The following is an 89,020-nucleotide window of genomic DNA, read 5'->3' as shown; positions in this document are numbered from 1 at the left end:
GGTTGGCCGCGACATTAACCAACTATTAAAAAGGAGCCTGTGATGGCAAATGAATATCTGTTTACTTCCGAATCCGTTTCCGAAGGTCACCCCGACAAGGTTGCTGACCAAATCTCCGACGCCATTCTCGACGCAATCTTCCAGCAGGACCCGAAGGCGCGCGTCGCTGCCGAAACGCTATGCAACACCGGTCTGGTCGTTCTCGCGGGTGAAATCACCACGCACGCAAACGTCGATTACATTGCGGTCGCGCGCGACACGATCAAGCGCATCGGCTATGACAATGCCGATTACGGCATCGATTACAAGAGCTGCGCCGTGCTGGTCGCCTACGACAAGCAATCGCCGGACATCGCGCAAGGCGTCGATGAAGGCAAGGGTATCGATCTGGATCAAGGCGCCGGCGATCAGGGCCTGATGTTCGGTTATGCATGCGACGAAACGCCTGAACTGATGCCTGCCGCCATCCACTATGCGCACCGCATCGTCGAGCGCCAGTCCGAATTGCGCAAGGACGGTCGTCTGCCGTGGCTGCGTCCGGATGCGAAATCGCAAGTCACGTTGCGCTACGTTGACGGCAAACCTGTGTCGATCGACACCATCGTATTGTCGACGCAGCATGCGCCGGAAATGCAGCACAAGCAAATCGAAGAAGCCGTCATCGAAAGCATCATCAAACCGGTGGTGCCGGCTGAGTGGCTGAAGAACACACGCTTCCTGGTCAACCCGACCGGTCGTTTCGTCATCGGCGGTCCGCAAGGCGATTGCGGTCTGACCGGTCGCAAGATCATCGTCGATACCTACGGCGGCGCAGCACCGCACGGCGGCGGCGCATTCTCCGGCAAGGATCCGTCAAAGGTCGATCGTTCCGCTGCCTATGCCGGCCGTTATGTGGCGAAGAATATCGTTGCCGCAGGTCTGGCAGAACGTGCGCAGATCCAGATTTCGTACGCAATTGGCGTGGCGAAACCGACCTCGGTGATGGTCACGACCTTCGGTACCGGCAAGATCAGCGACGAGAAAATTTCGCAACTGGTGCAAGAGCATTTCGACCTGCGTCCGAAAGGCATTGTGCAGATGCTGGATCTGTTGCGTCCGATCTATCAAAAGACTGCCGCTTACGGTCACTTCGGTCGCGAAGAGCCGGAATTCAGCTGGGAACGCACCGACAAGGCCGCTGCATTGCGCGCTGCTGCCGGTTTGTAAGGTGTAGCGATTATCATGGCCGGATCAGTCTTCGCGGATTGACCGGCTTTTTTGTTTTCAGGACGTTGATGCGAAATTTATTACCGATCAGCAAGTGTGTCTTTTCCCTTTCCATGGTGTGTGGATTGGCTTTGCTGTTGTCTGTGTTGTTACCAGCGCAGGCCTCAAACTCCGTTCAGGCATTGCCGGTCGATCAGCTTTGCGACCGTCTGATTCCGCGAATGCCGACTGTCGACAAGGCGTTGTGCATGCAGGGTGGTTTTGCTGCGACCGGACGAGTTTCGCAACAAGGTCTTCCGCTGATCGCCAAAACCGTACCGGCCACGAACAAAAACAAAAAACAACGACCATTGCGCGTGTTGCTGATGGGCGGCATCCATGGTGACGAATTGACATCGGCTGCGATCGTGTATCGCTGGGTCGAGGGCATGACAGGTCCCATTGCACAGAGTATCGATTGGCGCATCATGCCGGTCGTCAATCCCGACGGTTTGCTGGCGGAAAAAGCCAGTCGCATGAATGCCAACGGCGTCGATCTCAATCGCAATTTCCCGACGCCCGGCTGGGATGCGGAAGCTCCTCGATACTGGAAGGCACGCACGCGCAGTGACCCGCGGCGCTTCCCGGGCCACGCGCCGCTGTCCGAACCCGAAAGTCGTTGGGTCGAGGAGGAGATGCGGAGCTTCAAGCCGGACGTGATCATTTCCGTCCATGCACCGTTTGGTGTGCTGGATTTCGATGGTCCGGAAGAACCCCCGCGCAAGTTCGGTCGTCTGCTGCTCAATCGGGTCGGCGTCTATCCGGGATCGCTGGGAAATTACAGTGGTGTGCATCAGAATGTGCCGGTCATCACGATCGAATTGCCGAATGCACAAAAAATGCCGCAGCAGGCCGAGGTGCGTCGCATCTGGGTCGACATGCTGCAATGGATCGTGCGAAACGTCGATCCTCGGCAGCAAGAGGCTGCCATCCGCTCCGTCTCGACGTCGGGCACCAAACGCTGAACAAGTTGCAAAGTTGCCGGCGGAAATGGCCGTCGCCGCATTTTTTCGATAGAATGGCAGTCCGCATCAAGGAGCGTTGCGACAGGTTCTTCACCTGCCAGGCTTGATGCAGTCAACACCGCAACTGCGCTCACGTTTCTTTTTTTCTAACGAAAGGAGGGCGTGATGAACGCCGCAGTAATGACTTCCTCTACCAATTTCACCGATTACGTTATCGCCGACTTGTCCCTGTCCACATGGGGTGACAAGGAAATCAAGATCGCCGAAACCGAAATGCCGGGCCTGATGGCCATCCGCGAAGAATTCGCCGCCGCACAGCCGCTGAAAGGCGCGCGCATCACCGGTTCGATCCACATGACGATTCAAACCGCCGTGCTGATCCAGACGCTGGAAGCACTCGGCGCCAAAGTGCGCTGGGCGTCGTGCAATATCTATTCGACGCAGGATCACGCTGCTGCGGCAATCGCTGCGGCCGGCACGCCGGTGTTCGCCGTCAAGGGCGAAACGCTGGACGACTATTGGGAATACACGCACCGCATTTTCGAATGGCCGAATGACGACAAAGGCGCGCCGGTGTATTCGAACATGATCCTGGACGACGGCGGCGATGCAACCTTGCTGTTGCATCTGGGCGTACGTGCAGAAAAAGATGCATCGGTGTTGAACAATCCAGGTTCCGAAGAAGAAATCTGCCTGTTCAATTCGATCAAGAAACGTCTGGCGATTGATCCGACCTGGTATTCGAAGCGCTTGCCGGAAATCCTCGGCGTGACCGAAGAAACCACCACCGGTGTGCATCGTCTGTACCAGATGCACAAGGAGGGCAAACTCGCCTTCCCGGGCATCAACGTCAACGATTCCGTCACCAAATCCAAGTTCGATAATCTGTACGGCTGCCGCGAATCGCTGGTCGACGGCATCAAGCGTGCAACCGACGTGATGATCGCCGGTAAAGTTGCGGTTATCGCCGGTTACGGTGACGTCGGCAAGGGTTCGGCACAAGCCATGCGTGCATTGTCGGCACAAGTCTGGGTCACGGAGATCGATCCGATCTGCGCGCTGCAGGCGGCGATGGAAGGTTATCGCGTCGTGACGATGGATTACGCCGCAGAACATGGCGACATCTTCGTCACCTGTACCGGCAACTACCATGTCATCACGCACGATCACATGAAGAAGATGAAAGACCAGGCGATTGTCTGCAACATCGGCCACTTCGACAACGAAATCGAAGTCGCCGCGTTGAAGCAATACACGTGGGAAAACATCAAGCCGCAAGTCGATCACGTGATCTTCCCTGACGGCAAACGCATCATCCTGCTGGCCGAAGGTCGTCTGGTCAATCTGGGCTGCGGTACCGGTCATCCTTCCTACGTGATGAGCTCGTCGTTCGCCAACCAGACGATCGCACAGATCGAATTGTTCGTGAATACGAAAAACTATCCGGTCGGCGTCTACACGTTGCCAAAGCATCTGGATGAAAAAGTCGCGCGCCTGCAATTGAAGAAACTCAATGCGCAACTGACCACGTTGACGGAAGAGCAGGCCAACTACATCGGCGTGCAGCAAACCGGTCCGTACAAGCCAGAGCACTATCGTTATTGATCGCTGTCAAACCGGCGTTACAAGACCAAGCCGTTCCGTCAAAGGATGGAACGGCGACCGATTTCCGTAGTTATCTGCTTTATCACCTACGAAGGAGAATCGCATGCGTCTGCTACTTACATGGGCCATCAATGCAGCGGCTTTGTTCGCGCTGCCATTTCTGATGACGTCGATCAGGATCGACAGTGTCCTTACCGCGCTGGTTGCGGCATTGATACTTGGATTGATCAATACCCTGATTCGTCCGATCCTGGTATTGCTGACCTTGCCGGTCACGTTCCTGACGCTGGGACTGTTCATCTTCGTCATCAATGCCTTGCTGTTCTGGCTGACGGCCAATCTGGTCGGCGGGTTCCAGGTGGCGGGTTTCTGGTCTGCTTTCGGCGGCGCGATTCTTTACAGCATCATTTCGTGGGTACTGTCCTCGCTTTTACTCGATAAGAAATAACAATGACTCAACAGAACTTCAGCATCGAATTCTTCCCGCCGAAGACCGATGCGGGCGTCGAAAAACTGCGCGTCACCTGCGCCAAACTCGCGGAGCTGAATCCGCAATTCTTTTCGGTGACTTTCGGTGCAGGCGGCTCGACGCAGCAAGGTACACTGGATACCGTGCTGCAAATCCGCGGCGCCGGTCACGATGCGGCGCCGCATATTTCCTGTCTCGGCAGTTCGCGTGCGAACCTGCGCGATATTCTGCAAAGCTACAAATCGCATGGCATCAAGCGCCTGGTGGCGTTGCGCGGCGATTTGCCGAGCGGCTATGGCGATTTTTCTTCCAGCGAATTTCATTACGCGAATGAACTGGTCGAATTCATCCGTACCGAAACCGGCGACTGGTTTCATATCGAAGTGGCCGCCTACCCGGAGACGCATCCGCAAGCGAAGTCGCCTCAGGACGACATCAACAGCTTTGTGCGCAAGGTCAGGTCCGGTGCCGATTCGGCGATCACGCAGTACTTCTACAACGCGGACGCATATTTCCGTTTTGTCGAGGATGCGCAGAAAGCCGGAGCCGATGTGCCGGTGGTCGCCGGCATCATGCCGATCACCAATTACTCGCAACTGTCGCGCTTTTCTGAAATGTGCGGTGCGGAGATTCCGCGCTGGATTCGTTTGAAGCTGGCGAGCTTTGGCGACGATACCGATTCGATTCGCGCCTTCGGTCTCGACGTGGTGACCGACCTGTGCGAACGCCTGTTGAAGGGTGGTGCGCCCGGATTGCATTTCTATACATTGAATCAGGCGACGGCGACGCACGCGATCTGGAGCAGGTTGAATCAGGGCGGTTACTTCAAGTAATCGAATTAATCGTCTTTTCCATTGAAAACGGCGCTGTCTGGAAACGACAGCGCCGTTTTTTTGTCGGATCAGAAATCGCTCAACGATCCTTCATCGGTAATGATCCGGTCCAGCGCGACATCGAATGTATCTGCGGCAAATTCCGCTTCGCCGAAAGCGTATGACACGCCGACGGTCAAAGGACGCGGAGCCGTCGCCAGCGTACGGTCGTAGAAACCGCCGCCATAACCGAGCCGGAAGCGTCCTTCGTTAAAGCCGAGACATGGAATGATCAATGCCTGCGGCCAGACTTCGGGATTCGAGGCCGGTGGCGTTTCCGCACCGAAGCGATCACGTTCCAGCAGTTCGCCCGGCGTCCAGTGCACGAACTTTAGCGGTGCGTTATCGGTCACAACAATCGGCAGCGCCAGTCGCACACCGCGCGCGTGCAGTGTGGCGTAGGCCTGCTGCAGGTCCGGTTCACCGCGCATGGGCGAATAGACGCCGACGCTCATCGGGAGAGCACTTTCCCACCAGTCGAGCAGACCGATGGCGATCTGCCTGTCGTATTGCTTCTTCAGTGTCGGCTCAAGTCCGTTGCGCAGCGCGAGCAAAGCGGGCCGCAATTCCTGTTTGTTTTGCATGTTTTCCGTCATCGATTGCCTGGCGTCGCGTGCTATTCTAGCCAGCATCGCGATTCAGTTTCAGCAGGTCAAAAAGGACCATCAATTTCATGTTTTCAAAAACGTTTTTTGCCCGTTTCGTGTTTGCCGCCGCATCCGCCACCTTGTTGTTGCCGGGCTTGTCGCAAAATGCGCACGCACAGAAACGCCCAACGAGTTTTGCGAGTGACGACGATGCCTTTCTCGCGTTGCGCGATGCGTCGCGTCGTGGCGATACGGCCCGGGTCGACGAGATCGCAGCCCGGCTCGGCAATTATCCCATTCCTTCGTATGTCGATTATTACCGTCTGCAGCCGCGCATCAAGGATGCGTCGGCCGCCGAAATACAGGCATTCCTGACCCGCTACGACGGCAGCGCCATTGCAGATCGCTTGCGTAACGACTGGCTGCTCGAACTGGGCAAGCGGCGCGACTGGACGACATTCGATGTGCAGTATCCATTATTTCAGTTGAACGACGATACGCAGCTGAAATGTTACGCGCTGATGTCGAAGGCGTTGAAAGGCGGCAATGTCGCGGAGGAAGCGCGCCTGTTGCTGAATACGCCGAAGAATTATGGCGAAGGCTGCGTGGCGTTGATCGGCATGCTGGTGGAAAACGGCCAGTTCGACGACGACGATCTGTGGGCCCAGGTGCGCCTGGCGTCGGATACCGGCAATACCGATTTCGTGCGACGTCTGGTGCCGTTTACCGGCATCGACGACGATTCACTGGTGAAGGCGATGGACAAGCCGATGTCGGTCGTTGCACGCGGCCCGGGATTCCGGCGTGTCAAGCACGAAGTCTTCATCGTCGCGCTGGGTCGTGTTGCGCGCAACGATCCGTTGCAGGCAGCCAGCGTAATGGAATCGAAAGACGGTCAGCGCCTGAACCTGAAACAGCAGGCGTTGGCGTGGGCGCAGATCGCGCAGCATGCGTCAAAAAAACTGATGCCGGAAGCGGACGATTACTGGCACAAGGCAGGCAATGCACCATTGTCGCTGGAAGCGCATGAATGGAAGGTACGCATTGCCTTGCGTGCCGGCGACTGGAAGCTGGTGAAGAAAGGCATCGAGGCGATGCCACCTTCGCTGCGTAGCGATCCGACGTGGACCTACTGGATGGCGCGCGCATTTCGTGAAGAAGGGCAGAAGGAAAAAGCCGATGTGTTGCTGCAGTCGATTGCTGCACAAACAGGTTTTTACGGTCAGCTGGCACTGGAAGACCTGGGACGCAGCATCACGATCCCGCCACGTGCGGCTCCGGTGACCGAAGCAGAAGTGGCGCCGATGACGACCAATGAAGGATTCCGCCGCGCATTCAAGTTCTTCGATCTGGGTTTGCGCTTCGAAGGCTATCGCGAATGGAACTGGGAACTGCGCCGCATGAACGAGCGCCAGCATCTGGCTGCGGCAGAATTCGCGCGGCGCAATTCGGTACTCGATCGCATGGTCAATACATCGGATCGCACCAAGATCGAGGTGGATTTCGATCAACGATTCCCGACGCCGTATCGCAATGTGATGCAGGACGCCACGCAAAAACTGGGACTGGAGATGGCATGGGTGTACGGCTTGATTCGTCAGGAGTCGCGCTTCGTCATGGATGCACGTTCGCATGTCGGTGCATCCGGCCTGATGCAGTTGATGCCGGCGACGGCCAGGCATGTCGCTAAAAAGATCGGCTTCGACGATTTTGCACACAGTCGCGTCAATGAAATCGAAACCAACATCCTGCTCGGCACCAACTATCTGAACATGGTGCTGAACGACCTGGATGGTTCGCAGACGATGGCGACCGCTGCCTATAATGCCGGCCCGGGGCGTCCGCGTGCATGGCGTTCGACGCTGACGCGACCGGTCGAAGGCGCGATCTTTGCCGAAACGATTCCTTTCACGGAGACACGTGATTACGTGAAGAAGGTCTTGTCCAATGCGACCTACTATGCCGCGATGTTCGAGAACAAGCCGCAATCGCTGAAGCAACGATTGGGAATGGTTGGTCCTGCAGCGTACGTGCCGAGCGCGCTGCCTTGATCCGCTCATCTGACTGTTTCTTCCTTTAGACGAAAATTCATGCAAACCACAGAACTCGACCCGACACTGTCGCAGACGCTGAGCGATGCGGAAAACAGCGGTTTGAAACTGGTGATCGCCAACAAGAATTATTCGTCATGGTCGATGCGGCCGTGGGTCGCGATGACAGCATTCAATATCCCTTTTCAGGAAATCTGTCTGCTGCTGGACCGGAGCGATACGGCCTTGCAGATCGCACATTATTCGGCGGCGGGACGCGTTCCGATTCTGCTGGCGGGCGAAACGACAGTGTGGGATTCACTGGCGATTTGCGAATATCTGGCTGAACAGTTTCCGGAAAAGCGGATGTGGCCGGAGGATGTGGCGGAACGTGCGCTGGCGCGTTCGATCTGTGCGGAAATGCATTCCGGATTTACCGGCGTGCGTTCGGCAATGTGGATGAACATTCGTGCGCGATTTCCGGGCAAGGGGCGCACGCTGGAAGCACAAGCCGATATCGGCCGCATCAGCGAAATCTGGGAAACTTGTCTGGCCATGTCCGGTCCGAGCGAATTTCTGTTCGGGGAGTTCACGATCGCCGATGCGTATTTTGCGCCGGTCGTCATGCGCTTTCGCACTTATGAGGTCGTGCTGGGCCCGGCACTGGACGCGTACGTCGAACGCGTCGCGCGACATCCCGCTGTTGCACAATGGATCAATGGCGCACTCGCCGAAACGGCACGCATCGAAAAATACGATGTGTATCCTGATTAAGCTCCGGATTAAATTCCCGATTAACTTCACGACTCAAGCATGCCTATACGTATGTCTGGCGAGTTCGATCTGAAATGAAAACCTATATCGTCGGCGGCGCCGTACGCGATGCCATGCTCGGTGTTCCCGTCAAGGACCGCGATTACGTTGTCGTCGGTGCGACACCGGAACAAATGGTTGCGCAGGGTTATCTGCCGGTCGGCAAGGATTTTCCTGTGTTTCTGCATCCGCAGACCCACGCTGAATATGCGTTGGCACGCACCGAGCGCAAGACTGCGCCGGGTTACAAGGGGTTTGTATTTCATACTGATGCCGCCGTCACGCTGGAAGAGGATCTGATTCGGCGTGATCTCACTGTCAACGCGATGGCGCAGCAGGAAGATGGCACGATCATTGATCCGTTCGGCGGACGGCAGGATATCGAACGGCGCGTTTTTCGCCATGTCTCGCCGGCATTTGCGGAAGATCCGGTGCGGATTCTGCGCGTTGCACGATTTGCCGCGCGCTTTCCCGAATTCAGCGTCGCACCGGAAACCAACGCCTTGATGCACAACATGGTGGAAGCAGGCGAAGTCGATGCACTGGTGCCGGAGCGGGTATGGCAGGAACTTGCGCGTGGTTTGATGGAGCGCATGCCGTCGCGCATGTTTGCCGTGCTGCGCGATTGCGGCGCGCTGAAATGCATCCTGCCCGAACTCGACGCACTATGGGGTGTGCCACAACCGGAGAAATATCATCCGGAAATCGATACCGGCGTGCACGTGATGATGGTCGTCGATTATGCCGCCGGTCAAAACGCCAATCTGCCGATTCGTTGTGCCGCCTTGCTGCACGACTTGGGCAAGGGAGTGACGCCGCCCGATCAATGGGCGCGGCATCACGGCCACGAAATGCACAGTGAACGACTGGTCGATGCGGTCTGCAAGCGCCTGCGGGTGCCGAACGATTGTCGCGATCTGGCACTGATGACGGCGCGTGAACATGGCAATGTCGGGCGTGCGCTGGAGTTTCGTGCGGCGACGATCGTGACGCTGTTCGAACGCTGCGACGCCTTTCGCAAGCCGCAGCGTTTTCTCGACATGTTGATGGCCTCGGAATGTGATCATCGCGGCCGCACTGGATTCGAGGAGAAACCATTCCCGCAGCGAGCATACTTGCAACAGGCGCTGGCGGCAGCGCAGACGGTGAATGGCGGGGGGATTGCAGCAACGGTGCGCGAACGGTATCCCGATCAACCGCAACGGGTGCCGGAAGCGATTCGTACAGCTCGTGTGAAGGCAGTCGCGGCGACCGTCAAAGAGGATGCTACGGAAAACTGATCGTGTCTCTCGGTGTTTGAGGCGGATGGTTTTTGACGAGCGGACAACGGCGCTCAATGCCGTCAGGTCAACGGTACATGTCGACGCATCGATAACGCGTAAGCGCGTAACTCATTGCGGGTCACGATGCCATCGTTATTGGCATCGATTTTTTCGAAATTATCCACAACGATATCCATCCGAGCCGCTTTGGCCTGCGATTTGGTGACACTGTCGCGCGATGCGGTGGTCATTGAATACATGGTGGATTTGCTCTGCGCGCCATGTTCAAGCGCAGCAGTAGTGAGTGATTGCGCTGCGACAATATTGGCGCCGAGCAGAATGGCCAGCAGGCCGATGAGTTTTGCGTTCATGATAGCTCCCCTTGTCAACGTGAAGCGATTGACAGGCTCCATTGAAATCCGGATTGCCTTTCGCCACCAATCCATTTACGCCTTGTTACATCTCGCGCGGCGCAGATATCGTCGATTGATGTGATGCCGCCTCGCCTTTTGTCAATATGACATGGCGATTAATGTGTTTCTGTGCGGAATCTCACATTGGAAGAGTGCTCCGGCAAGCAGGAATGCTGGCCGGAGAAAAGGCTACAGCTTGGGGATATGCAGCGTCTTGCTGATCATCAGCGTACCGGACAGGGCGAACACCAGGGCAACCGGATGCAGTTCCCATGGACCGATCATCCATGCGCCGCCAAACAGTGTTGCACCAATCTGGCCGTTCGAGGCCAGCCACGCCAGAATACCGGTAATCAGCACGCTGGTCGGAATCGGTGTGCCTTCGAAATAGGCGACTTTATCACTGCCTTCGGACAGTGTTTCTGCCGTCACGTTGTATCGCGCCAGTCGGCTGACGCCGCAGCAGACGAAATAAATCATCGCGACCCAATCCCAACCGCCTGTCAGACCTGCGGCAAAACCGAGTGCGGCTGGCGCCACGCCGAACGAAATCACGTCGGCCAGCGAATCCAGTTCTCGTCCGAGCGAGGAATGCTGTTGCCGCCAGCGTGCAATGCGGCCGTCCAGGACATCGAACAAAAAAGCTGCCGGCGCCATTGCCGCTGCCAGATAAAAATGCGCCAGCGACTGGCTGTGCATGTAAAGCATCGCGAGGAACACGGCCGCCACGCCGCACGCGGCATTACCCAGCGTGAAAAAATCCGCTAGGTGAAATTCGCGCAACATCGAGAAATGCTTGCGGGGAGTTTTGGATGAACTCATTGCGTCTCTCTTGCAATAGATATAAGTGAGATTGCCGTCGCGGGCAGAAAGTTTAGTAAATCGTTGGCAGATACATAAAAATCTGCAGCCGCAAGTATGTCATTGAATGAAATGATTGTGCAGGAGAAATGACCCGCTGTGCGGAAGGGGCGGCCAGAATATCCCCTAAGCCGGTTACCGCACATACGCATGACGCACCTTTTTCCTACACTGACTGCTTTGGACAAGGAGGCCCGAAATGCCAGCTGCTTACCACTCGATCGCCAATCATTCGCAGACCCGTATGCAGGAACACGTGCGGAAACGCACGCGAACATACGTTTCCATTTTTTCCCTGGCCGTGGCGGGACTGTTGCCGCTGGCAGCGTCGGCAGCGGACGCCGCTACCAGTAATTATCAACAGGAACGTGCGGCATGTACGAATGGCGGCTCCCATCAGGATCGCGCGACTTGTCTGCGTGAAGCCGCTGCCGCCCGCGGAGAAGCGAAACGCGGACATTTGACGGACAGCACGTCGTACGATGAAAACGCATTGGCGCGCTGCAACGCGTTGCCGCCTTCCGATCGTCAGGATTGCGCGAAGCGCGTCCATGGTCAGGGCGTCGTGTCAGGCAGTGTTGAGGGTGGCGGAGTGTATCGCGAAACGACAACGACCGTGATCGGCACACCGCAGCCGTCCACGATGCCTGCGCCTGCACCTGCACCGGTTTATCAGCCAATGCCTGTCTCGCCGCAAGGAACCATGCCGCGTTAATTGCAGGACCCGCTGAAATAAGGCGCACTGGCTGATTGGTCGTGCGCCTTTTTTTATCCGGACGAATGTGTCAGCCGATATGACGGATTTGAGAGGAAAGCTGAGCCCGTCTGTCAGGTTGCTTTTGCGGCGATGAAATTTTCATATCCGCGTGCACGCAATGCGCAGGCCGGACAGGTGCCGCAGCCGTAACCCCAGTCATGCAAGGCGCCGCGTTCGCCGAGATAACAGGTGTGCGTTTCCTTGCGAATCACATCGAGCAGGGTCTGTCCGCCGAGATCCTGCGCCATTGTCCATGTTGCAGCCTTGTCGATCCACATCAGCGGTGTTTCGACTTTCAGTCTGGTTGCCATGCCCAGATTCAGCGCGACCTGCAACGCCTTCATCGTGTCGTCGCGACAGTCCGGATAGCCGGAAAAATCCGTCTCGCACATGCCGCCGACCAGAACAGTCAGACCGCGGCGATAGGCAACCGTTGCGGCGACCGTCATGAACAGCAGGTTGCGACCGGGAACGAACGTGTTCGGCAGGCCGTTTTCCTGCATGGCGATTTCCACATTCCCGGTTAGTGCGGTATCGGAGATTTTTGAAATGAGCGAGAGGTCGATCATGTGATCTTCACCCAGTCGCCGGTCCCAATCTGCGTTCATTGCACGCATTTTCTGCAGCACGGCGGGACGCACTGCCAGCTCGATCGCGTGGCGCTGACCGTAGTCGAAACCGATCGTCTCGACGCGTGCATAACGCGACAGTGCCCATGCGAGACAGGTGGTGGAATCCTGGCCGCCGCTGAACAGAACCAGTGCACCTTCTTCAGAAATCATGTGTTCCTTCATCGATCAAACGTCGGCATCGCACATGCCATGCCGGACGAAATTATATCGACTGCTTGCCGCTGACGTTATTTATATCAATGAGATCGCTGTCATTCAGGCGTTCACGATTGCGATGCAATCGATGTGATGTTCTGTTCGATGAAGTCGCCTTCCGGTTCGGAAAAGCGGATGCGCACCGGATACCAGTCGCGCGATGATGCAAACCAGATATCGATCTTCTGTTCCTTGCCCGCATCTTTCACGACTTTGCTGACCTTGACGGCGTTCAGGTCGCCCAGTGGGGATTTGATCTTTTCGGCCTTGTTGACCTTGAAGGACCATGGTTCGGCATCCTTTTGCCCGGCAACCACGACATTGATGGTGGCTCCCGTCTTGAACTTGGCCGGCGTGCTGCGTGCAATGGTTGCGAGTTGCCAGACGACGCTATTGCGATCCTGTTCGCCGCCCTTGATCGGATAGCTGGCATCGGATGCACTGAACGTAATGGTGTTGCTGTCGCGGTTGAACGTGGTGGTCGTGGCATCCTTGCGATAGCGTTTTTCGGTGGACGTCACCGGCGCCAGTCCGGTCGTGTTGATCGTACCTTCGCTTTTCGCCTCGAGGATTTTCCCGAGCAGCATGGCACGCGTTTCCGTCTTGATCGCGTAGCGACCGCTGCCATTGGTCCAGTGCACGACGGCGGAGCCGTTGAGCGACAGACCGTGCTGATTGGCATTGATCGTGTAATTCAGCTCGGCGGAAGGCGGCGGGCTGATGGTGCCGCGTTTCGTGTTTTGTGCCATGGCGCCGTGCGAAGCCAGTGTGCAGGCAAGCAACAGGGTTGGGAGAGAGCGGGAGAAAAAGCGCTTCATTGGTTCACCGGAATGTAAATATTGAAAATGGGTGTTGAAAATATGTGACTAAGGTACTGCAGAAACGTTCAGACCGGTCAGCGACATGTCCAGGTAGTCGCCGTTCGGTTCCGTATAGCGCAGGCGTACCGGATACCACTGCAGTTGCGGCGCCAGCCAGATATCCAGCTTCTGATCGTAGGTACGGGCGCGCGGCGCGCGGACGACGTGCCACGCGCCGATCGTTTTGCCGTCGATGCTGATTTCTTCGTAGCCGATGATCTGGATCTGCCATGGCTCGGCATCGCGTGTGCCGGCAACGACCACTTCGATGACGGTACCCGGCGCGAAGCGTGCACTGTCGCCGCGACCAATGCCCGCCAGTTGCCAGATGATGCTGGCACGATCCTGTTCGTCGCCGGTGCGCGGATAGGTTTTTGTCGAGGCGGAAAAACTGATCGTGTTGCGTTCGCGATGGAAGTGCGTATTGGTTTCCGCACGGCGAAAACGTTTTTCGCTGTACAGCTCGGGAGCGATGCCGCCGTTTTCGATTGTGCCGCTGCTCGTGAAATGCAATGCCGTGATGAACAGCACGCCGAACTCGCCGCTGATCGTGTAACGGTTGCCGTCGTTGTGCCATGCAATCGCGCCACTGCCGTACGTCGGCTGACCATCGATCGGCGTTTTCTGCACATCGTATTTGAGTTCGGCTGACGGCGGCAGGTCGATCACGTAATGCGGCGTGGTTGAGTCTTGTATGCCGGATGTGTCTTCTGTATCGATCGCACCGGTTGACGATGTCGTGTCAATTGCCGTTGTCGCTGCACTTGCAACCGAAGTCGACGGGATTGCTGCAGGCGGTGTTTCGACTTTCGGTGTCGCAGGGCGCAGATGCGGTGTGTGTTTGCGTTTCGGTTGCGCAGCAGGCTTTGGCGGGGCTGGCGGCTTCGGTGGCGCGAGCAATGCGGCAGTGACGACTTCTGCGGCCGGTCTGGTCTGCGATGGCAGGCGGATGAATTCGGTGACGCGACCGACAACAAGCAGATGCAGCAGGATCGAAAACCCCAGCACGAAAAGCCAGCGCCGCGATCTACGCATGTCGGGCCGGAAGGGAGGTTTCGTCATGGCGCTAGTGTAAACGAGCGCCGTCCAAATGTTGCCGTGCAATTGCGTTGTCAAAGCGAGGCAGGCGTCCGGAGAAGGCGATTGGATAACGTCCGCTGGATATGTCCGTATAGTAAAGTGGCGGGGCGCGCACTTGGCGTGCGGTTTTCCATCGTGACAGGAATCTTTGCAATGCAATTAAACAATCTGTGCAGCGTAACGGACCGGTTGCCGACAGGGGCGGATTGATGATCTGGTTTGCTTCCTATGTATTGGCCGGCGCCTTTGTCGGGGTACTGGCGGGTTTGCTCGGCATTGGCGGTGGCATGACGCTGGTGCCGGTGATGGCTGCGTTGTTCGCTGCACAGCATTTTGCGCCGGATCATGTGGTGCACATGGCGCTGGCGACCTGCATGGCGTCGATCGTGTTTACGTCAAGTTCGAGCGTGCGTGAGCATTTGAAGTTCGACGGCGTCAATTTCAATATCGTCAAACGCATGACGCCGGGATTGGTCGCAGGCAGTCTGTTTGCGACGTCGATTTCGGCGTGGATTCCGCAGCGTCACCTGGCACTGAGTTTTTCCGTCATTGTCTTTTTCGGCGCGACGCAGATCCTGTTGAACAGGAAACCGAAGGCTGCGCGAACCTTGCCTTCGGCATGGCCGCTGTTCTTCATCGGGCTGATGATCGGCATCATTGGCGGACTGGTGTCGGCGGGCGGCGCGTTCCTGACGATTCCGTTCATGCTGTGGTGCGGCGTGCCGATGAAGAAGACGATCGGCACGGGCGCGATGATGGGTATTCCGCTGGCGGTAGTGGGGACGATCGGTTATGTCATTTCGGGCTGGAGCGTGCCGGGTCTGCCATCCGATGCGGTCGGGTTCATTTCAGTCACGGCGTTGATCGGCATTGTTTGCGGCAGTGTGGTAACGGCGCCGTTCGGTGCACGGCTGGCGCATCGCTTGCCGGTGCCGATTTTGAAACGCATCTTCGCCTGCCTGCTGTATGTGCTGGCGGCAAAGATGCTGTGGACTTACTGGTGAGGGAAGCGCCGGGCAGACGGCGCCTGTGGCGTTAGTTCTTGCGCGAGAACTTGGCAGCCAGTTGATTCAGCTTTTCCGCGCGTTGGCGTTCTGCTTCGTCAGCCTTGCGTTGTGCTTCTTCTGCCTGGCGTTGCGTCTTGCGCTGTTCGGCATTTTTCTTGAAACGTTCTTTCAGCGTCGTCGTGGCATGGGCGCGATGCTCTTCCGTGACTTCCGCCGCTTGTGTGCCATCGAGATTGAAACGGGCCGTGGCCTTTTCCATTCCCTTCAGATAGCGCAGCGAATTGGTGTGAATGCCCAGTGCGGTCCGCAGCGATTTGCGACTGACATCCGGCATCAGTGCAATCAACTGCTTGTCGATGCCGATTGCAAGCGGCAGAAAATCGCCGAATACGGCGAACTTTTCCTGGATTTCCTTGAGCAGCGTACGGGCGTTTTGAAAAGCGTTTGGCGTGGATTCGGTGGTCGTCATGAAGCAGCGGAACAATGGATGATTCAGGGTCCGCAGGATATCATGCCGCTGCGCGATTGCCTGCGACGGCGTGGTATTTATCCGACGTTGCCCGAATGAATGAGAGCAAAACAGATGGACGATGACGTAGACGACAGAATGGAAGAGCCGACGGAACGGCCGTGGATCGTGCTGAAAAACACGTATGACGTGGAAATGTGGATCGAGCATCAGAGTCGGCAGATCCAGCAACGTATCGGCAATGCGGAACGCAATCGCGCGAGCGGCTATGGCATCTGTTTTCGCCTGACGGCCGGTGGCGACATCTTCATGCACACGACAGGCGAGGGCATCGTGTTGCTCGATGTGACGCCGGAAGCGGAATGGATCGCGCCACTGATCGTTGCCGCCACGCAGGCGTCCGTGCCGGCAGGGCAGATATGGATGCTGCCGATGGAAAGTCTGACGCAACTGGTGGTCGGATTGAGCAGTCTGATCGCCTCCACGCGTATCGTGACCGATCACGACTTCCGTATCCGGAAGTATTAACACCATCATCAACGACAATCAAAGCCGAATCCAGCGCACACAAATAAAAACGGCCCGACGAGCATTGCTCGATCGGGCCGTTTTCAATCAACCACCGCAGGGCGGCGATTTACCGGTAACGATTGCGCTTAGGCTGCAGCCGTTTTGCTGTGGCGCTTGGCAAGGTAGGTGCCGACGATGACGACGCCGACTGCCAGTGCCAGGCCAGGGATGCTCAGGTGGCTATTGCCAAACAAAGCGATCTCGTGGTGCGGAACGTTGGCTTCGATCCACGGTACGACCGCGGTATCGGAGAACAGCATTTCACCTGCCAGATAACCCAGCAATGCAGCGCCCAGCGTGATGATGATCGGGAATTTTTCCATCAATTTCAGCACCAGGGTGCTGCCGAACACGATCAGCGGAACGCTGATGGCCAGACCGATGATCAGCAGGACGACATTGCCGTCAGCTGCAGCAGCAACGCCGAGCACGTTATCCAGGCTCATCACCAGATCGGCGATCAGGATGGTCTTGATGGCGCCCCACAGGTTGGATTTGCCTTCGATCTCTTCTTCGCCGTCTTCCTCGGCCAGCAGTTGCACGCCGATGTAGAACAGGGCGACAGCACCGATCAGCTTCAGGTACGGCAGCGTCAGCAATTGCAGCGCGAAGATGGTCAGCACGATACGCAGGATGATTGCTGCGGCGCTACCGTACAGGACGGCCATTTTCTTTTGCTTCGGCGGCAGCGATTTGGCTGCCAGTGCGATCACCACTGCGTTATCGCCGGACAGCACGATATTGATCAGGATGATGTTGCCAAGAGCAGCCCAGAAGGCTGCAGAGTTTAGTAATTCCATATCTTCCTCAAGTTTTTGCTCGTTCCGTACGGCTGGAGCGAATTAAATAAAGTGGCGGTCGTCTGACGACCATGTTGTTGTCGATCATCAGAAAAATCTGAAAATCTCTTTAGGCCACTACGTTTAAAACCTGCATTTCATTCGGCGCTGAGCCTTATGTCCGCGATTCCTTGAAACTGCAATGAACCGGGTGATGGAAGATCGTGTTTCCCGAGGGAGATGCGACCCAAATGCACAGTCGCAGGTTATCGTCACGGAACTCAAGAAGATGTGAATATGATGTTAAATACTCGTTAAAGTTGTCTGAAAATCAATTCGAAAATTACTGCCATTTTCGGGATTATTTTCTACACTTAGTTTGGCCCCGAGGTATTCGCAGATGCGCATCACCAGTGCGAGACCGAGCCCGGTACCCGCGGAGCCCAGCAGCGGTTTCGATGGAATGCCGTTTTGCAGATGCGCCTGTACGGATTCCGACAGGCCCGGACCGGTGTCTTCGACAACGACGGAGCGCTCTTCGACGCGCACTGTTACCGAACCGCGTTCGGTGTACTGGCAGGCATTGCGGATCAGATTGCCGATCGCGGAGGCCAGTAATTCCTTGTGTGCTGCCACGGCAAAATCGTTATTGGCTTCGTAAAGCAGTTCAACCGGCTTGCCCGCGACCAGCGGTTTGCAACGTGTGATTTGTTCGCGGATGACATCGTCCACAAAGGTTTCCGGCCGATTGATGCGATCGGGCGCGCGCGCCAGCATCAGCAGCACACCGACACATTCGGTGGCGTCGCTGGCGGCACGCAGGATGCGTTGTGCGGCGGCCTGCAGGGCAGGCTGGTTGCCGGTCTGTTCGACCAGCAGCTCTGCGGCGCCGGTAATGATGGTCAGCGGTGTGCGCAGTTCATGGCTGACGTCGCCCGTGAAGAAGCGTTCGCGCGCGAGAAAACGCTTCAGTTCTGCCGTGTGATCGGCAAAGGCACGCGCCAGCACTCCCAGCTCATCGGAACTTGAGAGCAGCGGGAGTTCCAGCGTGGAGTCCTGATCGTTGACGGCCTCTGCCAACTGGATGATCGGCTCCACAAAGCCGTGAGCAATGAAGCGGCCGAGAAAAAGCGATAACGCGACAAAGCCGAGAAAACCGGCGACGATCATCGCGTAGATCGTGCGTTCGATGCTTTTGTACTCGCTGGCGCGATCGATGACGACATAGCGGCCGGCGCTGTCTTCTCCAGAGAACAGATGGATGACCTTGCCTTCGAACCCGCGCTTGGCAACGCCGAGTGGCAGGTCGCGCAAACTTTCGGGAATGGTTTCGCCGTGATAGAAATTGACGTCGGACGGCATTTCGACCGGCATGCCCGCGGCGTGGCGCGGCGATGCCCAGGCGGCAATGCTGCGCAGATGTTCGTCGACCAGGAGGTCTTCGACCCCTTCGATCGCGACGGAGGCGACGATGCCGAAGAAAGTGCAGATCGCCAGCGCAAAAAACAGATAGGCGGTGACGATCCGGCGTCGCAGCGTGCTAGGCCGTGTCATCCGATCCTACCAGTCGGTAGCCGATGCCCTGAACCGTACGCAACATGGCGAACGAGTGGGATTTGTCGAGCGCCTGACGCAGCGCGTGGATGTGGGTGCGCAGCGCATCGCTGTCTGGTGGATGATCGCCCCAGACTTCCAGTTCCAGCGTTTCGCGCGAGACGACTTTCGGTGCTTCCTTCATCAGGCAGGTCAGGATCTTGAAGCCGGTCTTGGTGAGATTGACCGGCTGGCCGTTGCGGCTGACCTGATAAGTCGAGGTGTCGAACACGAGATCGCCGACGGTCAGCGCGTTGGTTGCCTGGTTCTTGCCGCGGGCACGGCGAATCAAGGCTTTCAGCCGGACTTCGACTTCCAGCAGCGAGAACGGCTTGACCAGGTAGTCGTCGGCACCGCTGTCGAAACCGGCGACCTTGTCGTCCAGCGTGTCGCGTGCGGTCAGCATCAGGACCGGCGTGTCTTTTTTCAGTTCGTCACGAATACGGCGGCAGACGGAAAGGCCGTCGATGCCCGGCAGTTTGACGTCGAGGATCATCGCATCGTATTCGTGCTGCGCAGCCAGTGCAAAACCGGCATAGCCGTTGGTGGCCGAGTCGAGCACGTAACCGCGCGGTTCCAGAAATGCATACAGGTTGGCGACGATGTCGGCGTTGTCTTCGATGATCAGGATGCGCATGGATATGATGGCGATGACGCCGTGATTCTTCTGTTCAAGTTAGGGATGGCAGGGCATGACGCATGGTCTGTACGCCTGTAACAGGCGCGGACGCGTTGCCGGCGCAGCGCGTATCGTAGCATTTCGCCAAGCCGGGCCGCCAGCGATTCGGCGGCAAGGCATTGGCAGCGTTGCTAATTTGTGTATGCCCTCTGTTTATATCTCTGTATATGTCTTTATTTATGTCTCTGTTATTTCTGTGACAGCGTCTTTTCGATATCGGCGATCAGCGTCTTGTTGTCGGGAGTAATTTTCGACGGGTAACTGCCGACGACCTTGCCGTTGCGATCCAGCAGGATTTTATGGAAGTTCCATTTCGGCTGCTGCGCGCCAGCCTTGAACAGCGATTGATAAAACGCGTTGGCATTCGCACCCGTGACCGAACTCTTGGCGAACATCGGGAATTTCACGCCGTACGTGTTATGGCAGAACTCGGCAATCTCCTTGTTGGAGCCCGTTTCCTGCTGAAAGTCGTTGGAGGCGAAACCCAGCACGACGAATCCCTTGTCCTTGTATTGCGCATACAGTTTTTCCAACCCGTCGTACTGCCCGGTATAACCGCAGTAACTGGCGGTATTGACGATCAGCACCACCTTGCCGGCGTACTGGCACAGGTTCTGCGGCGTTTCATCCTGCAGGCGTGCGGCGCTGTGATCCAGTGTGGCCGGGCATGCTGGTGCGGCTGTCTGTGCGTGGGCTTGCGAAGCGGCGAAAGCGACGAGCAGGAAACTGCAATGCAGCAGATGGCGAAGAAGGGAGCGGACTGTGGTCATGGCGATATCCGGTGAGGAAACTGGCTGCATCTTGCATCAGAACGGCAGGTTTGTCATAGACCGTTACAAGAAGCGCGAATTTATCCGGTGCGTTAAATGACATTGCATTTGTTTCGTCATGGCTCATATCTCTTTAACGCGATCGGCTTATATGGCTTGTATCACCGGGGTGATATGAAGTTTATCGTGCCAAGAAAATTCATCGAAGCCGGTAACAGGACTGAAACCTTTTCATTTGTAGGGAAAATGGACTGTGTCTGGAATGAATTTCTTGGTAGAATCAAGCACTTAACTCAATTTTCAAGGCGCGTGTATGTTGTACCCAGAATTGTTTAAATCGTTGGAGCAGGTTCGCTGGAACATGGAAAACGACATTCCGTGGGACCAGTTCGATGGCTCCAAACTGACTGACGAGCAGGCCCAAACGATCCGCATGAACGCGATCACTGAATGGTCGGCTTTGCCTGCGACCGAAATGTTTCTCCGTGACAACCGTGGCGACAGCGATTTTTCCGCATTCATGTCCGTCTGGTTTTTTGAAGAGCAAAAGCATTCGCTCGTGCTGATGGAATACCTGCGTCGTTTCCGTCCTGAATACGTCCCGACCGAAGAAGAATTGCACAACGTGCGTTTCGAATTCGATCCGGCGCCGGCGCTGGAAACATTGATGATGCACTTCTGCGGCGAGATCCGTCTGAATCACTGGTATCGCTGTGCATCCGACTGGCATACCGAGCCGGTCATCAAGCAGATCTATAAAATCATCAGCCAGGACGAAGCACGCCATGGCGGTGCCTATCTGCGTTACATGAAAAAGGCATTGGTCGAAGTCGGCGACAGCGCACGTGTGGCATTCGCCAAGATCGGCGTATTGATGGCTTCTGCCCGTCGCACAGAGAAACCGCTGCATCCGACCAACCTGCATGTGAATCAGTCGCTGTTCCCGAATGACACTGTGCAATCGCGTCTGCCTGATCCGGAATGGCTGGAACGCTGGCTCGACGGTCAGATCAAGTTCGACGGCGAGTGGGAGAAGAAAGTGGTCGACCGCATTCTGCACAACATGTCGCTGCTGTTTGAAAAAACCTTCGCCAACGTGCAGGAACTAAACCGCTATCGCAAGGAAATCGTTGCGCGCATGGGCATTGCTGCGCAGGCAGAACCGGCGTAACGCGCTCTTTTCGACACATGTTTTCGATACGAAAAAGCCGCAGTTTCTGCGGCTTTTTGTTTATGTAGATCAGCAGGAGGAAGTCATGCAACGACGTACATTACTGCAGGCGATGACATTGCTTGGCACGCTGCCGAATCTGGCATTTGCCAAGACGGAAACGATCGAGGTCTATAAAAGCGCGACGTGCGGATGCTGTACGGAATGGGTCGAACATTTGCAGGCAAACGGGTTTGAAGTGAAAACGCAGAATGTGCCGAACACGGCGGCTTATCGCGCACGTTTCGGCATTCCGGCCGCGTTAGGCAGTTGTCATACGGCGAGAATCGCGGGCTATGCACTCGAAGGCCATGTGCCGGCGAGAGAAATCAGGCGGTTGCTGGCAGAAAAGCCGAACGCCGTCGGTCTGACAGTGCCGGGAATGCCGATGGGATCGCCAGGAATGGAAATGCCTGACATGCAGGCCGATGCCTACGATGTCCTGCTCGTCCGAAAGGATGGTAGTCATGCCGTGTACCAGCATTACAAGGCACGACAGGTTGCACGATAATGTGCTCGCAGGTTTTGCAAACCCTATCTGATCAATAAAAAAGGACGCCGATACTTGAGCGTCCTTTTTTTCGTGCAGCGTGCGATCAGTGCTGGTGATGATCGTCAGCAGATTTCTTTCCCTGCATTCCCTCTTCGACCGTAATCGAGGTATTCACTTTTCCCGCTTTGCGGAACGTCAGTGTCAGCGGCAGTTTGTCGCCGGCTTTCAGCGGAGTCTTGAGGCCGATCAGCATCAGGTGATACCCATCACCCGGTTGCATGACGATTTTTTCCTTCGGCTTGATGTCGATGGAGCTCACTTCCCGCATGCGCATCACATTGTCTGTCATCTCCATCGTGTGGATTTCGACAGACTTTACGGCAGGCGATTGCGCAGCAACCAGTGTATCGGCGCTGTTTCCGCGGTTTTCCAGTGTCAGGTAGGCACCGCCGCTGGTCTGGCCTGGAACCGTGGCGCGCGCATACGGATGATCGACATGCATGTCACCGGCTTTGTAATCCTGCGCGAAGGCCGAGGTGGCGAGAAGCGCGGAGGCAGTGAAGAGCGTGATGGAGCGAAAGTTCATGGGTTCTTCCGTGGCAATGCCGGGCCGGTTTGGCGCGCAGCGGGTTGAAATGAATCGCGTCGGATTATGTGTCGATGATGTATCGCATCGTGCGACCACTATCGTAGCGCAAAACGGTTGCGCAACTACACTCAACTGCCGCCAACATAGCCATTTTGCCGCCACGCTTCATACACGACGACGGCCACGGTGTTGGACAGATTCAGGCTGCGATTGTCAGGACGCATCGGCAGACGGATGCGTTGTTCAGCAGGGAACGAATCGCGCAAGGCGGGAGCGAGTCCGCGTGTTTCGGAACCGAATACGAAAATGTCGCCGGGCTGAAAAGCGACGCCGGCAAATCCGGTCGAACCGTGCGTTGTCAGTGCAAACATCCGTTGTGGATTCAACGGTTGATCTGCGGTGGACGATGCGAGAAATGCCTGCCAGTCGCGATGTACTTTCATCGTTGCGTAATCGTGATAATCGAGGCCGGCGCGGCGCATCTTTGCGTCGTCGAGCGGGAAGCCGAGCGGTTCGATCAAATGCAGCTGCGCACCGGTATTGGCGCACAAACGGATGATGTTGCCGGTGTTGGGCGGGATTTCGGGTTCGACCAGAACGACGTGAAACAAGTGATTCTCCTCGGGATCGATCTGCGGCCGGATCGATCTGTATTCATCAAAAGGCGCACATCATAAATGACGGTAGTGTTTCCGTCATTTCGGTGTGCGCGCAAATACCAGATTGGTCACGCGAATGGCGCCGTGGCGTTTCAACACAGTGGCGACTTCGTTCAGCGTTTCACCGGTGGTCAGGACATCATCCACCACACCGACATGTTTTCCCTGTATTTGGCCCACCATCTCCGGTTGCAGTGCGAAGGCGTGCCGCACATTGCGATGACGTTCGTCGGGATGTAATTGCGCCTGCATCAGGGTATCGCGTGTACGCGCCATTAATCGCGGCGTGAGCGGGACGGCAAGCATTTTGGCCAGTGGCCGGGCAATTTCCAGCGCCTGATTGAATCCGCGTTCGGCCAGGCGCGTTTCGCCAAGCGGTACGACGGTCAATAAATCCGGCATGGATGCAATCTGTTCGCGTTGCAGCGCTTCGCGCATGAGGCGCGCAAATAGCGGGGCCAGCGCGAGTCGGTTGCCGAATTTGAGCGCCAGAACCAGATGGTCGAGCGGCGCCGCGTAGTCGCTGGCGACGATAGTGGCATCGAAGGACCGTGCCTGCTGCAGGCATTCACCGCATTGTCGTGGCGCGGCGGTCGTGTCGTCCGGCATTGGCAATGCACATTGCATGCAGCGATGTGCATCTTGCCCAAGGAAGCGGTTGTTGCAATCCTTGCACAAGGCATCGTCGCCGCTGATGCCGCACAGTGCGCACGAGGAAGGAATGGCCGACGGCAGGCGGCGTGCCAGTTGAAGTGACCAGTCGGCCAAACGATCGAGCATCGCGCCTTCGCCCTCATGCGTGTAAACTTGCGCGAATTATCTCATTGAAGCAATTGCCGACCGTGCCTGCCGAATATTCTCCATCCGATTCCCGTTCTAGCGCTCCCATCGACCTGGGGCGCGTCCGTACGCTGTTCGGCGACCCGGCACGTATCGCGGAATCGGGATTCCTGCGGCGCGAAGTGGCGACGCGCATGCATGAACGTCTGTCGTTGATCAAGATCGTGCCGCAGCACGTGCTCGACGCCGGATGCGGCGAAGGCGCGGATCTGACCACGCTGCAAAAACGCTTTCCGCAGGCGACCCTGCTGGGGCTCGACGCCTCGACGGGCATGCTCGCGCACGCACAGGCGGCGCAAAAGGAAGGCATGTCGTCGGTTAACCGTTTGCTGCAACAATGGTTGCCGGGAAAGAGCGGATTCGGCCGTGCATCGGGCGCTGCCTTGCTGTCCGGGAATTTTGCGCAACTGCCGTTCGGCATCAATTCGGTGGATCTGGTTTGGTCGAATCTGGCCGTGCACTGGCATCCACAGCCGGATCGCGTCTTTGCCGAATGGCGGCGCGTGCTGCGACAGGATGGTTTATTAATGTTCTCGTGCTTTGGACCGGATACGTTCAAGGAGCTGCGCGCCGCCTTTGCCGCGGGCGATGGCGAGCCGCACGTTCTGCCTTTTGTCGATATGCACGATTTCGGCGACATGCTGGTCAATGCCGGATTTGCCACGCCGGTCATGGATATGGAGACGCTGACTGTCACTTACGGTTCGGTCGACAAGCTGATGGCCGATGTGCGTGCCTGCGGCGGCAATCCGCTCGATACCCGCAGCCGTGGCTTGCTGGGTCGCGCGGCATGGCGGCGGGTTGTCGACGTGCTGGAGCAAGGCCGGAACGCGGATGGCAAGATTCCGCTGACATTTGAAATCGTGTATGGCCATGCGTTCCGGCCTGTGGCGCGTACGACTGCCGGCGGAGAGGCCATCATTCGCTTCGACTTGCCAAAAAAATAATGCCTATTCGCTGCGTGAACACAATGTTTTTGCCCGGCAGGATTCGGTTTCATTCATGATGCCAAAGCGGGAAGCAACTTCGAACAATACGTTTTTGCGTAACACGGACGGAGTGGGAGAGGCAAGTCGCGATGTATTTTTTATACTTGATCACTCTGATAATTCCGACTTATACTTCGACGGTTTTGCGCGATGGTGATATGGTGCGCGCAGTGCGTTCAGGCGGTGCACAATGGCCCACAACCGTGAATGGTTACTGAAACGTAATTGCTCGATTTCTCCGCGACAGCTGCTGCAGGCCTATTCGGTATTGTGTGCAGTGTCGCTGGCGATTGCGCTCTATTTCACCTTGCGCGGTGCGTGGTTCATCCTCGGCTTTTCGTTAATGGAATTGACGGCGGTTACCTGTGCATTCATCCATTACGTTCGCCATGCGGCGGATCGCGAGCACATCGTTCTGACAGACGACTGGCTGCTGGTAGAGCTGGTTCAGGGCGAGAAGTCGCAGCAGTTCAGGTTGGTGCGTTGCCGGACAAAAATTCAGCCGGCAGTGCGCAATCAGTTGATTGGTCTGGAGTCTTCCGGCATTCGTGTCGAAATAGGACGATTCCTGACGGAACACAAAAGGCGTCAGTTCATGCATGAGCTGCGTCGGGAACTGGGTGAGGAGACAGCAGGTTTGCCCGGTAACTAAAACAAAATTCTATTTTGGGCTTTTGGGGAAATCATGAAACATGCGAAGCGCCTTCAATCGTTGATGCTCGGTGCGTCGCTGCTGGCGGCAGGTTTGCCGTCCTGGGCGGTGACCGATAGTCCGGGCGGTCCGGCAGTGCTGCAACTGAATTTTCAGCAGCCTGTCACCAAGATTGCAGAAGAGATCTATTCGCTGCATACCCTGATGCTGATCATCTGCCTGGTGATCTTTGTCGCCGTGTTTGGCGTCATGTTTTATTCGATCTTCAAGCATCGCAAATCCCTCGGCCACAAATCGGCCACCTTCCACGAAAGCACGGCAGTCGAGATCGCGTGGACGGTCGTTCCGTTTCTGATCGTCATCGGCATGGCGCTTCCTGCGACCAAGACGGTCGTCGCGATGAAAGACACGTCGAATGCCGACATCACCATCAAGGCCACTGGTATGCAGTGGAAGTGGGGCTATGACTATCTGAACGGCGAAGGTCAGGGCATCAACTTCCTGTCGAATCTGGCGACGCCGCGTGAACAGATCGTCGATTCTTCCATCACCAAGAATGAAAATTATTTGATCGAAGTCGACAATCCTGTCGTTGTGCCGGTCAACAAGAAAATCCGCATCGTGCTGACGGCCAATGACGTGATTCACGCATGGATGATCCCTGCATTCGGCGTCAAGCAGGATGCGATTCCCGGCTTTGTGCGCGATACCTGGTTCAAGGCGGAAAAGATCGGCACCTATCGCGGCCAGTGCGCTGAGCTGTGCGGTAAGGACCACGCCTTCATGCCGATCGTCGTGAATGTCGTCAGCAATGAAGACTACAAAAAATGGGTCGACGGAAAGAAAAAGGAAATGGCGGCCAATGCCGACGATCCGAGCAAGACATGGACGCTGGATGAGCTGATCCAGCGTGGCGAAAAAGTCTACGCTTCGAATTGCGTTGCCTGTCATCAGGCAAACGGCAAGGGTGTGCCGGGCTCATTCCCGGCACTGGATGGCGGTCCGTTGGTCGTCGGTCCGAAAGCCGGACAAATCGATATCGTGATGCATGGCAAGGGTGCAATGCCTGCGTGGGCACCGGTATTGTCAGATACCGAGATTGCGGCGGTGATTACTTATACGCGCAACAGCTGGTCCAACAAGGCTGCAGAAAACATTGTCCAGCCAGCCGAAATCGTGGCTGCACGCAAGTAAAAAATCAGGAGACTTGAGATGAGCACAACTGCAGTCGACCACACTCACGATCACTCACACGACCATGCGCACGATGATCACGCGCATGATCATCCGCACGGCTGGCGTCGCTGGGTCTATGCGACCAATCACAAGGATATCGGCACGTTGTACCTGTGGTTTTCCTTCACGATGTTGCTGTCGGGCGGCTTCCTGGCGATGCTGATTCGCGCAGAACTGTTCCATCCAGGCCTGCAATTGATGCAGCCGGAGTTCTTCAATCAACTGACCACCATGCACGGCATCATGATGGTGTTCGGCGCGATCATGCCGGCGTTTGTCGGTTTTGCAAACTGGATGGTGCCGCTGCAGATCGGTGCATCCGACATGGCATTCGCGCGCATGAACAACTTCTCGTTCTGGCTGCTGCCGCCGGCTGCGATTCTGCTGGTTGCTTCCTTCCTCGTGCCGGGCGGCGCGACGGCTGCCGGCTGGACGCTGTATGCGCCGTTGTCGACGCAAATGGGCCCTGGCATGGACATGGCAATTTTTGCGCTGCATATCATGGGCGCATCATCGATCATGGGCTCGATCAACATCATCGTTACCATCCTGAACATGCGTGCGCCTGGCATGACGCTGATGAAGATGCCGATGTTCTGCTGGACCTGGCTGATCACCGCTTATCTGCTGATTGCGGTGATGCCGGTTTTGGCGGGTGCGATCACGATGACGTTGACCGATCGTCACTTCGGTACATCGTTCTTTAATGCGGCAGGCGGCGGCGATCCTGTCATGTATCAGCACATCTTCTGGTTCTTCGGACATCCGGAGGTGTACATCATGATTCTGCCGGCGTTTGGCATCATCTCGCACATCATCCCGGCTTTCGCACGGAAGCAACTGTTTGGTTACGCATCGATGGTGTATGCAACCGCATCGATTGCAATTCTGTCGTTCATGGTGTGGGCGCATCACATGTTTACCACTGGCATGCCGGTGACGGCACAGTTGTTCTTCATGTACGCGACGATGCTGATTGCGGTGCCGACCGGCGTCAAAATCTTTAACTGGGTCGCAACGATGTGGCGCGGTTCGATGACGTTTGAAACGCCGATGCTGTTTGCGATCGGCTTCATCTTCGTGTTCACGATGGGCGGTTTCACCGGTCTGATTCTGGCGGTGACACCGATCGATATCCAGTTGCAGGATACCTATTACGTGGTTGCGCACTTCCACTATGTGCTGGTTGCTGGTTCTTTGTTTGCGCTGTTCGCCGGGTTCTATTACTGGGGACCGAAGTGGACGGGTTTCATGTACAACGAAACGCGTGGCAAGATTCACTTCTGGGGTTCGCTGATTCTGTTCAACATCACGTTCTTCCCGATGCACTTCCTCGGTCTGGCTGGCATGCCGCGTCGCTATGCCGACTATCCGGCGCAGTTCACCGATTTCAACATGGTCGCGTCGATCGGCGGTTTGGGTTTCGGCCTGATGCAGGTTTATTTCCTGTTTGCCGTGGTGCTGCCTTCGATTCGTGGCGGTGTGCCGGCAGCGGACAAGCCATGGGATGGTGCAGAAGGTCTGGAATGGACCGTGCCAAGCCCGGCGCCTTTCCATACGTTTGAAGTGCCACCGACCGTAAAGTAAGCACGAACTGATCGAGCCGACCGACATGACGGATCTGAAAAAACGCAATACGCGCACCGGTCTGATTCTGGCGGTGATTGCAGCGATGTTCATGTTCGGCGTGATTGCGAAACACGTTTGGTTCCGCTGAGGGCAAAATGGAAAATCCGGCCGATAATGCGACACGCAAGCTGAATGCCAGAATGTTCGGCAAGCTGATTGTGGTTGCCGTGATGATGTTCGGATTCGGTTATTTGCTGGTGCCGCTGTACAAGCAAATCTGTGAACTGACGGGTATCAACATTCTTGCTTTCCAGGAAACGGAAGGCATGAAGGTCAAGCCGATCGATAATTCACAGGTCGACAAGAGCAGGACGATCACGGTCGAGTTCGACGCCAATACCCAGGGGCCGTTTCGCTTTCGTCCGACTGTCAGCAGCATGCAGGTGCATCCGGGCGAAATGACACAGGTTCTTTATGAGGTCGTCAATACGCAGTCGCGCAGCGTAGAGGCGCAGGCAATTCCGAGTTATGCGCCGCAGCAGGCCGCAGCGCATTTCAAAAAAGTGGAATGCTTCTGCTTCCAGCAGCAGACGCTGGCGGCAAGTCAGGCAAAACAAATGCCTGTCGTTTTTTATCTGGACAAGGATTTGCCGAAGGACGTAAAGACAATCACACTGTCCTATACGTTCTTCGAAGTGGGTGGCCACGATAACAAGAAAGCCGAAACGAAGCCGGCAGCGGTGGCGGGATAATTCGGTAAGGAAGGATTGAAGCGGTTTTCATCGCGACGCTTGAAAAGAATTCGAAGTGTGTCGCATCGTATAACTGGTTGAATTTTGTATCGGGAGATGGAGATGAGTACACAACATACGGACGCACCGTATTATTTCGTGCCTGGCCCGTCCAGATGGCCGGTCATGGCGGGAATTTCGCTGCTGATCGTGATGGCGGGTGCTTCTGCTTGGGTCAACGGCGCCGGTTGGGGGCCATACGTCAATGCGATAGGTCTGATCGGTCTGATCTACGTTCTGTATCACTGGTTCGGCGACGCGATCAAAGAGTCAGAGAGCGGTCAGTACAACAAGCGTATCGATGCTTCATTCCGCTGGAGCATGAGCTGGTTCATCTTCTCCGAAGTCATGTTTTTCGGTGCATTCTTCGGTGCACTGTTTTATGCACGGAGCATCACGATGCCGTGGCTGGCCGATCTGGACCACAAGATTCTGTGGCCGGATTTCGCAGCGCACTGGGGTAATGTCGGTCCTGCCGGAACGGTCGAATCGTTCGCGACAATGGGGCCGTTCTGGATTCCAACCATCAATACGGCGTTGCTGCTGCTGTCCGGCGTGACATTGACGATTTCACACCACGCGATTCGTGCGAATCATCGCAAGCAGGCCGCAATCTGGCTGTTTGCAACCGTTCTGCTCGGCGCAATCTTCATGGGTTTCCAGGCGTATGAATACATCCATGCGTATAGCGAGCTGAACCTGAAGTTGACGTCGGGTGTCTATGGCTCGACGTTCTTCCTGCTGACCGGCTTCCACGGCTTTCACGTGACGATGGGTGCGATCATGCTGAGCGTTGTGCTGTATCGGCTGTTGAAGGGACACTTTACGCCGGAGCATCATTTCGCGTTTGAAGGCGCGGCCTGGTACTGGCACTTTGTCGACGTGGTCTGGCTTGGTTTGTACGTCGTCGTTTACTGGCTTTAAGCCGGGTTGATGTAATCGGTAATGCACGCAAAAAAGCCGCACCTTGGTGCGGCTTTTTTACTGTTGATCGGCACCGCTACTTGTCGATCATTAACGAATGCCGGTAGGTTGAATGTAACCCAGTCTCCAGGCGATCAGAATCAGGATGAACAGCGCGACGGAGAAGCCGACACGCATGGCCAGCGCCCGGACGGTCCGATTGCTTTTGCCCTTGTCCTTCATCAGGAAAAACAAGGCAGATCCAAGACTCGCGAGGATCAATATGAACGCAACGGCGACAAGAATTTTCATGAGGGCCTGACCTTGTTGCGGGCGACTCGACACAGGATGTATTGAGTGAAATGACATTGTAATGCGATTCAGATTCCGTTTTAGAGTGATTCCGTTCCTTGCGACCGTCATTTTGGTGGCAGCGGGAGTGTCGCTGGCGCAATGGCAGACGCGACGCGGCGATGAAAAGATGGCAATGGACGCAAGGATGCAGGCGCGTCAGGCTGCGCCCGCCATTCGGCTGGAAGGGACGGGGGCGGCAACAAATCCGGACGAAATCGAATATCGTCGTGTCCTGCTCAAGGGGGAATTTTTGAGCAATTGGCCGGTGTATCTGGACAATCGTCCGCACAACGGCGTCGCCGGTTTCTATTTGCTGATGCCGTTTAAAATAGCCGCCACCAATCTGCATGTACTGGTTGCACGCGGATGGATTCCACGCAACGCATCGGACCGGACGCAATTGCCGGCGCTCGTGACCCCACAGGGAACGATAGAAATCGAAGGGACGGTGCGTCAAGGCATTGGTCACATCATGCAGCTTGGTTCGCCGGAACCGTTGCGGCCTGCCGCGATTGTGCAGAATCTCGATGCCGCCGGTTTTGCGGCGACGAGTGGATTGAAGATGCAGCCGGTGATCGTCGAACAATTGACGGATACGCATGACGGTTTGGTGCGCGACTGGCCGGCGCCAGCAAGCGGCGTCGAGAAACATCGGGGCTATGCATTCCAGTGGTATGCGCTGGCTGCAATGGCATTTATCTTTTTTGTCGTGACAGGATTCAGACGTGGAAGCAAATAGTCAGGCCGTACAACGGGGGAAAACACAGTCCGAAAAGCAACCCGAAACGCAACCCGCAAAGCAGTCAACAGGCCGCTGGAAATTGTTCGCGGTCATTCTGATTTGCGCGTCGCCAATCATTGCTTCCTATTTCACGTACTACGTGATCAAACCGGAGAGCCGGACCAATTACGGCGCATTCATCGATCCGCGTGAACACCCGCTCCCGCAACTGGGAAGCTCGACGCTGGAAGGCAAGCCAACCGAGCTGGATGCCTACAAGGGAAAGTGGATTATGTTGCAGGTCGCCAATGCCGACTGCACGGAAGCCTGCACAAAGAAACTGCATGACATGCGGCAGCTGCGACTTGCGCAAGGCAAGGAAATGGATCGCATCGAACGCGTCTGGCTGATCGCCGATAACAAGCCGCTGGATACAATGTTGATACGCGAATACGATGGTACCCGCATGCTGCGCGCGAATGCCGAGCGGATAAAGGCATGGCTGCCGGTGGAAGATGGTACGACCGTCTTCGATCACATTTACATGATTGATCCGCTTGGCAATTTGATGATGCGTTTTCCAAAAGATGCGGACGCGAACAAGATCAAGAAGGATCTGTATAAATTATTGAAGGCTTCTGCAATTGGATAATTCCGGCTTGTTGTTTCAACTCGCAACCAAGGGTTTGCTGGTTGCTCTGCTCGCATTCGTCATCGTCTGGTCGTCGAAGGACCGCAACAAATACCGCAAGCTTGTCTGGGTCACGCTGTTTCTTACTTTCGACGTCATCATGTTTGGCGCATTCACACGCCTGACCGACTCGGGCCTGGGTTGCCCGGACTGGCCGGGATGTTACGGCCACTCCAACCCGCTGCAGGCGATGGAGCATATTCGTGCGGCAGAAGCGTTGATGCCGGACGGTCCGGTAACGGTGATGAAGGCATGGATCGAAATGATTCATCGCTATCTGGCAATGGGTATCGGCGTATTGATCATCGCCATTGTCGTGATCTCCTGGCGCTTCTGGCTGCGCAGTGGCAAGACACAAAGGCAATTTGCACCGGGTTTCCCGATTGCGCTGTTTTTATTTGTCTGTGTACAAGGCGCGTTCGGTGCGTGGACCGTGACGATGAAACTGCAGCCTGTCATTGTCACGATACATCTGATGCTCGGCATGACATTGCTGGCCATGCTGACCTGGGTCGGCGCGCGGCAGAAGGTTCATGTACCGGTCGATCCCGGCGCAAGCGCGCTGCGTTTGCCCGCGCTGATCGCCCTCGTTTTGTTGGCTATTCAGATTGCACTCGGTGGCTGGGTCAGTACCAATTATGCGGCGCTGGCCTGCACGGATTTCCCGTTGTGTCATGGTGCCTTGATTCCACCAATGGATTTTGAACATGGCTTTACGCTATGGCGCAGCCTCGGCAAAACGGCCGATGGCGATTACCTGCCGTTTGCCGCATTGACGGCAATTCACTGGACGCATCGGATGTTTGCGTTTGTCGTCGCTGCGTGGATCGCGTGGGTGGCATGGAAGGCGTATCGGATTGCCGGATTGCGACCGACGGCGCGCGCCATTCTGGGTGCGCTCGCGTTGCAGATCACGATCGGGATTGCGACCGTTTCGCTGAAATGGCCACTGGCATTGGCGGTTGCGCACAACGGTTGTGCAGCGCTGCTTGTGCTGCTGACGGTCATGTTAAACTACAAGACCCGAATCCCCGGACGCAACGGGGAATATTGACAGCCGGATCATCGCAACTGCATGGCGATCCGCATCTGTCTGCAGCGCCGAACGAAAACGCATGACCACTTTGACAGTTTCCCCGAATCGCATCGCCCAGTACTGGGCATTGACCAAGCCGCGCGTGACGCAGCTTGCGGTTTTTTGCGCAGTGATCGGCATGTTCCTGGCGACGCCGGAATTGCCGGACTGGCAAATCGTGGTTGCCGCGACGGTCGGTATCTGGTTGCTGGCGGGAGCCGCTTTCGCCATCAATTGCCTGGTGGAACGCGAGATTGATTCGCGTATGGCGCGTACGGCACGTCGTCCGATGGCGCGCGGTGAAATTACCGTCCTGCAAACACTGATTTTTTCCGGCGTGATCGGCGGTGCCGGCATGTGGGTTCTGTACAACTTCGTCAACCCGCTGACAATGTGGCTGACATTTGCGACTTTCGTCGGCTATGCGGTGATTTACACGATCATTCTCAAGCCGGCGACACCGCAGAACATTGTCATCGGCGGCTTGTCCGGAGCGATGCCGCCGGCACTTGGCTGGGCTGCGATTGCCAATGATGTGCCGATGCAGGCTTGGATTTTGGTGATGATTATTTTCGTCTGGACGCCGCCGCATTTCTGGGCGCTTGCGTTATATCGCCGCGATGAATATGCAAAATCGGGTTTGCCGATGCTGCCGATCACGCACGGTACTGAATTTACGCAGTTTCATATCTGGCTATATACGATCGCACTCGTTGCCACGACGATGTTGCCGTTTGCGGTCGGCATGAGCGGCGTGATCTATCTGGCGGCCGTTGCGGTTCTCGATGTCATTTTTCTCTGGTACGCATGGCAGGTCTATCGCCATTACACCGACATGATTGCGCGCAAGATGTTTGCGTATTCGATCATTTATCTGTCGCTGCTGTTTGCAGCATTGCTGGTCGATCACTATCTAAGGTTTTGAAAATATGCGATTGCGTTCCTTCTTCGCGCTGTGCGCGGCTGTTCTCGCCTTGAGTGCCTGCGGTGAAAAAACGGAACCGGTTGCCTTTCAAAATACCGACGTCACCGGCCTTGCCTACGGCAAGGATTTTTCTCTGCACGATCACAACGGCAAACTGCGTACGCTGGCTGATTTCCGCGGCAAGGCGGTGGTGGTGTTTTTCGGCTTTACGCAATGTCCGGATGTCTGTCCGACCACGATGATGGAAATGTCGAATGTGATGAAGGCGCTGGGTCCGGACGCCGATCGCGTGCAGGTATTGTTCATCACCGTCGATCCGGAACGCGATACGGCTGCACTGTTGTCGCAATATGTGCCGGCTTTCGACAAACGCTTCCTCGGTTTGCGTGGCGATTTGGCAGAGACCGACAAGGTCGCGAAGGAATTCAAGGTGTTCTATCAAAAAGTGCCGGGCAAGACGCCAGGCAGCTACACGATCGACCACACGGCAGGTAGTTACGTGTTCGATCCGCAAGGCAGGATTCGTCTGTTCATTCGGCATGGTCAGGGTGTAGAGCCAATCGAACATGACCTGAGGATTTTGCTGGCCGAGCAGAGCTGACAAACATCGGATAAATAAAAAGGCGCTCCTTGGAGCGCCTTTGTTTTTTGCGATTCTAAAGCTCAGCTCAGGTATACGCTGCCAGCGAACCTTTCATCTTCTTCAAAGCGACCGCTTCGATCTGGCGAATGCGTTCAGCCGATACGCCGAACTCGTCAGCCAGTTCATGCAATGTGGCACCAGAACCATCGTCGTTTGCCAGCCAGCGGGCTTCAACAATGCGACGCGAACGTGGATCAAGCTTGCCCAATGCGTCCGACAAGCCTTCGGTTTGCAGACGATCATAATTCTGCGCTTCGAGGACTTTGGTCGGCTCCTGTGCATCTGACGACAGGTATGCAATAGGTGCGAACTTGTCATCTTCATCATCGGTGGGTGCTTCCAGTGCAATGTCGCGACCGGACAGACGTGTTTCCATCTCGATGACTTCTTCGCGCTTCACGTTCAGTGTTTCTGCCAACGCCGTGACCTGATCCGGCGTCATCGAATCGAGGCCGGTTTTATGGCTACGCAGATTAAAGAACAGCTTGCGCTGTGCCTTTGTCGTCGCCACTTTCACCAGACGCCAGTTTTTCAGGATGTATTCGTGCATTTCTGCCTTGATCCAGTGCATCGAATACGAAACCAGACGCACGCCCTGATCCGGGTCAAAACGCTTGACCGCCTTCATCAGGCCGATATTGCCTTCCTGAATCAGGTCGGCATGCGGCAAGCCATAGCCGAGATAGCCGCGCGCGATCGATACGACCAGACGCAAATGGGATAGGATCAGTTTTTGTGCGGCGGCAAGGTCGTTCTCGTCACGTAGACGACGGGCCAGCGAAATTTCCTCTTCCTGCGTCAGCATGGGTTGGCGATTGACGGCCGAAATATAGGCGTCGATATTGCCCAGCGCACCCGAAAACCCCAGCGCCAAAACGTTGCTGGAAGGAATTACTGCGGTTGATGAGGATGCTGCTTTCATGGTTTCTCCTTGCATTAAGGAACAGCGTGGCTGTTCAGCCAAATCAGTGAAGGCTTATATTAGCACTCTCTTTGGATGAGTGCTAATGAGCGGTTTTGATCGGCTTGATAGCTAAAATGCTATGACAGAATTGCCTGTCATTAACCTTCGCTTCCATTGTTAGAGGGAAGGTAGCCGATGAAGTTGCGTGATGAAAGTAAAGTTTTGGAAAAGATTTCCAAAATTAGCGATTTGAACGAAAACTCGAATCCAAAGGACGAATTACGATAGTGACTGCTTACATAAGTATCAACATCCCGGCGCAGCGTACTAATCCTGCAGGCGTCCCAGTTGCCGAGTCACAGATAATAAAGCGCCGACAAAGCCCAGGAAAGCGCTTAAAACCAGCAGCGAAAGCATCGATACTGCATCCAGGGATGCCAGCCGAAATTCCGATGCGTACAATCTTGCAAAATCGGCAATTGCTGCATTCAACGGATTCAGTGCCAACGCAACCGCACCCAAGGCAACAGCTCCTGCGATCAGGCCAAGCAACGCGCCAGTGTAATAAAAAGGTCTGCAAATAAACGAATCGGTAGCGCCGACCAAACGTGACACTTCGATTTCCTCGCGTTGCGTCATGACTTGCAAGCGGATCGTATTGAATACGACTGCAACCACAACGACTCCCAAGGTGACTGCCAGGAACAGCAGAATCAGCCGCATGACCTGCAGCAGTGCGGCCAGACGTTTGACCCAGGCAGAATCGACTTGTACTTCTTCCACACCTTCGAGTTTGCGCAGCTTGCCGGCAATTGCATCGACCTTGTCTGCATCGCTGCCATCCTTGAAGCCGGTCATCTTGACGATGTAGGCGTCGGGCAGCGGATTGGCGCCAAGTGTGGCAATGGCATCATCCAGTCCGGTTTTTTCCTTTAAAGAGGCGAGCGCCTTTTCCTTCGGAATGAAATTGAGCCCGACCTTGTGACCGCTTTCCTGTGCAACGCGGCGGATCTCCGTGCCGATCGCGGTGGCGCGTTCGCGCGAGGCATCCATTTGCATGAATACGCTGATTTCCGGTTCGACCGCGAGTTGTTCGGAAACCGGCCGTACGTTTTCCAGCAACGTCAATCCTGCAAAGGGTAGCGCCAGCGCGATCGATACGACCAAGACATTCAGCAGGAAATTGCCGGGTGTTCTGAACAGGTGGCGGAATGCATCGCCGATGGCGAAGCCGTGATGTCTGAGCCAGCTTTTCATGCGGACTCCTGTGGGGTGGTTCTGCGCCAGCTTTCGAGAATGCGGCCGTGATCGAGATAGATCACACGCGTCGCGGTATCGAGAAACTGTTCATCATGGGTGGAAATCAGACAGGTCACACCGACCGCGTGAAAAGCCTTCAGCGCATCGAGCACCTTGTTCGCCGCTTCACGATCCAGATTGGCCGTCGGTTCGTCGGCAAGAATGATTTGCGGCCGGTTGACGATGGCGCGCGCGATCGATACGCGCTGCTGCTCGCCACCGGAAAGGGTCATCGGTATTGACGCGGCCTTGTCCAGCAAACCAACCTTGTCCAATGCGGCACGTGCCCGGCGTTCGGCATCGGCACGTGTCGCACCGCAGACGATCAGTGGCAACATGACGTTGGACAGTACATTGCGATCCGACAGCAGGCGCTGCTGCTGGAAGATCAGCCCGAGATTGCGGCGCAGGTAAGGCAGGCCGGACGCCTTGATGCGACCGATGTCATAGCCGCTGACATTGACCGTGCCTTCAGTCGGGCGCTCCATTGCGGCAATCATTTTCAGCAGCGTCGATTTGCCGGCGCCGGACGGTCCGGCGAGAAAAACCAGTTCACCTTTGTTGACCGACAGGGTGATATCGGTCAGCGCCGTAATGTTTGGCGCATATTGTTTTGATACCTGGCGAAATTCAATCATCGATGTTGGCTATCCCCATTATCCCAGTAAGGCTTCCACGAAATCCTGTGCGTCGAAGGGCTGTAGATCCTCGATTTGTTCGCCGACGCCGATGAAATACACGGGAATCGGTCGATTGCGTGCAATTGCTGCCAGCACGCCGCCTTTGGCCGTGCCGTCCAGCTTGGTCACCACCAGACCGGTCAGGTTCAATGCGTCGTCGAATGCCTTGACCTGCGTCAGTGCGTTCTGGCCCGTATTGCCGTCGATAACCAGCAGCACTTCATGCGGTGCATCCGGCAAGGCCTTTGCCATCACCCGTTTGACCTTTTTCAGTTCTTCCATCAAATGCAGTTGCGTCGGCAGGCGGCCGGCCGTGTCCACCATCACGACATCGATATTGCGCGCCTGCGCGGAGTGAACGGCGTCGAAGGCAACCGCGGCCGGATCGCCTGATTCCTGGGCGATCACGGTGACGTTGTTACGTTCGCCCCAGACTGTCAATTGTTCGCGGGCGGCAGCACGGAAGGTGTCACCGGCGGCCAGAAGGACCGATTGCTGATGTGCTTGCAAATGCTTGGCAAGTTTGCCGATCGTGGTCGTCTTGCCGGCACCGTTGACACCGGCAATCATCATGACCAGCGGCTGATGGCGTCCCAGTACCAGCGGTTTCTGCAGCGGCGTCAACATCTCGACAAGCAATTCGCGCAAGGCCGTTTTCACCTGTGAGGCATCGGTCAACCTGTCATTCTTGACCTTGCGTTTCAGTGCATCCAGCAGGAATTGCGTCGCATCGATACCTGCATCCGACATCAACAGGGCCGACTCCAGTTCGTCATAAAGATCGTCATCGATCCTGGCGCCGATAAACAGTGTCGTCAGATTGGATGACGTTTTGGACAGGCCGGATTTCAGCCGTGTCATCCATGACTGCTTTTGTTCGACCGGTGTTTCAGCAGCGACGATGTCATCTGCAATGATGGTTGGCACGTTGTGTGGCGTGGCTGCCGGCATCTCGGGGACATTTGCCGGCGTTTGCGGTGCGGGCTCTTGCGGTTTTTTCTTGAAGAAACTAAACATCGGGAATGGGGTCTGAGAGTCGGTCGTAAAGCAGGCTGGAGGCAAGCCGGAAGCGACTTGCCGCAATGACGCAGGCAAGCAGATACAATCGCCGTATTCTATCAGAGCAAAATAATCATGAAATTGAGCATGCGAACACTGCTGGTGGCAGCAGGGATGTTTTTGACGTCGGCAGTCGCACTGGCTGCACAAACGACGGAATTCACGCTGAAAAACGGCATGAAAATCATCGTCAACGAAGATCACCGCGCACCGACAGTGGCGCACATGATCTGGTATCGCGTCGGTTCCGTTGACGAACGCAACGGCACCACCGGTCTGGCGCACGCGCTGGAACACATGATGTTCAAGGGCACGAAGAAACTGAAGCCGGGCGAATTCAGCCGGCGCGTCGCCCAGCTTGGCGGCCGCGAGAATGCCTTTACCAGCCGCGATTACACCGCGTATTTTCAGCAGATCGAAAAATCCAGACTGGAAGCGGTGATGGCACTGGAAGCCGACCGCATGGAGAACCTCGTCTTCGACAAGAATGAATTCGCGAAAGAAATTCGCGTCATCATGGAAGAACGTCGCTTGCGCACCGACGATCAGCCGATTTCGCTGGTGCATGAGGCATTGAATGCCACTGCTTTCGCGGTGCATCCGTATCGCAATCCCGTTATCGGCTGGATGGACGATCTGCAGCACATGACGGTGGACGATGTGAAGGCGTGGCACGACCAATGGTATGCGCCGAACAATGCGACGATGGTCGTTTCCGGCGATGTCGACCCGAAGCAGGTCTACAAACTGGCAGAAAAATATTTCGGTCAGTACAAAGGCAAGTCGCTGGTACGGACGCGACCACAGAATGAACCGCCGCAAACCGGTATCAAGCGTGTGACCGTCAAGGCGCCGGCCGAAAATCCTTATGTTGTGCTTGCCTTCAAGGTTCCGTCATTGCGCGATATCGACAAGGATACCGACGCACTTGCGCTGGATGTGCTGGCAGCGGTGCTCGACGGTTACGACAATGCCCGCCTGACAGCGAAACTGGTACGCACCGATCGCGTTGCCAACGAGGTCGGTGCATCGTATTCCGGCATTGCGCGTGGTCCGGTTCTGTTTTTGCTGGACGGTACGCCGACAGCCGGAACGACAACCGGACAACTGGAAAAACTGCTGCGCGCAGAAGTCGAGCGGATCGCAAAAGACGGCGTTTCGGAAGAGGAACTCAAGCGCGTGAAGACGCAGTTGATCGCCGAGCAGATTTACAAGCGCGATTCTGTATTCGGACAAGCGATGGAAATCGGCGTCATGGAGATGTCGGGCCTGTCATACAAGGATATCGATCGCCTGATCGACAAACTGCGTGCTGTGACACCGCAACAGGTGCAGGCCGTGGCGCAAAAATATTTCGGCGATGACGAACTGACGGTCGCGACGCTGGTGCCGTTGCCGCCTTCGGACAACAAGCCGGCACCGGCTTCTGTACCAACCGACATGTTGCGCTGATCGTGATTTACAGATTTGCGCCATTCATCAAAGAACTTCGGAGCCATCATGCTTAAATTGATCGCGAGTGCGATGTTGTGCGCCGCCTGCGGTGTGTCCCACGCTGCATTGAATATCCAGTCGTGGACGCTGGACAACGGCACGCGCGTGTTGTTCGTTGAAAACCACACGATTCCGATGCTGGATGTCAGCATCGATTTTGATGCCGGCGCGCGTCGCGATCCGGCTGGAAAATCAGGTGTTGCCGCATTGACGAACGCGATGCTGGCACGCGGCCTGCGTGCAGAAAAATTCGCCGGCAAAGACGAGCCGGCGTTGAATGAAGCGCAGATTTCCGACGCCTTTGCGGACATTGCAGCGCAGCGCGGCAGTCGTATCGAAAGCGATCGATCCGGCCTGACCCTGCGCACGTTGACGACCGAACGTGACGCTGCCGTGGCATTGCTGGCGCGCTTGATTGCGCAACCGAGTTTTCCTGCAGAACTCCTGGCGCGTGACAAGGCACGGACGATTTCTGCTCTGAAGGAAAGCCTGACCAAGCCGGAAGTGATTGCAGACCAGGCTTTTTCCGAACTGTTATATGGCACGCATCCTTATGGCTCGCAACTCAGCGTGGCTTCGGTCGATGCAATCACGCGCGATGATCTGGTGGCTTTCCATACCAATTACTATGTGGCCAATCGCGCCGTGGTGGCGATGATCGGCGATGCATCGCGCGCCGATGCGGACAGGATTGCACGACAATTGACCGAACGTTTGCCGCAAGGTGCGCCGTTGCCCGAATTGCCGCCGGTTGTAATCGGCAACGCAAGCGAGAAGCGCATTCCGCATGCATCGTCGCAGGCGCACATCCTGATCGGCGAACCGGCGCTGGCGCGCCACGATCCGGATTATTTTCCGCTCATCGTCGGTAATTACGTATTGGGTGGCGGCGGATTCGTCTCGCGATTGATGAATGAGGTGCGTGAAAAGCGTGGCCTGACTTACGGCGTCAGCAGTTATTTCGATCCGATGGCGCAACCCGGCCCGTTTCAGATCGGTCTGCAGACCAAAAGCGATCAGGCCGACCAGGCGCTGAAAATCGTGCGTGAAACGGTTGCCGATTATCTGCGCGACGGTCCAACGGCATCGGAACTGGCGGCGGCGAAGGACAACATGATCGGCGGTTTTGCACTGCGCATCGACAGTAATCGCAAGATTCTGGAAAACATCGCCGCCATCGGTTTCTATCGTCTGCCGCTCGATTATCTGGATACCTGGACGACGAATGTGGCGAACGTCAGGATCGAACAGATCAGGACAGCCTTCAATCGCAAGCTGCAAATGGATAAACTGTCGACGGTCGTCGTCGGTGCGACGCCATGACGGCATAACTATACCGATTGTCACCGAACGCCCAACATCAATACGATTCACAAGGTGAAGCGATTCACAGCACGCATGCCTAAACCAGCAAAGAAGAAAATACCGGCGCGCACCGGTCCGCATCAGGTGCGCATCATCGGCGGTCAATGGAAACGCACACCGCTTGTCGTGCTGGATGCCGAAGGATTGCGTCCGACGCCGGATCGTGTGCGCGAAACGGTTTTCAACTGGGTCAATCATTTGATCGACGGTGCATGGGAACGGCTCACATGTCTGGATGCCTTTGCCGGAACCGGCGTGCTGGGTTTCGAGGCAGCCAGTCGTGGCGCTGCGCAAGTCGTCATGGTGGAAACGCACGTGCCTGCAATCCGCCAGCTTGAAGCGACCAAGGAAAAGCTGCATGCCGACCAGGTACGCATTGTGCGTGGTGATGCCATATCGACAATACAGGCGCTGCAACGCAATGGTACGCAGGTCGATCTAATTTTTCTTGATCCGCCGTATCACCAGGATTGGCTCGCGCGCACGCTGCCGTTATGTGCAGCGCTGTTGCGTCAGGACGGCCTCGTCTATGTGGAATCCGAAGTTCCGCTGACGTCTGAAACGCCGCCAGCATGGCTGGACGATTGGGAAATCGTGCGGGCCGACAGTGCAGGTATGGTTTTTTACAACCTATTGCAATCCAAAAAACAGGCCGAAGTTCAGGCATAATGCGCTTTCTGTTATTTGCGGTGCCCATAGTGTCGTGCCGCGCCATGCCGAATCCATAGCAAGATCATCCATCCTGCCGCTTTCCGGCACTTGCTCCGCCCGCTTCGCATCGACACTCAGCCACCATACGGGAGCCAATATGGTCACAGCCATTTATCCGGGAACATTCGACCCGTTGACGCGAGGTCATGAAGATCTGGTGCGTCGCGCATCGGGTTTGTTCGACAAGCTGATCGTCGGCGTCGCCGACAGCCGGAACAAGAAACCGTTCTTCACGCTGGAAGAACGCCTGACCATTTCGAACGAAGTGCTCGGGCACTATCCGAACGTGCACGTCGAAAGCTTTTCCGGATTGCTGAAGGATTTCGTGCGTCGTCATGATGCGCGTGTCATCGTGCGCGGTCTGCGTGCGGTATCCGACTTCGAATACGAATTCCAGATGGCCGGCATGAACCGCTATCTGCTGCCGGATGTGGAAACATTGTTCCTGACGCCATCCGATCAATACCAGTTCATCTCCGGTACCATCGTGCGCGAGATTGCCAACCTCGGCGGCGATGTATCGAAGTTCGTTTTCCCGTCGGTCGATCGCTGGTTGAAAGAGAAGATCGCTGCGCAGAAGCAGTGACGGCAACAATGATCGGCAGCGAAGAATAGAATGGTGCCATCGATGTCCGAAATGGAGTGCAGCAACATGGCGCTGATGATCACCGACACGTTGGCCGGGAATTCGCGACGTGCAACGTCGCGCCGGTCATCGCACCAATCGCCTGAAGGCGCTTGGTGCATTCGTCGGAATGTCGGAGGAACATCATGGCGCTGATGATCACCGACGAATGCATCAATTGCGACGTCTGCGAGCCCGAATGCCCGAACGATGCAATTTACATGGGGCAGGAAATCTACGAAATCGATCCGCATAAATGCACCGAATGCGTCGGTCATTTCAGCGAACCGCAATGTCAGCAAGTCTGCCCGGTCGAATGCATTCCATTCAATCCTGCCTGGCGCGAGACAAACGACGAATTGCAGGCCAAGTACGAACGTCTGCAGACTGAAGCCAAAGCCGCTTCGTAAAAGAACAAAGGGACCGCGAGGTCCCTTTGTTCTTTGGTGGATATCGGTCAGATCGCGCTGATCACGCGGTTCCTTCCATCTTTCTTTGCCCGGTACAGCGCTTCGTCGGCCTTCCCCAAAACCTGCTGTGCAACTGTGGCAACGTCATCCTTGCGTTCGATTTTTTCCAGTGTCGAAACGCCGATCGATACAGTCGCGTGCAGTTCTTCACCGGTGCTGAGAAACAAGGGTGTGTTGCAGACACTTGCACGTATGCGTTCGGCTACCGCAATAGCCGCATCGTGCGGCGCATCGATCAGTAGAACGACGAATTCCTCGCCGCCGAAACGACCGAGCGCATCGCTCAGTCGCAGCTCCGCCTTGATGCGTGCAGCGACTTCGCACAGCACTTCGTCGCCACCCTGATGTCCGTAACTGTCGTTGACCTTCTTGAAGTGATCGAGGTCGATGTACATCGTCGAGAGCGCATGACCGTGACGCCGTGTACGACCGACTTCTTCCAGCAGACGCCGTTCCACATAGCGCCGGTTGTTGACGCCGGTCAGCGGATCGGTCAGGCCGATATGTTGCAAGCGTTCGTTGTTGATGACGTTTTCGATACAGATCGCGACGATCGAGGCGCGATGCTGCAGGATGTCGCTGGCCATGCTGGCAGTAAAACGTTGGGCATCCAAACTGCCAAGACTGAGCCAGCCAATCAGATGATTGCGACGGATCAACGGCAGGATTGCGACGCTTGCCGGTTTCAGTACCGACTCGGGAAAAAGACGACGGTGCGGCAGTGTGTTGTACGGACCGAGCAAGGCTTTGCGTGACGGATGGGTCGGATCGTCGATGCCGTTCTGTTGTTCGACAAAAATCAGGTTCGGATAATCGCTGACATCGATGCGCAGATCGGTCAGGATGCGACGGATCTCGGCATCGGTATCGATCAATGTGAGTGTGACGACATCGAGTTCCGACGCCTCGGTCAGTGTGTCGAACACGCTGTCGATCAATTCCTGAAACGTATTGGCGCCGATGAACTTCAGGTCGAGTTCCTGATAGCGCTGCATGATCTGCTGATTGCGGTGCGCCTGTTCCAGCAGTAACTGCAATTGACTGCGTAACTGCGAATTTTCTGAAACCAGCTTGTTGGTCATGGAGGCGGGTGGACTGCAAGGGCGCGAAATATCGGCGCGGATCGGTGCTGATACTACCGTGATGCTTGTCGGCAGGCAATATAAGTGCCGAATAGTACACGTTGTCATGAAGGTTTGTTGTACGTACACCGCGGAATGACGTCAACAAATGTCAACCGGGTGTTACTTGTCGCCATATGACGGGAGATGACAAACAGTAGCGGACTAGAAAGCCAGCTCCATGTCGACCGTCTGGCCGACCCGCACGATCTGGCCTTCACCTTCACGCAGAATCGTGTTGATGCCGAAGGTGACGTGATCACCGACCCGCGGATTGACGCGGTAGGTTTGCAGAATATCGAGTGGATCAGGGCCGAATTCACCGGTTGCCTGATCGATGGAGGGAATCGGGCAGCGCGGGCATGGTTTGACCGGTTTCAGCACGGCCTCTCCGATACGATACAACTCGGCAAATTCCTCTTCGAAAGGCGGCACATCTGAAAACACAATGTTGGGACGGAAACGGTTCATCGGCAGGGCTGCGCGCCCTTGCGCTGCAAGTTTTTCATTCAGGTCCTGCAACGATCCGGTACCGATCACCAGCATCGGAAAACCGTCGGAAAAAAACGTTGGCACTTCGACGCCGCCGGTCCATGTTACGTTGGCCAGACGTTTTGCATCCGGATGAAAACGCACGAGACGGCAATCGGTACCGATCGCCTTGGAAAACCATGTCGCGATCATTTCGTCGCAATCATAGGCATCGACTTCATCGTCCCACACACGCACACGCCGCAGACGTTCGTCATCCGGGTGCGGCAGACCGAGCGGAATTTCCAGTCGCAACATGCCGGGTGCATGGATTTCCAGCATGTCGCCCTTGATGCGCGGCACGATCAAAGCCATTTTCGGGAACTCGCGTTGCGTCAGCGCTTCGCCATCCGCATCGACGACCATCCATTCGCGGTCGTAAATCTGCTGGCTCATCAGTCCTGCCGGCGTCAACACGGCTTCGCGCAGTGAAATTCCCGCGCAGGACTTGATCGGATACAGGCAAAGCTCGGAGACGACGGACATGGCAATAGTGGGCAAAGAAATACAGTAGGGTCGTTGACAAGGTCAATCAACGGCGTCGGATGAATATCGCATTTTACAGATGCATCGGTTCATTTACCTGCGGTAACAAGTTGTTTCACTTCCTTGATTTGTCGTGAATCGCGCCTAAGCTGTCTCGTGTCTGTCACTTCGGAAGGTTTTTCATGTCGCGTCATTTCTTTCTTGGCCTCGCAATGGCCGCTGCTCTTGTTGGCGGCATCGGACTGGCGCAGGCTGCGGATCCCACTATCCAGCAGGTATACCAGCAGGCAAGCGCCGGACATCTGGCGCAGGCGCAGCAGATGATGGAGATGGTCCTGCGCGATCATCCTAATAGCGGAAAGGCACATTTCGTCGACGCTGAATTGCTGGCGCGACAAGGGAATCTCAGCAGCGCGAAAAATGAACTGGCATCAGCCGAGCGCCTCGAGCCGGGCCTGCCATTCGCCAAACCTGCTGCCGTGCAGGAATTGAAGTCGCTGCTGACTGCGCGCCAATCGCATGTCGGCAGCGCATCATTCATGCCATCAGTTACCGCATCGAATACAACGCCAGGCGGATTCTCCTGGAACATCATCATTCTCGTTCTGCTGGGTGTCGCACTGTTTGCCTATTTCATCAATCGACGCACTCGTCCGGCGATGCAACCGACGTCGACGACGCCGTCTTTCGGTGGCGGTTATTCCGGATATTCGACAGGCACATCCGCGTACGGTAGCGGAGCGATGCCTCCTTCCAGTGGGATCGGTTCAGGTATTTTGGGAAGCCTCGCGACGGGCGCCGCAGTCGGTGCCGGCGTAGTGGCTGGGGAAGCGTTGATGCATCGCGTATTGGATGGTAACGGGCAGCCGGCGCTATCTTCCGGGGTGGCGGGAACGTCTGCCACGGCCGGCGACTGGAGCAGAATAGCGCCAGCCCCCGAGCCGGATTACGATATGGGTGGCAACGACTTCGGTCTCAATGACGATACGTCGTGGGATGACAATGGTAATGCTGGAGACGACTGGAACTGACGCACTTCGCGATTGGTATCAACATGAAAAAAGCCCGGTACACGCCGGGCTTTTATTGCGTTCAAAGTGATTACACGTTGAACAGGAAGTTCAGCACGTCGCCATCCTTGACGACATATTCCTTGCCTTCGGCGCGCATCTTGCCTGCTTCCTTCGCGCCGTTCTCGCCTTTGTACGTGATGTAATCGTCATACGAAATCGTCTGCGCACGGATGAAGCCGCGTTCGAAATCGGTGTGAATCACGCCTGCCGCCTGCGGCGCGGTATCTCCCACATGAATAGTCCACGCACGTACTTCCTTGACGCCTGCGGTGAAGTAGCTTTGCAGGCCCAGCAGCTTGAAGCCGGCGCGAATCAGGCGGTCGAGGCCCGGTTCTTCCATGCCCATGTCGGCGAGAAATTCCTTCTTGTCGGCGTCTTCCAGATCGGAGATTTCGGATTCGATGGCGGCGCAGATGGCGACAACCGGCGCGTTCTGTGCAGCGGCGTATTCGGTCAGCTTGTCCAGCAGCGGATTGTTGGTGAAGCCGGTGTCCGACACGTTGCCGACGTACATCGCAGGCTTGGCGGTGATCAGGCACAGCGGCTTGATCAGTTCCTGCTCTTCCTTGTCGAGGCCCATCGCGCGTACCGGCTTGGCTTCGTCCAGTTGCGGCATGATGCGTTCCAGCAGCGCGACCAGCTTCGCGGCATCCTTGTCGCCGGAACGGGCTTTCTTGTTTTCGCGGTGAATCGCTTTTTCGACCGTGCCCATGTCGGCCAGTGCGAGTTCGGTCTGGATCACTTCGATGTCGGCAATCGGATCGACGCGACCGGCGACGTGGATCACATTGTCGTCTTCAAAGCAGCGCACGACATTGACGATGGCGTCGGTTTCACGGATATGCGCGAGGAACTGGTTGCCGAGACCCTCACCCTTCGATGCGCCAGCGACGAGGCCGGCGATATCGACGAATTCCACCGTGGCGGGCAGGATGCGTTCCGGCTTGACGATTTCTGCCAGCGATTGCAGGCGCGGGTCAGGCACTTCAACCATGCCGACGTTCGGTTCGATCGTGCAGAACGGATAATTTTCTGCCGCGATGCCGGCTTTCGTCAGCGCATTGAAGAGGGTGGATTTGCCGACGTTAGGCAGGCCGACGATACCGCATTTGAGACTCATCAAATTCCTTCTGTATTAGTTGTTAGCGTTGCTTCAGGTCGGGACTCACGATGTGAAAATGGTGGACACGAACACCGGATGCCGAACTGGAGCACGCAGCGCCGCAGGGTGGGACTGCGTGGCGCGGACCATCCGCTATTATAGCGCCGCCGTGCCTCTATTCAGCAGCATCGCGACAGGTATCGGCTGGGGCGGGTGGAAGGACTGCAGCCTTGCGAACTGCTGGTCGGTAATCCTGTCCAATCGACCCGACTGCACATCACGCGGTTTTTGTTAACAGGATATTCATCATGCCTTCTCTTGATTCGATATTGCGTCTTTCATTTGCTGCGCTTGCGCTTGGCGCATCCGCGTTTTCCCATGCGGCCCCGGTTGCCGGTTCCGTCGATGCCTTGGTCGCCACTTCGGCGGAACGGTTGAAGATCGGCGAGCAGGTCGCCCTGGCAAAATGGGACAGCAAGCGAAGCGTCGAAGATCTGCCGCGTGAAGCGGTGGTGATCACCAAGGCAACGGAAGCCGGTGCGGCTGCCCAGCTCGACGGCAATTGGGTGGCGGCATTTTTCCGCGCGCAGATCGAGGCAAACAAGGAAGTGCAGTACGCACAGTTGGCTGCTTGGCACAGAACGGGCGCGGCACCTGCGCATCAGCCGATTGATCTGGCGCGAGATATTCGTCCACGTCTGGATTTGTTGCAATCGCAATTTATTCAACAACTTGCGACTGCAGCGCCGTTACGTACGGCTGGCGATTGCAGTGCGCAGGTAGCGAAGGCAGTTGAAAACTATGCGATCGATCACACTCTGAATCTGGACAGCGCCCGCGTCGCGATGCTGGACCGTGCAATGGCCGGTTTCTGTGTGTCGAATTGACGATGCCAGCGATGCATGCTGCGTAATAAAGAAAGTGAAGATCGATATCGACGTTGCAAATAATCGCGGCGGACAGCCTGCTTATTTGGCGACCGTATGTAATTGCGTCGCGGCCTTGTTGAATTCACCTTCGCACAGCAACGGAATGATCTTCAGGCTTTTTTCAATGGCGTCGTCGATCAATGGTTGCTCTTCCTTGCGCGGGCGATGCAGCACGAAGTCGACGACCGGTTGGTTCAGATTCAGTGTACGCGGATGGCCGATGCCGATACGCAGACGCCAGTAATCCTGTGTGCCGAGCGCGGCGGTGAGGTCTTTCAAGCCGTTGTGTCCGCCGGACGAACCGCCTTTTTTCAGTTTCGCGACGCCAGGCGGCAGGTCGAGTTCGTCGTGCGCGACGAGGATTTCATCCGGATTGATCTTGAAGAAACGCGCCAGCGCGCCGACAGACTGGCCGGAACGGTTCATGAAGGTCTGCGGTTCCAGCAACCAGACTTCCTGCCCGGCGATGGCGGTCTTTGCCGCGAGCGCGTTGTATTTGGTTTCGCGCACCAGATGACAGCGCGGCAGGCTGTTCGCCAGATTGTCGATCAGCCAGAAACCGGCGTTGTGGCGGGTTTGTTCGTATTCGCTCCCGGGATTGCCGAGGCCGACGATGAGGCGGATGGACATGATGTGTTGAAAAGCGGAAAAGCCTGATTATCGGGGATGACGCTGCGATATGTGTAGCGGGATAAATAAAAAACCCGTCGCAAGGACGGGTTTTTATCGAAGCGGCAGAAGAATTACTTCTTCTCTGCGTCGCCTTCCGGTGCAGCGGCAGCGGCTTCGTCAGCGGCTTCCACTTTGCCTGCAGGGATTGCTGCGGTAGCGATCGTCGGGTTTTCTTCGCCACCATGCTGAACAGCGGAGACGCCTTTCGGCAGCTTGATGTCAGCCAGGTGAATCGAGTGACCGACTTCCAGCTTGCCCAGGTCGACTTCGACGAACTCAGGCAGGTCGGCTGGCAGGCAGCTGATGTCCAGTTCGGACGTCACGTGGCTGATGATACCGCCCGACAGTTTGACTGCCGGCGAGGTTTCAGCGTTGACGAAGTGCAGAGGCACCTTGACGTGAATCTTCTGGGTAGCATCGACGCGCTGGAAATCTGCGTGCAACACGAGTTGTTTGTAAGCGTGGACCTGGAAATCGCGCAGCAGAACTTTTTCTGCCTTGCCATCCACTTCGAGGTCGAGGATCGACGAGTGGAACGCTTCTTTTTTCAATGCGTGGTACAGCGCATTGTGGTCGAGCGAAATGTTCATCGGTGCAGCGGTACCGCCGTACACGATTCCTGGGGTCAGGCCTGCAATGCGCTGGCGGCGGCTCGCTCCGGTCCCCAGCTCTTTGCGTGCGAATGCAACTACTTTCATGATAGAGCTCCAATAATTGCAGGATGAAAATCATCCTGCGGTTTAAATCCCCCGCGACCAGGGGATTTCGGAAGGATGCGACAACTGCCGCATCCGGTGCGAATGTCCGGCAAGCCGGTCATTCATGCCCGCTTCCGAAGAGGCGGGCTACAACGTTCTTAGTCTGCAAACAGCGACATGACGGAGTCGCCCTTGGTAATGCGCTTGAAGGTTTCGGCCAGCAGCGGTGCGCAGGTCAATACGCGAATCTTCGGGCAGGCACGCGCTGCCTCGGTCAGCGGAATCGTGTCGGTGACAACCAGTTCATCCAGCGGCGAGGTCGTGATGCGTTCGATCGCCGGGCCGGACAGCACAGGGTGCGTACAGTAGGCGATAACCTTCTTCGCGCCGCGTTCCTTCAATACTTCTGCAGCCTTCGTCAGCGTGCCGGCGGTGTCGACCATGTCATCCATGATCACGCAGTTGCGGCCTTCGACTTCACCGATGATGTTCATCACTTCCGACACGTTCGCCTTCGGGCGACGCTTGTCGATGATGGCCAGATCGCAATTCAGGCGTTTTGCCAGTGCACGGGCACGTACCACGCCGCCGACGTCCGGCGAAACGACCAGCAGGTCGTCGTGATTCTTTGCAACCAGATCGCTCAACAGAATCGGCGATGCATAAATGTTATCGACCGGAATATCGAAGAAGCCCTGGATCTGATCTGCATGCAGATCCATGATCAGGACGCGTTCGACGCCGGCTTCCTGCAGCATGTTGGCGACGACCTTTGCCGAAATCGCAACACGCGCCGAGCGCGGACGACGATCCTGACGTGCATAACCGTAGTAGGGAATCGCTGCGGTGATGCGACCGGCCGAGGCGCGTTTCAGGGCGTCGACCATCAACATGATTTCCATCAGGTTGTCGTTGGTCGGCGCGCAGGTCGATTGCAGGACGAACACATCCTTGCCGCGCACGTTCTCGTTGATTTCGACAACGATTTCGCCGTCCGAAAACTTGGAGACGACTGCCTTGCCGAGTGGAATGCCGAGGTGTTCGGCAACCCCCAAAGCCAGATCCGGGTTTGCGTTACCGGTAAAAACCATCAGGTTCTCGAGTGCCATGGGAATTCCTGCTTGCAGTGGGCTGTGTCGTGAAAAGGTTGAAGCCGCCAAAACATGACCATGAAAAAGTCTTGTGTTGGCGGCTTGCTTTTGTGCTTCGTACTCTTGGTGCTACTTGTTGAATGGCAGGGGAACAAGGATTCGAACCTTGGAATGCTGGAATCAAAATCCAGTGCCTTAACCAACTTGGCGATTCCCCTACACAACCTTGTGTTTGCCGATCTCTTCGCTTTGCAGCGGCGGATGCTCGTCAAACGAATTCTGCTGTACTTCCCGGGTTACGACTGCAGCAAGTGTGCCAGCGGATGTTGCGCCAGCGACCTAGCTTTCCAGGCTTTCCAGTGACGCGGTACCGTTGCCAGTACTGCATCGGCTTGCCGTTCTTGCTCGAAAGGGCAGAACACACAAGCGCCGGAGCCTGTCATTCTTGCATCACCGTATTGTCGCAGCCATTCGATGGCCTCGGCAACTGCGGGGAACAAGCTTGCAGCCACGACTTGCAGGTCGTTTTTTCCGAAGCCGAAAGGCGTTCCAGAAAAGTCCGATATTTTGACGGGTTTCGTATCCCGTGTCAATTCCGTTGAAGAAAATATCTGTTGTGTCGGTACACCCACGCCCGGTTCGATGACGACGTACCAGCAATCCGGTGTCTGGACCGGAACCAGCGACTCGCCGATACCTTCGGCAAAGGCGTTGCTGCCGAAAATGAAAAACGGCACATCGGCGCCCAGTTGCAAGCCTAGCGTCATCAATTCCTGCCGCGACAGGCCGGCCTGCCACAAGTGATTGAGCGCGATCAGCGTGGTAGCGGCATCGGATGAGCCGCCGCCGAGACCGCCGCCCATCGGCAGGCGTTTTTCGATGGCAATGTCGGCGCCGTTCCGGCGCGCAGGATGTTGTGGCATCGCTTGTTGCAGCAGACGTGCGGCGCGCACGACCAGATCGTTTTCTGCCGGTACGCCGACAAGTTCAGTCGTGCGATGGATTTCGCCATCGTCGCGTGTAGAAAAATGCAGCGTGTCGCCATGATCGAGCAACTGGAAAACCGTTTGCAGCAAGTGATAACCATCGGCACGACGGCCGGTCACATGCAGGAACAGATTCAGTTTTGCCGGTGCCGGACAATCGTTCAGAGTGCGGATCATGTTGGTGCAATCAGTTAATCAACGTGTCTGCCAGTTGTCGATCACGATGCGAATGGCAACCTTGCCGGCCTGTTCGGTTTCACGTTCGAGATCGATGCGTTTCGGATGAATGTGCGCGGGGTCGTTTTCATCCCACGTGACGTAACGGATTTGCCAGCCATCGCCGGTGGTGACCGCATTCTCGTCGGGTGTCGCATGGAATGCCTTGCCGTTGGCGTCGATGGCAAATCCCTGCAGCCAGTTGCGCAATCCGGAAACCGGTAACGGCCAGCCCAGCGATTGCGCGGCCAGTTCATCGACGTCAGCCGCAGTGCGTGACGTTTTGCCGGATTGCGTCAGCGTGGCATTGCCGGGTTCAACGGCGATAGTGGCGATGGTCTGGCCAAGAGGTGACAACAGGGTGATCGCGTTGTGCTGCGCAGTCTGGCGCCAGGTAAAGCTGCCATGCAGCGATTCGTCCGCGTTGTTGCGCTGGTATTGGACGGACAGGCGGCCATCCAGATCGATGGCTTCATGGTAATGACGGTGGGCTGCAGCTTGCGTTGATTCGACGGATGCGTTTCCGGATTGCGGTTCCAGTGAGGCGCAACCGGATAACAGCAACACTGACAGCAACGCCGCAGTTTTGTATTCAGCTATGGAAAAACGGGAAAGAAATGAAATAGCCATTTTCGGGAATCGTTAAGTGGCAAATGTATGGATGCGCAATCAGAGGATGTCGCTGTGACGCAATATTCCTGCATCACAGCTGCACCAGCGACATGACAACCGGTGCTGCCATGTCTTTTGCTGAATGACAGAGTTGCTTCAGGCTTACAGATCCACGCGCAGGCGAGTCAGCGTGCTTTTCAACACATCGTTCTGCGGATCCTTGCGGCTCGCATCGCGCCAGAATTGCTGAGCGCTGTCCTTGTCGCCCTTGACCCACAATACTTCGCCCAGATGCACGCCGATTTCGACATCGGGACGCAATGCATAGGCACGACGAAGATAATCCTCCGCTTCCTGCAGTCGGCCGAGGCGGAATTCCACCCAGCCCATGCTGTCCATGATGAATGGATCTTCCGGCGCGAGCTGCAGCGCTTTTTCGATCAGTGTGTACGCTTCCTGCAGACGGACATTGCGGTCGGCCAGCGAATAACCGAGCGCGTTGTACGCATGCTGGTTCTGCGGTGCGAGCTTGATCACCTTGCGCAGCAGGTTCTCCATCAGGTCAAGGCGATCGGCTTTTTCCGCCAGCATCGCGTAGTCGTACAGCAGGCCGGTATCTTCCGGAAAGCGTTTTTCACCGGCGGCCATCACGTTCAACGCTTCCGGCATGCGATCGGCGCGGCTCAGCAGTTGTGCGTCGGCAGCGATGACCTGGACTTGTTCGCGCTGGCCTTCCGGCGTCAGATGCGCGAGCAGATTGCGTGCGCCGTCGAGATCGCCGCTGGCAGCCATGATCTGTGCGCTGTGAATCTGGGCTTCAAGATAGGCAGGACCCGGATCGATTTGCGCCAGCCATTTCAATGCGGCCTGATAATCCTTGCGGTCTTCGGCGATCTGCGCAAGGATCAGTTGCGCCTGTACGGGATCGCGGGTTTCATCCGGGTTTTTGTCCAGTTCGGCCAGATAGGCGGTCAGATATTTTTCGGCCATCGCGCGATCGTTGAGTTGCGCACCGAGGATGCCCATCGCATACAGGATGGTAAGGTCGTTCGGCTTTTCTTCCAGCAGGATGCCGAACTGTTTGCGCGCCTGATCGTACTGTTTGTCGTCGATCAGCACTTTGGCGTACGCAATACGGATATCGCGTGCTTTCGGATGATCTTTCAGATAGGACGCAAGGAATTCCAGTGTGTCGGCGCGTTCCGTCATGGTTTGCGCGACCATCAGGGCGGCGATTTCCAGGTCGGGTTTGAGCTTCAGCGCCTGCTGCGCTTCGAGGCGCGCGATCGTCAGTTCCTTGTTGGCGTAGGCGCTGTGCGCGAGCGCAATATGGCTTTCAACCAGATCGGGATAGGGCTTGACCAGTTCTTCCAGCAGCGAGAAGGCGCCTTGCTTGTCTTTCGAACTGGATAGCAGGCGCTGGATCTGCAGAATCATCAGGCCGCGTTGCTGCGGACGAACTTCCTGCAGGCGTTCGACCAGCAGCGGTTTTGCCGCGGCCAGATCGTCTCCGAGTACGCTCAGTCCGAGGTAGAACTGATCGGCTTCGTCGGAATTCGGTGCCAGTTCGCGCCACAGTTTGACGGCAGCCAGTGCTTCGTTCGCTTTCTTGACGCTCAATGCGATTTCGGCGGCGCGATGTGCCAGACGCGGATCGCGTGTCTGTTGTGCGCTCGTCATCATCGTCACGAAGGCGAGCTGCCAGTCGCCGCGCTGATAGGCAAATTCGGCGCGCAGCAGCTTGTACATCAGGTCTTCGGTCAGTTCGACGTCGGGCAGGGAAGGGTCTTTCTTCTTGTCTGCGTCGCTCTTGTCCGCGTTATCGGCAATCGCAGCCGGCGCTGCGTCCTGTTGCGCCAGATTCAGCGGCGAGACGATACGGGCCTGTGCGGTCGATACGGAAAAAAAGGCGGACAGCGTTACAATGACGAGGGCATTTTTCAATTGAAGAAGTCCAGGCAAATCGGGCAGGGATTCAATTCTACGCTGAACCGACATGCAGTGCGTATCGATGCATTTGTGGCGCGTATTGATACGTGCGAGCCATCTTGTTTTGGTGATTGCGCGTAGCAGCCGACGTATCGAGCACCTGTATTTCTTCCTGTTTTAATCGCTATCAGAACCGGTTTCCATGCCTGAATTACCTGAAGTCGAAGTCACACGTCGCGGTGTTGCGCCACATCTGGAAGGGCAGATCGTCGGCGGAGTGGAGTTTCGCCATACCGGTTTGCGCTGGCCGTTTCCGCTGGAGCTGTCGCAGACACTGGCCGGACGAACGGTGCGCAGCACTGGGCGGCGCGGCAAATATCTGCTGATTCATTTCGACCACGGCACCTTGATCATTCATCTTGGCATGTCGGGTCACATTCGCATCCTGCCGCAGGACGTACCGCCGAAAAAGCACGACCATTTCGATATGCATGTCGGATCGCAGGTGCTGCGTCTCAGTGATCCGCGCCGATTCGGTGCTGTGCTGTGGCATGCAGCGGAAGAAGGCGATATCGAAAATCATTTGTTGTTGCGTACGCTGGGTGTCGAACCATTGGAAGACAAGTTCACCGCGAAATGGCTGCATCAGCAGACGCGCGGTCGCACGGCGGCGATCAAGCAGGTGTTGCTGGCCGGAGACATCGTGGTCGGCGTCGGCAATATCTATGCGTCCGAAAGCCTGTTCCAGGCGCGCATCAATCCGAAGACGCCGGCGCATCGCATCAGTCTGGCGCGTTACGAACGGCTGGCGCAGGCAATCCGCGAGATTCTCGCCGCGGCGATCGAGCAGGGCGGCAGCACGCTGAAGGATTTCATGTCGGTCAATGGCCAGTCCGGATACTTCCAGCAAAGTTATTTTGCGTATGCGCGAACCGGCGAACCTTGCCGGATTTGCAATACACCGATCAAGCAGATCGTGCAGGGGCAGCGTTCGACTTTCTACTGTCCAAATTGTCAAAAATGACGGCCGGTGCTAGTGTCCGGTAACTGCTGCAGAGATGATGCAGACAACGATAAAAAACGGCAGCAAAAAACAGCAACAAAAACAGCGAGGTGCATGTGAGCAATCTGGTGCAGAAATTTCAGGAATACAGCGGCTGGCGCGATAACGTCCGGAATGCGCTGAAACGTTATCGCGATTGCGTGCAGGAGCTCGACCTGTCCGATGCCGCCAGCGAACAACGCATTGCCCATGCACTGACGCGCCTGAATGAAGACAAACTGTCGATTGCCTTCGTCGCCGAATTTTCGCGCGGCAAATCCGAACTGATCAACGCCATCTTCTTCGCCGATTACGGTCAGCGCATCCTGCCGACTTCAGCCGGTCGCACGACGATGTGCCCGACCGAATTGCTGTACGACGAAACCTTTCCGCCATCGATCCGCCTGCTGCCGATCGAGACGCGCGCCGATTCGCAGTCGACCAGCGACTACAAGACGCAAAATCAGGTCTGGACAGTGCTGCCGCTCGACATCACGAGCAGCGACGGCATGCTGGAAGCGTTCAAGCAGGTCGGTCTGACCAAGCGCGTGCCGGTGGAAGATGCCGTGCGCTACGGCCTGTACGACGAAACCGATCCCGACATGGCAATGGCGGTGGATGCGGATGGCACGGTCGAGATTTCGCAATGGCGTCATGCGATCGTCAACTTCCCGCATCCTTTGCTGAAGCAGGGATTGGTGATTGTCGATACGCCGGGCTTGAACGCGATCGGTACCGAACCGGAACTGACACTGAACCTGATTCCGAATGCGCACGCCGTGCTGTTCATTCTCGCAGCCGATACCGGCGTGACGAAGAGCGACATCGACATCTGGTGCAATCACATCGGCGGCGCAGGTGCAGGCAACGGCCGTCTGGTCGTGCTGAACAAGATCGACAGCATGTGGGACGAACTGCGTTCGGAAGACGAAGTCGAACGCCAGATCGCGATGCAGGTCGCCAGCGTGGCGCAGATGCTGGATTTGTCGGAACGCCAGATTTTCCCGGTTTCCGCGCAAAAGGGATTGGTCGGCAAGATCAATGGCGATGCGCCGTTGCTGGAGAAAAGTCGTGTGCCCGTGCTGGAAAACGCCTTGTCGAGCCGCCTGATTCCATCCAAGCAGGAAATCATTCGTTCGCAACTGCTGTCGGAAATCAGCGAGCTGGCAGCGACCAGTCACGCGCTGCTGTCGTCGCGTTCGCGCAATGTCGTCGAGCAACTGGTCGAATTGAAAAGCCTGCGCGGCAAGAACCAGAACATCCTCGAACACATGATGAAGCGCATCGACATGGAAAAGCGCGAATTCGACGGCAGCCTGTTCAAGCTGCAGGCCACGCGTTCGGTCTTCGCACGTCTGTCGACGGAAGTGTTCACCAATCTCGGCATGGGCGTGCTGAAGGAAAACGTGCGCACCACGCGCGATGCGATGGAGAAGAGCAAGTTCACCGCGGGCTTGCGTCAGGCCGTGCGCGAATTCTTCAGACAGACCCTGGAAAGCCTGCAACTGTCGGCGCAGAAGACCGACGAGATCGGCGAAATGATGTCGGTCATGTATCGCAAATTCTCGACCGAACACGGCCTTGCGCTGGCGACGCCGATGCCGTTCTCGCTGGAAAAGTACATGAAGGAAGTCGCGATGATCGAACAGCTTTATCACAAGCAGTTCGGTGCAACGACCGTCATGACGACGCCGCAGGTTGTGCTGATGCAGAAGTTCTTCGATTCGATCGCTTCGCGCGTGCGTCAGTGTCTGCTGCAGGCAAATCGCGATGTCGAAGCGTGGCTGAAGGTTGTAATGGCGCCCCTGGAGGCGCAGATTGGCGAACACAAGTTGCAGTTGAAACGTCGCAAGAAATCGATCGAAAAGATTCATCTTGCCACCGACAGTCTGGAAGAAAAGCTGCTGTCTTTCGAACAGATGCAACTGGAACTGGACACGCAGCGCGCCATGCTGACACGTCTGGAAAATGAATTGAAGGCGGCGATTGCCGCGCAACTCGGTGCGTTGAGGGCCGCTGCATAGATGAAACGTGTCGTTGCGGAAAAGATTGAGGACGTCGTAAGCGAATCGCCTGCCGGAGTTTCTTCGCGCAAATCGAAAAAAGCTGCTGCATCTGCAGACGAGTTCGCTGCTGATACTGGTTTTTCGCGCGATGTGATTGACTGGCAGAAGCAGCACGGACGTCATGCCTTGCCGTGGCAAAACACGCGTGATGCCTATCGTGTCTGGTTGTCCGAAATCATGCTGCAACAGACGCAGGTCGCTGCCGTCATTCCGTACTACGCGCGCTTTCTGGAAAGTTTTCCTACCATTCAATCGCTGGCCGCCGCATCATCCGAGCAGGTAATGGCGCACTGGAGCGGTCTTGGTTATTACTCGCGTGCGCGCAATCTGCACAAATGTGCGCAAGCCGTGGTGGCGCAACATGGCGGCGTGTTTCCCGCCGATCCGGACTTGCTGGAGCAGCTGCCCGGAATCGGGCGCTCCACGGCAGCGGCCATTTCTGCATTTTCATACGGCACGCGCGCTGCCATTCTCGACGGTAACGTCAAGCGCGTATTCGCACGTGTATTCGGTATCGATCGTTTTCCCGGAGAAAAGGCGGTGGAAAACGACATGTGGTTGCGTGCCGTTGCATTGCTGCCGGAGACCGGTGTGGAAAGCTATACGCAAGGCTTGATGGATCTGGGTGCAACCTTGTGCACGCGCAATCGTCCGGCCTGCAATCGCTGTCCGCTCGCGCATCGCTGCGTTGCATTTGCCAGCGGACGCACGGCGGAGCTACCGGTGCGCAAACCGAAGAAGAAGGTGCCGGAAAAACACGCGACGATGCTGGTGATTGTCAATGGCGATCAGGTATTGCTGGAGCAGCGCCCCGACAGCGGAATCTGGGGCGGTTTGCTGTCGCTGCCTGAAGTCGCGCCGACGGACAATGACGTCATCGATTTCGAGCGCGTTGTTGCGCCATTCGGCACGACGGCATCGACGGCAAGGCTGCCCGCGTTTTCACACGTGTTCACACATTTCAAACTGCATGTGACGCCCTATCGAATCGATCTGTCACGTCGTCTGCAGATCGCGGCTCAGCACAATCATGCGTGGTATCCGGTGCGTGCAATGGCCGAAGCACCATTGCCGGCACCGGTCAAAAAACTGCTGCTGGCGATTTTCCGCGAACCTGATTTGCTGTCGCAATAACTGTTGCGGTTGTTGTCGCGGAGTAGTGGCGCTTCAGATGATGTGATGCTGGAGCAGGTACTGGTGAATGATTTCCAGCCGATTGTGCGCATCGTTCAATTCCAGCAGTTTCTGCCGCGCCTTCAACGGAATCGGCAGGATCTCGCTCCATCGGTTGGCGACCCAGCCGGCGTCGTTCAGTTGCAGCGTTTCCGGAAACGGATTGTCAAACTCATCGCCCTGTTCCGCATGCCCCTTTGCCGCGATATCGTGAATGACCAGACTCAACGTGGCAGCGCATGGTTCGTGCTGCTTCGTCAGTACGCTGGTCGTGTCGGGTGCAATCAGTTCGATGCGTCCTTCCAGATGCTGATCCTTGAACGTGCGCGTTTCCAGAATGCGAAAACGCTGGCCGCCTTGCGTACGCAGCATCAATAAGCCAAGTTGTTGCGCGTCCCAATGGGTGATGTGCGCCAGACAGCCCACAGATTCCGGTTCCGCTGCTGCGCCGACTTCCTTGCCTGACTTGATCAATACGACGCCGAACGGTGCCTCGCGCTTCATGCAGTCGCGCACCATATCCATGTAGCGGGTTTCGAAGATTTTCAGCGGAAGAATGCCATCTGGGAACAGGACGGCGTTGAGCGGGAACAGTGGAATCCAGTGCGAATCGTCGGGCATGGGAAATCAGATGATGGGTAGATTGCAGGGCGACGTGGCACGCCATGGCGGCAGTTACCGATGAAGGTTGGCGGTGTCAGTCAAGTTCGCGATGGCGCAGCAGCACGTGTTCGGTCGAGCGGAAATACTCGGCCAGTTGTTCGACGAAATAGACCGAGCGATGCTGGCCGCCGGTGCAGCCGATGGCGACGGTCAGATAGCCGCGATTGTCGTTCTTGAACGCGGGCAGCCATTTGCGCACGAACCCGCGAATGTCCGCCAGCAGTTCAACCGCATCTGCTTGCGCCGCGAGAAATTCCTGCACCGGCGCATCGCGTCCGGTCAACGGTCGCAACGCTTCGTCGTAATGCGGATTCGGCAAGGTACGGACGTCGAAGACCAGATCCGCATCGAGCGGCACGCCGAACTTGAAGGCGAACGATTCGAACAGCAACGTCAGCGGCGAACGATCGGTATCGGCCAGTCCCTTGATCCATGCGCGCAACTTGTTGGCGCGCATGCCGGAGGTGTCGATGACGTGGCTGATTTCCTCGATGCCGGCCAGCATTTCGCGTTCTTCGCGTATGCATTCGGTCAGCGTGCGACGTTCGGTGGCGTTGTCGCTGACGAAGCTGCGATGCGATAGTGGATGGCTGCGGCGTGTTTCGGAAAAACGGGCGATCAGTGAATCGGTTTTTGCCGTGAGGAACAGGACCTTCACATCGTGACCCTGGCTGCGCAGCCAGGCCAGATCGTCCGGCAAGCCGATCAATGAGCTGGCACTGCGCGCATCCATCGAAACGGCCAGCGTCTCGCCGTTTTCTTCCAGGCGCGCAGTGACCAGCGCGCGCAACAGTGGGGGCGGAAGATTATCGACGCAGAAGTAACCGGCATCTTCGAGTGCTTTCAGCCCGACGGATTTGCCGGAGCCGGAGATGCCTGTGAGGAGAATGATGCGCATGACGTTCATGATACCGCAAGCGCAACAAGGCGTTCGGGCATCGACGCGACTGGCACTACTCGTCGCTTTCCATCGCCTTTTGCTGGCGAATCATGAAGTCGCGCAAAGTGTCGATGCCGCGCAGTTGCAGGATCGTGTTGCGTACCGCTGCTTCCAGCAGCACCGCGAGATTTCGTCCGGCTTCGACCGGGATCACGACCTTGCGGATTGCCAGGCCGAGGATTTCCTCGGATTGCGATGGCAGTGGCAGGCGTTCGTAGTTGTCTTCCATCGAGCTGCGGCGCACCAGATGCGCGATCAGTTTCAGGCGCATTTTGCGCCGCACGGCGGTTTCGCCGAAGATGGTGCGGATGTCGAGCAGACCGAGGCCCCGCACTTCCAGCAGGTTCTGCAACAGCGGCGGGCAGCGACCTTCGATCATGTTCGGTGCGATGCGTGCGAATTCGACGGCATCGTCTGCCACCAGACCGTGACTGCGTGAGATCAATTCAAGACCGAGTTCGCTTTTGCCGAGGCCGGACTCGCCGGTGATCAATACGCCGACACCCAGCACGTCCATGAAGACGCCGTGCATCGTGATGCGTTGCGCCAGTTTTTTCGACAGATAGACACGCAGGTAATCGATGACCTGCGCAGCCGGTAACGGTGTCGAAAACAGCGGAATGTTCTTGGCGTCGCAGATCGCCATGATGCCGGGCGGCGTTTCCAGACCTTGCGCGATGATCACGGCTGGCGGCTGACCGGAGATCAGTTCAGCCGTGTGATAGGCACGCGCACCGGCTGACAGACGTTCGTAATATTCGGTTTCCTGATGGCCGAACACCTGGATGCGGCCGGGGTGAATCAGATTCAGGTGACCGACCTGATCGGCGGCCGAAGTGGCGTCGCCGGAGATTTGTCGTTCCCCACCGGGAAATCCCGCAAACCATCCAAGCTGCAGCGGTTCGCGATTGTCGTCATACAGTTGCTGGATCGAGAGCGGAGTCGGTAATGGCATGGTGGGGGAGTTGGTGGGCACCGAAGCGGTGCCGGAAATCAGTTCGCGCTTTGCAGGCTCGGCTGCCAGGTAATCAGGCGCGCGTGAACGGCAGCCGGATCGGCGGTGGTTGCCAGCATCGTGCGGAATGCTTCATCGGAAAACATTTCTGCCAGTTCGGACAGGATTTCCAGATGTTGTTGCGTCACGTGATCCGGAATCAGCAAAAAGATCAGCAGGTTGACCGGCTGACCATCCGGCGATTCAAACGGAATCGGTTGTGCCAGACGTACAAAAGCGGCCAGCGGCGCCTTCAATCCCTTGATGCGGCCGTGGGGAACGGCGACACCGTGACCGAGGCCGGTCGAACCAAGACGTTCGCGTGCGAACAGATTGTCCGAAACATCGGAGCGGGCAATGCCACAGTTGTTTTCGAAAATCAGGCCGACCTGTTCGAACGTACGCTTTTTGCTGGAGACGTCGAGATCGAGCACGACATTGGCAGGGGGAAGAATCTGACTGAGATGGTTCATTGATGCAATGCACAAGAAAGGACTCTGCGACGGATTATAGGCCTATTTTTTCCGGGTGGGTCCGAAACGAACCCTGCTGACAATTTGTTGCCGGGGAATGTTGTGCAATGGATGCGTTTTGTTAAAAAGTTTTACACCGAAATATCAATCTGTTTCACTTTTGGTATCCGTGGTCGGAATGGCAATTTCAGACGACATTTCGACTGCGCACTTTCGGTTATTGTCGTGCACTGCGCGCATTCGATGGCGGCTTGCCGGTGCTGAAGTTGCTGCGCCACGGATTGATGTCGAGGCCGCCGCGCCGCGTGTAACGCGCATAGACGGCCAGTTTTTGCGGTTTGCACTGGCGCAGGATGTCGATAAAGATGCGCTCCACGCATTGCTCGTGGAACTCGTGATGTTCGCGGAATCCGATGATGTAGCGCAGCAGACCTTCGTGGTCGATCGGCGCGCCGACATAATGAATCTGCACGCTGGCCCAGTCGGGTTGGCCGGTTACCAGACAGTTCGATTTGAGCAGATGCGATACCAGTTGTTCCTCGATCGGCGCTTCGTCGTGATTGGCAGTCAGCAGATTGGCGTCCGGCAGATATTCTTCGACTTCGATGTCAAGGCGATCCAGCGACAGGCCGTTCAGTTCACTCATGTTCACTGTGGCGAACGTATCCGGTGCTGTCAGGGTAATTTGTACAGGTGCTCCGAAGCCGGTCGACAGATCGATTTGCAGCAATTCAAGCAGCGCTTCGGTACCGCCGAGCTTGGTCTGGTTGAACGAATTCAGATACAGCTTCAGCGATTTGGATTCGATGATGCAGGGTGAATCGGCCGGCACCATGAAGCGTGCGATCGCCACTTGCGGCTTGCCGCGCATGTTCAGCCACGACAGTTCATAGGCGTTCCAGATATCCATGCCGAAAAACGGCAGCGTGCCGTTGAGGCCGAGTTCGTCGCGCTTGTATTGGCGCGGGATCGAAAACAGCAGCGACGGGTCGTATTGCGCGCTGTAAACAGAGGGTTTGCCGAGCGGCGACGACGAAGGAGCGGATGGAGCGGTCATGGCGAGATGGTTGTCTGAAAAGCATGTCTGTAAGAACAGACGAGAGTGGGATCGCATAGGCATCAAATCGATACAGGTTCGATTCTAATCCTATCGGCGTACACCCATCAGCTTAAGCCATCGAGTGCCGTCATCGCCTGCGCAATGGCGGTGCTTTCCTGCGGTCGAACCAGCCGGTCGATTTCGACGCCGTCTTTCATGAAAATCAGCGTCGGCCACAGCTTGATCCTGAACGAGCGGCCGAGTCGGCGTCCGGGACCGTCTTCGATCTTGATGTGGCGCAGTTGAGGATGCTTGCTGAAAGCGGAGGCGATCAGCGGCTGTGCGTTCTGGCAATGGGGACACCAGGGGGCGCCGAATTCGATGACAGTGGCGTCTTTCAGGGCGTCGATGTCGCCACGTGCCGGTTCGACCTCGGCGTAAATCTCGTTCATTGCCACGATGTTCTCTCAGTCATTCCATTGCTGCTTGCTGCGCGGAGCGGCTCATGCCTCCGGCGCCAGATGATGGTCTTGCGATAACGGTAGCGCGACGGTAAAGACCGTGCCCTTGCCCGGATTGCTTTGCACGCTGATCGTGCCGTTGTGCGCCTCGACCAGTTGTCGCGAAATATACAGCCCCAGACCGAGACCTGCGGAAACGTGGTTGCCGGCGCCGCGCTCGAACGGCTCGAAGATGCGCTGCTGATCCTCGGCTGAAATACCGTTGCCCTGATCCTTGACGTAAATTCGTGCGCTGTTGGCGGTGGTCACCAGGCTGACCTCGATCGGCTTTTTCTGTCCATAGCGGATGGCATTGGTCAGCAGATTGACGATGACCTGTTCGATGCGGAATTCATCCCACATGCCGCTTACTTCTTCATCGGCAACCAGTTCGATCGTGGTGCCGGACGCTGCGGCCTGCGCCGTCAAGTCGCCGACGATACGCACCAGCAGGCTGGACAGCTCGGTCCACGCCGGACGAATCGACAGCCTGCCGCTGCGTATGCGCGACACATCCAGCATGTCGTCGATCAGGCGGATCATGCTTTGAATCTGGCGACCGTCGCGTGCTACCATTTTTTCCAGACGGTCGGCGTTGAAAACGGCGATGTCGCCGCGTTCCAGTTGCATCTTGCGCATCTGCGTTTCCAGGAACAGCGTATTGAGCGGCGTGCGCAACTCGTGTGCCACCATCGACATGAATTCGTCACGCATCCTGACGGCATGCTGCAACTGCTTTTGTGCAGCATGCAGTTCCTGCATCAGGACTTCCTGTTCCTGCCGGCTTTTTTCCAGCGCAGCGACCTGGCGGCGTGTTTCGTTCCGTTGTTGATACAGATCGACGAAAACGCTGACCTTGCTTTGTACCGCATAAAAATCGAGCGGCTTGTACAGGAAGTCGACGGCACCGCTTTCATATCCCTTGAACGCGTAATTCAGTTCCTTGCCGGCGGCGCTGACGAAGACGATCGGAATATGGCGAGTTTTTTCAGTGCCGCGCATCAGTTCCGCGAGTTCGAAGCCGTCCATGTCCGGCATTTGCACGTCGAGGATCGCAAGCGCGAATTCGTGTTCCAGCATCAATGTCAGCGCTTCTTCACCGGACGTGGCTTCGTAGATCAGACGATCTTCCTTGCGGATCAGCGCGTTCAATGCACGCAGGTTGTCCTGCAAGTCGTCGACGATCAACAGTTTGGTGCGTTCAGTGTGCATGAGAGTCGTCCAGAGTCAAAAGCAGTGCGTGTATGTCCTGCAGTTTCAGAATTTTGTCAGGGGTAAAGATGTCGATCGCGGCTGCCGGCATGGTGGCGATGTGCGCCTCCGACGGATCCTGCACCACGGTCATGCCGCCGCGTTCCTGTACGTGACAAAGTCCGGCGGCGCCGTCGTCATTGGCGCCGGTCAGCAGGATGCCGAGCAGTGCAGGGCCGTAGGCATCGGCGGCCGATTCCATCAGGATGTCGATCGATGGACGAGAGAAGTGCAGCGGTGGTTCGCAGCTGAGCGAAAAGCTGCGATCGGCCTCGATCGACAAGTGGTAACCGGCACCGGCGAAATAAACGGTGCCGGGCTGGATCGTCTCCTTGTCTCTGGCCTCACGCACCGGTAGTGACAGACGGGCGGCGAAAATTTCTGCCAGGCGACTATCGCGCTCATCCGGCAGATGCAGCACGATGACGATCGGCAGGGAGTAGCCGGACGGTAATCTCGGTAACAATGCCAGCAGCGCGTCGATGCCCCCGGCAGAACCGCCGATCACGATCGCTTCAAGATGACGTGTGCTGGGTGTTTTCATGGCGAAAGGTGTCAATCAAAGTTTGCGGAAAATCCGCTCTTTCTTGACCAGCGGTTCGAAGCTGGACGAGTAGGACGAGAAGTCGATACTCTCCTTGCTGCCCAGCCCCAGAAACCCGCGATGACACAGCGATTCGTGAAACAGTCCGAAGGCGCGATCCTGCAAGGTCTTGTTGAAATAGATCAGCACATTGCGGCAGCAAACCAGATGTGTCTCGGCAAACACGCTGTCGGTCGCCAGACTGTGATCGGCAAACGTGATGTTCTCGATCAATGAACGATCGAACAGTGCGGCGTTGTAGGCCGCCGTGTAGTAATCCGAAAACGAACACGTGCCGCCGGCTTTCTGATAATTGGCGGTGTAGGTCTTCAGGTGTTCGAGCGCAAACACCCCTTTGCGTGCGCGGTCCAGCGATTCCGGATTGATATCGGTGGCATAGATGATCGAGCGGTCGAGCAGGCCTTCTTCCTTCAGCATGATCGCCATCGAATAGACTTCCTCGCCGGTACTGCAGCCGGCGATCCATATTTTCAGCGACGGATAGGTCTTCAGGAAAGGAATGACCTCCTGGCGCAACGCAAGGAAATACGTCGGATCGCGAAACATCTGGCTGACCGGAATTGTCAGGTATTGCAGAAGCTGCATGAACGTTGCCGGATCGTGCAGCACTTTTTCCTGCAATGCAGAAACCGTCGGACATCCCATTTGCCGCACGGCATGCAGCACGCGCCGTTTCTGCGATGTCAGCGCATAGTCGCGAAAGTCGTAGCTGTACTTGAGATAGATTGCCTCCATCAGCAGACGCAATTCGATATCAACGCTGGCGACGTTCTGTTGCGGCATGTCAGAGTCGTTCCATGTTCGGCATCCATACGCGCAACAGCGAATACAGACGATCCAGATGGACCGGTTTGGCAAGGTAATCGTTGGCGCCGGCCTTCATGCATTGCTCCTGATCGTCCTTCATTGCTTTTGCCGTAATGGCGATGATCGGCAATTGCACGAAGCGCGGGTCCTTGCGAATGCGGCGTGTCGCTTCCAGCCCATCCATCCCCGGCATCATGATATCCATCAAGACCAGATCGATGTCATTTCCCTGTTGATTCACGCGATCGATCGCTTCATATCCATTGCGTGCAACCTCGACATGCAGACCTTTCTGTTCCAGCACGCTGGTCAGCGCAAAGATGTTGCGCACGTCGTCATCCACCAGCAGGATGCGGCGACCTTCGAATACGCGATCGCGGTTGCGCACGATTTTCAGCATCGTCTGCCGTTCGCTCGACAGTTCCGCTTCCACCTTGTGCAAAAACAGCGTCACTTCATCCAGCAGGCGTTCCGGTGAACGTGCGCCCTTGATGATGATCGAGCGCGAATACTTGAGCAGGTCGGCTTCTTCGTCGCGCGTCAGGTTGCGGCCGGTGTAGACAATGACCGGCGGGAACGAGCAGATTTCCTCGCTGGACATGCGTTGCAGCAACTGATTGCCCTGCATGTCCGGCAACTTCAGGTCGATGATCATGCAGTCGAAGATCGTCGTGCGCAGCAGGCGCAGCGCTTCTTCGCCAAGCTCGACTGCGGTGATTTCCACATCGCTGTCGCCGATCAACTGCACCACGCTGTCGCGCTGGCGTGCATCGTCCTCGACCAGCAGCACGCGCTTGATCTTTTGCGTGAATTTCTCTTCCAGTTTGCGGAATACATCCTTCAATTGATCGTGCGATGTCGGCTTGACGGCGTAACCGATCGCACCCAGATGCATCGCGGCGTCGGCACGATCGACGGCTGAAACAATGTGCACCGGGATATGTCGTGTCAGGGAATTTTCCTTCAACTGCTGTAACACACTGAGGCCGGAACGATCCGGCAATCGCATGTCGAGCAGAATCGCGTCCGGATGGTATGCGGCGGCCAGATGCAGGCCGTCCTGCGCGTCCTGCGCGACGATGCACTGATATTGCATCTCATGCGCAAGATCGAACAGGATGTGGGCGAATTCGGTATCGTCTTCGATGACCAGCACCATCCGCCGGTTGCCACGCTCGTTGTCGCGATCGTCGTCAAACGGTGGCGCACCGACCGTTGCGGCATCGGTTGGTGCGTGTGCCGCCGCCGTGGCGGTCATCGCATGCGCCTGAACGGAGGCCGCCGCGTGCGGCGCGGCTTCCAGTTCATGTACCGGCTCCTGCCACACCGGTGGCATCACCAGTGTAAAGGTGCTGCCTTGATCCGGTTGGCTGCAGACATGGATGGAACCGCCCAGCAGCACGGCCAGATCGCGCGAAATCGACAAGCCCAGTCCGGTGCCGCCGTAACGACGACTGGTGGTGCCGTCGGCCTGGTGGAACGCATCGAAGATCAGTTTCTGCTGGTCGGGTGGAATGCCGATGCCGGAATCCTGCACGGCAAAACGCAGGTGGCCGTTTTCGTCCTGCGACACATTCAGTTCCACGCTGCCGGCTTCGGTGAACTTGACGGCGTTGGACAGCAGGTTTTTCAGGATCTGTTCCAGTCGCTGACGATCGGTGAAGATGCCGGGCGCCGTGCCCTTGGCAATCGTGACCTTGAAATCGAGCTTCTTCTGGCTGGCCAGCGGCTCGAATGTCATCTTCAGCGAATCGACCAGCTTGCGCAGCGGAATGTCTTCCGGTGCGAGTTCCAGCTTGCCGGCTTCGACTTTGGAGATGTCCAGAATGTCGTTGATCAGGTTCAGCAGATCGTTGCCTGCCGAATAGATGGCGCCGGCAAATTTGACCTGTTCGGCGGTCAGGTTGCCTTGCGCGTTCTCGGATAGCAGCTTGGCGAGGATCAACGAACTGTTCAGCGGCGTGCGCAGTTCATGTGACATGTTGGCGAGGAACTCGGACTTGTACTTGCTGGCGCGTTGCAGCTCGGCGGCACGTTCTTCGAGTTCTGTCTGCGCCTGGTTGAGCGCGCTGTTTTTCTGATCGAGAATGATGGCCTGGCTTGCCAGTTGATCGTTGGTCTGCTCAAGTTCCGCCTTCTGATTTTCCAGATGCGCCTGCGACTCCTCCAGCACGCGCGACTGTTCCTCGAGCTCCTCGTTGCTGGTGCGCAGTTCTTCCTGCTGGACCTGCAATTCCTCGTTCAGTTGCTGGGTTTCCGCCAATGCATCCTGCAGCAACTGGCGATAGCGTGACGCTTCAACCGACGTACCGATATTGCCGGCGATCAGTTTGAGGAAATCGATGTCGCGCTGCGTTACCTTGTGCAGGAACCCCAGTTCCACCACGCCGTTGACCGTGCCTTCGTTGTCGATCGGCAGCAGCACGACATTGGCGGCTGTGGTTTCGCCAAGACCGGAGTTCACCTTCAGGTAGCCGGCCGGCACGTCGTCGAGATGGATCAGTCGTCGGTCGGCGGCGGATTCGCCGACCAGGCTTTCACCGTCCCTGAACGTTTTGCCGAATTGTTCGCCATCGCTACTGAAACCGTAGGTGGCGACGCGTTGAAGCGAACCGTCGTCCTGGCGGATGTAAAGCGCGGCGACTTGCGCCTTCACATATTGCGCGAGAAATTCCAGCATCGCGGCGCCCAGTTGCGGCAGCGCCAGCCGCCCGACGCCGCGTTCGACCAGTTGCGTCTGGCCGGAACGCAGCCATGCCTGCTGCTGCAACACTTCGGCGTGTTCCGCATGTTCCTTCAGTGCCGTACCGTAGGTTGCCGACAGTTGCAGCAGTTCGCGTCGGCCGAGGAAGGCGAGCAGACCGCTGATCGCCACGCTGAGAAGCAGGAAGGATGCGATGGAAATGGTGGTCACACTGCGCGCATCGTCATTGCGCTGTTTGCGCAGGCGCTGTTCGGCGTCGAGAAAATCCTTGAGCTCGTCGCGGATCTGGTCGAACTGCAGTTTGCCGACGTTCATGTCGAGCAATCGCTGGAAGTTGCCGTTGGTGCGGCGCAGCTCGATCATCGTCTGCGCAAATTCATCCCATTGCACCTGCAATGCCTCGATCCGTTTCAGCCGTTCGATCTGCGCCGGATTGTCGGCAACGCCTTCGTGCAGTGCCGACATTTCGACGGCGAGGCGCGGTTTGCCGATCAGATAGGGTTCGAGCGAGGCTTCCTTGCCGGTCAGCAGAAAGCCGCGCATGCCGGTTTCCATATCGACCGACAGTTTGCTGACTTCATTGGTGTTGCCGATCACCCGCTCGCTGTGCTCGACCCACGTCATCACGGACAGCAGATACAGGATCAGGCCGATGAACGCGAGCGCAGTGATGAGGCCTGCTACCAGCGGGATGGTGACATTGCGGGTCAGGATGCGGCGGAAGGTATCCTGGTTGCTTGCAAACACGTCGGTCATTGTTCTTCCCTTGTAAGGCAACACACGGCGATTGCCGTCGAGATGGCAATCGCCGCATGCGAGCGGCACGACGACATCCTCCTGCAGACGAACTGCAAGCAGATATGCTTCGACTTTTATGGTTCTTGTGGTGATGCGTTCCGATGAACAGAACTCAGTCGATTGAACGCGGAACGAGCGCACCGCGTGATTGGTGCGGCGTTACTGCGCGTCAACTCTACGCTAAACCAGAGCGCGAATCTTAGGCCGCAAGCGCAGTCGCCGCAAGTCTGTAAATTTTACAAAAACAGTTTGTAGGCAGGATTGTCGGTCTCGTCCCAGTGTCGATAGCCGAGGCCGGCGAGGAAGGCGCGGAAATCCTTCATTTCCTTCTTCGGCACTTGCAGACCGACCAGAATGCGGCCGACATCGCCGCCCTGATTCCGGTAGTGGAACAGGCTGATGTTCCAGTTTGGCGCCAAGCTGTCGAGGAAGCGCATCAGTGCACCTGGACGTTCCGGGAATTCGAAGCGATATAGCAGTTCGTCATGCGCCAGTTCGCTCTTGCCGCCGACCAGATGACGAATGTGGGCTTTCGCCAGTTCGTCATGCGTCAGGTCCAGCGTCCTGAAGCCGTGCTTGTCGAAGTTCTTTGTGATGCGGACCGCTTCGTCGCGATCGGGAATCTGTATGCCGACGAACACGTGCGCTTTTTTCGCGTCGCTGATGCGATAGTTGAATTCGGTTACATTGCGCGGTCCGACCAGTTTGCAGAAACGCTTGAAGCTGCCGCGCTCTTCCGGAATCGTCACCGCAAACACGCCTTCGCGCGCGGTGCCGACGTCGGCCATTTCGGCGACGAAGCGCAGGCGATCGAAGTTCATGTTGGCGCCGCTGGCGACGGTGATCAGCGTCTCGTTCTTGACCGGCTTTTTGGTGGATTGCGAACGCTCGATATAGGCTTTTGCGCCGGCCACGGCCAGCGCGCCGGACGGTTCGAGAATGCTGCGCGTATCCTGGAATACGTCCTTGATCGCGGTGCATACATCATCGGTATCGACCACGATGACGTCGTCCACATGCAATTTGGCCAGGCGGAAGGTTTCTTCGCCGACGAGTTTGACTGCGGTGCCGTCTGCGAACAGACCGACATCCGGCATCGTGACACGACGGTTTGATTTCAGGCTGCGCGCCATGGCGTCCGAATCGGTCGTCTGCACGCCGATGACCTTGATCTCGGGACGCACCGCCTTGACGTAGGCGGCGATACCGGCGATCAAACCGCCGCCGCCGATCGGGACGAAGATCGCGTGAATCGGGCCGGCATGCTGGCGCAGGATTTCCATCGCAATCGTGCCCTGGCCGGCGATCACGTCGGGATCGTCGAACGGATGGACGAAGGTGAGCTTGAGTTTTTTCTCCAGCGCCAGTGCATGCTGATAGGCATCCGAATACGAATCGCCGAACAGCACAACCTCGCCGCCGCGCGCCTTGACCGCTTCGACCTTGACCGATGGCGTGGTGGTCGGCATCACGATGACGGCGCGGCAGCCGAGTTTGGCGGCCGACAGTGCGACGCCTTGTGCGTGATTGCCGGCGGAGGCGCAGATCACGCCGCGTTTCAGTTTGTCGGCAGGCAGTTGCGCCATCTTGTTGTACGCGCCGCGCAGCTTGAAGCTGAACACGCTCTGAATATCCTCGCGCTTGAAATAAATCTGGTTGCCGTAACGCTTCGACAGCGTTGGCGCCAGTTCCAGCGGCGATTCCACGGCGACGTCATATACACGCGCGGTCAGGATTTTCTTCAGGTAGTCGGTCGTCATAGGTGCAATGTGTTGAGGCGCAGCTTGCGAAGGTTGTCGAAAAATTCGCTGCGCGGTCGCTCATTATAATGGACACCCTTTGACGAAGATGGACGGAGATGCCGAACCATTCGAGGTTGCGACACTCAACTTCCAACTCGCTATTCAATTCAACATCCAATGCACATTCAATCCGACACTGGGATTTCGCAAATCGATTCGCGGGCTTTCGAGGATTTCTCATGCCTGACCGCTCATGATTGAAAACGCCGTTCAATGGCTGCTTTCTGTGCTGGCCGTGCCGCAAGTCGGCCTATGGTCGGTTTTCATCGTCAGTACGGCGTCGGCAACCCTTTTGCCGATCGGCTCGGAGCCGGCCGTGTTTGCGGTCGTCAAGGCAAATCCCGGCCTGTTCTGGCCGGCGATTCTGGTGGCGACCGCCGGCAACACGCTGGGCGGCATCATCGATTACTGGATGGGGTTCGGCGCCAAGCGGATGTTTGCGAAGGAGCGCCAGACGCGCTGGTTCGGCTGGCTGCAGCGGTTCGGCGCGAAGACGATGATGCTGTCCTGGTTGCCCGGAGTCGGCGATCCGATCTGCGTACTGGCCGGCTGGCTGCGCCTGCCGTTCTGGGAATGCGTCGTCTACATGGCGATCGGCAAGTTTCTGCGTTACCTGACGATGACGTGGCTGCTGCTGTTTGTGCCGGATGGATTCTGGCAGTACCTGATGCATCTGTTTTGATGCCAATTGCGGGAATTTTTCGGGCAATGAAGCGCGGCTTCAGCGTGTTTCCGCACCAACGGCGCAGACCGCAATCGGCTAGAATGCGTCTTTAGCATCAGTTCACACGACTCTTGATGAACGCCCCAGCCCATTTGCAGACCCTACTCGCCGACGCTCCCGACGGCAACACATCGACGCGCCTGCGCGAAATCCCGTACAACTACACGTCTTTTTCCGATCGCGAGATCGTGATTCGCCTGCTCGGTGAAGAAGCATGGACACTGCTCGCAGAATTGCGCAGCGAACGCCAGACCGGCCGTTCTGCGCGCATGCTTTACGAAGTGCTCGGCGACATCTGGGTCGTGCGGCGCAATCCGTACCTGCAGGACGACATGCTGGACAACCCGAAGCGCCGTCAGGCGTTGATCGACGCGTTGAACCATCGTCTGGGCGAAGTCGACAAGCGCCGCAAGAGTGATCTGGACGCGCATGACGACGCCAACGCGCAACGTCGTGCCGCCGCAGTCGAAGCGCTGGTGCAGGCTGCATGCAAGGCTGTCGCCGATTTCGGTGAAGAATTCCGCAATACCTGGGATCTGCGCAAACGCGCGACGCGCGTGCTGGGCCGTTATACCGACAAGGGCAACGTCAAGTTCGACGGTTTGTCACGCGTGTCGCATGTGACCGATGCAACTGACTGGCGTGTCGAATATCCGTTCGTCGTGCTGACGCCGGATACCGAAGACGAAATGGCCGGCCTCGTCAAAGGCTGCATCGAACTCGGCCTGACCATCATCCCGCGCGGCGGCGGCACCGGTTATACCGGCGGCGCAATTCCGCTGACGCCGATGTCGGCCGTCATCAATACCGAAAAACTGATTCAACTGGGCGATGTCGCGATGACGCGTCTGCCAGGCGTCGACCGCGATTACGCGACGATCTATTCCGGCGCGGGCGTTGTCACCAAGCGCGTGGCCGATGCGGCGGAAAAAGCCGGCTTCGTGTTCGCGGTCGATCCGACCTCCGCGGAAGCGTCGTGCATCGGCGGCAATATCGCGATGAACGCCGGCGGCAAGAAAGCCGTGTTGTGGGGCACCGCGCTTGACAATCTGGCGAGCTGGAAAATGGTCGATCCGAACGGCGACTGGCTCGAAGTCACGCGCATCGAACACAACCTTGGCAAGATTCACGATGCGCCAACGGCAACCTTCAAGCTCGAATGGACGCACCCGAACGAAAAAGGCCGCGGCAACAATCAGCCATTCAAGACCGAAATGCTGGAAATCCCCGGCCGCACGTTCCGCAAGGAGGGCCTCGGCAAGGACGTTACCGATAAATTCCTCGCCGGTCTGCCCGGCGTGCAGAAGGAAGGCTGCGACGGCCTGATCACGTCGGCACGCTGGATACTGCACAAGATGCCGAAGCACACGCGCACCGTCTGTCTGGAGTTCTTCGGCCACTCGCGCGATGCGGTGCCTTCGATCGTCGAGATCAAGGATTATCTCGATGGCTTGCCGGCCAAGGGCGGCGAGTTTGCGACCGTGCGTCTGGCCGGTCTCGAACATCTGGATGAACGTTATCTGCGCGCGGTCGGTTACGCGACCAAATCGAAACGCGATGTGCTGCCGAAGATGGCACTGTTCGGTGACATCGTCGGTGAAGATGAAAACGCGGTCGCAATTGCCGCATCCGAGGTCGTGCGTCTGGCGAACACGCGCGTCGGCGAAGGCTTCATTGCCGTCAGCCCGGAAGCGCGCAAGAAATTCTGGCTCGATCGCGCGCGTACCGCAGCGATTTCCAAGCATACCAATGCCTTCAAGATCAACGAAGACGTCGTGATTCCGCTCGATCGCATGGGCGAATATTCGGATGGGATCGAGCGTATCAACGTCGAGCTGTCGATCAAGAACAAGCTGCAATTGCTGGCTGAATTGCACAACTTCTTTGTCGCCGGCAATCTGCCGCTGGGCAAGAGCGACGATGCAGAGGGCGATGGTATTCCGCCGGCCGAGTTGCTGGAAGATCGCGTCAATCAAGCCGAACAGTTACTCGAAACGACGCACGCGCGCTGGTCGTATCTGCTGTCGAATCTGGACAAGCCGCTGCGCGATGCGCTGAGCGAACTGAACGCACTTGGCGTGCAGACATTGACCGGCACGTTCGACGAACGTGTGACCAGGCAGCCGAATGCGACCGTATTCGATGTCGTGCAGGATCGCACTGTGCGTGTGTCGTGGAAGACCGAAGTGCGTGCGCATCTGCGCCAGATTTTCAGCGGTGTCGCGTTTCGTCTGATTCTCGACGAAACCGTCGCGATCCACAAACGCGTGTTGCGCGGTCGCGTGTTCGTCGCGCTGCACATGCATGCGGGTGACGGCAATGTCCATACCAACATTCCGGTCAATTCCGATCATTATCAAATGCTGCAGGACGCGCACGAAACCGTCGCGCGCATCATGGCGTTTGCGCGTTCGTTGAACGGCGTGATTTCCGGCGAACATGGCATCGGCATCACCAAGCTGGAATTCCTGACAACCGAAGAACTGGCCGATTTCCGCGCATACAAGCGTCGCATCGATCCGGAAGGTCGCTTCAACAAGGGCAAGCTGATGGACATGTCGGAACTGAGTTCCGACCTGCGCAATGCCTATACACCGTCGTTCGGTCTGATGGGCCACGAATCGCTGATCATGCAGCAGAGCGATATCGGCGCCATCGCCAACAGCGTCAAGGATTGCCTGCGCTGCGGCAAGTGCAAACCGGTATGTGCGACGCACGTGCCGCGTGCGAATCTGCTGTACTCGCCGCGCAACAAGATTCTGGCGACGTCGCTGCTGGTGGAAGCGTTCCTGTATGAAGAACAGACACGTCGCGGCATCTCGATCAAGCATTGGGAAGAGTTCGAAGACGTTGCCGACCACTGCACCGTGTGTCACAAGTGCGTGACGCCGTGCCCGGTCGATATCGATTTCGGCGACGTATCGATGAACATGCGCAACTTGCTGCGCAAGATGGACAAGAAGTCGTTCAATCCCGGCACGACAGCGGCGATGTTCTTCCTGAACGCGACCGATCCGTCGACGATCAATGCGACGCGTCAGGCGATGGTCGGACTCGGTTACAAGGCGCAGCGCTTCGGCCACGATTTCTTCAAGAAGCTGGCGAAGAAGCAGACTGCCGCTCCGAAGTCCACCGTCGGCAAACCGCCGATCAAGGAACAGGTGATTCACTTCATCAACAAGAAGATGCCGGGCAACCTGCCGAAGAAAACCGCGCGTGCGCTGCTGGATATCGAAGACGACAAGGTGATCCCGATCATCCGCAATCCGCGGTCGACGACGGCCGATAGCGAAGCGGTGTTCTATTTCCCTGGTTGCGGCTCGGAGCGATTGTTCTCGCAAGTCGGCCTGGCGACGCAGGCAATGCTGTGGAATGTCGGCGTGCAGACCGTGCTGCCGCCGGGTTATCTGTGCTGCGGTTATCCGCAGCGCGGTTCGGGCGATTACGACAAGGCCGAGAAGATCATTACCGACAATCGCGTGCTGTTCCATCGCATGGCGAACACGCTGAACTATCTCGACATCAAGACCGTGGTGGTGTCGTGCGGCACGTGTTTCGATCAATTGCAGGGCTACGAATTCGACAAGATTTTCCCTGGTTGCCGCATCATCGACATCCATGAATTCCTGATGGAAAAAGGTGTGAGGCTGGAAGGTGTCAGCGGTGTGCGCTACATGTATCACGATCCTTGCCACACGCCGATGAAATTGCAGGACCCGTTGAAAACGGTCAACACGCTGATCACGACGGTCGATGCGCAGAAGATCGAAAAGAACGATCGCTGCTGCGGCGAGTCCGGCACGTTTGCCGTGGCGCGTCCCGACATTTCGACGCAGGTGCGTTTCCGCAAGCAGGAAGAGATGGAGAAGGGCGCGGACAAATTGCGCGCTGACGGTTTCACCGGCGAGGTCAAGGTGCTGACGTCGTGTCCATCCTGCCTGCAGGGTTTGTCGCGCTACAACGACGACGCCGGCAGCAAGGCCGATTACATCGTGGTCGAAATGGCCAAGCATCTGCTGGGTGAAGACTGGATGGAACGCTATGTCGGCAATGCCAACAACGGCGGCATCGAGCGGGTGCTGGTATGACGACGTCCGGTTGCGAACTTTGCAATGAAGACGGCGGCGAAATCATTTTTCGCAATGACAAGTTGCATGTTGTGCTGATCGACGACGCCAACTATCCGGGTTTCTGTCGTGTGATCTGGAATGCGCACGTCAGCGAGATGACCGATCTGCCGCCATCGGATCGGTCGGTATTGATGCGTACCGTGTGCCAGGTGGAAACGGCATTGCGCGAAGTGCTGCAACCGGAAAAGATCAATCTGGCGAGTCTTGGCAACATGGTGCCGCATCTGCATTGGCACCTGATTCCGCGCTTCGCTGACGATGCACATTTTCCGAAGCCGGTCTGGGCACAATCGGTACGCCAGACCCCGACCGCTGTTCTTGCACAGCGACGCGCATTGCTGCCCGCCTTGCGCGCAGCGGTGGCAAGACATGTCTCTTGCGAAGCGTGACCGTCAGGTTGTGTACCGGCGGTCGATGACACGACATTCAAACGAAGGACAATGATGACTGCTTCCAGACAAACTGCACCGCAACCAACCAACCTGACGGTGCGCAAACAATCCCGTATTTTGGAAATCGAATTCGACGACGGTTCCGCTTTCTCGCTGCCGTTCGAACTGTTGCGCGTGTATTCGCCATCGGCCGAGGTACGCGGTCACGGTCCGGGGCAGGAAACGCTGCAGACCGGACAACGTCATGTCGATATCGCGGCCGTCGAACCTGTCGGAAATTACGCAATCAAACCGGCATTCTCGGACGGTCACGACAGCGGCATTTTCTCGTGGGAATATCTGCACCACCTGGGGACAAACCAGGAGGCACTGTGGGAAGACTATTTACGCCGGTTGGAAGCTGCCGGGTTCACCCGCGAATCGGGGCGCGATGTGCCAATGGACAAGGCAGTGGCGGCAAGCACGGGTTGCGGCAGTCACAAGCATTGAAGATTTGAAATGGTGGAAGCCGATTCTTGCTCTACGCCAAATCATTTCTCATCAAATTCTTCACGTTTTCTTAACATCTTATATAATCGCTTTTCTGACTGGTATTTGCCATGACCAACTCTACGCATTTCGGCTATCAAACTGTTGCCGAAGAAGAAAAAGTCCACAAGGTTGCCGAAGTATTTCATTCGGTGGCAGCGAAGTACGACGTGATGAACGATGTCATGTCGGCAGGGCTGCATCGCTTGTGGAAGACATTCACGATTGCGCAGGCGGGGATCAGGCCGGGATTCAAGGTGCTGGATATTGCAGGCGGCACCGGTGATCTGGCCAAGGCATTTGCCAAACGGGCAGGAGCAACCGGCGAAGTCTGGCTGACCGATATCAACGAGTCGATGCTGCGCGTGGGACGCGACCGTCTATTGAACAATGGGCTGATCACCCCCACGTCATTGTGCGACGCCGAGAAATTGCCGTTCCCCGACAATTATTTCGATCGGGTCTCGGTGGCTTTCGGTTTGCGCAACATGACGCACAAGGATGTAGCGCTGGCAGAGATGCGGCGCGTGTTGAAGCCGGGCGGCAAGTTGCTGGTGCTGGAATTTTCAAAAGTATGGGAGCCGTTGAAAAAACCATACGACGTGTATTCGTTCTCGGTGTTGCCGTGGCTGGGCAAGCGAATCGCGAACGACGCGGAGAGTTATCGCTATCTGGCTGAATCGATCCGCATGCATCCGGATCAGGAAACACTGAAGAAAATGATGCAGGACGCAGGGCTGGAACGCGTTCAGTACTTTAATTTAACCGCGGGTGTGGCGGCTCTCCACACTGGAATCAAACTTTAGGAGACAGGAATGAAAAGATTGTTGATGGCTCTGGCCGTCATGGCCAGCTCGATGATGTTCATCGCGACCGAGGCGGAAGCCAAGCGCATGGGCGGCGGCGGCTCGTTCGGCAAGCAGTCGCAAAGCTTCAAGCGCGCTGCGCCTCCGCAATCTTCGCCTACCACTGCAGGCCGTCAGGACACGAATACCGCCGGCGCAGCAGGTGCGGCTGGTGCTGCAGCCAAGCCGAGCATGATGCGTAACATTCTTGGCGGCGCGTTGCTCGGCCTCGGCCTTGGTGCACTGCTGTCCCATCTGGGAATCGGCGGCGCGCTGGCCAGCATGATCAGCACCATGTTGATGGTGGCGTTGTTCGCATTCGCGGCGATGTTCATCTACCGCATGATTCGCAACAAGAGCGCGGGTAATCGTGGCGGCATGCAGCCTTCGTTTGCCAACAACTATTCGGCAAAAACGCAAACGCCTGAAATCGGTTCCGGCATTGGCGCAAATCAGCCTTCCGCACTGCAGTCGTCGGCCCCAATGGCGTCCGGCGCGGCATATGAAGCTGTGAACGAAGTACCTGCCGATTTCGACGTGCAGTCGTTTATCCGCAATGCAAAAAGCTACTTCATTCGCCTGCAGGCTGCATGGGATCGCGCTGATATCAACGATATTCGCGAGTTCACCACACCTGAAATGTTTGCCGAACTGAAGCTGCAACTACAGGAGCGCGGTGCGTCGGCAAATGTGACCGATGTCGTGTCGCTTGAAGGCGAGTTTTATGGCGTCGAAAAAGTTGGCGACGAATACATCGCCAGCATCAAGTTCACCGGCATGATTCGTGAAGCCGATTACGCGCCGACCGAGCCGTTCACCGAAGCGTGGAACCTGTCCAAGCCGGTCCATGGCGATGGCGGCTGGGTGCTGGCCGGCATTCAACAGTTGTAATGCACTGATGTAATTGCATGCGCAGACGCTAGATGTCTGGCGGCACGGTGCCGCAAGCTGCTAAACTTGAAGCCGCCCGTGAATGGTCACGGGCGGCTTTGTTTTTTCATGATGACATTTCGTTCTCCCGCCGATTTTCTGCCCGCCGCCATCAATCACCTGCTTGCGCAGGAAGCGTGGGCGCGCGCCAAGCTGGTGCCGCATGCCGGCAAGATTGCCGTGTTCGATGCCGGTTTGATGGCAGTGCGGCTGAAGGTTGCTGCAGACGGCATGCTGGAGGCAGCGCCGACGGACGAGGCGGCAACAGTCACGATCCGTGTGCAGTTGTCGGACCTCCCATTGATCATGCAGAATCGCGAGCGCGCGTTTTCCTACGTGAAGATCGATGGCGATGCCGATTTTGCCAACACGATTTCGCAATTGAGCCAGTCATTGCGCTGGGAGGCAGAAGACGATCTGTCGAAAGCGGTGGGCGACATCGCTGCACACAGAATCGCGGCCGGCGCGCGTTCCGCATTCGATGGCGCCAAGGCACTGCACCAATCGATCACTGAAAACGTGGCCGAATATTTTCTGGAAGAGAGTCCGATGCTGATGCGTCCGCAGGCAGTTTCCGAATTTACCAATGACGTCACCCGGTTGCGCGACGATGTTGCGCGTCTTGCCAAGCGGATCGAGAAGCTGAAGGGCGGCACCCGATGATCCTGAAATTCCTGCGTGTCTTCAAGATCATCCGCGTTGCCATTCGCTACGGGCTGGACGACATTGCGATGTCCGGTTTGCCGATTCCGCGCACGTCGCGACTGCTCAATCGTTTGATTTTCTGGCGCGACATTTCTGCGCCACGTGGCGAACGCCTGCGCCGCGCGCTGGAAGACCTCGGTCCGATTTTCGTCAAGTTCGGTCAGGTGCTGTCGACGCGACGCGATCTGTTGCCGATGGATATTGCCGATGAACTGGCACGCCTGCAGGATCGTGTGCCGCCGTTTCCGAGCGAACTGGCGGTCGCGCAGATCGTCAAGTCGCTGGGTGCGCACCCGGATCTGCTGTTTGCCCATTTCGAATATGAACCGGTGGCGTCGGCCTCGATTGCGCAGGTCCATTTTGCGCGTTTGAAAAACGGTCGCGACGTTGCAGTCAAAGTGCTGCGTCCCGGTATTCGCAGGTCGATCGACGATGATCTGGCGCTGATGCATATCGTTGCCGGTCTGGTCGAACGCTGGTGGTCGGACGGCAAGCGTCTGAAGCCGCGCGAAGTTGTCGGCGAATTCGACAAATATCTGCATGACGAACTGGACCTGATGCGCGAGGCAGCGAACGGTAGCCAGTTGCGACGCAATTTTGCCGATTCGACATTGCTGGTCGTGCCGGAGATGTTCTGGGATTATTGCTCGACTGCCGTCATCACGATGGAACGGATGAACGGCATTCCGATCTCGCAGACGGAACGTCTGATTGCGGCTGGCATCGATCTGAAAAAACTGTCGCGTGACGGCGTCGAGATTTTTTTCACGCAGGTATTTCGCGATGGTTTCTTCCACGCCGATATGCATCCGGGAAACATCCTCGTTTCCACCGACCAGGCCACATTCGGCCGATATATCGCGCTGGATTTCGGCATCGTCGGTACGCTGAACGATTTCGACAAGGATTATCTGTCGCAAAACTTCCTCGCGTTTTTCCGTCGTGATTACAAACGCGTTGCGGAAGCACACATCGAATCCGGTTGGGCGCCGAAGGAAACGCGCATCGACGAACTGGAGTCGGCCGTGCGCGCGTGCTGCGAACCGATCTTCGACCGTCCGCTCTCCGAGATTTCGTTCGGCCAGGTGTTGCTGCGGCTGTTCCAGACCTCGCGCCGTTTCAATGTCGAAGTGCAGCCGCAACTCGTCTTGCTGCAGAAAACCCTGCTCAACATCGAAGGGCTCGGTCGCCAGCTCGATCCGGAACTGGATTTGTGGAAAACCGCGAAACCTTATCTGGAAAACTGGATGAACGAGCAGGTCGGCTGGCGCGGGTTGTGGGAGCGCTTCAAGGCAGAAGCGCCGCGCTACAGCAAACTTTTGCCGGAATTTCCGCGACTGGCGCATCAGGCGCTGACAAAAGCTGCCGATGTGGAAAAAAATACCGATGAATTGCTGAAGCGCTTGCTGGACGAGCAACGCCGTACCAATCTGTTGCTGGGAATCGCCATCTATTTCGGTGGCGGATTGGTTGCAGGTGGGGTGCTGGCGCTGGTTCTGTTTACATTCGGATAAAACGCCAGCGTTCGCGCAACTGTTTGTACGCCACACCAAACCGCACCGAGGCGTTTTTCCGGTGCGGTTTTATTTTGCGAACACAAGTCCGCGATTTGCTACAATTCGCCGATTTTTCAGCCGTCGTACGTCTTCGATCCGGATACAGCGCGCTCGAAATCGATCATTTCGCTTTCGCTTTCGCTTTGGTAATGATGTATCGATCGCGGCCAGTCCTTGAGAACTTGGCACGGCGTATGCATCGGCAGAATGCCGTCTGCAAGTCAGTACTGGAATACAGAATTTCCCTAGTTTTTTAACCGGCTTTTTTCTTCGGAGCGAACCGAGGTGGACTACACGCTGATTTCCTTTGTGGTGCTCTATATGGTGGGCACGCTTGCCATCGGTGTCTGGGCTGGAACGCGTATCAAAAATACCAGCGACTTTGCCGTAGCCGGACGCAGTCTGCCGCTGATCATGGTGATCACGACCACGTTCGCGACCTGGTTCGGTGCAGAAACGGTGATGGGTATTCCGGCCCGCTTCGTGCAAGGCGGCTTGAACGCCATCGTCGAGGATCCGTTTGGTGCCGGCACTTGTCTGATTCTGGTAGGCCTGTTTTTCGCTGCGCGCCTGTACAAGCAGAATCTGCTGACCATCGGCGATTTTTACCGCCTGCGTTACGGCAAGGGTGTCGAAGTGTTCTGCTCGGTTGCGATCATCATCAGTTATCTCGGCTGGGTGGCTGCGCAGATCACGGCGTTGGGTCTTGTATTCAATGTGCTGACCGGCGGCGCGATGTCGGAGACGACGGGCATGATCGTCGGCACGCTGGCCGTGCTGATCTATGTCGTGATCGGCGGGTTCCTTGCTGTGGCCTGGACCGATTTCATCCAGATGATCGTATTGGTGATCGGTCTTGCCGTGATTGCGCTGTTTTCGGCACATCTGGCGGGCGGTGCGGAACATGTGTTCGCACTGGCGAGCGAAAAGGATTTGTGGAAGTTCCTGCCCGAGCCGTCCTTTACCGAAATGGCCGGCTTCGTTGCTGCAGGTCTGACCATGATGCTTGGCAGCATTCCGCAGCAGGACGTCTTTCAGCGCGTGATGTCCGCCAAGGATGCCGGCACGGCGCGTAAAGGCGCCGTCATCGGCGGCGTGAGCTACATCCTGTTTGCGTTTGTGCCGATGTTCATTGTCGCTGCCGCGGTCGTCGTGATGGGATCGAGCGCGCTGGATATGGCCAAGGATGATTATCAGCGCCTGCTGCCGACGTTCGTGCTGACCAAGATGCCGCTAATCATGCAGATTTTCTTTTTCGGCGCCTTGCTGTCCGCGATCAAGAGCACGTCGTCGGCAACCTTGCTGGCGCCGTCGACCAGTTTCGTCGAGAACATCCTGAAGAACTTGCGTCCGCGCATGAGCGATCGTGAACAATTGTTCGCGATGCGTGTCACGATCGTGATTTTTGCGGTGCTGGTGCTGATCTATGCGATCGCGATGCGCGGTACCTCGATTTACGACCTGGTGTCGGCTGCCTATCAGGTCACGCTGGTCGGTGCTTTCGTGCCCTTGGTGATGGGTCTGTACTGGAAGCGCGCTACCACGCAGGGTGCGATTTTCTCGCTGACAGCAGGTGTGTTTGTCTGGATTCTGTTCTTCCCGCAACTGACGAACTGGGGCGAGCTGTTCCCGGGTCAGCTTGCCGGCCTGATCGCGGCCTTTGCCGGCATGCTTGCCGGATCGCTGCTGCCGCAGATATTGCGTGATCGTCGGGAGCCGAAGCAGCCGATGGAAGGTATGGTGGTCTGAGAACCTGCGGCATACAGGTAGTTGCTGATACGGGTAGCTACTGAAGAAGCAGTTTTCCGATCAATGGTCGATAACTGCATATCATTTTTGCAATAAAGCTTCCAGTTTACCGACGCATCGTTCCGTAACCGTCGTACGCCAGCCCCAAGTGCGCCTCGCGCTACGTAAATTGTCCAGAAAGTCTTATAATTCAGGGTTTTGGACGATTTTGCGGGAACTGTTTCATGCCGATTTACGCGTACCGTTGTGATGACTGTGGTTTTGCCAAGGATGTATTGCAGAAAATATCCGATCCGTTGCTGACGGAGTGCCCGGCATGCGGCAAGCCGGCCTTCAAGAAGCAGCTGACGGCAGCAGGTTTTCAGCTCAAGGGCACCGGCTGGTACGTCACCGATTTCCGTGGCGGTCAGGGCGGCACGACGGCGCCGGCAGTTGCCGGCACATCGGCTGGAGATACGGCCAAACCTGCCACAGAGACAGCGCCGTCCGCGGCGGCCCCAGCTCCGGTCGCGGCGGACAAGAAGGCCGACTGATCTCTGCATGCACCGGAACGTTCCGGTGCAATTTTTTAGATAGACAATCATGCGCAAATATTTCGTCACCGGTTTGCTGATCCTGGTTCCGCTGGCCATTACGCTGTGGGTGCTGAATCTTATTGTCAGCACGATGGACCAGTCGCTGTTGCTGCTGCCGGCGCAATGGCGTCCGGAGGCCGTGTTCGGCTTTGCGATTCCCGGTCTCGGCACGATTCTGACGCTGGTCATTATTTTTCTGACGGGTCTGGCGACGCGCAACTTCATCGGCAAGCGCGTGGTGCTGGTATGGGAAGCGGTGCTGCGCCGCATTCCGGTATTCAACACGATCTATTCGAGCGTCAAGCAGGTATCCGATACGCTGTTCTCCTCGTCCGGCAATGCGTTTCGCAAGGCGCTGCTGGTGCAGTACCCGCGTCAGGGTTCGTGGACGATTGCCTTCATGACCGGCGTGCCGGGCGGCGATGTGCGCAATCATCTGACGGGCGATTACGTCAGCGTGTATGTGCCGACGACGCCGAATCCGACATCGGGATTCTTCCTGATGGTGCCGCGTGCGGACACCATCGAGCTCGACATGAGCGTCGATGAAGCGCTGAAGTACATCGTCTCGATGGGCGTCGTGACGCCGGAACATTTCGAGAAATCCAATCTGATCGATCCGAACAAGATTTCCTCGGATCCGCAGCACTGAAAAAACCGGTCGCATGCTTTCTGCGACTGAACGAATAAAAGAACCTGAAACTGGAATCTGAATATGTCAATGCGAACTCATTACTGCGGTCTCACCTCTGAAGCTCTCCTTGGCGAAACCGTCAGCCTGTGCGGCTGGGTCCATCGTCGTCGCGACCATGGTGGCGTCATCTTCATCGATCTGCGCGATCGCGAAGGTCTGGTGCAGGTCGTGTGCGATCCCGATCGCGCCGACGTCTTCAAGAAGGCCGAATCGGTTCGCAATGAATTCTGCCTGCGCATCACCGGTCTGGTTCGCAACCGCCCGGAAGGCACCACCAACAGCAACCTGACTTCCGGCAAGATCGAAGTGCTGGCGCAGGAACTGGAAGTATTGAACCCGTCGGTGACGCCACCGTTCCAGCTCGACGATGACAATCTGTCGGAAACGACGCGCCTGACGCATCGCGTTTTGGATCTGCGTCGTCCGCAAATGCAGAACAACCTGCGCCTTCGTTACAAAGTCACGATGGAAGTGCGCAAGTTCCTCGATGCGCAGGGTTTCATCGATATCGAAACCCCGATGCTGACCAAATCCACGCCGGAAGGCGCACGCGATTATCTTGTGCCGTCACGTGTCAACGCCGGTCACTTCTTCGCGCTGCCGCAATCGCCGCAATTGTTCAAGCAACTGCTGATGGTGGCCAACTTCGACCGTTACTATCAAATCACCAAGTGCTTCCGCGACGAAGACTTGCGCGCCGATCGTCAACCTGAATTTACGCAGATCGACTGCGAAACCTCATTCATGAACGAACAGGAAATCCGCGACCTGTTCGAAGGCATGATCCGTCTGGTCTTCAAGAACTGCCTCAACGTCGATCTGCCGAATCCGTTCCCCGTGATGGATTACGCCACTGCGATGGGCCTGTACGGTTCCGACAAGCCCGACATGCGCGTCAAACTGGCATTCACCGATCTGACCGACATCATGAAGGATGTCGAATTCAAGGTGTTCTCCGGTGCTGCCAACATGGAAGGCGGTCGCGTGGTCGGCCTGCGCGTTCCGGGCGGCGGCGCGATGCCGCGTTCCGAGATCGATGCGTACACGCAGTTTGTCGCGATCTATGGCGCCAAAGGTCTGGCGTACATCAAGGTCAACGAGAAAGCGAAAGGCCGTGACGGCCTGCAATCGCCGATCGTCAAGAACATCCACGACGAAGCACTGGCAAAGATCATCGAAGCAACCGGCGCAGAAGACGGCGACCTGATTTTCTTCGGTGCCGACAAGGCAAAGATCGTCAACGATGCAATCGGCGCATTGCGTGTGAAAGTCGGTCACAGCGATTTCGGCAAGAAGAACGGCTTGTTCGACGACGTCTGGCGTCCGCTGTGGGTCATCGATTTCCCGATGTTCGAATTCGACGAAGAAAACCAGCGCTGGTCGGCGACGCACCATCCGTTCACCGCGCCGAAAGACGGTCACGAAGACCTGATGGAAACCGATCCGGGAAAATGCATCGCCAAAGCATACGACATGGTTCTGAATGGCTGGGAACTGGGCGGCGGTTCGGTCCGTATCCACCGTGCGGAAGTGCAGAGCAAGGTGTTCCGTGCATTGAAGATCGGTGCCGAAGAAGCGCAATTGAAGTTCGGCTTCCTGCTCGACGCATTGCAATACGGTGCGCCACCGCATGGCGGACTGGCATTCGGCCTCGATCGTATCGTCACGATGATGACGGGTGCAGAATCGATTCGCGACGTCATTGCCTTCCCGAAAACGCAACGTGCGCAATGTTTGCTCACGCAGGCGCCTTCGGAGGTCGACGAAAAGCAATTGCGCGAACTGCATATCCGCCTGCGCAACGTCGAACCTGCAGTGAAGGCGTGACCTTCAAGGCAGGATCGCCAGTTGCGGCATAATGAAGGCGCGGAGTTCCGCGCTTTTTTTTCGTCCCGTGTTTCCCATTGACTCGAAGAATTCATTGCAATGACTGCCAAGCCTTACAAGATTCCGCAATCGGTATTGGTCGTTATTCATACCAGCGATCTCGAGGTGTTGATGATCGAGCGTGCGGACAGGCCGGAATTCTGGCAGTCGGTAACCGGTTCGAAGGACGCGGTGGATGAACCGTGGCTCGACACTGCCGTGCGCGAAGTGGCAGAAGAAACCGGCATCACGATCATGCCGTCGCTGCCGGATTCAGGGACAGAACCTGCACCATCGGCATGCGTTTCCATCGAACATCTGCAGGACTGGCAACTTTCCAATGTTTATGAAATCTATCCGGTGTGGGGCTATCGCTACGCACCGGGCGTCAGGCATAACACCGAGCATGTGTTCGGCCTGCAGGTCCCGCGCGATATTCCGGTAACGCTGTCACCGAGGGAGCATCTGCAGTATCTTTGGTTGCCGTGGCGTGAGGCGGCTGATAAATGTTTTTCGGCCTCCAATGCCGAGGCGATCCTGCAGTTGCCGGCGCGTTATGGTGCCGGTCGGTCGGGTTTCCGGAATGTATGCGTTAGCCATCGAACCGATGAAGTAAAAGAGTAATGCGATCATCTTAGGTGCCGATCTGGCAGGTATGGCGACAAGGTGTGATATTGCTCGATTGCAGCTTGCATGACGGCTCCATCCTTTAGCGGCTCAATTTCGGGATTTTCAGACTGCATGAAACTAAGAATCACGACATACAACATACACAAGGGCGTTTCGTCTTTTGGCGCCCGTCCGCGCATCCATGCATTGAAGCAGGCGATCAGCGGGATGCAGTCGGACATTCTGTTTCTGCAGGAAGTGCAGGGCAGACATGACTTGCATGCGCTCAAGCATGCGACCGACTGGCCGGAGTTGTCGCAGCAGGACTTTCTGGCCGGCGATTCGCATCAGTGCGCATACGGCATGAACGCGGTATACGATCACGGCCATCACGGCAATGCGTTGTTGAGCTGCTTTCCGATCCTGTCGTCGAACAATCGTAATATTTCCGATCACAAATACGAATCGCGCGGCATCCTGCATTGCGTCGTGCAGGCACCGGAGGCGGAGGTGCATTGTTATGTCGTGCATCTGGGATTGTTTGCCGGCAGTCGCAAGCGGCAGAACGACGCACTGATCGATGCCGTGGCCAGCACGGCCGGGAAGGATGCGCCGATCATCATCGCCGGCGATTTCAATGACTGGGGAAACAAGCTCAGCGAAGAATTGCGCGAACAGCTTGGCGTGGTGGAAGTGTTTGACGAGAATTTGTCGCGCCGCGGTTTCGGCACCTATCTGCGGCAGTTAAGCGGACGCGGAACCCGGGCCCAGCCGGCGCGTACTTTTCCCGCCGCCATGCCGTTCCTGCAACTGGACCGAATTTATGTGCGCGGTTTCAAAGTAGAATCTGCAGAAGTCCTGCATGGCGCTATCTGGGCCAAGCTGTCGGATCATGCGCCGATCGTGGCATCGCTGAAACTGAAATAACCGGATATTCCATCGGCCGGCAGGCAGCCGCTTCCAACCGCGCGATGCGGATCGTTCAATCGCCAAAATAATTCTATGCGTTCGGTCAATTTCATCGGTCAGAACGAAATTCAACTGTTGCATTGCGGCGCGGATTATTTCCCGGCGCTGATCGCGGCATTCGATTCGGCGAGAATCGAAATCTATCTGGAAACCTACATCTTCGCCGCTGACAATACGGCCGAGTTGATCAAATCCGCCATGGTGCGTGCTGTGGAGCGCGGCGTCGCGGTCTATCTGGTAACCGACTGGGTCGGCACCGGCCGGGCACAATCCGCCATTCTCGAACGCGAATGCAGGGCGGCAGGCATCGTGTATCGCAGCTTCAATCCCTGGTTCAAGCGCGGCATCGCACGCATGCATCGCAAGCTGTGCGTGGTCGACCGGCAAGTGGCATTTCTCGGCGGGTTGAATATCGTCGACGACCTGCATGACGACGATGATCCGCGCATCACCTTGCCGGCACCGCGTTGGGATTTCGGCGTGCGCATCATGGGTCCGCTGGTAGCGCGAATTCACTGGGAAATGGCCGTGCACTGGGCGCGCATGGGGCATCTGAGCTTGCGTACGCGCTGGACAACATTCAAGGAGCAGCGCAGTAGCAGCCGACGCGTTGACGACACCAGCAAGCCGATGGTCGCAGGGCTGGTGGTGCGCGACAACCTGCGCAATCGTCGCACCATACAGAGCGCCTATCTGAAGGCGCTGGGCGGTGCGCGACATTCCGCGCTGCTGGCCAATCCGTATTTCGCACCGGGACGAAAAATGCGACGCGGCCTGTCTCAGGCGGCGCGACGTGGCGTTGATGTGACATTGCTGCTGGGTGTCGGCCAGTATCGCTTTCAGGACGTGATTGCGCGCTCCTTTTACCCGAAACTGCTGGAGGCCGGCGTGCGCATTGTCGAATACCGTCAGACGCAATTGCACGGCAAGGTCGCGGTCGTCGATGATCGCTGGTCAACGATCGGGTCCAGCAATTACGACGGCTT

The 89,020-nt window shown here is 56.8% G+C and carries 89 protein-coding genes, 1 tRNA gene and 1 riboswitch (1 of these 91 running past the window's edge); of the genes, 50 read left to right on the top strand and 40 right to left on the bottom strand.

The genetic code is table 11. The annotated features are described in order from the left end of the window. The first annotated feature begins 42 nt into the window (after positions 1–42). The 5 genes from metK to metF all read left to right on the top strand — a co-directional run bounded on the left by metK (position 43) and on the right by metF (position 5,117). Positions 43–1,206, top strand: coding sequence for a methionine adenosyltransferase (gene metK, locus VN114_RS11090; RefSeq protein WP_325514826.1), 1,164 nt, complete (start codon positions 43–45; stop codon positions 1,204–1,206). Positions 1,207–1,427: 221 nt separating this feature from the next. Next, positions 1,428–2,210, top strand: a complete 783-nt coding sequence (locus tag VN114_RS11085; protein ID WP_325514824.1) for a M14 family zinc carboxypeptidase — start codon at positions 1,428–1,430, stop codon at positions 2,208–2,210. 62 nt (positions 2,211–2,272) lie between these two features. Further along, a riboswitch (S-adenosyl-L-homocysteine riboswitch) is annotated at positions 2,273–2,349 on the top strand. 26 nt (positions 2,350–2,375) lie between these two features. Further along, positions 2,376–3,815, top strand: a complete 1,440-nt coding sequence (gene ahcY / locus VN114_RS11080; protein ID WP_325514822.1) for an adenosylhomocysteinase — start codon at positions 2,376–2,378, stop codon at positions 3,813–3,815. Between the two features lie 103 nt (positions 3,816–3,918). Beyond that, entirely contained in the window at positions 3,919–4,263 is a 345-nt protein-coding gene (locus VN114_RS11075; protein WP_325514821.1) for a phage holin family protein, read from the top strand. 2 nt (positions 4,264–4,265) lie between these two features. Next, positions 4,266–5,117, top strand: a complete 852-nt coding sequence (gene metF, locus VN114_RS11070; protein ID WP_325514819.1) for a methylenetetrahydrofolate reductase [NAD(P)H] — start codon at positions 4,266–4,268, stop codon at positions 5,115–5,117. A gap of 68 nt (positions 5,118–5,185) precedes the next feature. Here the strand turns inward: metF and VN114_RS11065 are convergent, their stop codons facing one another. Beyond that, positions 5,186–5,740, bottom strand: coding sequence for a 5-formyltetrahydrofolate cyclo-ligase (locus VN114_RS11065; RefSeq protein ID WP_325514818.1), 555 nt, complete (start codon positions 5,738–5,740; stop codon positions 5,186–5,188). A gap of 89 nt (positions 5,741–5,829) precedes the next feature. Here VN114_RS11065 and VN114_RS11060 point away from each other — a divergent pair, with 89 nt between their 5' ends. The 3 genes from VN114_RS11060 to VN114_RS11050 all read left to right on the top strand — a co-directional run bounded on the left by VN114_RS11060 (position 5,830) and on the right by VN114_RS11050 (position 9,866). Further along, on the top strand, positions 5,830–7,794 hold the full coding sequence (locus VN114_RS11060) for a lytic transglycosylase domain-containing protein (RefSeq protein WP_325514816.1): 1,965 nt from the start codon (positions 5,830–5,832) through the stop codon (positions 7,792–7,794). A 39-nt stretch (positions 7,795–7,833) separates the two neighbouring features. Next, positions 7,834–8,547: a glutathione S-transferase family protein gene (locus tag VN114_RS11055; RefSeq protein ID WP_325514814.1), complete on the top strand. Its 714-nt coding sequence runs from the start codon at positions 7,834–7,836 to the stop codon at positions 8,545–8,547. A gap of 74 nt (positions 8,548–8,621) precedes the next feature. Then, complete coding sequence (locus VN114_RS11050; protein WP_325514813.1) at positions 8,622–9,866, top strand: multifunctional CCA addition/repair protein; 1,245 nt, start codon at positions 8,622–8,624, stop codon at positions 9,864–9,866. 62 nt (positions 9,867–9,928) lie between these two features. Here the strand turns inward: VN114_RS11050 and VN114_RS11045 are convergent, their stop codons facing one another. Then, positions 9,929–10,219: a hypothetical protein gene (locus tag VN114_RS11045; protein ID WP_325514811.1), complete on the bottom strand. Its 291-nt coding sequence runs from the start codon at positions 10,217–10,219 to the stop codon at positions 9,929–9,931. A gap of 231 nt (positions 10,220–10,450) precedes the next feature. Then, positions 10,451–11,083: a CDP-alcohol phosphatidyltransferase family protein gene (locus VN114_RS11040; protein ID WP_325514810.1), complete on the bottom strand. Its 633-nt coding sequence runs from the start codon at positions 11,081–11,083 to the stop codon at positions 10,451–10,453. 238 nt (positions 11,084–11,321) lie between these two features. Between VN114_RS11040 and VN114_RS11035 the strand changes: the two genes are divergently transcribed. Further along, on the top strand, positions 11,322–11,837 hold the full coding sequence (locus VN114_RS11035; RefSeq protein WP_325514809.1) for a hypothetical protein: 516 nt from the start codon (positions 11,322–11,324) through the stop codon (positions 11,835–11,837). Between the two features lie 113 nt (positions 11,838–11,950). On the opposite strand, the gene queC is transcribed toward VN114_RS11035, so the two are convergent. From queC to VN114_RS11020, 3 genes are all read right to left on the bottom strand, one after another. Further along, positions 11,951–12,661 carry a 7-cyano-7-deazaguanine synthase QueC gene (queC, locus tag VN114_RS11030; RefSeq protein ID WP_325514807.1) on the bottom strand — a complete coding sequence of 237 codons (711 nt, stop codon included), beginning with the start codon at positions 12,659–12,661 and terminating at the stop codon, positions 11,951–11,953. 113 nt (positions 12,662–12,774) lie between these two features. Next, positions 12,775–13,524 (bottom strand): DUF3108 domain-containing protein, encoded by a 750-nt coding sequence (locus VN114_RS11025; protein ID WP_325514806.1) that lies wholly within the window; start codon positions 13,522–13,524, stop codon positions 12,775–12,777. 48 nt (positions 13,525–13,572) lie between these two features. Continuing rightward, complete coding sequence (locus tag VN114_RS11020; RefSeq protein ID WP_325514805.1) at positions 13,573–14,628, bottom strand: DUF3108 domain-containing protein; 1,056 nt, start codon at positions 14,626–14,628, stop codon at positions 13,573–13,575. A 188-nt stretch (positions 14,629–14,816) separates the two neighbouring features. Between VN114_RS11020 and VN114_RS11015 the strand changes: the two genes are divergently transcribed. Continuing rightward, positions 14,817–15,650: a sulfite exporter TauE/SafE family protein gene (locus VN114_RS11015; protein WP_325514803.1), complete on the top strand. Its 834-nt coding sequence runs from the start codon at positions 14,817–14,819 to the stop codon at positions 15,648–15,650. A gap of 31 nt (positions 15,651–15,681) precedes the next feature. Here the strand turns inward: VN114_RS11015 and VN114_RS11010 are convergent, their stop codons facing one another. Further along, positions 15,682–16,122 carry a ProQ/FINO family protein gene (locus tag VN114_RS11010; RefSeq protein WP_325514802.1) on the bottom strand — a complete coding sequence of 147 codons (441 nt, stop codon included), beginning with the start codon at positions 16,120–16,122 and terminating at the stop codon, positions 15,682–15,684. A 114-nt stretch (positions 16,123–16,236) separates the two neighbouring features. Here VN114_RS11010 and VN114_RS11005 point away from each other — a divergent pair, with 114 nt between their 5' ends. Next, complete coding sequence (locus tag VN114_RS11005; protein WP_325514800.1) at positions 16,237–16,650, top strand: hypothetical protein; 414 nt, start codon at positions 16,237–16,239, stop codon at positions 16,648–16,650. A gap of 128 nt (positions 16,651–16,778) precedes the next feature. Here VN114_RS11005 and VN114_RS11000 read toward each other — a convergent pair whose 3' ends face one another. The 4 genes from VN114_RS11000 to VN114_RS10985 all read right to left on the bottom strand — a co-directional run bounded on the left by VN114_RS11000 (position 16,779) and on the right by VN114_RS10985 (position 20,513). Continuing rightward, positions 16,779–17,492 (bottom strand): TerC family protein, encoded by a 714-nt coding sequence (locus tag VN114_RS11000; protein ID WP_325514799.1) that lies wholly within the window; start codon positions 17,490–17,492, stop codon positions 16,779–16,781. A gap of 282 nt (positions 17,493–17,774) precedes the next feature. Beyond that, on the bottom strand, positions 17,775–19,025 hold the full coding sequence (locus VN114_RS10995; protein ID WP_325514797.1) for a HAMP domain-containing sensor histidine kinase: 1,251 nt from the start codon (positions 19,023–19,025) through the stop codon (positions 17,775–17,777). Continuing rightward, a complete protein-coding gene (locus tag VN114_RS10990) occupies positions 19,012–19,701 on the bottom strand; it encodes a response regulator transcription factor (RefSeq protein ID WP_325514796.1) in 690 nt (229 codons plus the stop codon). Before VN114_RS10990 ends, VN114_RS10995 begins: the two co-directional genes overlap by 14 nt. Positions 19,702–19,931: 230 nt before the next feature. Continuing rightward, the gene (locus tag VN114_RS10985; protein ID WP_325514794.1) at positions 19,932–20,513 is read right to left on the bottom strand and encodes a glutathione peroxidase; all 582 of its coding nucleotides are present in this window, start codon (positions 20,511–20,513) and stop codon (positions 19,932–19,934) included. Between the two features lie 313 nt (positions 20,514–20,826). Between VN114_RS10985 and VN114_RS10980 the strand changes: the two genes are divergently transcribed. Both VN114_RS10980 and VN114_RS10975 read left to right on the top strand, forming a co-directional pair. Beyond that, the gene (locus tag VN114_RS10980; protein WP_325514792.1) at positions 20,827–21,684 is read left to right on the top strand and encodes a ferritin-like domain-containing protein; all 858 of its coding nucleotides are present in this window, start codon (positions 20,827–20,829) and stop codon (positions 21,682–21,684) included. An 85-nt stretch (positions 21,685–21,769) separates the two neighbouring features. After that, entirely contained in the window at positions 21,770–22,234 is a 465-nt protein-coding gene (locus tag VN114_RS10975) for a DUF411 domain-containing protein (protein WP_325514790.1), read from the top strand. 85 nt (positions 22,235–22,319) lie between these two features. On the opposite strand, the gene VN114_RS10970 is transcribed toward VN114_RS10975, so the two are convergent. The 3 genes from VN114_RS10970 to VN114_RS10960 all read right to left on the bottom strand — a co-directional run bounded on the left by VN114_RS10970 (position 22,320) and on the right by VN114_RS10960 (position 24,244). Further along, entirely contained in the window at positions 22,320–22,802 is a 483-nt protein-coding gene (locus tag VN114_RS10970) for a copper chaperone PCu(A)C (RefSeq protein ID WP_325514788.1), read from the bottom strand. A 131-nt stretch (positions 22,803–22,933) separates the two neighbouring features. Continuing rightward, positions 22,934–23,416, bottom strand: coding sequence for a tRNA (uridine(34)/cytosine(34)/5-carboxymethylaminomethyluridine(34)-2'-O)-methyltransferase TrmL (gene trmL, locus VN114_RS10965; protein WP_325514786.1), 483 nt, complete (start codon positions 23,414–23,416; stop codon positions 22,934–22,936). Positions 23,417–23,500: 84 nt separating this feature from the next. Then, positions 23,501–24,244, bottom strand: a complete 744-nt coding sequence (locus VN114_RS10960) for a ComF family protein (RefSeq protein ID WP_325514784.1) — start codon at positions 24,242–24,244, stop codon at positions 23,501–23,503. Between the two features lie 53 nt (positions 24,245–24,297). On the opposite strand from VN114_RS10960, the gene VN114_RS10955 reads away from it, so the two are divergent. The 7 genes from VN114_RS10955 (at position 24,298) to VN114_RS10925 (ending at position 30,465) form a co-directional block, all read left to right on the top strand. After that, complete coding sequence (locus VN114_RS10955; protein WP_325514836.1) at positions 24,298–25,251, top strand: methyltransferase domain-containing protein; 954 nt, start codon at positions 24,298–24,300, stop codon at positions 25,249–25,251. A gap of 232 nt (positions 25,252–25,483) precedes the next feature. Beyond that, positions 25,484–25,945, top strand: coding sequence for a DUF2244 domain-containing protein (locus VN114_RS10950; protein ID WP_325514782.1), 462 nt, complete (start codon positions 25,484–25,486; stop codon positions 25,943–25,945). 33 nt (positions 25,946–25,978) lie between these two features. After that, a complete protein-coding gene (coxB, locus tag VN114_RS10945) occupies positions 25,979–27,139 on the top strand; it encodes a cytochrome c oxidase subunit II (protein ID WP_325514780.1) in 1,161 nt (386 codons plus the stop codon). Between the two features lie 18 nt (positions 27,140–27,157). Next, a complete protein-coding gene (gene ctaD / locus VN114_RS10940) occupies positions 27,158–28,768 on the top strand; it encodes a cytochrome c oxidase subunit I (RefSeq protein WP_325514778.1) in 1,611 nt (536 codons plus the stop codon). Positions 28,769–28,793: 25 nt separating this feature from the next. Further along, positions 28,794–28,898, top strand: coding sequence for a cytochrome oxidase small assembly protein (locus tag VN114_RS10935; protein ID WP_325514776.1), 105 nt, complete (start codon positions 28,794–28,796; stop codon positions 28,896–28,898). Positions 28,899–28,905: 7 nt separating this feature from the next. Further along, on the top strand, positions 28,906–29,502 hold the full coding sequence (locus VN114_RS10930; protein WP_325514774.1) for a cytochrome c oxidase assembly protein: 597 nt from the start codon (positions 28,906–28,908) through the stop codon (positions 29,500–29,502). Positions 29,503–29,604: 102 nt separating this feature from the next. Next, on the top strand, positions 29,605–30,465 hold the full coding sequence (locus VN114_RS10925) for a cytochrome c oxidase subunit 3 (protein WP_325514772.1): 861 nt from the start codon (positions 29,605–29,607) through the stop codon (positions 30,463–30,465). Positions 30,466–30,555: 90 nt separating this feature from the next. Here VN114_RS10925 and VN114_RS10920 read toward each other — a convergent pair whose 3' ends face one another. Then, positions 30,556–30,756, bottom strand: coding sequence for a twin transmembrane helix small protein (locus tag VN114_RS10920; RefSeq protein ID WP_325514770.1), 201 nt, complete (start codon positions 30,754–30,756; stop codon positions 30,556–30,558). 61 nt (positions 30,757–30,817) lie between these two features. Here VN114_RS10920 and VN114_RS10915 point away from each other — a divergent pair, with 61 nt between their 5' ends. The 5 genes from VN114_RS10915 to VN114_RS10895 all read left to right on the top strand — a co-directional run bounded on the left by VN114_RS10915 (position 30,818) and on the right by VN114_RS10895 (position 34,811). After that, positions 30,818–31,537 (top strand): SURF1 family protein, encoded by a 720-nt coding sequence (locus VN114_RS10915; protein ID WP_325514768.1) that lies wholly within the window; start codon positions 30,818–30,820, stop codon positions 31,535–31,537. An 82-nt stretch (positions 31,538–31,619) separates the two neighbouring features. Further along, positions 31,620–32,171 carry a cytochrome C oxidase subunit I gene (locus VN114_RS10910; protein ID WP_325514766.1) on the top strand — a complete coding sequence of 184 codons (552 nt, stop codon included), beginning with the start codon at positions 31,620–31,622 and terminating at the stop codon, positions 32,169–32,171. A 7-nt stretch (positions 32,172–32,178) separates the two neighbouring features. After that, positions 32,179–33,264, top strand: coding sequence for a COX15/CtaA family protein (locus VN114_RS10905; protein ID WP_325514764.1), 1,086 nt, complete (start codon positions 32,179–32,181; stop codon positions 33,262–33,264). 61 nt (positions 33,265–33,325) lie between these two features. Further along, positions 33,326–34,210 (top strand): heme o synthase, encoded by an 885-nt coding sequence (gene cyoE / locus VN114_RS10900; RefSeq protein ID WP_325514762.1) that lies wholly within the window; start codon positions 33,326–33,328, stop codon positions 34,208–34,210. Positions 34,211–34,214: 4 nt separating this feature from the next. Beyond that, on the top strand, positions 34,215–34,811 hold the full coding sequence (locus VN114_RS10895) for an SCO family protein (RefSeq protein ID WP_325514760.1): 597 nt from the start codon (positions 34,215–34,217) through the stop codon (positions 34,809–34,811). A 67-nt stretch (positions 34,812–34,878) separates the two neighbouring features. Here the strand turns inward: VN114_RS10895 and rpoH are convergent, their stop codons facing one another. The 4 genes from rpoH to ftsY form a co-directional block, all read right to left on the bottom strand. Next, positions 34,879–35,775: an RNA polymerase sigma factor RpoH gene (gene rpoH, locus VN114_RS10890; RefSeq protein ID WP_325514758.1), complete on the bottom strand. Its 897-nt coding sequence runs from the start codon at positions 35,773–35,775 to the stop codon at positions 34,879–34,881. A 309-nt stretch (positions 35,776–36,084) separates the two neighbouring features. After that, positions 36,085–37,014: a permease-like cell division protein FtsX gene (ftsX, locus tag VN114_RS10885; protein WP_325514756.1), complete on the bottom strand. Its 930-nt coding sequence runs from the start codon at positions 37,012–37,014 to the stop codon at positions 36,085–36,087. Continuing rightward, positions 37,011–37,694: a cell division ATP-binding protein FtsE gene (locus VN114_RS10880; protein ID WP_325514754.1), complete on the bottom strand. Its 684-nt coding sequence runs from the start codon at positions 37,692–37,694 to the stop codon at positions 37,011–37,013. The genes ftsX and VN114_RS10880 overlap by 4 nt, the downstream gene beginning before the upstream one ends. 18 nt (positions 37,695–37,712) lie before the next feature. Beyond that, positions 37,713–38,753 (bottom strand): signal recognition particle-docking protein FtsY, encoded by a 1,041-nt coding sequence (gene ftsY, locus VN114_RS10875; RefSeq protein ID WP_325514752.1) that lies wholly within the window; start codon positions 38,751–38,753, stop codon positions 37,713–37,715. A gap of 117 nt (positions 38,754–38,870) precedes the next feature. On the opposite strand from ftsY, the gene VN114_RS10870 reads away from it, so the two are divergent. The 5 genes from VN114_RS10870 to VN114_RS10850 all read left to right on the top strand — a co-directional run bounded on the left by VN114_RS10870 (position 38,871) and on the right by VN114_RS10850 (position 43,400). Beyond that, a complete protein-coding gene (locus VN114_RS10870) occupies positions 38,871–40,247 on the top strand; it encodes a pitrilysin family protein (protein WP_325514750.1) in 1,377 nt (458 codons plus the stop codon). A gap of 48 nt (positions 40,248–40,295) precedes the next feature. After that, on the top strand, positions 40,296–41,612 hold the full coding sequence (locus tag VN114_RS10865; RefSeq protein WP_325514748.1) for a pitrilysin family protein: 1,317 nt from the start codon (positions 40,296–40,298) through the stop codon (positions 41,610–41,612). 75 nt (positions 41,613–41,687) lie between these two features. After that, positions 41,688–42,323, top strand: a complete 636-nt coding sequence (gene rsmD, locus VN114_RS10860) for a 16S rRNA (guanine(966)-N(2))-methyltransferase RsmD (RefSeq protein WP_325514746.1) — start codon at positions 41,688–41,690, stop codon at positions 42,321–42,323. Between the two features lie 139 nt (positions 42,324–42,462). Then, the gene (coaD, locus tag VN114_RS10855) at positions 42,463–42,951 is read left to right on the top strand and encodes a pantetheine-phosphate adenylyltransferase (RefSeq protein WP_325514744.1); all 489 of its coding nucleotides are present in this window, start codon (positions 42,463–42,465) and stop codon (positions 42,949–42,951) included. A 185-nt stretch (positions 42,952–43,136) separates the two neighbouring features. Next, positions 43,137–43,400, top strand: coding sequence for a YfhL family 4Fe-4S dicluster ferredoxin (locus VN114_RS10850; RefSeq protein ID WP_325514742.1), 264 nt, complete (start codon positions 43,137–43,139; stop codon positions 43,398–43,400). A 47-nt stretch (positions 43,401–43,447) separates the two neighbouring features. On the opposite strand, the gene VN114_RS10845 is transcribed toward VN114_RS10850, so the two are convergent. After that, positions 43,448–44,542 carry a sensor domain-containing diguanylate cyclase gene (locus VN114_RS10845; protein ID WP_325514740.1) on the bottom strand — a complete coding sequence of 365 codons (1,095 nt, stop codon included), beginning with the start codon at positions 44,540–44,542 and terminating at the stop codon, positions 43,448–43,450. Between the two features lie 204 nt (positions 44,543–44,746). Continuing rightward, positions 44,747–45,598, bottom strand: coding sequence for an MOSC domain-containing protein (locus tag VN114_RS10840; protein WP_325514738.1), 852 nt, complete (start codon positions 45,596–45,598; stop codon positions 44,747–44,749). 182 nt (positions 45,599–45,780) lie between these two features. Between VN114_RS10840 and VN114_RS10835 the strand changes: the two genes are divergently transcribed. Then, positions 45,781–46,629, top strand: coding sequence for a tetratricopeptide repeat protein (locus VN114_RS10835; RefSeq protein WP_325514736.1), 849 nt, complete (start codon positions 45,781–45,783; stop codon positions 46,627–46,629). A gap of 70 nt (positions 46,630–46,699) precedes the next feature. Here VN114_RS10835 and ychF read toward each other — a convergent pair whose 3' ends face one another. After that, positions 46,700–47,791, bottom strand: coding sequence for a redox-regulated ATPase YchF (gene ychF, locus VN114_RS10830; RefSeq protein WP_325514734.1), 1,092 nt, complete (start codon positions 47,789–47,791; stop codon positions 46,700–46,702). Positions 47,792–48,081: 290 nt separating this feature from the next. Here ychF and VN114_RS10825 point away from each other — a divergent pair, with 290 nt between their 5' ends. Further along, the gene (locus tag VN114_RS10825; protein ID WP_325514732.1) at positions 48,082–48,660 is read left to right on the top strand and encodes a chorismate mutase; all 579 of its coding nucleotides are present in this window, start codon (positions 48,082–48,084) and stop codon (positions 48,658–48,660) included. Between the two features lie 81 nt (positions 48,661–48,741). On the opposite strand, the gene pth is transcribed toward VN114_RS10825, so the two are convergent. The 7 genes from pth to VN114_RS10790 all read right to left on the bottom strand — a co-directional run bounded on the left by pth (position 48,742) and on the right by VN114_RS10790 (position 54,921). After that, positions 48,742–49,332, bottom strand: coding sequence for an aminoacyl-tRNA hydrolase (pth, locus tag VN114_RS10820; RefSeq protein ID WP_325514730.1), 591 nt, complete (start codon positions 49,330–49,332; stop codon positions 48,742–48,744). A 113-nt stretch (positions 49,333–49,445) separates the two neighbouring features. Then, positions 49,446–50,072 carry a 50S ribosomal protein L25/general stress protein Ctc gene (locus VN114_RS10815; RefSeq protein ID WP_325514728.1) on the bottom strand — a complete coding sequence of 209 codons (627 nt, stop codon included), beginning with the start codon at positions 50,070–50,072 and terminating at the stop codon, positions 49,446–49,448. A gap of 158 nt (positions 50,073–50,230) precedes the next feature. Next, positions 50,231–51,181 carry a ribose-phosphate pyrophosphokinase gene (locus VN114_RS10810; protein WP_325514726.1) on the bottom strand — a complete coding sequence of 317 codons (951 nt, stop codon included), beginning with the start codon at positions 51,179–51,181 and terminating at the stop codon, positions 50,231–50,233. A gap of 123 nt (positions 51,182–51,304) precedes the next feature. After that, positions 51,305–51,381, bottom strand: a tRNA-Gln gene (locus tag VN114_RS10805). Between the two features lie 78 nt (positions 51,382–51,459). After that, positions 51,460–52,326 (bottom strand): 4-(cytidine 5'-diphospho)-2-C-methyl-D-erythritol kinase, encoded by an 867-nt coding sequence (gene ispE, locus VN114_RS10800; protein ID WP_325514724.1) that lies wholly within the window; start codon positions 52,324–52,326, stop codon positions 51,460–51,462. Between the two features lie 18 nt (positions 52,327–52,344). Next, positions 52,345–52,995 carry a lipoprotein insertase outer membrane protein LolB gene (lolB, locus tag VN114_RS10795; protein WP_325514722.1) on the bottom strand — a complete coding sequence of 217 codons (651 nt, stop codon included), beginning with the start codon at positions 52,993–52,995 and terminating at the stop codon, positions 52,345–52,347. Positions 52,996–53,139: 144 nt separating this feature from the next. Then, the gene (locus VN114_RS10790) at positions 53,140–54,921 is read right to left on the bottom strand and encodes a tetratricopeptide repeat protein (protein ID WP_325514720.1); all 1,782 of its coding nucleotides are present in this window, start codon (positions 54,919–54,921) and stop codon (positions 53,140–53,142) included. Positions 54,922–55,108: 187 nt separating this feature from the next. Between VN114_RS10790 and mutM the strand changes: the two genes are divergently transcribed. The 3 genes from mutM (at position 55,109) to mutY (ending at position 59,148) form a co-directional block, all read left to right on the top strand. Next, complete coding sequence (mutM, locus tag VN114_RS10785) at positions 55,109–55,930, top strand: bifunctional DNA-formamidopyrimidine glycosylase/DNA-(apurinic or apyrimidinic site) lyase (RefSeq protein ID WP_325514718.1); 822 nt, start codon at positions 55,109–55,111, stop codon at positions 55,928–55,930. Positions 55,931–56,025: 95 nt separating this feature from the next. Then, positions 56,026–57,972, top strand: coding sequence for a dynamin family protein (locus VN114_RS10780; protein WP_325514716.1), 1,947 nt, complete (start codon positions 56,026–56,028; stop codon positions 57,970–57,972). Beyond that, positions 57,973–59,148 carry an A/G-specific adenine glycosylase gene (mutY, locus tag VN114_RS10775; protein WP_325514714.1) on the top strand — a complete coding sequence of 392 codons (1,176 nt, stop codon included), beginning with the start codon at positions 57,973–57,975 and terminating at the stop codon, positions 59,146–59,148. Positions 59,149–59,181: 33 nt separating this feature from the next. Here mutY and VN114_RS10770 read toward each other — a convergent pair whose 3' ends face one another. The 11 genes from VN114_RS10770 to ilvA all read right to left on the bottom strand — a co-directional run bounded on the left by VN114_RS10770 (position 59,182) and on the right by ilvA (position 71,729). Then, on the bottom strand, positions 59,182–59,808 hold the full coding sequence (locus VN114_RS10770) for an LON peptidase substrate-binding domain-containing protein (RefSeq protein ID WP_325514712.1): 627 nt from the start codon (positions 59,806–59,808) through the stop codon (positions 59,182–59,184). A 76-nt stretch (positions 59,809–59,884) separates the two neighbouring features. After that, on the bottom strand, positions 59,885–60,748 hold the full coding sequence (gene rapZ, locus VN114_RS10765) for an RNase adapter RapZ (RefSeq protein WP_325514710.1): 864 nt from the start codon (positions 60,746–60,748) through the stop codon (positions 59,885–59,887). Between the two features lie 55 nt (positions 60,749–60,803). Beyond that, positions 60,804–61,745, bottom strand: a complete 942-nt coding sequence (hprK, locus tag VN114_RS10760; RefSeq protein WP_325514708.1) for an HPr(Ser) kinase/phosphatase — start codon at positions 61,743–61,745, stop codon at positions 60,804–60,806. A 38-nt stretch (positions 61,746–61,783) separates the two neighbouring features. After that, a complete protein-coding gene (locus tag VN114_RS10755) occupies positions 61,784–62,257 on the bottom strand; it encodes a PTS sugar transporter subunit IIA (RefSeq protein ID WP_325514706.1) in 474 nt (157 codons plus the stop codon). A gap of 217 nt (positions 62,258–62,474) precedes the next feature. Beyond that, positions 62,475–63,314 (bottom strand): NADPH-dependent 7-cyano-7-deazaguanine reductase QueF, encoded by an 840-nt coding sequence (gene queF / locus VN114_RS10750; protein ID WP_325514705.1) that lies wholly within the window; start codon positions 63,312–63,314, stop codon positions 62,475–62,477. A 107-nt stretch (positions 63,315–63,421) separates the two neighbouring features. Next, complete coding sequence (locus VN114_RS10745; protein WP_325514834.1) at positions 63,422–63,748, bottom strand: thioredoxin family protein; 327 nt, start codon at positions 63,746–63,748, stop codon at positions 63,422–63,424. 51 nt (positions 63,749–63,799) lie between these two features. Next, a complete protein-coding gene (locus tag VN114_RS10740; protein ID WP_325514703.1) occupies positions 63,800–65,008 on the bottom strand; it encodes a hybrid sensor histidine kinase/response regulator in 1,209 nt (402 codons plus the stop codon). Next, complete coding sequence (locus tag VN114_RS10735) at positions 64,998–65,591, bottom strand: chemotaxis protein CheB (protein WP_325514701.1); 594 nt, start codon at positions 65,589–65,591, stop codon at positions 64,998–65,000. The genes VN114_RS10740 and VN114_RS10735 overlap by 11 nt, the downstream gene beginning before the upstream one ends. Positions 65,592–65,606: 15 nt before the next feature. Then, positions 65,607–66,434 carry a CheR family methyltransferase gene (locus VN114_RS10730; protein WP_325514699.1) on the bottom strand — a complete coding sequence of 276 codons (828 nt, stop codon included), beginning with the start codon at positions 66,432–66,434 and terminating at the stop codon, positions 65,607–65,609. A 1-nt stretch (position 66,435) separates the two neighbouring features. Further along, positions 66,436–69,918 (bottom strand): response regulator, encoded by a 3,483-nt coding sequence (locus tag VN114_RS10725; protein ID WP_325514697.1) that lies wholly within the window; start codon positions 69,916–69,918, stop codon positions 66,436–66,438. 278 nt (positions 69,919–70,196) lie between these two features. Further along, a complete protein-coding gene (gene ilvA / locus VN114_RS10720; protein ID WP_325514832.1) occupies positions 70,197–71,729 on the bottom strand; it encodes a threonine ammonia-lyase, biosynthetic in 1,533 nt (510 codons plus the stop codon). A 226-nt stretch (positions 71,730–71,955) separates the two neighbouring features. Between ilvA and VN114_RS10715 the strand changes: the two genes are divergently transcribed. From VN114_RS10715 to VN114_RS10645, 15 genes are all read left to right on the top strand, one after another. After that, positions 71,956–72,444, top strand: coding sequence for a YqaA family protein (locus VN114_RS10715; protein WP_325514695.1), 489 nt, complete (start codon positions 71,956–71,958; stop codon positions 72,442–72,444). 116 nt (positions 72,445–72,560) lie between these two features. Next, on the top strand, positions 72,561–76,574 hold the full coding sequence (locus VN114_RS10710; RefSeq protein ID WP_325514693.1) for an FAD/FMN-binding oxidoreductase: 4,014 nt from the start codon (positions 72,561–72,563) through the stop codon (positions 76,572–76,574). Next, positions 76,571–77,005, top strand: coding sequence for an HIT family protein (locus VN114_RS10705; RefSeq protein ID WP_325514692.1), 435 nt, complete (start codon positions 76,571–76,573; stop codon positions 77,003–77,005). The genes VN114_RS10710 and VN114_RS10705 overlap by 4 nt, the downstream gene beginning before the upstream one ends. A gap of 54 nt (positions 77,006–77,059) precedes the next feature. Next, entirely contained in the window at positions 77,060–77,497 is a 438-nt protein-coding gene (locus tag VN114_RS10700; RefSeq protein ID WP_325514690.1) for a DUF971 domain-containing protein, read from the top strand. A gap of 110 nt (positions 77,498–77,607) precedes the next feature. Next, positions 77,608–78,342, top strand: a complete 735-nt coding sequence (ubiE, locus tag VN114_RS10695) for a bifunctional demethylmenaquinone methyltransferase/2-methoxy-6-polyprenyl-1,4-benzoquinol methylase UbiE (RefSeq protein ID WP_325514688.1) — start codon at positions 77,608–77,610, stop codon at positions 78,340–78,342. Positions 78,343–78,351: 9 nt separating this feature from the next. Beyond that, positions 78,352–79,272 carry a Tim44-like domain-containing protein gene (locus tag VN114_RS10690; protein WP_325514686.1) on the top strand — a complete coding sequence of 307 codons (921 nt, stop codon included), beginning with the start codon at positions 78,352–78,354 and terminating at the stop codon, positions 79,270–79,272. A gap of 111 nt (positions 79,273–79,383) precedes the next feature. Further along, positions 79,384–79,974, top strand: a complete 591-nt coding sequence (locus tag VN114_RS10685; protein WP_325514684.1) for a ubiquinone biosynthesis accessory factor UbiJ — start codon at positions 79,384–79,386, stop codon at positions 79,972–79,974. Then, entirely contained in the window at positions 79,971–81,530 is a 1,560-nt protein-coding gene (gene ubiB / locus VN114_RS10680) for a ubiquinone biosynthesis regulatory protein kinase UbiB (RefSeq protein ID WP_325514682.1), read from the top strand. The genes VN114_RS10685 and ubiB overlap by 4 nt, the downstream gene beginning before the upstream one ends. Before the next feature lie 327 nt (positions 81,531–81,857). Continuing rightward, entirely contained in the window at positions 81,858–83,321 is a 1,464-nt protein-coding gene (locus VN114_RS10675; RefSeq protein WP_325514680.1) for a sodium:solute symporter family protein, read from the top strand. 224 nt (positions 83,322–83,545) lie between these two features. Beyond that, entirely contained in the window at positions 83,546–83,854 is a 309-nt protein-coding gene (locus VN114_RS10670) for an FmdB family zinc ribbon protein (RefSeq protein ID WP_325514678.1), read from the top strand. A 49-nt stretch (positions 83,855–83,903) separates the two neighbouring features. Next, positions 83,904–84,548 carry a DUF502 domain-containing protein gene (locus VN114_RS10665; protein ID WP_325514676.1) on the top strand — a complete coding sequence of 215 codons (645 nt, stop codon included), beginning with the start codon at positions 83,904–83,906 and terminating at the stop codon, positions 84,546–84,548. Positions 84,549–84,611: 63 nt separating this feature from the next. Beyond that, complete coding sequence (aspS, locus tag VN114_RS10660) at positions 84,612–86,417, top strand: aspartate--tRNA ligase (RefSeq protein WP_325514674.1); 1,806 nt, start codon at positions 84,612–84,614, stop codon at positions 86,415–86,417. A 99-nt stretch (positions 86,418–86,516) separates the two neighbouring features. Then, positions 86,517–87,080: a dihydroneopterin triphosphate diphosphatase gene (gene nudB, locus VN114_RS10655; protein WP_325514672.1), complete on the top strand. Its 564-nt coding sequence runs from the start codon at positions 86,517–86,519 to the stop codon at positions 87,078–87,080. Between the two features lie 117 nt (positions 87,081–87,197). Next, the gene (locus tag VN114_RS10650) at positions 87,198–87,992 is read left to right on the top strand and encodes an endonuclease/exonuclease/phosphatase family protein (RefSeq protein ID WP_325514670.1); all 795 of its coding nucleotides are present in this window, start codon (positions 87,198–87,200) and stop codon (positions 87,990–87,992) included. 75 nt (positions 87,993–88,067) lie between these two features. Beyond that, positions 88,068–89,020 carry the 5' portion of a phospholipase D-like domain-containing protein gene (locus VN114_RS10645; protein WP_325514668.1) on the top strand. Its footprint extends 220 nt past the window's final position, so the window shows 953 of its 1,173 coding nt (coding positions 1–953); the start codon lies at positions 88,068–88,070; its stop codon lies off the right edge, out of view.

The sequence above is a fragment of the Oxalicibacterium sp. genome (assembly GCF_035565035.1).
Taxonomy (GTDB): Bacteria; Pseudomonadota; Gammaproteobacteria; order Burkholderiales; family Burkholderiaceae_D; genus Oxalicibacterium.
The sequence above is the reverse complement of the archived record's forward strand: the minus strand, read 5'-3'. Positions and strand labels throughout refer to the sequence as shown.

Excerpts from the sequence above, each read along its gene's own strand:
- hprK (WP_325514708.1), bottom strand. The coding sequence starts at position 61,745 with ATGCCATTACCGACTCCGCTCTCGATCCAGCAACTGTATGACGACAAT.
- VN114_RS10835 (WP_325514736.1), top strand. The coding sequence starts at position 45,781 with ATGTCGCGTCATTTCTTTCTTGGCCTCGCAATGGCCGCTGCTCTTGTT.
- ubiB (WP_325514682.1), top strand. The coding sequence starts at position 79,971 with ATGATCCTGAAATTCCTGCGTGTCTTCAAGATCATCCGCGTTGCCATT.
- VN114_RS10985 (WP_325514794.1), bottom strand. The coding sequence starts at position 20,513 with ATGACCACAGTCCGCTCCCTTCTTCGCCATCTGCTGCATTGCAGTTTC.
- VN114_RS10865 (WP_325514748.1), top strand. The coding sequence starts at position 40,296 with ATGCTTAAATTGATCGCGAGTGCGATGTTGTGCGCCGCCTGCGGTGTG.
- VN114_RS10840 (WP_325514738.1), bottom strand. The coding sequence starts at position 45,598 with ATGTCCGTCGTCTCCGAGCTTTGCCTGTATCCGATCAAGTCCTGCGCG.
- VN114_RS11020 (WP_325514805.1), bottom strand. The coding sequence starts at position 14,628 with ATGACGAAACCTCCCTTCCGGCCCGACATGCGTAGATCGCGGCGCTGG.
- coaD (WP_325514744.1), top strand. The coding sequence starts at position 42,463 with ATGGTCACAGCCATTTATCCGGGAACATTCGACCCGTTGACGCGAGGT.
- VN114_RS11060 (WP_325514816.1), top strand. The coding sequence starts at position 5,830 with ATGTTTTCAAAAACGTTTTTTGCCCGTTTCGTGTTTGCCGCCGCATCC.
- rapZ (WP_325514710.1), bottom strand. The coding sequence starts at position 60,748 with ATGCGCATCATTCTCCTCACAGGCATCTCCGGCTCCGGCAAATCCGTC.
- VN114_RS11045 (WP_325514811.1), bottom strand. The coding sequence starts at position 10,219 with ATGAACGCAAAACTCATCGGCCTGCTGGCCATTCTGCTCGGCGCCAAT.
- ftsX (WP_325514756.1), bottom strand. The coding sequence starts at position 37,014 with ATGAAAAGCTGGCTCAGACATCACGGCTTCGCCATCGGCGATGCATTC.
- VN114_RS10995 (WP_325514797.1), bottom strand. The coding sequence starts at position 19,025 with ATGACACGGCCTAGCACGCTGCGACGCCGGATCGTCACCGCCTATCTG.
- VN114_RS10755 (WP_325514706.1), bottom strand. The coding sequence starts at position 62,257 with ATGAACCATCTCAGTCAGATTCTTCCCCCTGCCAATGTCGTGCTCGAT.
- VN114_RS10715 (WP_325514695.1), top strand. The coding sequence starts at position 71,956 with ATGATTGAAAACGCCGTTCAATGGCTGCTTTCTGTGCTGGCCGTGCCG.
- VN114_RS11040 (WP_325514810.1), bottom strand. The coding sequence starts at position 11,083 with ATGAGTTCATCCAAAACTCCCCGCAAGCATTTCTCGATGTTGCGCGAA.
- VN114_RS11075 (WP_325514821.1), top strand. The coding sequence starts at position 3,919 with ATGCGTCTGCTACTTACATGGGCCATCAATGCAGCGGCTTTGTTCGCG.
- VN114_RS10770 (WP_325514712.1), bottom strand. The coding sequence starts at position 59,808 with ATGCCCGACGATTCGCACTGGATTCCACTGTTCCCGCTCAACGCCGTC.
- VN114_RS10650 (WP_325514670.1), top strand. The coding sequence starts at position 87,198 with ATGAAACTAAGAATCACGACATACAACATACACAAGGGCGTTTCGTCT.
- ctaD (WP_325514778.1), top strand. The coding sequence starts at position 27,158 with ATGAGCACAACTGCAGTCGACCACACTCACGATCACTCACACGACCAT.
- VN114_RS10670 (WP_325514678.1), top strand. The coding sequence starts at position 83,546 with ATGCCGATTTACGCGTACCGTTGTGATGACTGTGGTTTTGCCAAGGAT.
- VN114_RS10745 (WP_325514834.1), bottom strand. The coding sequence starts at position 63,748 with ATGAACGAGATTTACGCCGAGGTCGAACCGGCACGTGGCGACATCGAC.
- VN114_RS11005 (WP_325514800.1), top strand. The coding sequence starts at position 16,237 with ATGGACGATGACGTAGACGACAGAATGGAAGAGCCGACGGAACGGCCG.
- VN114_RS10880 (WP_325514754.1), bottom strand. The coding sequence starts at position 37,694 with ATGATTGAATTTCGCCAGGTATCAAAACAATATGCGCCAAACATTACG.
- VN114_RS10825 (WP_325514732.1), top strand. The coding sequence starts at position 48,082 with ATGCCTTCTCTTGATTCGATATTGCGTCTTTCATTTGCTGCGCTTGCG.
- VN114_RS10710 (WP_325514693.1), top strand. The coding sequence starts at position 72,561 with ATGAACGCCCCAGCCCATTTGCAGACCCTACTCGCCGACGCTCCCGAC.
- ychF (WP_325514734.1), bottom strand. The coding sequence starts at position 47,791 with ATGAGTCTCAAATGCGGTATCGTCGGCCTGCCTAACGTCGGCAAATCC.
- VN114_RS10725 (WP_325514697.1), bottom strand. The coding sequence starts at position 69,918 with ATGACCGACGTGTTTGCAAGCAACCAGGATACCTTCCGCCGCATCCTG.
- VN114_RS11055 (WP_325514814.1), top strand. The coding sequence starts at position 7,834 with ATGCAAACCACAGAACTCGACCCGACACTGTCGCAGACGCTGAGCGAT.
- VN114_RS10705 (WP_325514692.1), top strand. The coding sequence starts at position 76,571 with ATGACGACGTCCGGTTGCGAACTTTGCAATGAAGACGGCGGCGAAATC.
- ubiE (WP_325514688.1), top strand. The coding sequence starts at position 77,608 with ATGACCAACTCTACGCATTTCGGCTATCAAACTGTTGCCGAAGAAGAA.
- VN114_RS10700 (WP_325514690.1), top strand. The coding sequence starts at position 77,060 with ATGACTGCTTCCAGACAAACTGCACCGCAACCAACCAACCTGACGGTG.
- VN114_RS10970 (WP_325514788.1), bottom strand. The coding sequence starts at position 22,802 with ATGAACTTTCGCTCCATCACGCTCTTCACTGCCTCCGCGCTTCTCGCC.
- VN114_RS10740 (WP_325514703.1), bottom strand. The coding sequence starts at position 65,008 with ATGCACACTGAACGCACCAAACTGTTGATCGTCGACGACTTGCAGGAC.
- queF (WP_325514705.1), bottom strand. The coding sequence starts at position 63,314 with ATGACCGCTCCATCCGCTCCTTCGTCGTCGCCGCTCGGCAAACCCTCT.
- VN114_RS10815 (WP_325514728.1), bottom strand. The coding sequence starts at position 50,072 with ATGAAAGTAGTTGCATTCGCACGCAAAGAGCTGGGGACCGGAGCGAGC.
- VN114_RS10870 (WP_325514750.1), top strand. The coding sequence starts at position 38,871 with ATGAAATTGAGCATGCGAACACTGCTGGTGGCAGCAGGGATGTTTTTG.
- mutY (WP_325514714.1), top strand. The coding sequence starts at position 57,973 with ATGAAACGTGTCGTTGCGGAAAAGATTGAGGACGTCGTAAGCGAATCG.
- pth (WP_325514730.1), bottom strand. The coding sequence starts at position 49,332 with ATGTCCATCCGCCTCATCGTCGGCCTCGGCAATCCCGGGAGCGAATAC.
- VN114_RS11010 (WP_325514802.1), bottom strand. The coding sequence starts at position 16,122 with ATGACGACCACCGAATCCACGCCAAACGCTTTTCAAAACGCCCGTACG.
- cyoE (WP_325514762.1), top strand. The coding sequence starts at position 33,326 with ATGACCACTTTGACAGTTTCCCCGAATCGCATCGCCCAGTACTGGGCA.
- ftsY (WP_325514752.1), bottom strand. The coding sequence starts at position 38,753 with ATGTTTAGTTTCTTCAAGAAAAAACCGCAAGAGCCCGCACCGCAAACG.
- VN114_RS10990 (WP_325514796.1), bottom strand. The coding sequence starts at position 19,701 with ATGCGCATCCTGATCATCGAAGACAACGCCGACATCGTCGCCAACCTG.
- metF (WP_325514819.1), top strand. The coding sequence starts at position 4,266 with ATGACTCAACAGAACTTCAGCATCGAATTCTTCCCGCCGAAGACCGAT.
- mutM (WP_325514718.1), top strand. The coding sequence starts at position 55,109 with ATGCCTGAATTACCTGAAGTCGAAGTCACACGTCGCGGTGTTGCGCCA.
- VN114_RS10980 (WP_325514792.1), top strand. The coding sequence starts at position 20,827 with ATGTTGTACCCAGAATTGTTTAAATCGTTGGAGCAGGTTCGCTGGAAC.
- VN114_RS10975 (WP_325514790.1), top strand. The coding sequence starts at position 21,770 with ATGCAACGACGTACATTACTGCAGGCGATGACATTGCTTGGCACGCTG.
- VN114_RS10895 (WP_325514760.1), top strand. The coding sequence starts at position 34,215 with ATGCGATTGCGTTCCTTCTTCGCGCTGTGCGCGGCTGTTCTCGCCTTG.
- VN114_RS10665 (WP_325514676.1), top strand. The coding sequence starts at position 83,904 with ATGCGCAAATATTTCGTCACCGGTTTGCTGATCCTGGTTCCGCTGGCC.
- coxB (WP_325514780.1), top strand. The coding sequence starts at position 25,979 with ATGAAACATGCGAAGCGCCTTCAATCGTTGATGCTCGGTGCGTCGCTG.
- VN114_RS10685 (WP_325514684.1), top strand. The coding sequence starts at position 79,384 with ATGACATTTCGTTCTCCCGCCGATTTTCTGCCCGCCGCCATCAATCAC.
- VN114_RS10950 (WP_325514782.1), top strand. The coding sequence starts at position 25,484 with ATGGCCCACAACCGTGAATGGTTACTGAAACGTAATTGCTCGATTTCT.
- VN114_RS10920 (WP_325514770.1), bottom strand. The coding sequence starts at position 30,756 with ATGAAAATTCTTGTCGCCGTTGCGTTCATATTGATCCTCGCGAGTCTT.
- VN114_RS11065 (WP_325514818.1), bottom strand. The coding sequence starts at position 5,740 with ATGCAAAACAAACAGGAATTGCGGCCCGCTTTGCTCGCGCTGCGCAAC.
- lolB (WP_325514722.1), bottom strand. The coding sequence starts at position 52,995 with ATGGCTATTTCATTTCTTTCCCGTTTTTCCATAGCTGAATACAAAACT.
- VN114_RS10960 (WP_325514784.1), bottom strand. The coding sequence starts at position 24,244 with ATGCTCGATCGTTTGGCCGACTGGTCACTTCAACTGGCACGCCGCCTG.
- rsmD (WP_325514746.1), top strand. The coding sequence starts at position 41,688 with ATGCCTAAACCAGCAAAGAAGAAAATACCGGCGCGCACCGGTCCGCAT.
- VN114_RS11085 (WP_325514824.1), top strand. The coding sequence starts at position 1,428 with ATGCCGACTGTCGACAAGGCGTTGTGCATGCAGGGTGGTTTTGCTGCG.
- VN114_RS10915 (WP_325514768.1), top strand. The coding sequence starts at position 30,818 with ATGCGATTCAGATTCCGTTTTAGAGTGATTCCGTTCCTTGCGACCGTC.
- nudB (WP_325514672.1), top strand. The coding sequence starts at position 86,517 with ATGACTGCCAAGCCTTACAAGATTCCGCAATCGGTATTGGTCGTTATT.
- aspS (WP_325514674.1), top strand. The coding sequence starts at position 84,612 with ATGTCAATGCGAACTCATTACTGCGGTCTCACCTCTGAAGCTCTCCTT.
- VN114_RS10930 (WP_325514774.1), top strand. The coding sequence starts at position 28,906 with ATGGAAAATCCGGCCGATAATGCGACACGCAAGCTGAATGCCAGAATG.
- rpoH (WP_325514758.1), bottom strand. The coding sequence starts at position 35,775 with ATGAAAGCAGCATCCTCATCAACCGCAGTAATTCCTTCCAGCAACGTT.
- VN114_RS10925 (WP_325514772.1), top strand. The coding sequence starts at position 29,605 with ATGAGTACACAACATACGGACGCACCGTATTATTTCGTGCCTGGCCCG.
- VN114_RS10810 (WP_325514726.1), bottom strand. The coding sequence starts at position 51,181 with ATGGCACTCGAGAACCTGATGGTTTTTACCGGTAACGCAAACCCGGAT.
- VN114_RS11025 (WP_325514806.1), bottom strand. The coding sequence starts at position 13,524 with ATGAAGCGCTTTTTCTCCCGCTCTCTCCCAACCCTGTTGCTTGCCTGC.
- ahcY (WP_325514822.1), top strand. The coding sequence starts at position 2,376 with ATGAACGCCGCAGTAATGACTTCCTCTACCAATTTCACCGATTACGTT.
- VN114_RS10735 (WP_325514701.1), bottom strand. The coding sequence starts at position 65,591 with ATGAAAACACCCAGCACACGTCATCTTGAAGCGATCGTGATCGGCGGT.
- ispE (WP_325514724.1), bottom strand. The coding sequence starts at position 52,326 with ATGATCCGCACTCTGAACGATTGTCCGGCACCGGCAAAACTGAATCTG.
- metK (WP_325514826.1), top strand. The coding sequence starts at position 43 with ATGGCAAATGAATATCTGTTTACTTCCGAATCCGTTTCCGAAGGTCAC.
- VN114_RS11035 (WP_325514809.1), top strand. The coding sequence starts at position 11,322 with ATGCCAGCTGCTTACCACTCGATCGCCAATCATTCGCAGACCCGTATG.
- VN114_RS11050 (WP_325514813.1), top strand. The coding sequence starts at position 8,622 with ATGAAAACCTATATCGTCGGCGGCGCCGTACGCGATGCCATGCTCGGT.
- VN114_RS10850 (WP_325514742.1), top strand. The coding sequence starts at position 43,137 with ATGGCGCTGATGATCACCGACGAATGCATCAATTGCGACGTCTGCGAG.
- VN114_RS10845 (WP_325514740.1), bottom strand. The coding sequence starts at position 44,542 with ATGACCAACAAGCTGGTTTCAGAAAATTCGCAGTTACGCAGTCAATTG.
- VN114_RS10690 (WP_325514686.1), top strand. The coding sequence starts at position 78,352 with ATGAAAAGATTGTTGATGGCTCTGGCCGTCATGGCCAGCTCGATGATG.
- VN114_RS10935 (WP_325514776.1), top strand. The coding sequence starts at position 28,794 with ATGACGGATCTGAAAAAACGCAATACGCGCACCGGTCTGATTCTGGCG.
- VN114_RS11000 (WP_325514799.1), bottom strand. The coding sequence starts at position 17,492 with ATGGAATTACTAAACTCTGCAGCCTTCTGGGCTGCTCTTGGCAACATC.
- queC (WP_325514807.1), bottom strand. The coding sequence starts at position 12,661 with ATGATTTCTGAAGAAGGTGCACTGGTTCTGTTCAGCGGCGGCCAGGAT.
- VN114_RS10730 (WP_325514699.1), bottom strand. The coding sequence starts at position 66,434 with ATGCCGCAACAGAACGTCGCCAGCGTTGATATCGAATTGCGTCTGCTG.